This is a genomic window from Pyxidicoccus caerfyrddinensis, from assembly GCF_010894405.1.
GTDB classification, from domain to species: domain Bacteria; phylum Myxococcota; class Myxococcia; order Myxococcales; family Myxococcaceae; genus Myxococcus; species Myxococcus caerfyrddinensis.
On record NZ_JAAIYA010000011.1, the window covers coordinates 342,632 to 432,079 of the forward strand.

Genomic DNA, 89,448 nt, shown 5'->3' on the forward strand with positions numbered 1-89,448 from the left:
GCACCCCTTCCGACAAGGTGCTCGTGGTGGAGGTGGACGAGACGAGCGCGCAGGCCCACGGGCGCTGGCCATGGCCCCGGGACACCGTGGCGCTCGCCGTGGCCCGGCTCCAGGACGCGGGCGCCGCCGCCGTGGGCCTGGACATCATCTTCACCGACGAGGCCCGCGAGGAGGACACCCGCGTCTGGGCGCAGGCCCTGAGCGCCCTCGACCGCACCCTGGCGGAGTCGCCGGAGCTGGCCCCCAAGCTCGAAGGCTACCGGGCCGAGCTGTCCGCCCGGGGCGCGTCGTCCCGCGACGAGTCCCTGGCCGCCGTCCTCGCCGGCTCTCCCGGCGTGGTCCAGGGCGTCATGGTCTACACCGACAAGGAGCGCGAGCAGTTCGCCCCGCGCGAGGCCGAGTGGGCCGCGCTGCTGGAGCCCCACCTCCTGCGCCGCTTCCCAGGGACGGCGCCCGGCGCCTTCTTCGAGGTGGAGGCCGCCAGCGTGCCCGGCTGGCGCAACCGCTCCGCCCAGCTCCCGCTGCCGGAGCTGGCCCGGGCGAGCCGACGGCTCGGACACTTCAGCGCGGCCATGGACCCGGACGGCATCCTCCGCCGGCTGCCCGTGTTCGCGAAGCTGGAGGAGCCCGGTGGCTTCCTGCCGTCCCTCAGCGTGCAGACCGCGGCGGCGGCCTTGAACGCGGAGGTGGAGCCGGTGTTCGACCCGGACTCGGGCCACCTCGCCGGGGCCCGCCTGCGCTCGGCCGGGGGCGTGCAGCGCTTCGTGCCCATCCCCCTGGCGGAGCCCTTCACGCTCATCAACTACCCCGGCCCCGGTATCGCCTTCGACCGGCTGAGCATCGCGGACGTGCTGAAGGAAAAGTTCGATTCCGAGGCCTTGAAGAAGCGGGTGAAGGGCAGGGCGGTGCTGGTGGGCATCACCCTGCTGGGCAACTACGACCAGCGCGTCACGCCCTTCAAGGAGTTCGAGCCCGGCGTCTACGCCCACGCTGCGTTCCTCTCCAACATCCTCTCCGAGGACTACCTCACGCGGCCCGAGGGGCTCATCAGCCTGGAGCTGCTCTTCATGGTGGGCGCCGCGGTGCTGCTGGCCCGGCTGCTGCCGCGCGTGCGCTACACATGGAAGCTGGGCACGGTGGCGCTCTTGGCCGCCGCGTGGCTCACCGTGGACCAGGTCCTCTTCGTCCGGGGCATCCAGGTGGCCACCGTGGTGCCCATGCTGTCGCTCTTCACGTCCTCGTTCGGCGTGCTCTTTCTGGGCTACCGCACCGTGGACCAGGAGAAGTCTCGCCTGCGCCACACCTTCCAGCACTACCTGGACGCCAGCGTGATGGAGCAGGTGCTGGAGCACCCCGAGCGCCTCAAGCTGGGCGGCGAGCGCAAGGAGCTCACCGTCCTCTTCTCCGACATCCGCGGCTTCACCCCGTTGTCCGAGCGCATGTCGCCCGAGGGGCTGGTCACCTTCATCAACCAGTACCTCACGCCGATGACGGGCGTGGTGTTCGCGCACGGGGGCACGCTCGACAAGTACATCGGCGACGCCATCATGTGTTTCTGGGGTGCGCCGGTGGATCAACCGGACCATGCGCTGCGCGCCTGCCGCGCGGCGCTGGGCTTCCTCGACAAGCTCCAGGAACTCAAGGTCCGCTGGCGCGCCGCCGGCCTGCCCGAAGTCGACATCGGCGTGGGCATCAACACCGGCCCGATGAACGTGGGCCACATGGGCACCGAGTCGCGCTTCAACTACACCGTCATGGGCGACGCCGTGAATCTCGCCTCGCGCCTGGAGGGGCTCAACAAGGAGTACGGCACGCGCGTCCTCATCTCCGAGGGCACGTATCTCCAGGTGAAGGAGCACGTCATCGCCCGCCGCCTCGGCGCCGTGCGCGTGAAGGGCAAGCAGGAGCCCGGGGCCCTCTACGAGCTGCGCGCCATGGGCCGCGCCACCGGCACGGACGCGGAGGCCATCCGCCTCTTCGAAGAGGGCGTGGACCGCTTCATCTCCCGCGACTGGGAGACCGCGCAGGTCCTCTTCCGCCGCACGCTCGAGCTCTGGCCGGAAGATGTCCCCTCGCTCCGCTACGCGGAGGCCGCCGCCGCGTTCCGCATGTTGCCCCCGGGACCGGACTGGGACGGCGTCTTCACCGCCACGACCAAATAGGTCGTACGCGCTGTCCCACACGCGGCGCACAGCAAGGATATTTGACCGGGGGGGTGGGGGCTGATTGACTCCTCGCAGGATGGGCGCCGAGGAAACACTCTTTCAACGCTTCGGGAAGGAATTCCCCAAAGGTACCGAGCTCTTCCGTGAGGGAGAGACCGGGAAGGAAATGTACGTCATCCAGGCGGGCAGGGTGTCCATCTCCAAGCGCGTGCGCGACGTGGAGAAGGTTCTCGCGGTGCTCGGCCCCGGCGAGTTCTTCGGGGAGATGGCCATCATCTCCAACAAGCCCCGCAACGCGTCCGCCATGGTCCAGGACGACGCGCGACTGCTGGTCATCGACCCCAAGACGTTCGAGGGGATGATCCGCGGCAACGCTGAAATCGCCGTCCGGATGATCAAGAAGCTGGCCGAGCGCCTCTCCGAGGCCGACGCGCAGATCGAGAACCTGCTCCACCACGACCCCGCCAGCCGCGTGGTGCATCAGATCCTCCAGGCCGCCCTGACGCGCGGCCGCCAGATGGACGAGGGCGTGGAGATCGACTTCATGGTGCGCGAGATGCCCCGCCAGCTCGGCGTGGGTGAGCCCGCGGTGCGGAGCATGCTGGACAAGCTGGAGCGGGCCGGGCTCATCGAGCGCGGCCAAGACAGACTGACCGTGTATGACACGGCCAGACTCCACGACTACCTCCAATACCTGGAGATGAAGTGGAAGTTCGGAGACCTCTAGCGTGAAGCTGCGAGTCCTCGGGTGCCACGGCGGCGAGCTGCCCACGTGCAAGAGCACGTGCTTCCTCGTCGATGACGTGCTCGCGCTCGACGCGGGTGCGCTGACGGGCTCGCTCACGCTCGAGGAGCTGTGCCGCGTGGACCACATCCTCGTGGGCCACAGCCACTTCGACCACGTGAAGGATCTGCCGCTGATGGCGGACCTGGTCATCGGCCGCAGGGACAAGCCGGTCACCATCCACGCCTCGCGCGAGTGCACCAAGGCGCTGCGCGACAACATGTTCAACAACGCGCTGTGGCCGGACTTCACGCGCATCCCCACGCGCGCCAATCCCGTCCTCCAGCTCAAGTCCTTCCGCGCGGGCAGCAGCTTCCAGGTGGGCCCCTACCACGTGCGCAGCGTGCCTGTGAGCCACCCGGTGGAGTCCTGCGGCTTCATCATCTCCAACGGCAAGAGCACCCTCGCCATGAGCGGCGACACCGGGCCCACCGACAAGCTCTGGAAGGCGCTCAACAAGACGGAGAACCTCAAGGCGCTGCTGTTGGAGACGTCCTTCCCCAACAAGCTCCAGTCGCTCGCGGACATCTCCGGCCACCTGACGCCCTACACGCTGGAGCAGGAGCTGAAGAAGTTCCGCCGCAACGGGGCCTCGGTGATGCTCTACCACCTGAAGCCCGCCTTCGTGGCGCAGCTCAAGAAGGAGCTGGCGACGCTGCCGGTGGACGTGCTCGAGCTCGGCGACACCTTCGAGCTGTAGCGGGCCGTCAACGCGTCGCGCCACACGGAACGGTTGACGGCTGGGGGCAGGCGGGATTAACCCCGCCTCGTCATGGCCTGGTTCTCCAAGAAGCCCCGCATCTCCACCCCCTCCGAAGCCGAGCAGCCAACCGAGTCCCGCCCGTCCCGCATGGAAGGGCTGTGGGCGAAGTGCGAGACCTGCGACGAAATCCTCTATCGGCAGGACCTGGAGAAGAACTGGATGGTGTGCCCGCACTGCGAGCACCATCACTACTGGCCGGCCCGCGCCCGCTTGGCCGCGCTCCTGGATCCGGACAGCTTCGAGGAGTTCGACAAGGAGCTGGAGCCGCAGGACCCGCTCGGGTTCAGCGACACGAAGAAGTACAAGGACCGCATCAAGTCCACGCGCAAGAGCCTGGGCGAGCCGGACGCGTTCGTCTCCGGCATGGGCCGCATCGAGGGCCACCAGGTCTCCGTGGGCTGCTTCGTCTTCGAGTTCATGGGCGGCTCCATGGGCTCGGTGGTGGGCGAGAAGGTGGCGCGCGTCTTCGAGCGGGCGCACGAGCTGAAGTGCTCCGCCATCATCTTCTCCGCGTCTGGCGGCGCGCGCATGCAGGAGGGCATCTTCTCCCTCATGCAGATGGCGAAGACGTCCGCGGCCATTGCCCGCTTCCGCACCGGCACGCGGCCGTACGTCTCCGTGCTGCTCAACCCCACCACCGGCGGCGTCGCCGCGTCCTTCTCGTGGCTGGGTGACGTCATGCTCGCCGAGCCCAAGGCCCTCATCGGCTTCGCCGGCCCGCGCGTCATCGAGCAGACCATCCGCCAGAAGCTGCCCGAGGGCTTCCAGCGCTCGGAGTTCCTGCTGGAGCACGGGATGATCGACAGCATCGTCCACCGCAAGGAGCTGCGCACGAAGCTGGGGACGATTCTCGGCCTGCTGGGCTGAGCGCGCCCAAGGGCTTCCACCGCTTCCACCGGCATGAGCGCCCCGCGGACGCCACAGGAGGCGCTGGCCTTCTTCACGAAGCTCAACCCCTCCGGCATCAAGCTGGGGCTGGAGCGCGTGCGCGAGGCGCTGGAGGCGCTGGGCCACCCGGAGCGGCGCTACCCGGCGCTGCACGTGGCGGGCACCAACGGCAAGGGCAGCACCTGCGCCTTCACCGCCGCCGCGCTCCAGGCCGCGGGCCACCACGTGGGCCTCTACACGTCCCCGCACCTGGTGCGCGTCAACGAGCGCATCCGCGTGGACGGCGCGGACATCACCGACGAGGACTTCGGGCGCGCCATCCTCGAGGTGCTGGAGCGCTACCCGTCCGCCGTCACCGACCCGATGACGTACTTCGAGTTCGGCACCGTGGTGGCCCTCTGGCACTTCGCCCGGGTGGGCGTGGACGTGGCCGTGCTGGAGACGGGGCTCGGCGGCCGGCTGGATGCCACCACCGCCGCAAGCCCGGTGGTGACGGCGATTACGCCCGTGTCCTTCGACCACATGGAGTACCTGGGCCACACGCTCGCGGCCATTGCCGGGGAGAAGGCCGGCATCCTCAAGCCCGGCGTGCCCTGCGTCGTGTCCCGGCAGGAACCGGAGGCCCTGGAGGCGATTGTCCGCAAGGCCGGGTCGCTCGGCGTCCCCCTGTGGGTGGAGGGGCGGGACTTCGTGGGCGAGCCGCACCCGGATGGAACCCTGTCCTACCGGGGGCCCTCCTGGTCGCTGGAGGGGCTGGCGGTGTCCCTGCGCGGCCCCCACCAACGGCAGAACGCCGCGGTGGCGCTCGCCTGCCTGGAAGCCCTCCACGCGCACGGCGTGGCCGTTCCCCTGGAGGCCGCGCGGGCGGGGGTGGCCTCGGCGCGCTGGCCGGGGCGCCTGGAGGAGGTGGCCGGGCAGCCTCCCGTCCTGCTCGACGGCGCCCACAACCCGGCGGGGGTGGAGGTGCTGCTCGCCTCGCTGCGCGTGCTGTATCCGGACCGCCGCATCCACCTCGTGTTCGGCGTGGTGGGGGACAAGGACCGTGGCCCGATGATCCGGGCGCTGTTTCCCCGGTGTACTTCGGTTCAGCTCACGCCGCTTGATACACCGCGCTCGCTGGCTCCCGCGGCCTACGTGGACGAGGCCCGCGCGCTCTGCGCGGACGTGGCTGCCTGGTCTGATCTGGACTCGGCGCTCGCCGCCGCGCGACGGAAGGCAGGGCAGGGGGACGTCGTGCTCTGCACAGGCTCACTGTTTTTGGTGGGCATGGTGAAGGCTCGCCTGGTCTGAAACCTTGGCGCGATGCATCAGCGGCCGTAGATTCAAGGCATGCGCCTGCCGGACTGGAGAGCCGCGACCCCAGGGCCGCACTTCCCCACCATCGACGAAGTCGACTTCCGGGCGCTTTACTCGAAGACGAAGTACGTCGTGGAGACGGCGGACGGCTGGTCGCTGGTCATCACCCGCTACCGTCCGGTGAAGCAGCCCTTCCCGCAACCGCTGTTCGGTGAGCCGCTGCTGCTGGTGCACGGCTTCTCGCAGAACCGGCACACGTGGACGAGCGGCCAGTTCGTGAAGAACCTGCTCTTCTTCGGGGTGGACATCCACATCCTGGAGCTGCGCGGCCACGGCAAGAGCTCCATCGCCTTCCAGCGGGAGCGCGCCGAGCGCTTCAAGCGCCCCCTGCCTCCGGACCTGGACTACGGCTGGGACATCGACAGCTACTTCCTCTACGACCTGCCGGCAGCCGTCTCCGGGGTGAAGCGCATCACCCGCCGCGAGCGCATCTTCTACTGCGGCCACTCGATGGGCGGCATGCTGGGCTACGGCTACGCCGGCATCCACAACGACTTCGAAGGGCTGATGACCATCGGCTCTCCGGCGGACCTGGGCCGGGGCTTCATGCTGCTGCGCCTGCTGGCGCACGGCACACCGCTCCTGGGTGGCATGATTGACCTGACGCTCGCCGGGCTGAACGTGAGCGGGAAGGTGGAAGGCGCCGGCCGCAGGCTCCTGGCACGAGGGGTGGGGGCCCTGCACGCGGGGCTGGGCCGCAAGCTGCAGCCGGAGGAGCGGCGGCAGCTGCGCTTCAACGCGATGCCGGTGGACCTCATCCTCAAGTTCGTGGAGCGGCAGCTCGGCAAGGCGGAGGACTCGCCCCTCTACCAGCAGCTGACCACCCGGCTGAACCGGCTCATCAACCCGGAGCGGGTGAGCGCGGATGACATCCGCTGGCTCTTGCGCGAGGGCGGCGAGCGCGAGCCGCGCAAGGTGCTGGAGCAGTTCGCGCGGTGGATTCGCCGCGGCGAAATGGTCTGCTATCGGACGGGCTTCGACTTCAAGCGCGGCTTCGGCCGCATCGAAGTGCCCATGGCCATCATCTTCGGAGACCTGGACCCGCTCGCCTCGCTGGAGTCCACCCGGAGCGTGTACCGCGCGGCGAAGAGCGAGTACCTCCTCTGGCGGCCGGTGAAGGGAAACAGCCACATCGAGCTGACGATGGGCCACGACATCCGGCAGATCTGCTACGACATCAAGAACCTCATCGAGTACGCCCGGACGCATCGCAGCCGCGCGCCCAGCCTCCCGCGCCTGCGGAAGTAGCGGGCTCCGTGGGGCCGACGCACCGCCCGGACGGAAAGTTGGAGGGAAGGGGACGCGTGCTAGCATCCTCGTGCTCTGTCAACGTGAACGGGAGTGGGCGATGAAGGCCTCTGCGGTGTGGCTGCTCGGTGTCGTGCTCGTGCCAGTGATGGCGCTCGCGCAAGCTCCGGCGGCGGACGTGAACACCATCACCGCCGTGCAGGTGAATGGCGGCACCGTGTCCATCTCCGGCACGAAGAAGCCCAACTTCACCACCTTCACCATGACGGACCCGCCGCGGCTCGTCATCGACATCTCCGAGGCCGTCTTCTCCGGCGTCCCGGAGGAGGTCCAGGTGGGCAATGGCACCGTGACGGGCATCCGCACGGCCAGCTACGGCTCGGACGCGTCCGCCATCGCCCGCGTGCTCATCGGCTACGAGCGCGAGGTGGAGACGGACATCCAGGCCAACGGCAACCAGCTCATCGTGAAGGTGGCGGGCGGAGGAGGCCAGGCCGTCGCGCAGGCGCCCGCGGAGACTCCGGACGCCCAGCCGTCCGGCGCCGCCGAGCCCGCCACGAAGCCCGCCGGAGATGGCACCGCCGCCCAGGCCGCCGCCGCAGCGGAGACCGAGCGTCAGGCCCAGGAGAAGGCCACGGCCCAGGCCGCCGCCGCGGCTGCCGCCGACCGCCAGGCGCAGGAGAAGGCCGCCGCCGAGGCCACCGCCCGCGCCCAGGCGGACGCCGACGCGGAGAAGAAGCGTCAGGAAGAGGCCCGCGCCGCGGCCCAGCGCCAGGAAGAGGAGACCCGCGCCTCCGCCCAGGCCGCCGCCGACGAGAAGAAGCGCCAGGAGGAGGCGACCCGCGCCTCCGCCCAGGCCGCCGCCGACGAGAAGAAGCGCCAGGAAGAGGAGGCCCGCGCCTCCGCGAAGACCGCCGAGGAGGAGCGCCGCGCCGCCGCGCAGGCCGCCGCCGACGAGAAGAAGCGCCAGCAGGAGGAGGCCCGGTCCGCCGCGAAGAGCACGGACGAGGAGCGCCGCGCCGCCGCGCAGGCCGCCGCCGACGAGAAGAAGCGTCAGGCACAGGCCGCCGCCGAGGAGCGCCAGGCTGCGGCCCAGGCCGCCGCGGACGAGCGCCGCGCCGAGCAGGAGGCCGCCGCCGAGGAGCGCCGCCAGCGCCAGGAGCAGGCCCGCGCCTCCCGCGAGAGCACCAAGCAGGAGAAGCTCGCCATGGCGGAGCCGCGCGAGCGCACCCGCCGCGAGGTCTCCAGCGGCTCCGACGCCTCGGCGGAGGTGTCCTCGCGCCGCAAGACGATGACGCTGGTCGGCTTCCAGCAGCAGTCCGGCGCGTCCCGCGTGTTCATCCGCACCAATGAGCCGGTGCGCTACACGGCGAGCGAGGATGGCCGCTCGGTGGTGGTGGAGCTGGAGAACACCCGCATCGACCTGAGCAACAACACCCGCCCGCTGGACACGTCCTTCTTCAGCTCCCCCGTCACTCGGGTGGAGGCGGACTCGTCCGGCCGCGCGGTGCGCGTCACCATCAACCTGCGGGAGCAGGTGCCCTTCCAGGCTCGCCAGGAAGGCAATGTCATTTCGTTGGACTTCCAGCGCACGGGGCGCTGAAAAGGGCACGCCGCGCGGCCCGGGCGCGGCATACCCTGCACCCCTGAATGAGCATCCTCGTCCCGCTCGCTGCCGCGCTGCTCGTGTCGTCGGCGCAGATTCCGCTCGCCACGCAGGTGCAGCTGCCCACCGGCGAGACGGTGGAGCTGGCGGCGGACTTCGTCGCCTACGAGGCCGACAAGCAGGTCCTCACCGCGCGCGGCCACTGTGAGCTGCGCACCGGGGACATGCTGCTGCGCGCCGACGAGGTGACGTACGACGAGGCCGGCCAGGTGGCCACCGCCTCCGGCAACGTCATGTTCGTGGGCCCCGGCGGCATGGCCGCGGTGGCGGACTCCGTGCGCGTGGACATCCGCTCCTTCGAGGCCAACCTCCAGGGCGGCCTCTTCATGCAGAAGCGGGGCGTCACCCTGGAGGCCATGCTCTCGGCGAAGACGCCGCAGGAGCTGCGCGCCATGGGGGAGACGCCCGTCATCATCAGCGGCACGCGCATCCGCCGCACCGGGCCCAACTCCTTCGTCGTCGACGACCTGGCCTTCACCCCGTGCGAGTGCGGGCCCGGCGAGCCCAGCTGGCGCGTGGAGGCCAGCGCCGCCAACGTCGTCCTCGGCGAGCGCGCCACGCTGACCTGGCCCGTGGTGTACGTGCGCTCGGTCCCCGTCTTCGCGCTGCCCTGGCTCTACCTGCCGCTGGCGGAGCGGCGCTCGGGCCTGCTCATCCCCAAGCCCAGCTCCTCCAGCCAGAATGGCTTCGCGCTGGAGCAGCCCGTCTTCTTCACCCTGGGCCGCAGCTACGACGTCACCTTCACCCCCGGGTACTTCACCGGCGGCGGGGACGTGGAGCGGGTGGATACACGCGGCAACGAGGACAAGGAGGACGACATCACCTACAAGGAACCGGGCCTCTTCGGCGTCAAGGGGCCCCGCCTCCTCACGGAGTTCCGCTACGTCCCCAGCGAGCGCGCGCGGGGCCGCGTCACCCTGGGGCTGCTCTACGACTCCCGTCCCCGCGTGGACCCCATGACCTATGACTTCTTCCGCTACCCGCCCTCGGCCCCGGTGCCGTTGCTGGTGGTGGATGAAGCGCGCGGCCTGCGCGGAGAGGCGTCCTGGCAACACACGCAGGAGCTGGGCAACAACTGGTTCGACCGGGTGGACGCGTCCATCGTCTCCGACGGCAAGTACACCCGGGACCTCACCGCGGACATCCTCGCGCGCGAGTTCCAGTACCTGCGCAGCACCGCCGCGCTCTACAAACGCGAGGATGACTTCTACGCCGGCATGGACGTGTCGCTGCGTCAGGACATCCGCTGGCCCTATCGCTACTTCCAGGACAACCACGTGCCGGCCGTCCTGGACCCGGCCGAGCCGGACCGGCCCGCGCCCATCAGCTTCCAGCGCCTGCCCGGCATCACCGTGGCCCTGCCCGAGCGCCCGCTGTCGCTCTTGGGGGGCCTCACCGCGGGGCTGAGGGTGGAGTACTCGCGCCTCTCCCCGGTGCTGAACGGGTACGGGGACGAGGGCGTCGACGGCGTCTTCCGCCCGTCCGCCACGTACATCCCCCCGTGGTACTCCCCGGAAGCCGGCACGCTGCCGCTGCCGCAGGACACCTTCCAGTCCAACGGCGTCTACGACTCGGCCGACCGGGAGGCCAGGGACCGCGTGGACTTCTCTCCCCGGCTGTCCACCTCCTTCGGCCTGGGAAACTACGCGCGGGTGACGCCCTCGCTGGGGCTCCGGCAGGACTTCTGGGCCGGGGAGGTCTCCGGACGGACCTTCCAGCGCGGCTACCCCATTGCCGGCCTGCTGGTGGACTCGCAGGTCGCCACCACCTGGTCGGGCCGGGCGGACGCGAAGTACCGGCACGCCATCACCCCCTCGCTGGAGGTGCGCTACGTCCCCGGCGGGTGGGGGCGCGTGCCCACGGTGGGGGGCTCGAAGGACGGCCCGCCTCAGCTCTATGACGAAGTGGACGCTGCGGCCCCCCTGCATCCGGACGGGCGGACGCGCGGCTTCCTGCATGCCGTGCTCGCCGTGGACCAGTCCCTGCGCTTCAAGCGGGGCGCGAACATGCAGGAGCCCGTGCGCCTGCGAATCGGACAGGGGTTCGACCTGACCCGGCAGGGCTCAAACCCCGCCAACCCGGATGAGAAGGGACCCCTGCTGCGGGACACCTTCGCGCGCCTGAGCGCCGGGGCGGGTGTCATCACCGCGGGAGGGCAGATTCGCATGGACCCGAACACGGGCCGCATCACCCAGCTCAGCGCGGACTTCAACATCGACAACGGGAAGGGCGCTGGCCTGTACGCCCGGTTCGACGACTACCTCGCCTCCTCGGGCGCCGCCATTGACGCGGGTGCTGATCCACTCGCCGTCGGGCCGGATGCCGTACGGCGGCGCCTGGACACCCTGGTAGGCAGCGCATCGTTCGAAGCGCCCGGTCTCCCTCCGGCCGAACGGGTTCAGACCCTCATTGCGGGTACGCGTTTGAAGCTCGGATTTGGGCTGGGAGTGCGGTACGAAGCCTACGTGCAGCCGTTGTACGAAGATTCAACCTCAAAAGAGTCAAAACCCCTGTACCAGCAGACTCTCGGCCTCTCGTACGGGCCTGCGTGTGACTGCTGGCGGCTTGAAGGGGTGATGATCCTGCGCCGGGATTCGACGCCGGAATTCGGCGGCATCAATCTCAGCGTCGCAGGGTTCGGGTCCTTCGGTTCCGGCGGCTAGGAATCACCCGCCGTGCGTGGTGGTTCCACCAACCTCGAATCAGCCAGGAGATGTAATTTCGTGTCGGACCTCGGAAAACGAATTGGACAACGCATCCGCGAGCTTCGCACGCAGCGACCGGAGCGGTGGACGCAGGAAGAGCTCGCGGAGCGGGCCCAGATCAGCGTCTCCTTCCTTTCCATGATCGAGCGCGGTGAGCGTGTCCCCCACGTGGAGACGCTGGCCGCCCTGGCCAACGCGTTGGGCGTGAGCCTCGGTGAGCTCTTTACTGGAACGGAACAGACCCTTGCTCAGACGGAGGACCTGCTGCGTCCCCTGTCTGACTTCGCGCGCGCCCGCGGCCTCACGGCCCGGGACGTGGACCGCCTGCTCGGGGTCGCGCGGGTGATGTTCAGCGGTTCCGCCGCCTGACATCCCCCCACTGAGGCCAGGCCCGGCTCACAATGGGACTCCGGTCTTCCTGTCCTGTCCTTGACTGGACGGCAGGTCGCCCGGGAAGATGCAGGGGATTCGCTGTGCGACGCATTCGTACAGCGTGCTTCCTCCATCATCTTCAAGGAGTTTCCGCTGATGCGTCCGGGTCTGGCCCCATGGGTGGCCTTCGCGAGCGTGGTGTTCGTGGCGTGCTCGCCGCCAGCCCCCGCCACACTTGAGTTCGTGGACCAGTCACCGGCGCAGCCGCGACTGGGAGAAATCACCACGCTGCGCTTCCGGGCGGTGGATTCTCGTGGCCAGCCTCAGGCGGGCACGAAGGTCTCCTTCTCGCTGCAGTCAGACGTGCCCGGCGTGGAGCTGTCGCCCGACGAGGGCACCACCAACGCCGGGGACGGTGTCGTCTCCGTGCAGGTGGTGGCCCGGGGCGGCCGCGTGGCCTCCGTCGTCGTGGTGGCCACCGCCACCGGCGGCGAGGAGACGAAAACGGCCGTCAGTCCGGTGGTGAGCTTCGCCGGCGCCAACTCCAGCTCCCGTCAGCTGACCTTCCAGTGCGGCTCGTTCTCCGGTTCCGGCTCCGGCCTGCACCACGCCATTGGCGCGTGGGACGAGACGCGCAACCTCATCGCCGGCGTCAAGGTGCGCTGCATCGCCCACGTGGGCGACCGCAACGGTGACGGCATCACCGGGGCGCAGGTGTCCTTCCTCACGGAGGCGGGCACCATCGGTCCCAGCGCCGTGTCCTCCACGGACGTGGTGGGCAACGCCGAGGCCCTCTACAAGTCCTCGTTCCCCCTGCCGGAGGACGTGGCCCCGGCGACGTTCACCTGGCAGCCGGTGAAGGACGTCACCCACACGGGTGAGTACGTCGCCCCGCTGTGGATGCACCCCTTCCTCTGGGAGGAGAACCCGCTGGCGGCCTTCGGCACGACGCCCCGTCCCTACGAGGATCGCCCCGAGCCGCGCCGCAATGACCCCATCCGGCCGGGCATCGTCAACAACCCGCGCGACAACCTCGTCTCCATCATCGCCATCACGAGCGGTGAGGAGGCGTACGACGACAACAACAACAACGGCCAGTGGGACACGGGCGAAAACTACGATGACCTGACGGAGCCCTTCGTCGACAACAACGACAACGGCACGTGGGACCCGCACGAGCGCTACGTGGACACCAACGGCGACGGGAAGTGGAACGGCAAGAACGGCAAGTTCGACGCCTCCACGCTCATCTGGGTGCAGGAGCGCATCCTCTGGACGGGCTGGCCGCACGCGCTGGACGCGCCGCAGGTCTTCCGGCAGATCCGCCCGCTGCCCGACGTGGTCCCGACGACCTTCATCATCGAGCACTTCGGCTCGCAGGCGGTCCAGTTCCTCGTGTCGGACCCCTGGTACAACCGCATCGCGCAGAACGCGGACGAAGACGGCTGCACCGGCGGCGCGTCCGGCCCCGTGGAGGTGGCGCCCACCATCACCGGCATCGCGCTGACGTACCCCTCCTTCAAGTTCGAGAGCTACTCGGTGGACGACGTCCACGAGCAGCCGCCCGACGGCGCCCCGCCGCCGGAGAGCAACCCGCCCGTGCCCTGGGAGGTGTCGCCGACCTGCTACTACACGGCCGCCCAGCTCGAGGGCCACAAGGTGGGCATCGTCGGTCCCACCGTCAAAGGCGTCGTGAAGTAGCCGAGGGTGCGCAAGCAGGGGCCCGGGGCATGCCGCAACAAGGCATTGACCCCGGGGCCCCTCCCTCCGTAGGGTCGGCCCCCCGGCCGATTGGCGAATCAACACCCCCGGGGGAGGACGTCGTGGGTCAGCAGAGCAAGACGGCGGCGGACAACGGCTCGCGAGAGAGCGAGCGGCGCCGCACCATCCTGCGCGCGGCCATCGACGTGTTCGCCCGCAAGGGCTACCACGGCTGCCGTATCGCGGACGTCGCCAAGGAGGCGGGCGTCGCGTACGGGCTCGTCTACCACTACTTCAAGAACAAGGATGAGCTGCTGGAGACGGTGTTCGACACCGGCTGGAGCGGCTTCGTCACGCGCGTGCGCGCGGTGGTGGAGACGGAAGGCACGCTCGCGGAGAGGGTCCGCGGAATCGTGGACGTGGCCTTCGAGGCCTACCGCGTGGACCCGCGCGCGGTGAAGGTCCTCATCCTGGAGATTGCCCGCAGCCCGGCCGGCTCCCGCATCAACCGGCAGACGGCCTTCGTTGACGCCATCCGGCTGAGCTCGGGGCTGTTCGCCCAGGCGAAGGAGTCCGGGGAGCTGCGCGCGGACATGGACCCGCAGCTGGCCTCGGCGCTCCTCTTCGGCAACATCGAGATGGGGCTCACCGCCTTCGTGGTGGGGCTGACCGACTCGCGCGACGTCGCCGCGCTGGAGCGGGCCAAGGCGCAGATTGCCGACTCCTTCCTCTACGGCGTCCTCACGGGCGCCCATGGCGAAGAGGTGCCCACATGGAAGTCGTCGGAGAAGCCGCCGGAGAAGTCCGCTACGAAGTCCAGGGCGCCCAAGCGCACCTGACCATCGACCGACCGAAGGCCCGCAACGCGCTGTCGCCCGCCGTGGTGCGGGGGCTCATCTCGGGTCTCGAGCGCGCCGACGCCGACGCCGCCGTGCGCGTGGTGGTGCTCACCGGCGCGGGCGAGAAGGTCTTCTGCGCGGGTGGAGACCTGGGGCAGATGGCCGGGGACGAGGGCTTCCTCTCCACGCACGAGGGCCGGCGCTCCTACGGGAAGCTCCTCTCGCGCTTCCAGGAGGCGCGCAAGCCCACGGTGGCGCGCGTCAACGGGCACGCGCTGGCGGGCGGCCTGGGCCTGGTGCTCGCGTGCGACCTGGCCGTCGCGGTGGAGGGCGCCGACTTCGGCACGCCCGAAATCGACGTGGGCCTCTTCCCGATGATGATGATGGCGCTGCTCCAGAGGCACGTGGGCCGCAAGCGCGCGCTGGAGCTGGTGCTCACGGGAGACAGGCTGCCGGCGCGCGACGCGCTGGCGCTGGGGCTGGTCAACCGGGTGGTGCCGGCCGCGGAGCTGGACGCCGCGGTGGGGGCGCTGGCGGGGAAGCTGGCCGGCAAGAGCCAGGCGGTGCTGGCGCTGGGGCGCCGCGCCTTCTTCACCGCCGAGGACCTGCCGCTGCCCTCGGCGCTGGAGTACCTGGCCTCGCAGCTGTCGCTGAACGTGCTCGCGGACGACGCGGGCGAGGGCATCTCCGCGTTCCTGGAGAAGCGCCCGCCGAAGTGGCACGACCGCTGACGCGCGCTACGGCGTGCCGAGCTGGGTGGACCCGGAGGCCATGCCGGGCGTGGCGGGCGGGAAGAAGTCCAGGCGCAGGAGCTGCTCGCCGTCCACCCAGAGGTCATCCACCTTCACGCCCCAGTGGAGGTGCGGTCCGGTGACGCGGCCGGTGCTGCCCACCTGGCCCAGCTTCTGGCCCTGCTTCACGCGGGTGCCGCTCTTCACGCCGATGCGGGACATGTGGAAGTACGACGTGTAGAGGCCCGCGCCGTGGTGGATGATGACCGTCTTCCCGGAGGCGTAGTTGTCGCGGCTCATCACCACGACGCCGTCATTGGCGGCGAGGATGGGCATGCCCGGGTCCCCGTCGATGTCCACGCCGAAGTGCTGGCTGGACAGCTTGCCGTTGAAGGTGCGGCGGTCGCCGAAGGGCGCGGTGATGCGGTCCTGCCGCGGCCAGGCGAAGTTCTGTTCGAAGCTCGGCGCGGCGAAGGGCTGGGAGAAGGCCTGCGCGAAGGCGCGGCGGTCCGCGGCCATGCGGGCCTTCACGCTCGCGGGCGGCTCCACGTACTTGCCGGACACCTTCAGCTCGCGCGCGGGGTAGCCCGGCTCCACCACGTCCAGCGTGCCCGTGAGCTCCAGCGGCGCGGCGCCCGGCGCGGCGGGGCCCAGCACCTTCACGGCCGCCGTGCCCGGGGCCATCTCCACCGGCAGGCCCGTCACCGCCAGGAAGCCCTCACCCCAGGGGAAGAAGCGCAGGGCGCGGCCCGCCAGCGTGCCCGACGGCAGCTCCGCCATGCCCCGCACCATCACCAGCACCGGGTCTCCGGGCTTGGCCGCGCCGGGCAATAGCGACAAGAGGGGGCGGCCCTCGGCGAGCGGCTGCGACTCGGGCACGGGAGCGGCGGCCGAGGGAGCGGACGCCGAGGGAGCGGGCGCCGGAGACGGCGCGGCGGCCCGGGCCTTCGCACCGAGGGCGAGCAGGGCGAGCAGCAGGTAGGGCGAAGCGGAATACTTCCGGCCAGCGGGGAGCGGAGGCATGGGCCGTTCTTACACCACGCGAGCGCGTCCTCTTCCCGCGGTGACGAGAGAAGTCGCCGCACGCCTGCTCCTCTCCCCGGAAGCGCCCGCCGCGCCGCCTGCCGCCACACGCTTCGTTGTCTGCTCGGCGACAGACCGCCATCCGCCAGACATTGTCGGCACTTGGACGAAGGGAGACGCAAGGCGCGCCGCCCGCAGGGTTGGAGGGGGAGCGAGCGGGCGGGGCATGTGCTGTCAAGGCGTACCCTGGGACCAGCGCGCTCCCTAGCTTCTGGACGGACTCGATTCTTGGAGATTCGCGGATGCCCCGTTCCTATAGCTACGACCACTTCCAGGTCCCGAAGACGCTGCCCGCGCAGAAGCGCAGCCTGCGACATGAGGACAAGGCGAGCTTGAAGAAAGCGGGCGCCCATCCAGAGCAGATGGGCAGCCATGAGGGCGTGCACTACGGGAAGGCCCACGCGCAGACGGAGGAGCTCTACCAGGCGCACCAGATGCAGGCGGAGCTGGAGGAGCTGGCCCGCCCCGAGCCCGACGCCAAGTTCTCCCACGGCCCGGAGTTCACCTCGCGCAAGGTGAAGAATCGCGCGGCCTCCCTGCGGGCCCAGACGCCCGTCATCGGGGGCACGGCGCCCATTGGCGCGCTGCCGCCCACGAAGGAGCTGCCTCCGCGCGGGCGGCTGGGGGACCTGATGGACGAGGCGCAGCGCCAGCTGCAGGCCATCCAGGGTGGACTGGGAGACGCGGCCAAGGCGGTGACGCGGCTGGCGTCGCTCCCCCTGGAGGTGGCGAGGCTCGCGGCGCGTCGCTTCCACCTCGTCAACGGGTGAGCCGCGCGCGTGGAGCTGACCCTCGTTTCGTACAACATCCACAGCGGCATCGGGACGGACGGCCGGTTCGACCTGGGCCGCGTGGGCACGGTGCTCCGCGAGGTGGACGCGGACATCATCGCGCTCCAGGAAGTGGGGGACTTCCGCAATGTCACGCCGCGGGAGGACCAGCCCGAGCACCTGGCCGACCTGCTCGGCATGCACATGGCGTTCGGCCCCAACGTGGTGCGCAACGGCCGGCGCTACGGCAACGCGATTCTCTCGCGGCTGCCCATCCTCAAGTCGAAGAACTATGACCTGAGCGTGGGACGCCGCGAGCCGCGCGGGGCGCTGCGGTGCGACCTCGACTTGGGCGACGGCAAGCAGCTCCACGTCTTCAGCCTGCACCTGGGCTTGAGGCTGGGGGAGCGGCGCCGGCAGGAGGCGCTGCTGTTGTCCGCGGACATCCTCCGCGAGGCCGCGCGCAAGGACCCGCTCGTGGTGTGCGGGGACTTCAACTACCTGGGCAACGGGCCGGTGCCGTCGCTGGTGCGCCAGGCCATCCGCGACGTGGCCCTGGAGCTGGGGGCGGCGGCGCGCACGTATCCCACCCGGATGCCCATGTTTCGGTTGGACCGCATCTACGTGGACGCGGGGGTGCGCCCGGTGGACGTCCACCCCCACCGCACCGAGATGAGCCGGGTGGCGTCGGACCACCTGCCGCTGGTGTTCCGCTTCGAGGCGCCCATGGATGTGGAGGCCCCCCTCTCTCCGCCCGTGCAGCTCATCGGCTAGCCTTGCGGGTGCCGGTGGGCGCGTTCAGTGGCCGACGCTTGCGAACGCCGGACAGATCCGCAGTGACGTGGTTGTCGCGCGGAGGTGGGGTGCCTAGGTTGGCCCCCACCCGTGAGGACGTGGGCGCCGGCCGGAGAAGCAAATGCAAGTGGGGAGTGAACAGACCGAGCGCGGAATCTCCGCGCTCGTCGGGCGCATGGCGGACGGCTTCAGCCGCCTGGTGACACAGCACCTGCAACTGGCACGGCTGGAGCTCGCGGAGGATGTGAAGGCCACCGGCCTGGACGTGGCGATGATTGCCGCCTTCGTGCCCTTCATCCTCGTGGGCTATGCCTTCGTGTGCGGGGCGCTCGCGGCGGTGCTGTCGACGTGGCTCGGCTGGGCCGGGGCGCTCGGCGGGGTGGGGCTCATCAACCTCGCGGGTGGCATCGGTGGCGCGCTCTGGGCGGTGAAGCGGCTCCAGACGCGCCGGATGATGGACGACAGCACGAGCGAGCTGTCGCGCAGCATGGCCGCGCTCACCCACTCCGCGCCGGCCGCCTCCGTGAATACGCTCCGGGGCGCCAACAGCGAATTCTTCGAGGAGCCGCAGAATGGCCGCTAGCAATGGACTGCCCAAGTCCGCCAGCCCGCAGAATGCCGCCGCGCTTCGTGCGGAAATCGAGCGCACGCGCGCCGAGCTGGCCACGTCCGTGAGTGCCCTGCGCGAGGAGGTGGCCGTGGCCGCCGACTGGCGTCAGTGGGTGCGCCGTCATCCGCACGCGTGCATCGGCGCGGCCTTTGTCGTGGGCTTCTGGCTGGGCTCGCGCCGGTAGCTCGCGCGACACTTCCCAAGTTTCACCCCCTGAAAGAGGAGATGGCTTCGATGGAGATGAATCCGCAGCAGATGGCCGACAGGGCCCGGCAGCTCCAGGACCGCGTGGTGCCGCAGATCGACGAGGCCCGGCAGAACCTGGTGGACATGAACAACCGGGTCGTCGGCTTCATCCGGGCCAATCCGGGCACGTGCCTGCTGGGCGCGGTGGCCATTGGCTTCCTCGTCGGCCGCATCGCCTCGCGCCGCTAAGCGTTTCCGAAGGACACGAGAGGGCATTCATGACGACCTATCCAGGTGCAACGGGCAACGGCACGCCCCAGGCGCAGAACAACGGCTCCGACGCGGGCTTCGGGCAGCGGGTGGACCAGATTGGCTCGGAGGCGCAGCAGCTCTGGACGGACGCGCGCAGCGCGGTGACCGACCTGGGCCAGACGTTGGACCTGCGCGGCCGCGTGGAGCGCAACCCGTACGGGATGATGGCGGCCGCGATAGGCGTGGGCTACGTGCTGGGCGGTGGCCTCTTCACGCCGCTGACCGCGCGCATCATCCGCCTGGGCGTGCGGCTGGCCGCGCTGCCGCTCGTCAAGGACGAGCTGATGGGCATGGCCGAGCAGGCCTTCAATGGCTACCAGGCGGGCCGTGACATGGCCGGCGGGGGGCGCTCGGAGAGCTCCACCTCGGCGAACGCCACGAACGCTGGCACTCCGCGCCCTCCCAGCTACTAGGCTGGGCGCTTTCCCACTTGCCGTCGCAGTACCCACCCCTGGAGTACAGAATGGTGAACCTCAACACCCTCAAGAAGATGGACAAGGACGACCTGCTGAACCTCATCGGCCTGGAGACCCGCCGCGACACGACGGAAACGCTCCTGCCGGTGCTGGGCGCCTTCGCGGCGGGCATCCTGGTGGGCGCGGGCCTGGGACTGCTGCTGGCGCCGAAGCCGGGCAACCAGCTCCGGGATGATTTGAAGCAGCGGCTGGCGAGCGGCCAGGAGTACCTGAACAACACCGTGGGCCGCGTCAGCGAGACGATTCAGCAGCAGGGTACGCCGTCGCCGACGCGCAACACCTGAGTCCAGGCGAGCAGTCGCCTTTCACGCGAGGGCCTCCATTCGTGCCGATGCCGGCACCGGATGGGGGCCTTCTCGTTGCGGGGCGGCCAGGCAGGGCGCTGGGAGGGCCTTTCTCGTGCCGGAGTCCGCATCGCGTGAGGGCCTTCGCGTCGCGGGGCGGTTAGAGTCGGAAGCGTGAGTGAGAAGATGTCACGGCTGCCCGGGGTGGAGTCCGCGGCCGGCGCGGGCCCTGACGCCGCGCTGGCGCGGCTGCGCGCGCTGGAGACGCTCGAGTCTGGCTACGAGGCCTGGCTGGAGCTGAAGCTGGACCACGCCACCTTCCGCGCGCGCCTGCGCGAGGAGCGCGAGCGGTTGGACCAGCAGGGCTCCTTCCTCCTGGGCGCGGTGCGCGCCGCGGGGCTGGTGCCGCCGTCGACTCCGGACGGGCCGGGCCTGGTGCCGTCCACGCCGTCCGCGGGCGACTTCGTGCGCGACGCCGAGGCGAAGCTGGGGACCGCCCGCGAGGCCCTGTCCCAGCGCGAGGCGGAAGGCGAGGCCCGCTACGGCGCGGCCTTCACGGAGCTGCGCACCACGCTGAAGGACCGCATCCAGCGCCACCTCTCCGCGAGCCGCCCGCGCCTGACGCTGCTGCTGCGCCGCGTGGGGGCGGAGCGCTCCATCCTCCACGTGGAGCGCGTGTCCGGGGACGCGCCGGTGCTGCTGTGTTTCCTCTTCAGCGGGCGGATTCCCTCGCGCCATGGCTTCCTCCTGGACGACTCCACGGAGGACGTGGCGCTGTCGCCCGCGCCCCTCTACCCCGACGAGGGCGTGGCTCCGGCCGAAGTGCGCCCGGACGCGGCGGGGCTGGAGGCGCGGGTGCGCGGGGCAGGGGAGGTGCTGCCGCTGAAGGGCTTCCTGCCCGTGTTCGTCCCGCGCCCCGGTGGAGGCGAGGACTTCTTCCGCCTCCTGCAGCGCGGGGCGGTGCTGGAGGTGGAGGTGGCGGAAGGGGCTGGCTTCCGCAACGTCCTCACCCGCGAGGAGGCGGAGCGCTTCGCGGGGCACCTGCTGCGCCTCAAGCTCGAGGGGCGAATCGACCTGGAGCTCGAGGCGGGCTGAGTCCGGCGCGGGGCCTCAGCGCGTGCGCACCACGCCCACTTCGGCGGTGCCCGCCAGGAGCGCGCTGCCGAGGAACAGGTTGTCGGACTCCGCGCCGCCCAGGCGCACGGCCTGGAAGATGACGAGGTACGTCTGGTTCCGCGCGGGGAACGCGGTGCCCGGAATCGTCACGCGGGCCTCGCGGTACGGGCCGGGCAGGCCCACGAGCTGGAGGAACTGCAGGGGCGTCTTGGGCACGTTGGTGTACGTCGGCTCGCCCTGCGCGCCTTCCGCGCTCAGCGGCACCACCGTGACGAAGCCCAGCGTGCGGTCCTGGCCCTCGGCCACCGCCACGCGGTCGAACGCCAGCGCGGTGTTCGCGTCGGTGCGCAGGAAGCCCTCGGGCGGGTGGAAGGCGGAGATGACCTCCTTCACCGGCGCGTTGTCCACCTGTCCCACGTAGCGCGTGCCGCCCTGCGCGGCGATGAACTGGTACGTCGCGCCGGACTGGTACTGGAAGCCCTCCTCGCCCACGCTGGTGCGGCTGTAGCTGCCCGCGCCGTCCTCCGTCAGCGTCGTGGCCTGCCCGTCCACCGGCAGCACGGTGACGGACGCGCCCGGCACACCCGACGGCTGCGAGTTCTCCCCGGACCGGGTGCCCAGGAACACGGCGGCCGCCGTCTGCGCCGGCAGCGAGATGACGTCACCGCCGTCCGCGCCGAAAGTCCCGGCGTCGTAGCCGGCCAGCGCGGAGGCGGACACGTCCACCTGCGGGGTGGAGAGCAGGGTGCCGACCATGACGTGGTCGGCGGAGAGCTGATTCCCCGTCTTCTCCAGGTCGCAGGCCAGGGGAGCAAGGGAGGAGGCGGCGAGGGCGACGGATAGCAGGAGGCGTTTCATCGGTGGTTTCCAGAAGTACTTCGAGTTGGCCGAGCATAGCAGGCGCGCACGACAGCGCCCGCGCCGGGGCCGGACTCGGGGTATCCTCCGGGCTCCGTGCAAGGTCACCGCGTCCACTCCGCAGGCCGGCGCTTCCTCAAGAGGCTCGGCGTCTCGCTCCTCATGGCCGTCAGCTTCGGCTGCGTGCTGGGCCTGCTCGTCTACCTGCGCGCGCCCGGGCTGGCGGAGCCGAAGGATGAGGCCTCCGGCTGGGCTCCCTCCGCCGTCTTCGACACCGCCCAGGCGTGGCTGGATGGGTGGGAGCGCGCCTCCTACGACTGGCGCGTGCGCGAGCTGGGCGAGCGCTCCGAGCGGCCGGACGAAGCGGTGGTGGTCGCCATCGACGACGAGACGCTCGCCGAGGCCCGCCAGGACGACCGGCCGGGCGTCGCCACGCAGCCGTGGCCGCGCCAGCTGGTGGGCGGCATGGTGCACCGGCTGGTGGAGGAGGGCGCCCTGCTGGTGCTGGTGGACCTGCCCTTCCCGGAGCTGAGCCCCAGCGCCTGCGTGGACCCGAAGCTGTCCCCCCAGGCGCCCTCCGGCGACGACAACGCCTTCCGCGCGCTGTTGGACCGCGAGCCCGGCCGCGCGCTGCTTTCGTTCTCATGGGAGTCCCAGGGCGCCCGCGTGCTGCCGCCCGCGAGCCGCCTGTGGCCGTACCGCGTGAAGCTGGGCACCTACGCCACTCCGGCCGAGGCCCGCACCCGCGCGCAGGCCGTGCTCGCCGTGCAGCGCCCCGCGTTCCTCATCCCCGCCGGCAACCAGGTGGAGGTGTGGGGCGGCGCCACCGACGAGGCGGACGGGCACGGCCTGGGCACGCGGCTGGGCGTGGGCTCCGCCGCGATTGAAGAGCGCCGCGCCGCGGACGACACCTACCGCGTGGGCCCCACGGACCTCTTCGTGTCGCTGGCGGAGGTGCAGGTGGAGGGGCTGGACGCGACGAAGCTGGTGGAGGTGCGCCACCTCCAGCACCCCGTGGCCCCGCTGCTGGGCGGTGGCAGCGGCTACGGCTCCGTCACCCTCCCGGCGGACCCGGACGGGGTGGTGCGCGCCGTGCCGCAGCTGGTGGCCTTCACCGTCCGGGGACAGCGGCACGTGCTGCCCTCGCTGCCGCTGGCCGCGGCCATGCGCCTGGCCAACACGCGCACGCTGCGCTACGCGGACGGCCGGCTGCACGTGGGGGATGCGTACTCGGTGCCCATGGACGCGTCGGGCTTCAGCCTGCTGCGCTGGGACGCGCCCACCGCGGGGCGGGGCTCACGTGGCTCGCTCGCCCGCTCCATCCGCGCGTGGAACGTGCTGCTCAACGTCTTCGACGTGGCGGGCGAGCGCCCCGCGCGCTTCGACAATGATTTGGAGGGCCGCACCGTCGTCCTCACCCGCACGGCGGGGGAGGGTGGCCACCTGCGCTCCACGCCCATTGGCCCGGAGACGCCCGGCGGCGCCATCCTCGGGCAGGCGCTAGCCAACATCCTCCGCTCGGAGGGCATCACCCGCGCGCCCGCGGACCTGGACCTGATGCTCACCGTGGGGCTCGCCTTCTCCGGGGCGTTCCTCGCGCTGTCGCTCAGCTTCCTCTTGCGCTCGGTGCGCGGCGCGGTGCTCTACGTCGGCATGCTCGTCGCGGCCGGCGCGGGCTACGCGGCGGTGTCCTCCTACGTCTTCATCGAGCAGCGGCTGTGGATTGCCATGGCCGGCCCGCTGATGGCCATGGTGGGCGCCTTCGTCGTCACGCTCCTCTACGCCTTCAGCACCGAGCGCGAGGTGCGCGACTTCGTCCACAACGCGCTCGGCCGCTACGTCAGCCCGGACGTGGCGCGGCTGGTGTCGCGTGACTTGAACCTGATGCGCCCCGAGCGCCGCAAGATGTCCGTGTACGTCTGCGACATCGAGGGCTTCACCCGCCTGTCGGAGGGCCTGACTCCCGAGCAGCTCGTGGGCCTCTTCAACGAGTACCTCACGGAGATGGCCGCGGTGGTGCGCTCCACGGCGGGGCAGGTGGACAAGTACATCGGCGACTCCGTCATGGCCTTCTGGGGCGCGCCCGTGCGCACCGACAGGCACGCGCACCTGGCCTGCGAGGCCGCGCTGAAGCTGCGCGCCGTGCTCGCCGAGAAGCAGGACGCCTGGGAGAAGAAGTTCGGCCGCCGCCTCAGCTTCCGCGCCGGCATCGACACCGGCGAGGTGGTGGTGGGCGACATGGGAAGCCAGCTCAAGTCCAACTACACGGTGCTCGGGGATGCGGTGGGGCTCGCCGCGCGGCTGGAGTCCGTCAACAAGGTGTACGGCACCTGGGTGCTGGTGGGGGACGCCGCCGCGCAGCTCGCCAGCGACAGCTACGTCTTCCGCATGGTGGACCACGTGCGCTTCAAGGGCCGCTCACAGCCGGTGCGCGTCCACGAGCTATTGGGGCGCCGCGGCGAAATCACCCCGCGCATGCAGGAGCAGCTGGCCCTCCACGAGCAGGCCCTCACCGCGTACCACCAGCGCCGCTTCGCCGAGGCCCACGCCCTCTTCGAGCGCGCCAGCATGGACTTCCACGACACCGTCGCCGCCGTGTACGTGGGCCGCTGTGGCCGCTACCTCGTCACGCCGCCGCCCGCGGACTGGGACGGCGTGCACGGCCTGGAAGAGTCGGGGCCCACCGCCGCCGCCGCGTGAGTCAGCCGTCGTCGTCGCAGTCGGAGTCCGGCTGGCCGAACAGCTCCTTCACCGGCGCGTCCTTCGCGATGTGCTCCTCCACCACGCGCCCCATCTTCTCCGGCGTCATGTGGGAGTAGTACACCTCGCCCGGCCAGCCCATGAGCTGGTAGTCCTCGGGGGACAGCGGGTCTCTCTTGCGGCCGGTGTCCTCGCGCACGACGACGTTGGGCCCCATGTGGCAGAAGCCGTAGCAGCCGCCGCGGTACAGCTCGCAGCGCGGCACCAGCTTCTGCGCGGACAGCGTGTCCCTCGCCGCGGCGTACACGGCGTCCGCGCCGTTGGCCTTGCAGGTGGAGCCCTTGCACACCGAGAGGCGGTAACGCTTCATGGGTGCGCCCACCCTACGGAGTCCGCGCCGTGTCTGAAAGCAGACGGGCGCGGGCACACGACGGCCGCCTGCACTCCGCACGGGCCAGGAAGACGGCTGTCCTCGTGTGTGGCGCCAGGGCCATTGAAGAGCTTCATCGTCACCACCTGCACCCCGAAAAGGCACCGGCCCGCCTACCGCTGCGAGAGCGGGGGGCGGGCCGGCAGTCACGAAGCCCTACGGGCTCGTGAGGAAGTCGGATCTACTTGAGGAACTTCGTCACCTGGATGGGACCCTGCTGAGTAACGACGGTCTGGCCCCCATGCCCGCCCGCCTGGGCGCCCGGCGTCGCCTTGCCCTGGCCCCCGTGGCCGTGGCCCGCGCCGAGGCTGCCGTGCTGCGGCAGCTTCAGCTCCACCAGGCCCTCGCCGATGCGGGTGTGGGCTTCCTTGTGGGCGTGGTGCGGCTCCTCGGAGCCCTCGCGCTTGTTCCACGGGTCCGACGGGTGGGACACCGCCGGCCCCTTGAGCAGCTTGGGGATGTCGTACACGAAGTTCTGCCGCGTGTACTCCGGAGGGGTGTGCGTGTACGTGTCCATGCGGATGGCGTCCTTGGGGCACGCATCCACGCACAGGCCGCACACGATGCAGCGCAGCTCGTCGATGACGAACTGGGTGGGGAACTTCTCGATGACGCGAGACTCGCCCTCGGCGGACGTCTCCTCGTACTCCCCCGCCTCGATGTAGATGCACTGCGCCGGGCAGATGGTGGCGCACATGTAGCAGGCCACGCAGCGCGGCTTGCCGTCCTCGCGCGGAACCAGCCGGTGCAGCCCGCGGTAGCCCTCGGGGTAGACCTGCTTCTCCTCGGGGTACTGCACCGTCGTCATCAGGCTGGTGCCCTTGCGGTCCACCACCGACACGTTGGTGTCACGCGTCCCGAAGAGGTTGCGGAAGAAGTGCTTCGTCGTGATGGCCAGCCCGCGTAGCAGCTCGGGCACGTACGCCCGCTCGCGGATGTCCGTGCGGGGGTCCTTGCTCACATTGTAGGCCATGATGGTGTTCTCGATTCCCGGTGTGCCTGGAGCGCCGGTGGGAAGCTAGTGCGTGGAGGCCGGGGCCGCGCCGTGGGCCGGAAGGCCGTGGGCCGCGTGCGCGCCGGCGGGCAGTCCGTGCCCGTGGTCGTCATGGCCGTGGGCGCCATGGGCGCCGCCGTGCGCCCCGCCCTCCGCCGGTTCCTTGGTCGTCATCGTCAGCACCATGATGAAGGCAATCTCCAGCATGCCGACGATGGCCAGCGCCCGCAGGGACGGGTCCCACAGCACCAGCGCGCCGCTGACGAACACGTTCACCAGGCCCATGGGCAGGAGGATCTTCCAGCCCAGCGACTGGATCTGGTCATAGCGGAAGCGGGGGAACGTCCAGCGGATGAGCAGCTGCACCCAGATGAGGAAGACGACCTTCAGCCAGAACACCGTGCCGAGGATGGCCCCGTACAGCCAGCCCTGCTCCTGCATCAGCGGCTGGCTCGCCAGCCACTCGCCGCCGAAGGGCAGGTGGTGCCCGCCGAGGAAGAGCGCCGTCGTCACGCCGGCCAGCACCACGACTTCCACGAACTCGGAGATCATGAAGAGGCCGAACTTCATGCCGGAGTACTCGACGAAGTAGCCGATGATTTCGGACTCGCCCTCGGGCAGGTCGAACGGGGCGCGCTTGGTCTCCGCGAAGGACGCGGCGAAGAAGCCGAGGAAGCCCAGCGGCTGGAGGAGGATGCCCCACGCCGGCAGGCCGAGGTCGAAGGCCCCGTCGGTGCGCCACAGGTACTGCGCCTGGCCGGTGCCGCTGGCGACGGCCGAGCCCAGCTCACCGACGATGGTGGGCAGCTGCACGGAGGAGAAGGCGAGGAACAGGCCCACCAGCGACAGGCCCAGCGCCACCTCGTACGAAATCATCTGCGACGTGGCGCGCACGCCGCCCAGCAGCGCGAACTTGTTGTTGGAGGCCCAGCCCGCCAGCGCGGTGCCGTAGACGGCCAGCGAGGCGATGGCGAGCACGTACAGCATGCCGAAGTCCGGCGTGGCCACCACCATGTCCACCTGGTGCCCGAAGACATTCACGGTCGGGCCGGCGGGCACCACGGCGAACAGGGCGAAGACCGGGGCGAAGGCGAGGATGGGGCCCAGGTTGAACAGGAAGCGGTTGGCCGTCCCCGGGATGAGGTCCTCCTTCGTCAGCATCTTGAGGACGTCGGTGAGGATGTGCGGCAGGCCGCCCAGCGCGCGGTTCTTCAGGCCGGGCAGGTTGATGCGCGCGCGGTTGGGGCCGACGCGGTCCTGGATGTAAGCGCTCCACTTGCGCTCCGCCATCGTCAGGAGCGTGGCAATGATCATCACGAAGACGAGGATGAGGAAGAGGATGTTGGTCAGCCGGCTGGCGCCGGCGAACCCGTGCTCCTCCACCAGCCCGCCCACGGCGTACGCCGCCGCCGCCACCCCGAAGATGGTGACGACGATGGTGACGCAGGCGGTGAGGATGGTCAGTACGCGGCTCATGGCTAGATACCCCTCACCCGGGGCGTACCGAACTCACGGTACCCCGGAGGACGCCCGTCGGCGCCCGCAGGCAGCGGATTGATGCCCGGCTTCTCCCGGTCCGGCGGAGAGGCCTTGTCCCAGTTGAACTCGGCGAACGCGGCCACCTTGCCGGCCAGCTCGCGCCACACGTCGCGCGCGGACGCCCAGGCGGCCTCGCCGCCCAGCTCGCGCGTCAGCTCCGCCGCCCAGCGCCAGTGGGGCACCACGTCGCCCTTGGGCGGGTAGGCCTTCCGGAAGCGCTGGATGAGGCCGTCCAGGTTGACGAAGGAGCCCTCGTCCTCCACGTGGACGGAGGCCGGCAGCAGCACCGTGGCCTGCGCCGTGACGGGGGACTCGTTGGTGGACTGCGCCACGAAGACGTCCAGCCGGCCCGCCGCCTGCGCGAAGGCCGCCGCGTCACCCGGCACCTCGGTGCCGATGGCGTACAGCGCCTTCACCTTGCCCGCGCCCACCGCGGTGGACAGCGCGTCGAAGGACTCGAGCTTGAGCCCCAGGCCCTGGGCAATCAGCTCCAGGCCCTTGCGGTTGGGGTTCTTGTCCGCCGTCATCAGGTAGTGGTCCGCGGCGCCCTGCGGACGGCCGCCCACGTACACCGTGGACACGCCCAGCGTGGCCTTGGCGAAGGTGAGGCCCGCCAGCAGGTCCTCGTTGGAGGCCACCGGCGAGGCCAGCACGGCCAGCTGCGCGGTGCCCACCAGCGGCTTGAGCGCCTTGGCCGCGGCCTGCACCGCCTCCTTGCGCGTCACCACCGGCTCGGCCTCGCTGGCGGCGCCGGCGCGGCGGCCCACCTGCGGACGCAGCGCGCGCTCCAGGTTGAGGGACTTGTACGAGAGCCGGCCCTGGTCGCACATCCAGGACTTGTTGACGGCCTCGTTCTCACGCGGGCGGTAGCGGTAGGTGTCCTGCGACATCCAGTCCGCGTAGGTGTTGCAGCCGCGCGAGCAGCCGGTGCACACCGACGGGGTGGCGGACAGGAACCAGGCGCGCGCCTTGAAGCGGAAGTCGCGGCTGAGCAGCGCGCCCACCGGGCACACGTCCACGGTGTTCAGCGAGTAGTTGCTGTCCAGCTCGCTGCCGGGGAACACGTCGATGCGCTCGTGGCTGCCGCGGCCGAACACGCCCAGCTGCGGCTCCTTGGCCACCTCGTTCATCACGCGCACGCAGCGGGTGCACATGATGCAGCGCTCCTGGTCCAGGACCACGCGGGGCCCCAGCACCTTGCGCTTGTTCTTGAGCGTCTTGCCGCCCTCCAGGCGCGAGGGGCGGTAGTCGTACTTCATGTAGTAGTCCTGCAGCTTGCACTCACCGGCCTGGTCGCAGATGGAGCAGTCGACCGGGTGGTTGAGCAGCAGGAACTCCATCACCGAGCGCTGCTGCTCCTTCACCTTGGGCGTCGTGGTCTTGATGACCACGCCCTCGGCGATCGGCGTCTGGCACGCGGGCACCAGCTTGGGCGCGTTGGACGCCTCGATGAGGCAGATGCGGCAGTTGGCGGCGATGGAGAGCCGCGGGTGGTAGCAGTAGTAGGGAATCTCCGAGCCGACCAGCTTGGCCGCCTCGATCATGTTCGTCCCCGGCTTCACCACGACTTCGCGGCCGTCGACGGTGAAGGTGACGAAGCCCGGGTTCTTCGGCGCCGGCTTGGGCGGCGGGCCCGCGGGGGGCGGCGGCTTGGGCGTGCCGGTGGGGCCGCTGGCCGCCGCGGGCGGGTTGTCCAGCTTCGCGCCCGCGGGCGGGTTGGACGGCTCGGGGCCAATCTTCGCCGCGGGGGTGTCGGTGGGCGCGCCCTTGGGAGGCGTCTGCGCGTCACCGGTGGGCTTCTTCGTGTCGTTGTCGCTCACTGCTCGACCTCGCCGCCGATCATGTTGATGGTGTCGAAAGTGGGGATGAGGTCCGCCAGCATCTTGCCTTCGATGATGTGCGGCACCGCGGCCAGCACGGGGAAGCCCGGGGCGCGCACGTGCACCTTGTACGGGCGGCCGCTGCCATCGCTCACGATGTACCAGCCCAGCTCACCGTTGGACGCCTCGGTGGAGTCGTAGACCTCGCCGGCGGGCACCTGGATGCCTTCCATCACCAGCTTGAAGTGCGACATCACGCCCTCGATGGTGCCGTACACCTCCGGCTTGGGCGGCAGGGCGATGCGCCAGTCATCCACGATGATGGGGCCGGCGGGGATGGTGTCCATCGCCTGGCGCAGGATGTGGATGGACTGACGCATCTCCTCGAGGCGGACGAGGTAGCGGTCGTAGTTGTCGCCGTGCTCGCCGACCGGCACCTTGAAGTCGAACCGGTCGTAGACCCAGTACGGCTTCGCCTTGCGGATGTCGTAGTTGACGCCGCAGGCGCGCAGGGCCGGGCCGGTGTAGCCGAAGTCGATGGCGTCCTCGGCGCTGATGACGCCGGTGCCCTTGGTGCGGTCCACGAAGATGCGGTTGCGCGTGAGCAGCCCGTCCATCTCGTCGATGAGCTCCATGCCGCGGTCCAGCGACTTGTGGACCTTTTGAATCCAGCCCTCGGGCAGGTCGCGGTTGATGCCGCCCACGCGGCCGAAGCTGGTGGTCAGCCGGGCGCCGGTCAGCTCGGCGGTGCGGTCATGGAGCAGCTCGCGGAACTCCATGGCGAAGAGGAACGGCGCGAAGCCGCCCAGCTCCAGGCCGGTGGCGCCCACGCACGTCAGGTGGTCCGTCAGCCGGTGGATTTCGGAGCCGATGACGCGGATGTACTGGGCGCGCTCGGGAATCTCCAGGCCGATGAGCTTCTCCACGGCGTTGAGGAACCCGAAGTTGTTCATCATCGCGGACAGGTAGTTGAGCCGGTCCGTGTAGGGCAGGCACTGCGTCCACGTGACGTTCTCGCAGCTCTTCTGGAAGCCGCGGTGGAGGAAGCCGATCTCCGGGTCGATCTTGACGATGGTCTCACCCTCGAGCTCCACCTTCAGGCGCACGGTGCCGTGCGTGGCGGGGTGCGAGGGGCCCATGTTGATGACCATGCGCTTGGTCTGGAGGTGGGCCTCCAGCTCCGACTCGTGGGCGTACGCGTCGGTGTCCGGATTGGGCGTTTCGGGGGCGTGGGGCTTGGCGTGGTCAGCCATGGTGTCCTCAGCAGATCAGGAGAGCCCGCTGGTGCCGGGGCCGCGGAAGATGTCCTTGATGGGGCGCTCGGGAATGAGCGGCTGCCGGTCTCGCAGCGCGTAGTCCTTGCGCAGGGGGTGACCCTGGAACTCCTCGTAGAGGAGGATGCGGCGCAGGTCCGGGTGCCCGTCGAAGCGGATGCCGTAGAAGTCGAACGTCAGGCGCTCCCACCAGTTGGCGCCCCGGAACAGCGGCGTCAGAGAGGGGACCACGGGCTGGCTCTCGCTCACCCGCACCTTGAGGCGCACGTGCTCGTGCCGCTTGAGCGAGTAGAGGAAGTAGACGACCTCGAAGCGCGGGTCGTTCTCCGCCAGGTGCAGGCGGTCCACGGCGTCGATGGAGCCGAAGAGCTTGAACTCCAGCTCCGGGTCGTTCTTCAGGAAGGCGGCGACCTTCGGAAGAGAGTCGGCATGGATCACGGCCCAGGCGCCGCCCGTCCGGTCCACGTAGCGATCCGCCACCGCCTCTGGGAGCTGGGCGGAGACCCTGTCCAACGCGAAAGTGCTCAAGGGGAACCCAATGACTGAAGGGAGAAGAATTCGCGGCGTTATAAGGACCCCCGGAGGGGGGCGTCAACGTAAACCCTCAACCATGTAGGCCACTTAGGAGCCCCAGAAGCCCGTGTTGGGTGAACGGGGACCAGGGGGCCATCCGCACCCCGCGCGAGGGAATGGATCACAGGGGCGCACCCGCCGTGTCGGTCAGCATGGCCGGGACCTGGATGGGGACGAAGGTGGCCACCGGCTGGCTCTTGCCGGGCACCGGGGCCTGGGTGACGGGCTCCCACTGGAAGCCCGTGCCGGCGCGATCCCGGGTGGCCTGGGAGACGAGGACCGGGACGCCGGCCTTCTTGGTCAGCCCCTCGATCCGGCTGGCCAGATTCACCGTGTCGCCGATGGCGGTGTACTCCAGGCGGCGGGTGATGGAGCCGATGTTGCCGAGGACGGCCGGGCCGGTGTGGACGCCCACCCCCATGCGCAGGCCGGGGGCGCCCCGGGCGGCGCGCTCGGTGTTGACGGCCTCCAGCTCGGCCACCATCTCCAGGGCGCACTGGACGGCATTGGCGGCATGGTTCGGGTCGTCCAGCGGTGCGCCGAAGTACACCATCAGCGCGTCCCCGATGAACTTGTCGAGCGTTCCGCCATTGCGGAACACCACCTCCACCATGCGGCCGTAGTACTCGTTGAGGATGTCCACCACCTGCTCGGGGGGCAGGCGCTCGCTCAGGGCCGTGAAGTCGCGGATGTCCGCGAAGAGGACCGTCACCTCGCGCAATTCCGGGGTGAGGGAGGCCTGGTGCTGGAGGTGCTCGGCCACCCAGGGTGAGAAGTAGCGGCCGAGGCGGGCGCGCTTGAGCGTCTCCTCGGAGACGGCGGCGGACAGGGCGCGGATGCGGTTGAGCAGGTGGCGGGCCCCGGCGGTGGCCACTCCCAGCACCACCAGCGCCGCCACCTGGGCGCCCACGCCGATGCCGGCCTCCTGCTGGAGCCGCACCTCGGCGATGGCGGCAATCACCGTCACCACCAGTGTCACCGAGCGGCGCAGGGACAGGGCGGCCAGCACCACGAGCACGGCATAGATGCCCAGCGTGAAGCCCGCCACCCCTCCGGGAGAGGGCGACACGGGGATGGCCAGGTGCTGGAGCCAGTACACCGCCGGCACATCCACGAAGGCCAGCGTCAGGCCCGCCCACCGGGCCACGCGGGGGGTGGCGACCACGGCCACGGCCACCCCCGCGGTGAGCAGCCAGTAGAGGGCGAAGGTCTGGAGGTACACCTCCCAGTCGGCCAGCCCCCGGACGCGCCCCAGGTACGCCGACACGGCGAAGAGGAGGGTGACGGCCACGAAGCGGATGGCCGCCATCTGCCGGGCGTTGCGCAGGCGCTCGGCGTCCAGCGCCCGGCTCACCGAGTCCTGGCCGCCCTCGAGCTGGCGGGCCTGCACGGTCTTCCCCCCCGTGCCCGGCCTCATGGGTAGGTCACTCAAGTCCCCTCATCTTGCTTCGCTCCCCCGGGCCACGCACGTTTCGCGACTCCGGGTACTTCAACCGTAGCGTGGTTGTTGCAATCTGGTCATTGGGTGTAGACGCGGGCCCATGTCCGCCCCCTCCCTGTCCGGCACCCTTCGTCCCCTGCTGTGGCGCCTGCTGTCCGGTGCGGCCCTGGGCCTGGTGCTGTTCGGCGGGGAGTCGTGGCTGCTGCTGAGCTCCGGGCTGGTGGGCGTGGACATCCCGGTGGACGGCCCGTACGCGGCGCTGGCGGCGGCGGTGCGCCCCATATTGCCGGGCCTGCTGCTGCGCGTGGCGGCGGTGTACGCGGTGGCGGGGGCGGTGCTCGCGCTGGCGGCCGCCGTGCTGGCGCGGGCGTGGGGGCCCCGGCGGAGCGTGCCGAGGGAGCTGGCGGAGGGGCTGGTGCTGCTCGGGCTGCTGGCGTGGGGACATGCCATCTCCCGGCCCGCCCTCTTCGACGATTTGCCCGCGGTGCGGCCGCTGCTGGCGTGGCTGGTGGAGCACGGGCAGCCCTGGCATCCGCGCGCGGCGGTGGGTGCGTGGCTCTTGCTGCACGGCGTGCTGTACATGACGCGCTCCGGAGTGCCCCGGCGGACGCTGGCGCTGGGGGCGGCGGTGGCGGGCGTCCTGGTGTTGCTGCCAGGCGCGGTGCGGTGGGGCGGGGCAGGGGAGCGGCACCCGCTGGTGGTGGTCATCGGCATCGACGCGTTCCGCCCGGACCGGCTGAAGTCGCAGGGCGGCACGGGCGAGGTGGCGCCACACATGGAGCGCTTCCTGGAGGACGCGACGCTCTTCACCCGCGCGTACACGTCCGTGGCGCAGACGGAGCCGGCGTGGCGCTCGCTGCTCACCGCGCGGTGGCCGCACACGACGGGCGTGCGCTACGCGCTGACGGCGGACTCGCGGCTGCGCCTGCAGCCCACCGTCCCCCAGTCCTTCGCGCAGGCGGGCTGGCGCACGGTGTTCGCCACGGACTGCTCGCGCTTCCACTTCGAGGGGCCGGCGTCCGGCTTCGCCACCCGCCTGCAGCCGCCGCGCGGCGCGGTGAACTTCCTTCTGGAGAAGCTGCGCTACCGGGCCGTGGGCGTCTTCGCGGACCACGCGCTCGGCGCCGCGTGGGTGCCCGAGTTCATCGACAACCGCGCGCTGGCCGGCATCCATGACCCGATGGGCTACGCGGAGCGGCTGGCCTCCCGGCTGGTGGACGAGTCCCAGCAGGGCCCCACGCTGTTCGCCTTCCACGCCACCGCGGCCCACTTCCCCGGGGACCCGGTGCACCCGTTCTACCGGCGCTTCGTGCCGCCCACGGAGCCGCTGGAGCGGCGGCTGCGCATGCACTTCGCCCCGGTGACGCCGGGCGCGAAGGGCGGCTGGAGCCGCGAGGGCGCGGAGGCGCTCTACGACGAGCTGCTCGCGCAGGCCGACGCGCAGGTGGGCGAGGTGCTGGATGCGCTGAAGCGCACCGGGCGCTACGACGACGCGACCATCGTCCTGCTGTCGGACCACGGCGAGAGCTTCCACGCGGACCGGCCGGACCTGGCGGGTGCCACGCCGGTGCACGGCGCTCGGCTGTCCGACGAGGAGTACCGGGTGCTGCTGGCGGTGAAGCCTCCGAAGGGGCGGGGCAGCGGGCCGGCGGTGGTGGACGCGCTGGTGCGCCTGGTGGACGTGGGCCCCACGCTGTTGGATTTGTCCGGCCTGCCCGCGCTGCTGGAGGTAGACGGCGCCACGCTGGCGCCGCTGCTGCGCGGCGGGACGCGCGAGCCCCTGCCGCTGTACGCGGAGACGGGCTTCACCCACGTGCTGCCGGAAGTCTTCGACGCGGGGCACTGGCCCGGCGCGCCGCGCGCCTTCGACGCGTACCGCATCCGCCCCGACGGCGTGGTGGAGATGGGCGAGGAGGCCCACGCCGCCATCCTCCGCGAGAAGGACACGGCAGCCTTCGACGGGCGGCGCTGGATGAGGGACAGTCCACGCGCGGACGGAAGCGTCCTGCGCACGTGCGAGGGCGACTGTGCAGGCCCGGACGCGTACGCGCTGGAGGCGTGGCTGGACTCCGTGCAGGGCCTTACGCCGGAGGGCGGCTGGCGTAAGGTGGCGGGCCATGTCGACGACAACAGACAGTCCCAGCCTCCAGGAACGCTACGCACCCCACAACAGCTGCTTCGGCTGCGGGCCGGCCAATCCGATGGGCCTGCGAATCCGCAGCCGCGTGGAGGGTGACCTCGTCGTCGCGGACTGGACGCCCCTGGAGCACCACCAGGCGTTCCCCGGCGTCCTCAACGGCGGCATCATCGGCGCGCTGCTGGACTGCCACTGCAACTGGACGGCCGCGTACCACCTGATGAAGAACCAGGGCGCGGAGTCTCCCCCATGCACCGTCACCGCCGACTACAGCATCACCCTCAAGCGCCCCACGCCCATGTCCGGGCCGGTGCACCTGGAGGCGAAGCCGGTGGAGATTCAAGGCGACCGCGCCGTGATTGAAGGCACGCTCACCGCGGGCGGGAAGGTGACGGCCCTCTGCCGCGGCACCTTCGTCGCCGTGAAGCCGGGCCACCCCGCGTACCACCGCTGGTAGCCGCGAAAAAGCCAGGGCCCCGGCGCCTCCGCTCTTTCGAGGGGAGGCCGACGGGGCCCTGTCACTACCGCGCGTGGGGCGCGTGAAGGTTCGCTACTTGCCCATGGACAGCAGCAGGTCGTGCCGCGCGGCCGTGGGGTTCGGCTGCTCGCGGTCCGCGATGCGGTGCACCTGGTTGCCAATCTTGTCCTGGAGCAGCATCAGGCCGTCCAGCACCTGCTCCGGGCGCGGCGGGCAGCCAGGGATGTAGACGTCCACCGGGATGATGCGGTCGATGCCCTGGAGCACCGCGTAGTTGTCGTAGAAGCCGCCCGACGACGCGCACACGCCGAAGGCCACCACCCACTTGGGCTCGGCCATCTGCTCGTAGACGCGCTTGAGGATGGGGGCCTGCTTCAGGTTGATGGTGCCCACCACCATCAGGAGGTCCGCCTGGCGCGGCGAGAAGCGGGGGAACTCGGCGCCGAAGCGCGAGATGTCGTGACGGCTGGCCGCCACGGACATGTACTCCATGCCGCAGCAGGCGGTGGCGTACGGGTAGGTGAACAGCGAGTACTTGCGGGCCCAGCCCAGACCCTTGGAGACCATCCGCTGGAAGAAGCCCATGGCCTCATCGCGGCGGGTGGCCAGAACAGGAGCAATGTCGGTGTCAGCCATGTTGTCTCAGCTCTCCCAGTCCAGGGCGCCCTTCTTCCAGATGTAGATGAGGCCCACCACGAGCGTCACCGCGAAGATGAGCATCTCGAGGTAGCCGAACCACCCGAGCGCCTTGAAGTTGACCGCCCAGGGGTACAGGAACACCGCTTCGACGTCGAACACGATGAACAGCAGGGCCACCACGTAGAACTTCACCGCGAAGCGCTGGCGTGCCGGGCCGGTCGACTCGGAGCCGGCCTCGAAGCTGGTGGACTTGATGGCGCTCGGACGCCGGGGCCCCAGGCGGGTGGTGATCTGGGGAATGAGCATCGCCATGCCACCGGCCAGCAGCAGAACCACTGCCAGCGGCAGGTAGGGCGAGAGTGGAGTGGGAGTCATCGCGCGCGGAACCTAATGACACCGCCCTCGCCATGTCAAAGGGAAAGTCCCCTCGGCCGTCGTTGCAACCCCTTGAGATGACGACGAAAAGCGGAGCTTGTCGGCCCGCTCTCCCAGCCCCCCGTCCCGGCCTGCCGGCGCCCGCCGGCCCGTCCGTGGGGAGGGCGGGGGCGTGTTTGACGCTCCGCGAAGGGACGCCTAGCGTCGCCGGACGTCGGCGTCGGCGTGGATCACCCAACCGGGGAGAAGACAGGCATGTGGGGCCGGCTCAGCTTGCGGATGCAGGTGGCCATCGCGGTGCTGGTGCCCTGCCTGGCGGTGGTCCTCTTCTCGGCGGTGTACTTCCCCGCCCGGCAGCGCGAAGTCAGCCTGGAGCTGCTGGAGAAGCGCGCGCGCGTGGTGGGGCTGCTGATGGCGCAGCACCCGGTGCTGCTCGCGGCGGAGCGCGCTCTGGACAAGGATGCGCTGGCGGCGGTGCTCGGCCGGCTCGAGTCACCCACCTCGCCGGACGGGACCAGCGGCTTCTCGGTGCGCTACCAGGCGCTGCTCCGTCCACTGGATGGCGAGCCGGTGTTCGAGCACGGCAAGCTGCCCCCGGACGTCAGGGCGAAGTACGCCGGTGCGGTCTCCGACGAAGCGTGCATGTCGTTCCGCTCGCTCGCGCGCGGCGAAGTGGTGGTGCGCTGCGCGAGCGGAAACCTCACCTACGCGGCGGTCTTCGGGGTGGAGGCCGCGGTGTTCTCGGTGACGGACATGCACGGGTCCGCGGTGGCGGGGCTCGCTGGCGCGCTGCTCCTGGGCCTGCTGCTGGCGTTCCTCATCAGCCGCAACATCGTCGAGCCCGTGACGCGCGTGACGGAGGTGGTGCGGGACGTGACGCGCGGGGACATGTCGCGCGGGGAGCTGGACGTGCCGGCCACGGGCGAGGTGCGGCTCATGGCGCAGTCCTTCAACCAGATGCTCGGCACGCTGCGGGGCACGGTGATGGAGCTGATGTCCCGGACGGAGCAGCTCTCCGGCGCGTCGCGCGGGCTGCTGGGCGCGTCCGCGGACCAGGAGCACGTCATCAGCCAGCAGGCCGCCTACGCGCAGCAGATTGCCGCGACGTTCGAGGAGCTGAGCCGCACGGCGGAGCAGATCTCCAGCTCCACCGAGGTGGTGGAGTCCGCCGCGCGCCGCACGCATGAAGCGGTGGCCGAGGCCATGGCCGTGGTGGCCCAGGTGGTCGCCGGCATCAACGACATCCGTACCGAGTCCAAGGGCGTGGCGGACGCGATTGTCGGACTGAATCAGGACCTCCAGCAGGTCTCCAAGATTGCCCAGGTCATCAACCAGGTGGCGGAGCGCTCGGACCTGCTCGCGCTGAACGCGGCGCTGGAGGGCACCAAGGCGGGCGAGGTGGGACGCGGCTTCTCACTGGTGGCCGCGGAGATGCGCAAGCTGGCGGAGAACGTGTCGGCTTCCGCGCGTGACATCGCCCGCATCGTCGAGAAGGTGCAGGACTCCGGCGAGGAGGCCGCGTCCAAGGCGCGCGTGGGCATGGCCACCAGCGACCGCGGCGTGGAGGTGGCCGAGCAGGCCTCCTCCGTGTTCCAGCGCATCGTGGAGCTGGCGCGCGGCACCAGCGAGGCGGCGCGGCAGATCACCATCGCCACCCGGCAGCAGCGCCAGTCCAGCGAGCAGGCCGTGCAGGGCGCGCGCAACGTGGCGGAGCTGGTGAAGCAGGGCGTGGATGCCACCGGGCGCACCACCCGCATCGCCCAGGACCTGCAGGCGGTGGCCGAGGGACTCACCGCCGTCACCAGCCGCTTCAAGACGACGCGGAGCTAGCGCTCCCGGCGGAGCTGGAACTCCACCTCGTCCCCATTAAGGTGCGCGGTCCATGAGCGCTCTGGATGTGACTCCCGCGCAGTTTCGTCGTCTCGCCGACCGCATCTCCACGCTGGCGGAGCAGTGGCTCGCGGAGCTGGACTCGCGGCGCATCGCTCCCGCCACCACGGGCACGGCGACGGAGGCGCTGTTCGCGGACGGCCTGCCTGAAGAGGGGATGAAGGACGCGGCGCTGGAGGCGCTGAAGCCTTTGATGGACGGGTCCCGCGCGGGCAACGCGCGCTTCCTGGCGTACGTGTTCGGCTCGGGCGAGCCGGTGGGCGTGCTGGGCGACTACGTGGCCAGCGTCATCAACCAGAACGTCACCGCATGGCGCTCCGCGCCCACGTTGGTGAGTCTGGAGCGCGCGGTGGTGCGGAGCCTCGCGAGCGCGGTGGGCTGCGACGGCTTCACCGGGAGCTTCGCGGGCGGCGGCTCCGCGGCGAACCTCATGGGCCTGGCCATGGCACGCGAGGCCCTGGCCCCCGCCAACGACGAGGGCTCGCCCTCCGGCGTGGTGTACGCCTCTTCGGAGGTCCACATGTCCATCCCCAAGGCGATGGCGCTGCTGGGCCTGGGGCGGAAGAACCTGCGGCTGATTCCCACCGACGCAGGCTGGCGCATGCGCCCCGAGCTGCTCGAGCGCGCCATCGCCGAGGACATCGCGGCCGGGCGGCGTGCGCTGGCGGTGGTGGCCACCGCGGGCACCGTCAACACCGGCGCGGTGGACCCGCTGCCCGATGTGTCCCGCATCGCCCGCGCGCACGGCCTGTGGATGCACGTGGACGGTGCCTACGGAGCGCTCGCCGCCATGGCCCTGCCGGAGCAATTCGAGGGCCTGTCGCTGGCGGACTCGCTGTCCATGGACGCGCACAAGTGGCTCTACCAGCCGGCGGACTGCGGCGTGCTGCTGTTCCGTGACGCGGGCGCCGCGCGCAAGGCCTTCTCCTTCAGCGGCGACTACGTGCGCACCATGACGGCTGACTCGGTGGAGGGCTTCGCCTTCTTCGACGAGTCCATCGAGTTGTCCCGTCGTGCCCGCGCGCTGAAGGTGTGGCTCTCCGTGCGCTACCACGGCCTCGCGGCCTTCCGGGAGGCCATGCGCCGCGACGTGGAGAACGCGCGTCGCATGGAGGCCCTCATCCGCGCCTCGCCCGCGCTGGAGCTGCTCGCCCCCGCGACGCTGAGCGCGGTGTGCTTCCGCTACACGGGCAGTGTCCCCGAGGCGGAGCGCGACGCGTTCAACGCGCGGCTGATGGCCCGCATCAACGCGCGCGGCCGTGCCTACCTCTCCAACGCCACGCTGCACGGGCGCTTCGTGCTGCGTGCGTGCTTCGTCAATCACCGCACCTCGCCCGAGGACGTGGATACGGTGGTGGCGGAGGTGCTCGCCGCCGCCGCGGAGCTGGCCTGAGCCTCTCGGTGAAATTGACCCAGCATGCCGGGTTTCGCTGTCTGTCCCGCCATGCCGCGTAATTCAAATATTCAGATAATTCATGTCTCATCCTCCGCGAGTGGGAGCCATCGCTCCCGTGCTCCATCGGAGGCTTGATTGAAACGACGCATTTCCCTGCGCGCGGGGCTGCTGCCCGTGTGCCTGTTCCTGTTCTCTTCAGCGGGTTGTGAAGCGCCGGCGCCGCGAAGCCCCATCGTGCCCGCCGAGGAGACGCCGGCACCGGACGTCGCCGGGCCCGGCACGGAGCATCCCGCCACGGAGGAGCCCGAGCACCCGAGCCGCCCGCCCGCGACGCTACCGGGAGCCGACTCCGACCCGGGCGCCCTGTTCGCCTTCCCTGGTGAGCGCGGCGCGCTGGAGGAAATCCGCGTCACGATGGACGGGCGCGAGGTGTTCCTCGACGTGGAGCGCATCCAAGGCCACGCGGTGCTGGAGGGCGACATCCTCCTGGCGCTGCCGGAAGCCGGCTCGGCGCGGAAGCCCTCCACGGGCATCGTCGACACCGTCGCGCAGCAGCGCTGGCCGGGCGGCGTGGTGCCCTACCTCATCGACCCGGCGCTGCCCAACCCGCAGCGCGTCTTCGATGCCATCAATCACTGGCAGCAACTCACGGCTCTGCGCTTCGTGCAGCGCACCACGGAGACGCGCTACGTGAGCTTCGTGGACGGGGCAGGGTGCTCCTCCTACGTGGGCATGCAGAACTTCGCGCCGCAGCCCATCACCCTCAACGCCGCGTGCAGCACGGGCTCGGCCATCCACGAGATTGGCCACGCCGCGGGCCTCTGGCACGAGCAGTCCCGCGCCGACCGCGACACCCAGGTGCGCGTCATCTGGGAGAACATCGCGCCGGGCTACGAGGGCAACTTCCGCACGTACGTGGAGAGCGGCCTGCCGGGCCAGGACCTGGGCGGCTACGACATCCGCTCCGTCATGCAGTACGGCTCGTATGCCTTCTCCGACGTGGACGGGAGCGGGCCGAAGCCCACGCTGGTGCGCGCAGTGGACGGCACTCCCTTCACGGTGCAGCGCACCGGGCTGAGCAGCGGGGACATCCTCGCGCTGGATGCGCTGTACCAGGGCGTCGCGCCCTCCACCGGCCGCACCGTCGTCGTGAAGGGCCTGGTGGGCTACTGGTCCGACACCGGCCGCAACGAGCTGCCGCGCGACTTGTCCGCCACCGCCATCAGCGCGCTCGTGCCGGACGGCGCCGGTGGCTATGGCGCCCGCTTCGGCACCTACGCCGGTGACGGCGCGTGGGTGGTCCGCAACATCCCCACGGGCACGTACCTGCTCAAGTTCGGCACGGCCCACTACACCACCACCGAGTCCGTGCTGGACATGGGCTACGCGGACCTGGGGCGCTCGGATACGACGGTGGCGAGCAGCTACTCCTCCCTGCCCGACGGCGGCTACCTGGATTCGACGTACCTGAATCTGCACCTGGACAACCTGGCGCCCTACACGGATGGCGCCATCCTCCAGCTCTTCGCGGCCAACGCGGGGGCGGTGGAGCTGAACCTGGAGCAGCTCATCTGGGAGCCGCCCGTCGTGGGCGCCACGGTGCTCGACTCGGATTTCGAGTACAGCAGCATGGACCTGCACCCGCTCATCGAGGAGTCGCGCGGTGACAGGGCCTGGGTCACCCAGTTCGGTCCGAACAACTCCACGCTGCCGGATGGTGGCGTCGAGAACTTCCAGTCGGCGGTTCGCGCCGCGTACCTGCCGGCCTTCACCGCGGTGGATCGTGGGTACACGGCGGTGTCGGGGACGATGACCGAGCCCACGCAGTCCTTCGCGCGCTTCACCTGGCCGCGCTCCGCCTTCGAGGCGCTGGCCACGCAGGTGGCGCCCGCGGGCATCTACCGCTACACGCAGGCGATGGGCGTCTTCGTCGTCCCGTACAGCGGGGTGGATGGGAATTACGACTACTCGGCCGACCTCGTCGTCTTCAACAACACGGGCACGGCGGGGCCGGACGTCACCCGGACCATTCCCTTCCGCAATCCCTTCCCCCCGGCCTGGCCGGTGCTGGGCATGGTGTCCCATACCTTCACCGTGTCCTACCCGCTGCCCAACAACTCGCGCACCCTCATCAGCGGCACCGTCCGCGTGAGCGACACCTTGAGTGGCTTCACCGCGAAGCCGCTGGCGCCCCGGATTACCCCGGTGCGCACCGTCACCGTGGACTCGACGGCGGCAGGCACGGAGGCCCTCATCGCGGCGCGGCCCACCATTGCCTGGACGGCGCCCGCGGTGGGCACGCCGACCTCGTACCTGGTGCAGGTCTACGACGTGACGGCCGCCGCGAAGAGCGTCGCCACCCTGTCCACGCGTGACACGCAGGTGGTGCTGCCCTCGGGCATGCTCACGTCGGGCCGGCGCTACGCCTTCCGCGTCCGGGCGAACCTGTTCCCCGGCCAGGACATCACGAAGGCACCCAGCCGCTCGTATCTCGCCACTTCGTACGCGGACATGCTCACCGCCGCGAAGACGGTGCGGTAGTCCGCGCCCTGCCGTCGGGATGGAGCCCGCGAGCCAGGACGCTCGCGGGCTCCGGCCCGTGCGCTACGGGCGGGACAGCGTGCGCGCCGTCAGCAGCTGGGAGAGCAATTCCCCCCGCTGACCGTCGGGCACCAGGGTGAGCTTCGCGCCGCTCTCCAGCAGGCGCTGCGTCTCCAGCAGCGAGAAGGTGGCCTCCAGCACCTCGGGGTCCTCGCCAATCTTCTGCAGCGCGGAGCCGACAATCTGGGGCCGCAGCGCGGCGGCGCGGGCGAACTCCACCGCGCTCTGCCGCTCGGCGGTGCTGGTGATGATGCTCACCTGGTTGGCACCGTCCTGGCGGATGGCGCTCGTCACCTGGCGCAGCCGGTTGACGACCTTCTCCTCAATCTGGCGAATCATGTTCGCGTCGCGGAAGTGGACCTTGCGCACGTAGACGCTGCCCAGCTTGTAGCCCCACTCGTGGCTCTGGGGGCTGACCTCGGCGCGCACGGTGCGGCTCATCTCGTGCCGCGTCTCCAGCATGGCGGCCAGCTTCATGTTGGACAGGCAGCGCACGGCCGCGTTGCTCACGTTGGCGGCGAGGCTGCCGCGCGGGTCCGCGTTCTCGAAGAGGAAGCGCTTCGGGTCCGAGACGTACATCTCGTACCAGATGCCGATGCCCATCGGCGCGCCCTCCTCGGAGTTCACCGCCTGGCTGCGCAGGTACTGCTGGTCCAACCGCAAGTCGACCACCTGGCAGCGGCCCACCAGGTTCACGATGAGCGCCTTCCACCCGAGCTTCGGCCAGAGGAAGTGGAAGCCGGGCTCATCCAGCGTGCACACCACCGAGCCGAAGAGCACGTACACCCGGCAGGTGCGCTCCTGGACGATGGCGTAGAAGCCGAGCAGGCGGAGGAAGGCGAAGAAGACGGGGATGCCGATGGCCATGCCGAAGAAGCCGACGATGGCGCCCACGAGCGTGCTAACCATTCTTCACCCCCAGCACCACCGCCTGCGCCTTCTGGTACAGCCCCAGCCGGATGTTTCGCAGGTAGGCCTGGAGTGCGCCCGGGCCGCTGCGCTTGAGCAGCGAGAGCTCGTTGGAGAGGGCGACGAGGGGCTCCACTTCCGCCTGGGCCTTGAGCGTCTCAATCTCCACCGCGCGGCGGCTCTGGACGATTTTCTGGTCCGCGGAGGCCTGCGCGAGGCTGATGTCGCTGGAGACGTGGTTGTGCGCGGTGTTGATGGCGGCCAGCGCGCTCTCCACCTCCTGCGGCGGGTCGATGCCGGTGATGAGCGACGCCTCCAGCACCACGCCGTAGCGCGCCTCGCTGCCTCGGCACTCGTGGTCCATGTGCTCGTTGAGGTCTCGTAGATTCTTCCGCAAGTCGTTGATGGACACGCCCGACACGACGGCGGCCTCCAGGCTGTCCGGCTCGCGCGCGGCGGGAGGGGCCTCGAAGTTGGCGATGCGCTGGCGGAGGATGGAGATGAAGAAGCCCATGACGTGGGCCACCGGGTTCTTCACGCCGAAGAGGAAGGCGTAGAGGTTCTTCTCCGAGACGCGGTAGCGAATCTGTCCGGTGAGGCCGGTGTTGAGCTGGTCCTTCGTGACGGCGTCCACCATGGTGCCGCCCTGGTTGGCTTCCGGCGCCTCCGGGTCGAAGGCCATGTTGAGCGTCTGCGTGGCCACGGAGATTTTACGCACCTGCTCCCAGGGCCACTTGAAGTACGGGCCACCGGAGGAGATGACGCGCAGCTGCGGGTAGACGTAGCGCTCCTCGTCGGTGCGGGCGAGCCCCTCGGAGAGCGGGCCGTCGCGGTTGGTGAGGTTGGCGGAGAGGCGCTCGGCGCGGCCCAGCCGCACCTTCACCGCGCGCACGTTCTGGTCCACGGTGAAGAGGCCGCCTAGCACGTAGCGCACGAAGAGATAGGCGAGCGCGCCCAGGAGCACTCCGTTGAAGAGGTCCTGGACGTACGTCGCCACTTCAGGGTCTATCGGGTCCATGGCCCGTAGCGTATCAGCCCTGGTCCATCAGCCGGTGGAGGCTGAGGTCCAACCGGCTCTGCACCAGGCCCAGGAGGCTCTCCAATTCCTGTCCATTCAGCTTCAGTCGCGAGGCCAGCTCGCGGTGGGTGAGCTTGAGGAGCCGCTCGCGGGCCTGGGCGACGTGGCGCGCGACGCTGGAGCGGGGCTCGCCGTACATCGTCGCGATGCGGTCCATGGTGAGGCCGTGCAGGTGGTGCAGGCGCAGCAGGGCGCGCTCGCGCTCGGTGAGCTCCGCGAGCGCGGCCTGGAGGGACTCGGTGAGCACCTGGCGTGAGTGGGCCTGGAGCAATTCGCGCTCCGGGTCTCCGGCCGACAGCAGGCGCTCCAGCGCGTGGGGCGTGTCGGAGAACAGGTCCTGACGTCCGGCCTGACTGCGCAGCTCACGGGCGATGCGCGAGGCGACGATGCGCACCCAGCCGCCCAGCGCGCCCCGGCCGGAGTACTCGGCAATCTTCGGCGGCGTCCCCGCCACGCCGAGCAGCAGCCGCTGGCGCGCGACCTGGAGCACCTCGTCCAGCGTGACACCGGGCGGCTGGCCCAGGCGCGTGGCCACCTTCGCCAGGACATGACGCTCGAAGTGCCGCAGGGCCTGGGGCTCGCCCGCGGCACAGGCGCAGGCGAGGTACAGGTCGGCGGCGTGCAATGCGCGGAGCGCGTCGTCGGGAGCACCCTCCGGGGAAAGATGCCGCGCTATGTGAGGGAGGAAGTGCTCCGGCGCGAGCGTCACGTCGGGCCAGGCCTCTTTGCCCTTCGCGAGGTGCTCTTCCAGCAGTGCCTCCAGTCCGGGCACGGCGCGCAGCGCGTCCTGACTCTCCGGGGGCACGTGCGCCAGCAGCAGGTCCGTGAGAGTCCCGGGCGTCATCGGGTGGCCTCGCTCACGGAGGGGGGATGTCGGGCCTGCCACGCCACGACCTCGCGCAGGTCCGGGCGGGCGCGAATCCCCAGGGCCTCCAACCAGCTCCGGGCCTCGTGGGCCAGCGTCATCGCGCGCGTCCGCTCCTCGGGCGAGCGCCGCTCCCACAGGGCGCGAGCCAGCAGGAAGGACACCCGCGCCGCGTCCCGCCGGTCCAGCTGCGCCTTCGCGTCGATGCGCCGCGCGCGCTCCAGCAGCGGCACTGCTTCCTCCAGTGCACCCAGGCCCAGCTGTGCCTCACCGAGGCACGAGAGGTCCAGCGCGGTATCCGGGCTCTCCGCACCCTGCGTTCCCTCATCGAGCTTCAGCGAGCGCTGGCAGTGCGCGAGCGCGGCCGTCCAGCCGCCCGTCGTCAGGTCCACCCGGGCCAGGTCTCTCAGCACGCCGGTGGTCACCGCGCTGTCCGGGCCGTTCTCCTTCTCCAGCATCGTCAGCGCGCGAACGAGGCTCTTGCGCGCTTCCTCGGGGCGGCCCGCGCGCAGGTGGATGAGGGCCAGGTTGCGCAGCGGCTGCTCCGCGCGAGGCGTGTCCGGCCCCAGGCCCCGGTGCAGCCGCTCCAGCGCCTGCTGGTTGTAGGTGAGCGCCTCGTCCAACTGCTGCGAGTCATAGGCCACCATCCCCAGCCCCGCGAGCGCGGTGGCGGTGCTGGGGTGGTCCGGGCCCTTGCTGCGCTCGAAGAGGGCGATCGCGCGTTGGTAGGACTGCCGGGCCTCGTCCAGCCGGCCCTCGCGCCGCAGCAGCACGGCGAGGTTGTTGAGCGGCGCGGCGAGGCTCGGGTGGTCCTTCGAGCGCGCCGCCTCCAGCAACGCGAGCGAGCGCTGGAACGTGGCGAGCGCCTCGTCGGTGCGGCCCAGCGCGAGCAGCTCGGTGGCGATGTTGTTGAGATTGACGGCGAGCACCGGGTGCTCGGGGCTCCACTGCCGCTCCTTCAGCGCATGGGCCTGCGCCTGGCGGTACAGGTCCAGCGCCTCCTGCGCGCGGAGCTGACGCGAGCGGACCCGGCCCAGCCCGGAGAGGAAGTACGTGGTGCGCAGCCGCTCCGGGCCCGTGGCCTTGCGCGACAGCTCCAGCCCCTGCGTGTACTCCGCCTCCGCCTCGTCCAGCTTGCCCTGCACCAGCCGCAGCCCGCCCATGCGCAGGTGCAGGTCCATGGCGATGGCGGGGAAGCGCTCGCGGCCCAGCCGCTCCACCGCGGCGCGCGCGTGGTGGACCAGCCGGTTGGCCTCGTCGATTCGCGCCATCTGGTCCCCCACCACCCACAGCAGGAGAATCCAGACGCGGGCCACCGTCTCGTCGTCGCGCCCGGCCTCGGCGGCCCACAGCGCCTTGTAGAGGATGTCCTCCGCCTCCTTCGGCTTGCCGGTGAGGCCTTTCAGGTACCCATGCTGCGCGAGCACCTCGGCCTCCAGCGGGCGGTAGTCGAGCCCCTTCATGTCCTGGAGCAGGGCCGTGGTGACCTCGAGCGCCGAGGTGTGGTTGCCCACCTCCATGCGGGCGCGGACGTCGGCCAGCCGGCGGCGGATGGAGTCCACGCGCGGGCGCAGCGCATCCGTGGGCTGCGGGCGGGTGGCGAGCGCGGGCGCATCCACGCACCCGGAGAGCCCCTCCAGCGAGGACATCAACTGCGGCGCGTTCTGCACCGTCTGCGCGTCGGCCTTCTCCAGTACGTCGGTGATGGCGGCCAGGTGCCACAGCCGCGCGTCCAGGCACGCCGCCGTCTGCCAGGAGACGCTGGCGTCATCGCGCGCGGCGAGACACGCGTCGGTGCGCAGCGCGCGCCACGTGTCCGCCTGCGCATCCATCGAGGTGGCAACGGTCTCCCACGCGGACGCCGCGTAGGGCTTGCCGGTGGCGAGGAAGGCCTCGCGGATGCGCTCGCGGCGCTCGGGGCTCCAGACGGTGGAGAGCTTGTCCGCGTCCTGCGCGCAGCGCGCCTCGTCCCGGTGCGCCACCACGTAGCCCACCGTCAGCCCCAGCAGGCTGGCCGCACCGGCGGAGGCCGCCATCCAGGTGCGGATGCGCAGGGCCCTCGGCGCCAGCTCCGCCAGCAGCGCGTCCATGGAGGGGAAGCGCTCCTCGGGCCGCGCGCGCAGGCCGCGCAGCACCGCGCGCCGCACCCGCGCGGGCACCTTCGACTCGCGCTCCGGCGCGCGCACGCGTCCCTCTCGCGCCGCGCGGGCCAGCTCCTCCAGGCTGTGTCCGTCGAAGGGGCGCACTCCGTGGAGCGCCTCGTAGAGGGCGACGCAGAAGCTGAACTGGTCCGAGCGCGCGTCCACGCCGTGGCCCTGCTGCTGCTCCGGCGCCATGTACGCGGGCGTGCCCACCAGCACGCCCGTGCGGGTGAGTGGCGCCGGGCCGGGCCTGTCCGCGACGCGCGCGGGAGAGGCAGGCGCGCGGAGCCACCGGTTGGAGGGGCGGGCGAGGCCGAAGTCCGTCACGCGCACCCGGCCGTCCTGCCCGACGAGGACGTTGCTCGGCTTGAAGTCGCGGTGCACCAGCCCCGCCGCGTGCGCCGCCGCCAGCCCGCGTCCGGCGTCACGGAAGATGCGCAGCACCTCCTTCAGCGGGCGGGGCTGCTTCAGCCACTCGGAGAGGGTGGTGCCCTCCACCAGCTCCAGCGCGAGGAAGAGGCAGTCCCCGGCCACGCCCACGTCGTGCACGGTGACGACGTGCGGGTGCGCGAGGCGCGCCAGGGCCTGGGCCTCGCGCAGCAGCCGCACGCGCAGCTCCTCCAGGTGGCGGCCCTCCGGACGCAGCAGCTTGAGGGCCACCTGCCGGTCCAGCTCCGGGTCATAGGCCGCATACACCTCGCCCATGGCGCCCCGGCCGATGCGCTCCAGCACCACGTACCGCGCCAGCGTGGAGCCCTGGGCCAGCGCGGGCCGCTCCGCCAGCACCTCCGGCATGGCCACCGTGGAGCTGGCCCCCATCGCCACGTGCTCCTGACAGCCCTCGCAGCCCTCCACGTGCGCCAGCACTCGCGCGCGCTGCTCCTCTGGGAGCAGGCCTTCGAGGAAGTCGCTCAGGGTCGTCTCGCTCGGGCACTCCATGGAGAGGGGAAGCGTACCAAAAAATCCGCGTTCCTCCCTTTTTCCCAGATTTGGGGAATGGGGTGCTGGCCACCCCACCACTCAGGCGGCGGCGCGGGCCCGGAGCTTCGCGAACAGCTCTGGAGGCATGGCGGCGTCGCCCAGCTTGTGGTCGGGGGAGACGGCCTCGCCGTGGAAGTCGCTGCCGGAGGTGGGCACCAGGTCCAGCTCCTTCGCCAGCCCGAGGTACTTCTGCTTCACGCTGGGGTTGTGGTCCGAGTGGAGCACCTCCAGCCCGGCCAGGCCGGCCTTGGCCAGCGCGCGAATCTCCTGCCGCTCCATGCGCGAGGAGCCCGGGTGCGCCAGCGTGGCGGTGCCGCCGGCCTTGCGGATGAGGCGGATGGCCTCCGTGCCGTCCAGCTTGTACCGGTCCACCCAGGCCGCGCCGCGCGTGCCCAGGAAGCGGTCGAACGCCGCCTTCACGTCCACGGCCCAGCCGCGCTCCACCAGCACCCGCGCCAGGTGGGGCCGGCCCAGTTGCGCGTTGCCCGCCACCGCGCGCACGTGCTCCATGTGCACGGGGTAGCCGAGCTGACGCATCCGCTCCAGCATCGCCTCCATGCGCGTGTCGCGCTCGTGGCGCAGCCGCTCGGAGAAGCGGGCGATGTCCTCATCGTCCGGCCGCAGGAAGTGCCCGAGGATGTGCACCTCGCGCCCGAGGATGAAGGCCGACAGCTCGATGCCCGGCACCAGCTCCACGCCGTGCGTGCGCGCGGCCTCCGCCGCCTCCGCCAGCCCCGCCACCGTGTCGTGGTCCGTCACCGCCAGCACCGTCACCCCGGCGGCGGCCGCCCGCGCCAGCAGCTCCGACGGCGGGTACTGGCCGTCGCTGGCGGTGGTGTGCGAGTGCAAATCAATCAAGGCGGGACTCCCGGGCTGGCGGTACACGTCACACCTACGTGAAGCGTGCGCTCTTGCACACCAACTTAAGGCGTGGGGCCTTCCGCCGCAGCACTCCCTCGCCCGGAGTGTCACGCGGCGATGTTCGCTACCGCGCGGCGCGTCGAAGCTGGCCTCCCGGGGGCGGAGGCCAGGGCCTAGAGTGCCCGCCCCATGGGCAAGAAGAACGACACGACCATCGAGAACCGGGTGTACCTCTTCGAGTCACTGGCCAGCAGCTACGTCTCCGCCGCGTCCGAGGAGCTGGGCTCCGATGACGCCACGGTGCGCGAGCGCGCGCGGCGGGCCCTGGCGGAGCTGGCCTACGTCTCCTGCGTGGTGTCCGACACGGCACACCTGTCCGCCGAGCAGGTGAGGGACCGGGTGTTGGGCCTGTCGGAATCGAAAGCCGCGCCGGGCAAGGACACGGCCGCGGAGGCCACCGCCACCGGCACCGGCAAGAAGCGCGGCAAGTAGCAGCGGGGAACACCCGGTGCTCCCCATGGGGGGCGCGGGGTGCTATGTCGCCGCGCCATGGCCAAGACCTCCTCGAACCCGAAGAAGTCCCTTCGCGCCGCGTACTCCGGGGCGCGCAAGGCTGATCCCCGCCCCATCACCGGCAAGGAGAAGCCCGCGGAGCTGCTCGCGCACGCCTTCAGCGCCTACGTGGGCCGCCAGGAGCGCACGGCCTTCGAGCTGATGTCCCAGTCGATGGAGCAGGACGCCTCCATCTTCCTCACGCTCTCCGGCGCGATGACGCCCGCGGGCCTGCACCAGAGCTGCCTGATTCCCCTCATCGAGAAGGGCGTCATCTCCGCGATTACGACGACGGGCGCCAACCTCTACCACGACGCCCACCGCATCATCGGCCACGCCATCCGCGAGGTGAACCCGAACGCGGGCGACCTCCAGTACCGCCTGGCGCGCATCATCCGCATCTACGATCTGGGCTTCTGGGAAGAGGCGCTGCTCGACACGGACCGGCTCTTCTCCGCCATCATCCGCGGCCCCGAGTTCCAGAAGAAGATGACCACGCCCGAGTTCCACTACCTGCTCGGCAAGGCCATCTACCAGATTGAGAAGAAGCTCGGCGTGAAGCAGCCGTCGCTGCTCGCCACGGCCTACAAGCACGCGGTGCCCATCTGGGTGGGCGCGGTGCAGGACGGCTCCATCTTCCTCAACGTCGTGAAGCTCAAGCGACTGCTCGGCGACGCGTTCAAGTTCGAGCTCGACATCAACGACGACGTCTACTCCATGGCGGCCATGCAGCACTTCTGCCGGCACAACGGCAGCAAGCGGCTGGCCATCTGGATTCTGGGCGGCGGCGTGCCGAAGAACTACACGCTGCAGGGCGAGCCGCTGCTGGACCAGATTCTCAACGTCCCCACGACGGGCTTCGACATCGACCTGCAGTTCTGCGTGGACCCGGTGGACAACGGCGCGCTGTCCAGCTGCCCCGCCGGCGAGGGCCACACCTGGGGCAAGGTGTCGGTGGAGGCGGTGGAGACCGGCTCCGTCTACGTGCACACCGACGTGACGGCGGTGTTCCCCTGGCTGACGCACGCGCTGCTCAGTGAGCCGAAGAACAAGCGCAAGCCGATGCGGCTGATGGACCGGATGACGGACGCCGTGAAGTTCCTCGACGCGGACGTGCAGAAGCGCCGCAAGTCGTTGATGAAGACGCTGGACTGGAGCGTCGAGGACGCGGAGCCCTCCACCAAGAAGGACGCGAAGAAGCACGACGCCTTCGTCCGCTGAACCACGGACTCACCCTTCAGGAGCGCCGACATGAGCCAGCCGCAGACTCCCGCCACGGGCGTGGTGATGACCCTGGTCAGCCAGCCCCAGTTCAAGACGCAGCTCACCCACGGCCCGTCCGGCACGGTGGCCGTCACCGAGGCCCCGCGCGACAACGGCGGCACCGGCGGCAGCTTCTCGCCCACGGACATGGTGGGCGCGGCGCTGCTGTCCTGCGCGGTGACGACGATGCACCTGGTCGCCTCGCGCGAGGGCATCTCCCTGGGCGAGGTGCGCGGCCGGGTGGAGAAGCGGATGACCCCGCCGCCGCGCCGCATTGGCGAGCTGGTGCTGGAGCTCCAGATGCCGGCGGGCCTCACCGCCGAGCAGCGCAAGCGCATGGAGGAGACGGCCCACGGCTGCCCCGTGGCCCGCAGCCTCCACCCGGACGTGAAGCTGCCGCTGACGTTCAGCTACCCGGACTGACGCCCGCCTGCCTGCCTGCCCTCCAGGCGAGCCCCCCGGCCGGTGCTGCCGGGGTGCCCGTCCATGGCCACCCTCCCGGGCTGCGGAAGCACGCAACCGGAGGCACGGCATGGACGCGAAGCGGCTGGGCATCTACCTCAATGACCACCTGGCGGGCTCGGTGGGTGGCATCGAGCTGGCCGTCCGCACGGAGACGGAGAACCGCAGCAACCCGGTGGGCCGCTACCTGTCGGCGTTCATTCCCGAGCTGCGGCATGACCAGTCCATCCTCCAGTCCGTCATCCAGACGCTGGAGTTGAAGGAGGACCCGCTCAAGAAGCGCGGGGCGTGGGTCTCCGAGAAGCTCGGCCGCCTCAAGCTCAACGGCTCGTTGCTGCGCTACTCCCCGCTGAGCCGGCTGGTGGAGCTGGAGGGGCTGTGCGTGGCCACGGAAGGGCGCCTGTCCCTGTGGCGCACGCTGGCGCGGCTGTCCGCGAAGGACACTCGCCTGGCCGGCTTCGACTTCGAGGCCCTCATCGCCCGCGGCGAGACGCAGCAGCAGGCGCTCCAGCACCTGCGCGCCCGCGCCGCCGACGTGGCCTTCGCCGACGAGCCCGTGCCCTTCGGCACCAGCGAGCCCGTCATCGCCAACCTCTAGGACGCACGAAGCCCCCTGGCGCGAAGTGGCGCGGCAGGGGGCTTCCTGGGACTGCTTCAGGGGCTCAGGACTTCAGCGCCTTCACGTGCCCGACGGGGGCAGCGTGTTGCGCTGGCCCGGGGTGGTGTTGGGCTGGGGCACCAGGCGGAGCTGGTTGGCGCTGCTGGCGAAGCTCGCGTCCACCTCGCGCTCCAGGTACGTGTAGCCGGACAGGCCGTCCTCGTACATGCGCAGCAGGCTGCGGGACTCGTCCAGGGTGATGCGGCCGTTGCGCAGCGCCAGCTCGGTGAACTTGCGCAGCTTCGCGACGAGGTCGTCCTTGGTGTAGCTGACGTAGTTGAGGACCTCCGTCACCGTGTCGCCCGCCACCACGTTGTCGATGAGGTAGCCGCCGTTGGGCCCCAGCGACACCTGCACGGCGTGCGTGTCGCCGAAGAGGTTGTGCAGGTCGCCCAGAATCTCCTGGTACGCGCCCACCAGGAAGATGCCCAGGTAGTAGTCGTCGTCGTTGAGCGCGTGCAGCTCCAGCGCGTCCTTCACCTCGCGCTTGTCGATGAAGTGCTCAATCTTGCCGTCCGAGTCGCAGGTGATGTCCGCGAGCGTCGCCCGGCGCGTCGGCTTCTCCGCCAGCCGGTGGAGGGGCATCATCGGGAAGAGCTGGTCGATGGCCCACGAGTCCGGCAGCGACTGGAACACGGAGAAGTTGCAGAAGTAGGTGTCGCTGAGCGCCTTCTCCAGCGAGTCCAGCTCCTCGGGAATCTCGCCGTCCTCCTTCGCGATGCGCATGATCTTGTGGCAGATGGCCCAGTAGATGTTCTCGGCCGCCACGCGCTGCTCGAGCGACAGGTGGCCCAGGGAGAAGAGGGTGAGGCTCTCCTCCTTGGCGTCCTGCGCGTCGTGCCACGCCTCGAGGAGGTTCTTGTTGGTGACCTCCTTGAAGGTGGACATGAGGTTGCGGACCACCGACGGGGCCTTCTCGTCCACCTTCTCCGGGACCTGGGCCGCGTCGAACTCGCTGGTGCCCAGCACGTCCACCACCAGCACCGCGTGGTGCGCCACCACCGCGCGGCCCGACTCGGACACGAGGGTGGGGTGCGGCACGCCGGCCCTGTCACACGCCTCCATGACGCCGAACACCACGTCGTTGGCGTACTCCTCCGTGGTGTAGTTCATGGAGGAGGCGAAGTTGGTCTGCGAGCCGTCGTAGTCCACGCCCAGGCCGCCGCCCACGTCCAGGTACTTCAGCGGCGCGCCCTGGCGGGCCACCTCCACGTAGAAGCAGCCCACCTCGCGCAGCGCGTTCTTCACGTTGCGGATGTTGGAAATCTGGCTGCCCAGGTGGAAGTGCAGCAGCTCGAAGGAGGCGAGCATGCCCGTCTCCTTCATGAAGCCGATGCAGCTCATCAGCTCCGAGGAGGACAGGCCGAACTTGGAGCGGTCTCCGCCGCTGGCCTCCCACTTGCCGGCGCCGCGCGTGGACAGCTTCACGCGCATGCCCAGCCGCGGGGCAATGCCCGTGCGGCGGGCGACTTCCGCGATGAGGGGCAGCTCGCTGGGCTTCTCCACCACGAGGATGACGTTGCGGCCCAGGCGCGAGTAGAAGAGCGCCGTCTCGATGTACTCCTCGTCCTTGTAGCCGTTGCAGATGACGAGCGCGTCCTCGTTGTCGAGCAGCGCCATCACCGCGAGCAGCTCCGGCTTGCTACCGGCCTCCAGGCCGTAGTTGTAGCCCTTGCCCGCCTCGATGATGGTCTCCACCACGAAGCGGTGCTGGTTCACCTTGATGGGGTACACGCCCCGGTAGCCGCCCTTGAAGCCCTGGTCACCGATGGCCTTCTTGAAGGCCTCGTTCAGGTGCACCACGCGGTGGCGCAGCACGTCCGTGAAGCGCAGGAGCAGCGGCAGCCCGATGCCCCGGCGGCGGACCTCGTCCACCAGCTCCTTGAGGTCCATGTTGGGCGCCTGCGGCCCGTCCGGGTGGACGCACACGTGGCCCTTTTCGTTGATGCCGAAGTAGGGGTTGCCCCAGTTGCGGATTCCGTAGAGCTCGTGGGCGTCGGCAAGGGTCCAGCGGTGCGGAGGGGCGTTTGCGGGCATCGGCGTCTCGAGGCTCCCTGGGAAAAAAGGGGGTGACTCCCGTGAACAACGGAAGGGCGCGGGAACTATAGGAAAGCCCCACCGTATTCAACAGTCGCCTGCCGGTGGGGCAGGCGGGCGGGCTCCGTCACGTCTCTGCCCCTGTAGTCCCACGGGCCAGCCTTCCTTTCAATTCCTACCCTTTGCCAGGGAGTCCGGGAGGACGCGTGGATAGAAGGGGAGGGTACATGGAGTCGTCCGCACGCAGGGAAGAAGCGGTGCTGACCCCGAGGGAAATCTTCGACAGGCTGGATCACTTCGTCATCGGACAGGAAGCAGCCAAGCGTGCGGTGGCCATCGCCGCCCACAACCACCTCAAGCGCGTGCAGGCGCGGCGGCTGCGCAGGTCGTCGCTCATCAAGAAGTCGAACATCCTGCTGATTGGGCCCACCGGCAGCGGCAAGACGCACATCGCCCGGAACCTGGCCGAGATTCTCCATGTCCCGTTCACCACCGTGGACGCCACCGAGTACACGGAGGCGGGCTACTACGGGAAGGACGTGGAGGTGATGATTTCGGACCTCCTGTTCAAGGCGAACCATTCGGTGGAGGACACCCAGCGGGGCATCATCTTCGTCGACGAGGTGGACAAGATTGCCCGCCGCTCGCAGGGCGCGCGCAACGGCGCGGGCAGCCGCGACATCGGCGGCGAAGGGGTGCAGCAGGCGCTCCTGAAGCTGCTCGAGGGCCGCGAGGTGTACGTGCCCCTCAACGTCACCCAGGCGTGGAACAAGAGCGACTTCGTGCAGGTGGACACGCGCGACATCCTCTTCATCTGCGCGGGCACGTTCTCCGACTTGCATGAATACGGCGACGAGGGCGGACGGGCCCTGGGCTTCGGGGCGGAGGACGCGGCGAAGCGCTCCCAGAAGCGCATCAGCACCAAGCAGCTGGTGGACTTCGGGATGATGGCCGAGTTCCTCGGACGCCTGCCGGTGGTGGTGCAGCTGGAGAAGCTGGGGGAGCCGGAGCTCATCCGCGTGCTCACCGAGCCGCCCGACTCCATCATCCGCGAGTTCCGCGAGCTGCTGGCCATGGACGACATCGAGCTGGACTTCGCCGACGGCGGGCTGCGCGAGGTGGTGCGCTACTCGGTGGACCGGGGCCTGGGCGCGCGCGGGCTGCGCTCCATCCTGGAGTTCGTCATGGCGGACGTCATGTTCGAGGCGCCCGAGCACCGGCGCCGCCGCGTGGAGGTGGACGCGGACTTCGTGCGCCAGCGGCTGGTGGGGTTGGACTCCGCGCAGATTGGCCTGTGAGTCAGTCCCCGCGCTCCGAGGCCCGGACGGCCGCCCGCAGTCGGGCGGCCACGTCCGGGTCCTGGATGAGCTGGAGGACCAGGTCATTGCGCAGCAGCGCGGCGGTGTCGCCCCGGGCGAGCGCCTGCTTCAGCTTGTCGTCCTGGAGCAGGCGCTGGAAGCGCGCGTCCTTGCGCAGCGCCTTGTAGGCCGGGTCCTCCTGGAGGCGGCCCGCCGTCTCCGGGTCCGTGGACGCCTTCGCCACGCGCACCAGGTTGCCCACCTGGGAGAACTGCGTCATCTCGAACAGGTTGAAGCGGCGCGCGGCCTGGAGGGACAGCGACTCCTGCGTGGCGACACCGAAGCGCCGGCCGGCCACCACCACGTGCTGCTCGAAGAAGGTGATGGCGCTGAGCGCCACCCAGGCGATGAGGGCCATCTTCGCGCCGCCGAGGACGAAGCCGAGGACGCGGTCCACGCCGCGCTGCTCGTTGTGCCGGCCGGTGCTGAGGAAGCGCAAGAGCAGCGCGCCCAGCGCGTAGCGCACCGCCAGCCATACGACGATGTAGACGAGCACCGAGCCCAGGATGATGCCGAGGAACAGCGGGCTGCCGAGTGAGGCCGCGAGCTTGGGGCCGACCACGGGGCCCAGGCGGCTGGAGGCGAAGTAGCCCGCCGCCAGGCCCACGAGGTTCGCCACCTGTCGCGAGGCGCCGGTGATGGCGCCGATGGTGGCGAAGAAGAGCACCAGGCCGAGGATGATGAGGTCGATGACCATGGTGCCCTCCGGGGGCCTTCAGCGGATCTTGAACGACGAGTCGCCCTTGCTTTTCGCCTCTTCCTGGAGCTGCTTCTGCACCTCGGCCAGACGCTCCTTGTAGCGGGCGTTGGAGGGCTCGTAGGTGAGGGCCATCTTGAGGTTGCGCTCGGCGGCGGACGGGTTGCCGCCGTCGCTGTCCTTCTGGGCCTGCGCGTAGAACTGGCGCCCCTTGGGGTGGGTGCCGATCTGCTCCTCCTGCTCCTTCTTGACGGCGGCCTTGGTCTCCGCCTCGGAGGCATCGGTGAAGCGAAGCTTCTGGGCGCGCTCGGGGCCCGTCACGTCGGCGAGGTACTTCTTGCGCTTCGTGTCGTCGCGCAGGACGTAGTAGGCCTCGGTGACGCGCTTGTAGAGATCGTGGACGCGCTCCTTCAGCTCCTTCTCCTCGACGTGGAAGAAGCGGTCGGGGTGGTAGGTGCGGCTCTCGCGGTAGAAGGCCTTCTTGATGTCCGCGGGAACGGCGGTCCGCTCGAGGAGGAGCACCTCGAAGTAGTCCATCTGGTCCAGCTTCGCGCAGCGAGCCGCCAGGTCCGCGAGCTGCCGCGCGTCCAGGCCCGACCCCTTCGCGGCGGCGGGAGGAGGAGGCGGCGCCATGGCGGCGGCGGGAGGTGGAGGCGGCCCCCGCTGCGCCATGGCCGGGGCGATGGGCGGCACCACGGGCGCCATCGACGGAATGGCGGGCACGCGCGCGGCCACGCCCACGGGCGGGACGCCGGGGACGGTGGGCGCCACGGAAGGCACGGGAGGAATGGCCACCACGCGCGCGGCGCCGGGGGGCATGGCCGGGGCCACGGGGGGCACCGCGCCGCCCGCGACGGGCGGAGGCCGGGGCGGGGAGCCCGCGGTCGCCAGGGCGGGAAGGGAGACGGTGGGGCGTGCTCCCGGGCGCGGCTGGGGCGGCATGGCCGGGGCCACGGGCGGCGCCACCTGTCCCACGGCGAGCGTGGGCGGGGGACGCGGTGCGCCCGCGGCCACGACGGGCGCGCGCGCGGCGACGCCGGCACCCGAGGCGGGCGGCACGGCGGGGGCCGTGCCCGCGGGCGGACTCGGCGCGGCTGCCGGTGCGACGGAGGGCACGGGGCCGGCTGCCGGAGCGACGGAGGGCACGGGGCCGGCGGGAGCTCGCTGAGCGGCGGCGGGCGGTGCGGCGCTCGTGGGCCCGGCTCCCGCGGTGGGGACGGTGCCAGCCGGAGCGCGCTGCGCGGCGACGGGAGGCACGGCGCCAGCAGGCCCGGCTCCCTGCGCGACAGTGGGAGCGGTGCCGGAAGGAGCGCGCTGCGCGGCGACGGGCGGCACGCCAGGCGCGGAGCCCGCAGCCGGGCGCTGCGCGGCGGTGGCCACCGACGGGGGCGGAGGGGGCTGCATGCCAGCGGCGGCGGGCGGGGCACCCGGAGCCGCCCGAGGCGCCTGCCCCTGAGGGCTGGCTGTCGCGGGGCCCGATGCGCCACCCATGGCGGGAGTAATCGAAGGCAGCGCCGCCGGAGTCCCGCGAGGCGCGGGGCCCGACGCACCACCCATGGCGGGAGTAATCGAAGGCAGCGCCGGAGTCCCACGAGGCGCGGGGCCCGATGCTCCGCCCACTGCGGGCGTGATGGACGGCAGTGCCGCCGGAGTCCCGCGAGGAGCAGGCCCGGTTCCGGGCTGCGCCGTCTGCGAGGGCACGGCCCCCGGATTCGTCACGGCGCGAGCCGCCGGGGTTCCCTGTGCCGGAGCCACGGCGGAAGCCGTGAGACGCGCCGACGGAGGCACGGCGCCCACGGCGGGGATGCCGGGGACGGTGGGGCGCTGCGGAGCCATGGGAGCCGCGCCCGTCGTGGGCGCCCCCACGGCGGGGATGCCGGAGACGGTAGGACGCTGAGGCGCGGCCGGAGCCCCCACAGCGGGGATGCCAGGGACGGTGGGGCGCTGAGGCGCGGCGGGTGCCCCCACGGCGGGGACGCCGGGGACAGTGGGGCGCTGAGGCGCGGCAGGAGCGCCCACGGCGGGGATGCCGGGGACCGTGGGGCGCTGCGAAGCCTGGGGCGCCGTCACGACGGGGCGGGGCGCCGCGGGCGCCGTCGCACCGGGCGGCCTCGGGGGCGGAGTCGGGGCCTGTGCGGCGGGCACCGTGCCCGGGGCCGGCGGTGGACGCGGAGGTGCACCCGCGACGGGCGCGGAAGGAACCGTGGGAACGGTGGCGGTCACCCGGGGTACAGCAGGGCGAGCAGGAGCCGCCGGCGTCCCGGGCGGGGCTCCCGGCGGCTTGCCGGTGCTGGGGTCAGAAGGCTGGGACATCTTCGGCGTCCAGGGGCCCGCTACTGGGCCACGGCGGGCAGGTCGTTGGTGTTGTGTCCCGCCAGCCGCGTGTCACGGTTCGACTGGATGGACTTCTGGATGTCGGCCTCGGTCATGCCGGACGACAAGGTGATGGTCGTCGACGTCTTCTGTCCCGTCTCCGTGTCGCACGCGGACACGTTCACCAGTCCGTCCGTGTTGATCTCGAACGTGACTTCAATCTTCACCTCGCCCCGGTACCCGATGCGGAAGCCGGAGAACTCGAACTCGCCCAGCATCTCGCACTCGTCGGCGCGGTTGGACTCGCCCTGGTACACGCGAATCTTCACCTTCTCCTGGCCGTCGCGGCTGGTGGTGAAGGTCTTCGAGCGGTCGATGGGCACCGGCGTGTTCTTGTCGATGATCTTCTCGGTGTACCCGCCCACCGTGCCGATGCGCAGCGTCAGCGGCGTGACGTCCACCAGGAACGTCTCCGTCTTGCTGTCCAGGAGCGCATGCGACTGGAGCGCCGCGCCCATGGCGACGACCTGGTCCGGGTTGATGCCCTCCAGCGGGTCCTTCTGGAAGTAGTGCTTCACCGAGTTGCGGATGATGGGCAGCCGCGTGGGCCCGCCCACCAGGATGACCGCGTCGATGTCCGCCGCCGTCAGTCGCGCGCTCTGCAAGGCCTCGTCGCAGACCTTGAAGGTGCGCTGCACCAGGTCCATCACCATCCGGTTGAACTGGTCCTGATTGAGCGTGCCGCGCAGGTCCATGATGTTGCCCTGCGCGTCCTGGCAGATGCCCTGGCAGAGGATGTCCGCCGAGCCCGTCTGCCCCACGTCGATCTTCGCCTTCTCCGCGGCCTCCTTCAGCATCTGCAGGCAGTACTTGTTCTGCCGCACGTCCAGCCGCGTCTTCGCCAGGAAGTCGTCCGCCAGCCACGTCATGATGCGGTCGTCGAAGTCGTCGCCGCCCAGGTACGTGTCACCCGCGGTGGCCAGCACCTCGAAGACGTCCTTGCCGATCTCGAGGATGGACACGTCGAACGTGCCGCCGCCGAGGTCGTAGACGACGATGCGCTGGTTGACGTCCCGGCCGAAGCCGTACGCCAGCGCCGCCGCGGTGGGCTCGTTGAGGATGCGCAGCACCTCCAGCCCGGCGATGCGGCCCGCGTCCTTGGTGGCCTGGCGCTGGTTGTCGTTGAAGTACGCCGGCACCGTGACGACGGCCTTCGTCACCTCGCGCCCGAGGTACGTCTCCGCCACCGCCTTCATCTCCTTGAGGACGAGCGCGCTGATCTCCGGCAGCGAGTACGTCCGCGCCCCCACGGCGATGCGCACCGAGTTGTTGTCGCCCTCGACGATGCGGTACGGCATCACCGCCTGCGCCTTCTTCACCTCGTCGGAGAAGTAGTACCGGCCGATGAGCCGCTTGGCGGAATAGACGGTCTGCTCGGGGCTGGTGATGATGTTCTTCTTGGCCGCGTTGCCCACCAGCACCGAGCCGTCCTCGAGGAAGGACACGCAGGAGGCATGCGTCGTCTCTCCCCACTCGTTGGGGATGACCACGGGCTGACCGTCCTGGACCACCGACACGCATGAATACGACGTGCCCAGGTCGATGCCGATTGCGATGTCGTCCGCCATTCCGTCTCCGGTGAAGACCCGCAACCCAAGGTCCGTCGGTGAAGGGCAGGGAGGTTAGGTCTCCAGCCCCGACGTGTCAACGTTTCAGGTTCAGCAAAGTCCAGCTATTTCAAGTACTTAGCGAGGGGGCAAGGGGACGTGCCTGCTGGCTTGAGGGGGGAGACTGGCGTCATTATCTATCCCTGGGAAGGGGGTCTTCATCCATGTCCGTCGTCCTCGCCGCCCTGACGTCCGACCCGAACCTGCTTCGGTGCGAGCTCCACCGGCTGTCCAGCCAGGTGCTCCTCCAGGGGGAGCAGCGTTCCAACGCCGTGGGGGTGGGCGCCTACGCCCAGGACGAGGTGTTGCTGCGGCGCTTCGGCAGTGACGACGAGCTCTCGCTGGACTCGCTCGCCCCTCCGCACGAGTCCGAGGCGCTGCTGTTCCATGGCGGCAGGCTGCCGGTGGGGCTCTCGCTGGAGGACAACACGCAGCCGTTCCGGGCGCGCCGCTGGCTGTTCGCGCACCAGGGCGCCATCAACGGCTTCGCGCAGCTTCGTACGGGGTTGATGGACTCGCTGCCGGACCACCTCCAGCGGCAGGTGCGGGGCGCCACCGACAGCGAGCTGCTCTTCGCGCTGTTCCTGCGGCACCTGCGCGACGTGGGCCGCACGGATGACCCGAGGCTGGAGGCGCCCCTCGCCGCGCGCCTGCTGGCGGACACCGCGCGCGAGGTGGCGAAGGCCGGCGCGGACGCGGGCATCACCCGCACCTCCACGCTCAACCTGGTGGCCACCAACGGCTCTCTCCTGGTGGCGTGCCGCTTCGGCGAGGAGCCGCTCTTCTATACGCGGCTGGAGGGCTCCGCCGAGTGCGAGCCGTGCGGCGTGACGCCCGGCACTCCGGAGACGCAGCCGGCCGTGGGCGCGCACCGGCGCCGCCGCACGGTGGTGGTGGCCAGCCACGTGAAGCGCACCGCGGGCTGGGTGGAGCTGGCCCAGGGCACTACACTGGCGGTGGGTCCGGACCTCCGGCTCGCCCACCTTCCAGGCGTTTGACGGGCGGGAGCGCCTGCTCCCCGCCGCAGCTCCGTAAATCCAGAGCTTCCCGGATGAAGCCGGTGAAGCCGGGTTTTTACGCCCAAAATTTCTGGTTTTAGTCCGAGCCTCCCTGGAATGGAAGCGGGCATCGGTGGGTGCAATGTGCACCACTTTACATACTCGACATATTGGTGCCTAATTTATCGAAATTTTCCGCCAGGAAAGAATTTTTTGCCGGCCTCCCTCCCCCAGTTTTCGGATTTCGAACCACCACTCTCAGTGGAAGTCCAGCTGAAGTCGGACGCGGTGGTGGCGGCGGCGCTGGGGCGGCGCTTCGCGCGGCAGGCGGGGCTGACGGCCCCGGCCAGCGCGGAGGTGGCGGTGGTGGTGAGTGAGCTGGCCACCAACCTGGTGCGTCACGCCGGCGCGGGCGGCACGGTGGAGCTGTGGTGCGAGGGTGGGTGGCTCTTCATCCGCTCGAGAGATCGCGGCCCCGGCATGGCGGACCCCGCGCGGCTCTTCATGGGCCGGGGTGAGGGACGTCCCGGCCCGCTGCCGGGTGAGAGCCTGGGCGAGGGCGGCGCGGCGGTGATGCGACTGACGGACGGTGTCCACGTGTCCAACCGCGAGGGCGGGGGGCTCGAGGTGGTGGCTCGCAAGCGGGTGATTCTGGAGAACAGGAGGCACCGGTGAGCCGGGGCTCGATGTGCACGGAGCTGTTGCGGGTGTTGCAGCAGTTCATGTCCGAGACGGCGGCGCGACTGGTGCTTCGCGGGACGCTGGAGCCGCTGCGGCTGTCGCTGGAGTCGGTAGGCTCGGCGGAGCTGCCGCGTGTCATCGAGGCGCTGGAGCCGGCGACCCGCCACTTCGTGGACCCCGCGCGCCGGCCGCAGCTGGCCGCGCAGCTGCGGACGCTGGCCACGCCCGCCGCCTCCGCGATGTCGGCGCAGTACCCCGCCGCGGCGAAGCCCAGTCCCACCCCTCCGCAGGGCACCCCCGTGGTGGCGCCCGCCGCCTCCGCGGGTCCTGAAGTCCGCGCCACCACCTATCTGGTGCGCACGGAGTCGGACGCCAGCCACGCGCGGCTCGCGGCGCGGATGATGTGCGAGACGCTGGGTGGGCGCGGCTACGAGTGCCAGAAGGTGGCCACGGCGGTGAGTGAGCTGGCGCGCAACCAGATTGCCTATGCCGGCGGAGGCACCATCCAGCTCGCCCCCGAGCAGACGCCGCGGCGCCTGCTCCGCGTGCGCGCGGAGGACCAGGGCCGCGGTATTCCAGACCTGGAGCGCGTGCTGTCCGGCACCTACCGCAGCAAGACGGGCATGGGCCTGGGGCTTTTGGGCGTGAAGCGGCTGGCGGACCGGTTCGACGTGCGCACCGGTCCCTCGGGCACGCAGGTGGACTTCGAGGTGTGGTTGTGAGGTTGGCCGTCTCCCACCACTCGCGCCCCAAGCCGGGTGAGGTGCGGAACGGCGACATGGCGCTGGTGCGCAGCCAGGGTGAGCACACGCTGCTGGCGGTGGTGGACGCGCTGGGGCACGGCCCCGTGGCGGCGGCGGTGGCGGCCGACGCGGCCCGCTGCCTGGAGTCGCAGCCGCTGGACGCCGGCGTGGAGCCGCTGCTGGACGCGGTGCACTCGGCCCTGCGGCACAGCCGGGGCGCGGCCATCATGCTCGGCCTGTTCGACGGCAAGACGATTCACTGCGGCGGCGTGGGCAACGTGGAGCTGCGCACGCGGGGCACCCGGGTGCCCGTGGTCCCCACGCCCGGCATCCTCGGTCAGTCCATCCGCTCGCTGCGCACCGCCTCCGCGGCGCTGTCGCCCGGAGACCGGCTGGTCCTCTTCAGCGACGGCCTGAGCTACCGGCTGGACCTGGAGTACGCGCGGAAGCTTCCCCCCAACGAGGCGTGTTTGCTCCTGATGGAGCGCTACGCCCGACCTTCGGACGATGCCACCGTGATGGTGGTGGACGTGGAGACAGTATGAGCCAGCCCGACTTCCCCGGGGCCTCCCGCCCCGACCGTGAGACTTCCCGCATTCCCATCATCCCCCTGTGGGGCAACCTCATCGTCCCGCTGCAAGGGGACATCACCGACGCGCAGGCCGCGCAGCTGTGCTCGGACGTGCTGCGCGACATCCAGCGCATCGGCGCGCGCGGCATGGTGGTGGACATCTCCGGGCTGTGGCTGGTGGACAGCCACCTGTGCGCGGTGCTCGCGCGGTTGGCCGCCTCGGCGCGGCTGATGGGCACCCGCACCGTGCTGTGCGGCATGGGCGCGGACGTGGCGCTCACCCTGCAGAGCATGGGCATCCAGCTGGAAGGCGTGGAGACGGCGCTGGGCCTGGAGGAAGGGCTGGCGCTGCTCGGCGTGCAGGTGGTGGGCGGACGCAGCACCTCCTCCGAGCGCGAGGCCTCCCTTGCCCTGGCCGACGAGATGCTCGGCCTGTCGCCGTCCCCCCTCCCCAAGCCCACCGCCTGAGGACCCCCACACCCCATGAGCGCCCTCCCCAAGCCGCAGGACCTCCTCTCCATCAACCCCGAGCGCATCGGCCGCATCATTGACGTGCTGTCGATGATTTCCGTGGGTCAGTTCGCCCCGGAGTGGACCACCATCCCCATCAACGAGACGGATGAGCTGGCCGCGCTGGAGGAGACGCTCAACGTCTTCGTGCGCGAGCTGGCCACCACGCGCCGCGAGCACGAAGAGGCCGTGACGCGCCTGGCGACGAGCCACCGGGAGATGGAGGAGAAGCTCGCCACCATCGAACGGCAGCGCGAGGCCATCCGCGACTTGTCCACGCCCATCATCGAGCTGTGGGAGGACATCCTCACGCTGCCCATCGTCGGCGTGGTGGACACGCAGCGCTCGGTGGAGATGACCGAGCGGCTCCTGCACCGCATCGTCCAGGGGAAGGCCCGCTGCGTCATCATCGACATCACCGGCGTGGAGGTGGTGGACACGATGACGGCCAACCACTTCATCAAGATGGTCAACGCCGCGCGGCTCCTGGGCGCGTACTGCGTGGTGACGGGCATCAGCCCGCTCATCGCCCAGACGCTGGTCCAGATTGGCGTGGACCTCAGTGCGGTGAAGACGCTCAGCAGCCTGAAGGAAGGCCTGCGCGAGTGCTTCCTCCACCTGCGCAAGAGCAACAGCGGGACGCCGACGCAGCAGCGCTGAACCACCCCCAGGAATCCGTGACAAGGAGCAGTGCGATGGGAGCAGTCTGGACGTTGGGCCCGCACAAGATGTGGTTCGAGGAGCCGGACACGGTGCGGCTCGTCACCGTCGGCATCTACGACATGAAGCTGCTGGAGGAGTCGAACGCGCTGGTCCGTGAGCTGAAGAAGAACCACCCCACGCTCTATCTCATCTCGGACTCGCGCCAGGGCACCGGCATGTCCGCGGACGTGCGCAAGCTCCTGGGGGAGAACCAGGACCTGATGCCCTACGCGGCCTCGGTGATGTTCGGCAGCAGCTTCGCCATGCGGACCATGGTCAACATGATGATCCGCGCGGGGGAGTTGATGGGGAAGAAGGGGGGCATTCCCTTCGCCATGGTGGGCACCGAGGAAGAGGCGAAGGCCTGGGTCGCCGAGCAGCGCGAGGCCGCGAAGTCGAAGGCGTCCTGAAGCGTCGCCTCTGAAACATCCCCTCGTACCGGCGGGTGATTGCGCCGGACACGGGAGCTGCACCGTGGGTGGGTGGGCGATGGGACCGGGCGGGTTGGCCTATGCTGCCCCGCATGATCATCGCCATCCCCCGTGAAACGGTGCCGGGCGAGAAGCGAATCGCGCTCGTGGCGGAGAGCGTGAAACGCCTCGTCGGCAGGAAGCACGAAGTGGTGATTGAGAGCGGCGCGGGCCAGGGCGCGGAGTGCTCCGACGAGGAGCTGCGCGCCGCCGGTGCCCGCCTCGAGCCCACCGCCGCCGCCGTCTACGCCGCCGCGGACGTGCTGCTCAAGGTCCAGCCTCCAGGGCCGGAGGAGCTGCCGCTCCTGAAGCCCGGCTCGGTGCTGGTGAGCCTGGCGTACCCCATGTCCAACCCCAAGCTGGCGCGCGCCATTGCCGAGCGGCAGGTGACGCTCCTGGCCATGGACATGGTGCCGCGCACCACGCTGGCGCAGATGATGGACGTGCTCAGCTCGCAGGCGACGATTGCCGGCTACCGCGCGGTGCTGCTCGCGGCGGAGGCGATGCCGAAGCTGTTCCCCATGCTGATGACGGCGGCCGGCACCATTCCCCCGGCCAAGGTGCTGGTGCTGGGCGCGGGCGTGGCCGGCCTGCAGGCCATCGCCACGGCGCGCCGCCTGGGCGCGGTGGTGGAGGCGTACGATGTCCGCAAGGTGGTGAAGGAGCAGGTGGAGAGCCTGGGCGCTCGCTTCGTCAACATCGACATCGAGGACGCGGCGGGCTCCGGCGGGTACGCGAAGGAGCTGAGCGAGGAGGCGAAGAAGAAGCAGGCCGAGGCGCTCGCGGTGCACGTGGCGAAGTCCGACGCCGTCATCACCACGGCGCTGGTGCCCGGCCGGCGCGCGCCGGTGCTGCTGCCCGCGGACATGGTGCGGCGCATGAAGAGCGGCTCGGTGGTGGTGGACATCGCGGCGGAGCAGGGCGGCAACTGCGAGCTGACCCGGCCCGGCGAGCGCTACCGCACGGAGAACGGCGTCACCGTCATCGGCGAGAAGAACCTGCCCAGCCAGCTGTCGGTGCACGCCAGCGCCATGTTCTCGCGCAACCTGGAGAAGCTGCTCGCGCACGTCACGGACAAGGACGGCGCGCTGAAGCTGGATGCCTCCGACGAAATCGTGAAGGGGATGCTCATCACCCGCGGCGGGGACATCGTCCATCCCGCCGTGGCGGACGTGGCCATGAAGGAGGTCGCCTGACATGTCACTGACGCTCATCTTCGGCCTGTACGTGTTCTTCCTGGCCGCCTTCACGGGCTACCAGGTCATCTCCAAGGTGCCGCACCTCTTGCACACGCCGCTGATGGCCTTCACCAACGCCATCTCCGGCATCTCCCTGGTGGGCTCGCTGCTGGCGGCGGGCGGGCACTACGGGACGGTGTCCACGGTGCTGGGCGCGGTGGCGGTGCTCGCCGCCACCATCAACGTGGTGGGCGGCTTCCTCATCACCGACCGCATGCTGCGCATGTTCAAGAAGAAGGGAGGCGCGCGATGACGCTCTCGCTGACGGAGACGTTCGTCCAACTGCTGTACCTCGCCGCCTCCATCCTCTTCGTCCTCGGCTTGAAGGATCTGGGCGACGCGCAGACGGCGCGCCGGGGCGTGCTGCTGGCGGAGGTGGGCATGGTGGCCGCCGTCGTCGGCACGCTGCTGTACGGCGTGGCGGTGTCCGGCGTCATCATCCGGTGGGAGTGGATCATCCTCGCCATCGTCGCCGGCTCGGCGGTGGGCACGGGCATGGGCCTGTGGATTCCGATGACGAAGATGCCCGAGCGCATCGCCCTGTCGCACGCCTTCGGCGGCCTCGCGGTGGGTCTCGTCGGCGTCGTCGAGTACCTGGAGCACGGTGGCCCGCATATGACCACGCTCCAGGTGACGGCGACGGGACTGGAGGTGGCGCTCGGCGCGCTCACCTTCACCGGCAGCCTCATGGCCTTCGGCAAGCTGCAGGGCTTCATCACCGGCAGGCCCGTCACCTACCCGGGGCAGAACGCGTCCAACGTGCTGATGATTGCCGGCACGCTGGGGCTGATTGGCCTGCTGGTGTTCATGCCGGAGGCGGCCTGGGCCTTCTACGCCGTGGCGGCGCTGGGTGTGCTGCTGGGCGTGCTGCTGGTGCTGCCCATCGGCGGCGCGGACATGCCGGTGGTCATCTGCCTCCTCAACTCGTACGCGGGCCTCGCGGCGGCGGCCACGGGCTTCGCGCTGGGCAACAACGTCCTCATCATCTGCGGCGCGCTGGACGGCTTCTCCGGCTTCCTGCTGGGCATGATGATGTCCAAGGCGATGAACCGCTCGTTCGCCAACGTGCTGTTCGGCGCGTTCGGCGCGGCGCCGGAGGCGAAGGCGGTGACGGCGGGGGCGACGCCCGCCGGGCCCGCGCCCAACGTGGGCTCGGTGGAGGAGGCGGCCGAGGTGCTCCGCGCGGCGCGCTCCGTCATCGTGGTGCCCGGCTACGGCATGGCCGTGTCCCAGGCGCAGCACGCGGTGCGCGATCTGGCCAACGCGCTCCAGGCCAACGGCTGCGACGTGCGCTACGCCATCCACCCGGTGGCCGGCCGCATGCCCGGGCACATGAACGTGCTGCTCGCCGAGGCGAACGTCCCGTACGACCACCTCTTCGACCTGGACGTCATCAACGACGACTTCTCCGCGACAGACGTGGCGCTGGTGGTGGGGGCGAACGACGTGGTGAATCCCGCCGCGCGCAACAACCAGAGCAGCCCCATCTACGGCATGCCGATTCTCTCCGCGGACATGGCGAAGACGTGCCTCGTGCTGAAGCGCTCGCTCAACGCCGGCTTCGCGGGCATCGAAAACGAGTTGTTCGTCCGCTCGAATACGATGATGGTGCTCGGTGACGCGAAGAAGACGCTCACCCAGTTCACCGCCGCGTTGAAGGAGTAGGCCGGACGATGATTCGCGAAGCGGTTGCGGCGGATGCCCCGTTGCTGGCCCGCCTGCTCCGGGAGGCCTTCGAGGAGTACCGGGGGCGGTTGGACCCGCCCTCCAGCGCGCACGACAAGACGGAAGAGGTCGTGCTGCGCGAGTTGAAGGACGGAGGCGCCCTCATCTCCGAGTCACCCTCGGGCGCGGAGGGCTGCGTCTTCTTCCACGTGAAGCCGGACCATGTGTATCTGGACCGGCTGGCCGTGCTCCCGCCCTACCGGGGCCGGGGCGTGGCCCGCGCGCTGATGGAGGCGGTGGAGTCACGGGCCCGGGCGCTCGGGTCCACCCCCGTGCGGCTCAACGTGCGGCTGGCGCTGAAGGACCACCAGGACTGGTACGCGCGCCAGGGCTACGCGTTCCTCAGCTACGGCACCCACGCGGGCTACTCCGCGCCGACCTTCGTCGTGCTCCAGAAGTCGCTCTGAGGCACCCGGCGCGGGCGTCGTGGCGGGCCCCTCAGCGGTGCCTGCCCGCTCGGTGCCGCTGGAGGCCTGACGCGGCCATTGTGCGCGAGCGCCGCACAGCGGGGTGGATGGGCCGGGCTGGGAACGGACATTTCCGCTGGGTGTCCGATTAGAGTGGGCCTGCCGTTCACCTTCGCGCAGGCGCTCTCCGTTGACGAATCCGCTCGCGGGCATTCCATTGGGGAGGTCAGAGGGTGGCGGAGCGGGTCGTCGATGGGATTCTGGCAAGGAGCGGGTGCATGGTGGGCAATTCAGGGGATGGGAGCGCCAACCTGGACGGCTCCCGGGGTGTGCCCCCGGACGAGCAGGACACCGACACGTCTCCGGTGCTGGACGGCGTGTCCGACGCGGAGCTCGACGCCTTCGTCGGCAAGCTGCGCACGGACAAGAGCCGCACCCTCGCGCCGGCGGCGCAGCCGCGCTCGCGCCAGGAGATGATGGGCGAGCGCCTGCACCGCGGGCGCCAACTGGTGTCCTCCGTTCGCGAGGCGGTGCCGAGTCACGCGTGGTACGTCGCCCTGGGTGGGAAGGCCTCGGGGCCGCACGACGTCGAGGCACTGAAGCCGTTCTGGGAGCGGGGAGAGCTGGGGCCGGACTCGCTGTGCTGGCGTGAGGGCTTCAGCGAGTGGCTGTCCCTGTCGCAGGTGCCGGAGCTGGCCGAGGCGCTCGTCCCGCTGCCGCAGGAGAAGGTGCCCTCGGTGGAGGACATGCCCGCGGCGGCCGGACCCGGGGTTCCCGGCTTCGCGCTGAAGGGCGCGGAGGGGCTGAGGGCGCTCGCCGGGAGCGCGCCGGCGGCGGCTCCCACGCACGAGGCGTCGCCTTCGCTCGCGGCCACCACGGAGCAGGTGGCTGGTGCCGCCATGGTGGGAAGCGGCGCTGTCGGGACGCAGGCCCCGGGAGCCGCGCAGCCACAGCCGGAAGCCCTCGCGGAATCCGCGCGAGCGCAGGCGCCGGCGGGTGGCCTCGACGCGGAGGGCGGCACCTCCGTGGACCCGGTGGGGATGCACGCCGTGCTGGCGGGCGATGCGCGGGCGGGCCAGGAACGGTCGCGGTGGCGTGGCGCCGTGTGGCTCACGGTGATGGGCGGCGTCGTGGGTGGAGTGACAGTCGCCGTGGCCCTGGGGCTGTTGGGGCACGTGGATGGTCGTGCGCTCGCGGCGCGACTGGGCTTCCGCGAGGCCGTGGGCGACTCCGCGACGACTGCCTCGGAGCGCATGACTCCCGCGTCCGCTGTTCCGGGCACGGGCGGTCCTCCCGCCTCCGTCGCGGTGGGCACGGTGGTGGGGCAGGGTTCAGCGACTGGCGCTCCGGACGTTCTCTCCAGCTCCTCCACGGCAATTCCGGGTGTCGGTACTCCACCGGGGAGCGCGGGTGAAGGTGTTGCCGCCGGGAGTCCGCCGGGAGTCTCAGGCGTGAGTGCTGTCTCCGGGGCTCCATCGGGGACCCCGAGCTCGGGTGTTGCCTCGGGCGCGGGCCTCGCGGCGGGTGTCGCGGCGAGCACCTCGAGCTCCAACGCTGTCTCCGATACGGGGGCGGGCTCGTCGTCCGTGTCGCTCGGAGCCGTTGGAATCGACAGGGGTGGAAGCGTGCCCGTGCTGGCGGGCCCACGCCGCGGCTCCACGGGCTCCACCACCAGCGCGCCGGTCTCGCCGCTCGACTCCTCGCTGACCACGGACAGTCTTCCCTCGCCGGAGCAGACCGCACGCCCGGCCGTGCCCAACACGGCGCTCACGAAGCGCGCGGAGACTCCTCCCGTGAACGAGGCCGCGGCGGCCGCGGCCCTGGACGCCAAGGCCGCTCCCGCCGCGAACGCCGCGCCCAAGTCGGACCTGGGCCCGGACGAGGACTTCGAGAAGGAATTGCTGGACCCTCCGGCGGACCCGAATCCCCCCGAGGGGCGCACCGTCTACGTGCCGCCGGACCCGTCGCAGCCGCCCGCGTCGCTCGCCCAGTCCGACATCTTCGCGGTGGTGGCCGCGAACAAGGCGGACATCTCCGCGTGTGGCGCCGAGGAGCAGACTCCGCCTTCGGACTCGGGACGCCGGGTGGTGGTGCGCTGGAGCATCCTCCCGACCGGCAAGGTCGACGAGGTCGTCACCGAGACGCCGTCGCTCAAGGGCACGCCGCTCGCCCGCTGCATCGAGGCCAAGGTCCGCGCGTGGACCTTCCCCAGGCACCAGGAGCCGGGAGGCCCCGTCCGCTTCCCGTTCGTGTTCTAAACCGCCCGCAAGGAGCGTGTATGCCGGCCTACGTGGTGGTGCAGATTGCAGTGCACGATGCGCAGACCTACGAGCGCTACAAGCAGCTCGCCCCGCCGTCGATTGCCCACTACGGCGGGCGCTACCTCGCGCGCGGAGGCGCCACCGAGGTGCTCGAGGGCACGTGGCAGCCGCCGCGCTTCGTCATCCTGGAGTTCCCCAACGTCGAGCGGGCCCGCGCCTGGTGGGCCTCACCCGAGTACGCGCCCGCCAAGGCCCTGCGCCAGTCCAGCGCCCACACGATGATGCTGCTCGCCGAGGGGCTGCCCGCCGACGCCGTCCCCGTCGTACCGCGCTGAAATACGAAGCCCCGACTCCGGAGGCCTTCCTCCAGAGCCGGGGCCATGGAACGCCGGGCGCTAGTTCACGCCGACGGCGGTCCAGCTCTCCTTCACCTTCTGGACCTCCGGCGAGTTGGCGCCGTGCAGGTCGGTCGCCGCCTTGATGCAGGCCTCACGCGCCTGGGCGAAGGTGGTGCTGGGCGTCATGTAGTGGGCGAGGGCGCGGTAGTAGATCTTCAGGCCCTTCTCCATGCCGACGCCGTCCTTCACCTCGGCACCGGAGGTCTTGTTCTTCCCGCCGTTCACCAGCAGGTAGAACGCGTTGTTGGCGATGCCGCTGGAGCCGTGGACCTCCTTCTGCTTCGGGTAGTTCTTGTAGTTGTCGATGGAGTACCCGTCCTTCGTCGGGTCGTTCATGTACCGCAGGCCGTCCTCGTTGCCGTTGCCCGGGGTCCACGCCGTCTCGCCCACCGTCCAGTTGAACTTCACGTCGGGGTTCTTCTGCGAGGCGTACCACTCCACGCCCGCGCCCATGATGTCGCTCATGGCCTCGTTGAGGCCACCGGACTCGCCGCTGTAGATGAGGCCGGCGGTGCGCTCGGTGAGGCCGTGGGCAATCTCGTGCCCGGCGATGTCCAGCGCGGTGAGCGGACCGGCGTCCGTCCCGTTGCCGTCGCCGTAGCTCATCTTCTCGCCGTCCCAGAACGCGTTGACCAGGTTGTTGTCGACATGCACGTACGAGACGAGCTTCTCGCCCGCGCCGTCGAGCGAGTCGCGGCCGAGGACGTTCTTGATCATGTCGTACGTCATCGACGCGCCGTAGTGCGCGTCCACCGCGGCCTTGGCGCGGGGGGCGTCGCCCGTCTCGCCCCAGACGTCGTTGTTGTCCTTGAACTCCACCTGTCCGCTGGCCCGGGCCTTGTTCTGCCCGTCGTAGGTGACGATGCCCTTGCCGCGCGCGGCGTCCTGGAGGCTGAAGGTGCCGTCCGCGTTCTTCTTCGTCCCGAGCTCCACCTTGCCGCTGTAGAGCGAGGTGTCGTCCGCCTTGCCCGTGGGCGTCGGGGTGGGCCCCGGCGTCGGCGCCGGCTTGCCCGTGGCCTTCAGGCCCCAGCTGTTGAGCACGCCGGTGTCGCCGCGCGCCTTGTCGCTCACGGTGAGGGTCCACTCGCCCTGGGCCTTCTCGCCCGCGAAGGCGCTCAGGTCGAACGAGGTCTTCAGGTCATCCGTGCTGCCGCCGGTGCGGTTGTGCACCACCGCGCTCTTGCCGGAGGGGCTGGTCAGCGTGACGGTCAGGTCGCCGCGGTACGTGTGCTTGATGTCCACGTCCAGCTTCAGCTTGTCGACGGTGACGTCCCCGTCCAGCTTCAGCTTCGACGTGACGGTGCCCAGGTCGCCGATGGTGGCCTTGGGGCTGGTGGTGGCGCTCGTCTCGGTGGGCGCGGCGGCGGCGGCCTTCGCACCGGCCTTCGCGCCCTTCGACACGGAGAAGCCGTCAATCTCGTTGAAGCGGTCGAAGATCTTCCCGGTGTTGGCGTCCACCAGGTAGTTCATGCGGCGCGGCTTCTCCTGGCCGGCGATCTGGGACATCTCCACGCGGTACGCCGAGTGGTACTTGCCGGCGTCGTCCTTGTAGATGACCCGCTCCGCGTTGGGCTGCTTGTCCGGCTTCGCGCCGAACTCCTTGCGCGCCACGTCGATGGCCTGCGAGGCCGACAGCTTGGGCTTCTCGCTGCCGAGGCCGGCGGGGATGGTGGACGGCTCGCCGGTGATGCTCGACACCTTCCCGTCCTTGTCGAGGTGGCTGATGATCTGCTCACCGAAGACCTTCACGCCCTCGTGCACGCGGTCCATGCGCACGTGCACCATGCCCAGCTCGTCGCGCTCCACGTTCTTCGGGACGAAGGAGGCGGGCTGCCGGATGAGCGACTCGGACTCCGGCGCGATGTGCGCGAGCGAGGCCTGGATGGCGTTCTGCGCATCCATGCTCTCCAGCGGGAGGCGGCCCTGCCTGAGCGGCGACGTCAGCGTCTGCTCCGCGCGGGCCAGCTCGGTGCGACGCGGGGCCGAGCTGAAGCCGTCCTGGACGACGCGGGGGCTGGGCGTCGCCGCGGGCTTCACCGTGTTCTTGGGCTGGGTCTCGGTGGTGGGGCGGAGGGTGACCGGCTTCGGACCATCAGTTCGACGAACGCTCATGGTGGGGGGCTCCGATGTTGCGGGGGTACGATATTGTCGGTCCAGCGTCGCCAAAGTTGCCGCTGTGCGTTGAATTATTTATCGGTTCCGCATAACTCGGCAAGTCGGGGAATTGCGCAGAGCGTCACGCGGGGAGTCGCCACGCCCGAACCTCCGGCCGGACGCCCAGGCCGGGCGCCGCGCCGACGCAGCCGCATTACCTCGCGCGTAATTGAGACGCCCACCTCAGCCGCGCAGATTGCTCCTGTGAGCGCATGGGCCCCGGCGCGGCAACCCCAGCGCTCCGAAAGGGAGAGCAATCATGGACAGGCGGGACTTCTTGAATTCGGCGGTGGCGGCGGGCGTGGGCATGAGCATGGTGGCCGAGGGCAGCGCCTCGCGGGCCCCGGGGGGCACGCCCTCGGACGCGACGGGGAAGGTCCAGTCGGGCTCCGTCATCCGCACCCGGGACGGCGTGGAGCTGTACTACCGGGACTGGGGCACGGGCAGGCCCATCGTGTTCCTGTCGGGCTGGACGCTCACGTCGGAGATGTGGGCGTATCAGATGCAGCCGCTGTCCGAGCAGGGCCTGCGCTGCATCGCGTACGACAGGCGCGGGCACGGCCGCAGCAGCGACCCGGGCCGGGGCTACGACTTCGACACGCTGGCGGACGACCTCGCCGCGGTGCTCGAGGCGCTGGACCTCCGCGACGTCACGCTGGTGGCCCACTCGCTGGCGAGTGGCGAGCTGACCCGCTTCCTGACGCGCCATGGCGACCGCCGGATTGCGCGGCTCGTCTACCTCGCGCCGGTGACGCCATTCCTCCTGAAGACGCCGGACAACCCGGACGGCATCGACGGGGCGTACTTCGAGCACCTCCGCAACCAGTTCTACCTCCGGGACTTCCCCGGGTGGATTGCGGACAACGCCCGCCCGTTCGTCGTCCCCGAGACGTCGGCGGCGATGGTTGAGTGGATCATGAACCAGATGCGCGGGTGCTCCATGAAGGCCGTCATCGACTGCAACCGTGCGATGACGTCCACGGACTTCCGCCCCGAGCTGGCGCGCATCCGGCTACCCACGCTCGTCATCCACGGCGACAAGGATGCGTCCGCGCCTCTCGAGCTCACCGGGCGCAAGACGGCGCGCCTCATCCCGGGGGCCCGGCTGGAGGTGTACGAAGGCGCGCCGCATGGCCTCTTCGTCACCCACCTGGAGCGGCTGAACGCCGACCTCCTCGCCTTCGCGAAGAGCTGACGGCGCCTACGGACCGCCGAAGAAGGACACTTCCAGCACGCGCACGTAGAGGTTGCAGGCGGCGTGGAAGAGGGACGCGCCCACGACGGTGCCGGTGCGCTCGCGCATCCACCCGAAGAGGAGCGCGGGGAAGAACACCGACAGGCGCCACGCCTGGAAGATGGCCAGGTGCCCCAGCGCGAACAACACCGCCGTCACCCAGAAAGCCTTGCCCAGCCTGCCGCCCAGCACGAGCCGTCCCTCGGGCCAGGCATCCCTCAGCCGCGCCTGGACGTAGCCCCGGTAGAAGAACTCCTCCGGCAGCGCGACGACGAAGAGCTGATCCACCACCCACTCGCCGAAGCGCGGGGGCAGCCGGAAGCGGAAGTGGGCCTCGCCCGCCATGGGCGTGAGGAACCGCGCCAGGGACTGGGGCAGGTGGGGCAGCACCTCCGCGAAGCCGGCGAAGGCGAGGAAGAACAGCGGCCCGACGATGGCGGACAGCACCAGGAACAGCCGCACGTCCTCGCGCCAAGCGCGCAGCGTCAGGCCGTAGTCGCGGTAGTCCTCGTCCCGCCAGCGCATGGGGATGAGCGGCAGGTAGAGGAAGCCCACGGTGGCCACCAGCTTGGGGACGCTGGTGCCGCCGAAGAGGAGGAAGGCGGCGATGATGCCCAGGAAGCCCACCGCCCACAGGCCCAGCACTTCCTGCACCGCATTCGGACGCCAGGGCGTCACCGTCGCCTGACTCATGGCGCGTCCGCCGACGCGAGCTGGACCTTCACCTCGCCCAGCGGCAGCACCCGGCAGCCGCGCCGGGTCCGCTGCACCACCACCGCCACCAGCCGCCCGTCTCCGTCGAACACGGGGCTGCCCGGGGGCAGGGCCAGGGGCACGTCGTAGAAGGGCTCCGGCGCGTTGCCGCTGGCCTGTGCCGCCATGGGCCGCGCGGGCTGTCCCTTCGTCGCGGGGAGCACGCCCACCACCCATTTCCCATCGAGGCTGTCGCCGTCCTTCAGCAGCTTCACCGGCACGGCGGGGTAGGTGCCGTCCGGCGCGGCCACCACCGCCACCTTGAGCGCCGCGTTGGCCAGCACCACCCGCGCGGGCAGCGCCTTGCCGTCGTGCTCCACCGTGGCGGCATTCAGCCCGACGAATGCCTCGCCCACCGGCTCCACCGAGGTGAGCACCTGCCCGGCGGTGCCCACGATGATGCCGGGGCCGCTCTGCTTCGGCCCGCGCACCCGCACCACCGAGCGCGCGTGCAGCTCCATCACCCGCTGCAGGTCCGCGCGCGAGGGACGGCCCTCTCCCGCGAAGGAGGGGAGGGCGACAAGACAGCAGAGGAGGAGCAGCGGCGGAAGGCGGGACATCGGCGCGCGCCGCAGCCTATCACCGGCGGGCGCGCAGCGCGGCGATGAAGCGGTCCGCTGGCAGCGTGTTCAACACATCCGCCTTTCGCGCCCAGCCCCGGCGCGCGGTGGCCACGGCATAGGCCAGGTTGCGCAGGTCCTCCTGCCGGTGCGCATCGCAGCTCACCACCAGTCTCACGCCGAGCTGGACGGCCTGGCGGACGTACTCGGCCTTGATGTCCAGCCGCGCCGGCTTGCCGTTGACCTCCACCGCCACGCCCCGCTCGGCGGCCCGCGCCAGGATGTCGTCCATGCGCAGGGGGTAGGGCTCGCGGTTCTGGATGAGGCGGCCGGTGAGGTGCCCGAGGATGTGCAGGTGCGGGTTGTCCATCGCGGTGAGCAGCCGCCGTGTCATCTGGTCCTCGTCCATGCCGTGCCGCACGTGGACGGAGCCGATGACCAGCTCGAGCTGCTCCAGCACGCTGTCGGGATAGTCGAGCGCGCCGTCCTCCAGGATGTCCACCTCGATGCCCTTGAGCAGGCGCATCCCGGGCACCGCCGCGTTGACGCGGTCGATTTCGTCCCACTGGCGCTTCAAGTCCTCCACCTTCATGCCGCCGGCGTAGATGGCCGCCTGGCTGTGCTCGGTGACGGTGAGGTACTTCAGGCCCAGCGCCTTCGCGGCGAGCGCCATCTCCTCCAGCGAGTTGCGCCCGTCGGACCAGGTGCTGTGCGCGTGCACGGCGCCCTGCACGTCCTCCAGCGTGACCAGGTCCTGCGGCAGCTTCCCCGCGCGCGCGGCCTCCACCTCGCCATTGTCCTCGCGCAGCTCCGGCGGCACGTACTGCATGTCCAGCAGCGCGTAGAGCGCGGCCTCGTCCGAGACGGTCAGCTTCGTCCCGTCCTCGCGGTGCACGCCCCACTCGGAAATCTTGAGGCCCCGCTCATGGCCCAGGTTGCGCAGGCGGATGTGGTGGGCCTTGGAGCCGGTGAAGTGGTGCAGCGCGGTGGCGTAGTCCTCGTCCGGCAGCACGCGCAGGTCCACCTGCAGGTCGCCCGCCGTCATCCGCACGGAGCACTTGCTGCCGCCCTTGCCCAGCACCGTCGCCACGCCCGGGGCGTTGGCCAGCGCGTCCAGCACGGGGCCGGGGTCCGCCGCGGAGGCGATGATGTCCACGTCCGCCACCGTCTCCGCGCGGCGGCGCACGCTGCCGCCCAGGCTGGCGCGCACCACCCCCGGAATCGCCTTCACCTGCTCCAGCAGCGCCTCCGCCACGGGCAGCGCGTCGCCCAGCAACTTGCGCTCGCCGCGAGCGCGCCGGAACACGGCGATGCCTTCGAGAATCTTCGCCTCGCTCTTCTCGCCGAAGCCCTTGAGCTGGCGCACGCGGCCCTCGCGGCAGGCGCGCTCCAGGTCCTCGACGCTGCCCACGTCCAGCTCGCGCCAGAGGACGGCCACCTTCTTGGGGCCGATGTCCGGCAGCTTCAGCATCTCCAGGAGGCCGGGCGGGAACTTCGCCTTGAGCTCCTCGAAGTAGCGCATCCGTCCGGTGGTCACCAGCTCGGTGATCTTCTCGGCGAGCGCGGGGCCGATTCCCGGGAGGCTCTCCAGGCGGCCCTCGGCGACGATGGGTCCCAGCTCCTGCGGCAGCCCGGCGATGCGGTCCGCTCCCATGTCGTACGCACGGACGCGGAAGCCACTCTCGCCCTGGAGCTGGAGCAGGAGGCCGATGTCCCGGAGGACCTGGGCGACTGCCGCCTTGTCGACGGTCTGCGTGATGACGTCTGGAGTCACGGGGGGAAGGTAATGCCCGGGGAACAGGGGTGCAGGCCGCACCGCATTGTGGGAAAACAAACCGCGATGACGAAGATCAAGCTGGGCCCGGCGGACTTCGCCGAGCGGGAAATGCGCGGGTACGAAGTCGGCAAGCGCAACGTGTGTATCGCGAAGATTCATGGCCGCTACAAGGGCCTCGACGACTGGTGCAACCACGCGGGCTGTCTGCTGTCGGGCGGTCGCATCGAAGAAAACCTGGTCGTCTGCCCGTGCCACGAGGTCGGCTTCGACATGGACAGCGGCCGCAACGAGACGTCCCCCGGCGTCTGTGACGACCAGCCGACAGTGCAGGTCGAGGTCCAGGACGGCGAGCTCGTCGTCGAGCTGCCCGACAACACCTGAAGCGCCACGCGCGCACCGGAGCATCCCCCATGGCACACGACGGGCACGATCACGACCATGACCATGACCACGGTCATGGCCACTCCCACTCCCACGGCCACTCCCACGAGCACGGGCATGACCACGAGCACGGGCACGGGCATGAGCACGAGCACGGGCCGGGGCATCCGCACCACGACCACGACCACGAGCACGGTCATGAGCACGGGCACGAGCACCACCACCATCACCCGCACGGCCATGACCACGCGGCGCCGGGCGTGGCGGCGGAGCACAAGGCCCGGGCGCCGGTGCACGTGAGCGCCTTCGTGGTGACGTGCTCGGACAGCCGGGACGCGGCGCGGGACGAGAGCGGGCGCGTGCTGCGCGAGGGGCTGGAGGCGGCGGGGCACCAGGTGGCCGGCGCCGTGGTGGTGAAGGATGACGCGGAGGCCATCCGCGGCGCGTTGGAGCAGGCGCGGGCGGCGGGCGCGCGGGCGGTGCTGTTCAACGGCGGCACGGGCATTGGCCGGCGCGACACCACGGTGGAGACGCTCCGGGCCCTGTTCGAGAAGGAGCTGCCGGGCTTCGGGGAAATCTTCCGGATGCTGTCGTACCGGCAGATTGGCAGCGCGGCGATGATGTCCCGCGCCACCGCGGGCACGTATCAGGGGATGATTCTCTTCGCCCTGCCGGGCTCGCCCCAGGCGGTGCGGCTGGCGCTGGACGCGCTCATCCTCCCCGAGCTGGGCCACGCGGTGCGCGAACTGACGCGTTGACAACGTTCAAATCGCTCCTCCGGGCAGGGTCTCAGACGGCTCGCGGTGGCTCACGGTTGTTTCAAGACCAACGGTGATTCCCAGTTATCGCGGGAAATGACACACTCACCGTGAAGGCCGGGAAAAACACGCCTTCAGGTCTGCAGCAGCCGTCCCCCCCCCGCATCGCAGTGGAGAAGCGTATGAACGTGAAGCGCCTGGCTTCAGTCGTCCTGGTGCTCGGTTGTGTCTCGGCGTTTGCCAAGGCTCCAGAGGCAAGTGCCCCCGTCGCGAAGGCTCCGGATCGCGACGTCTACATCACCATCGGCACGGACGCCCTGGAGCACGTGAACGCGGCGCTCGCGGGCGCGGGCCTCGTGGCGCCGACGTTGGCGGGCCAGAAGGGCGAGGTCACCGCGCTTCGCGTGCGCGAGTCCCAGCTCAACACCATCTCCCGGATGATGCACGAGAAGGCCCACCGCTGTGGCGGCTTCATCGCCCATGAGTCGGAGGAGGCGGCGCTGGCGGCGCTGGGTGGCGGAGATTCGGTGAAGGGCATGACGTCGCTCGCGGTGACGTACACGACGGACAACCCCACCGTGGCCAACGGCCTGGCGAACGCGGTGCAGGAGACCAACATCCGGAGCACCATCACCCAGCTGTCGACGGCCTACGCGACGCGCTACCACACGTCGACGACGGCCGCCACGGCGGCCAACTGGGTGAAGACGCAGTGGCAGACCTACGCGGGCAGCCGCAGCGACGTGACGGTCGCGCTCCAGACCCATACCGGCACGGTGATGCCGTCCGTCGTGATGACGATTACCGGCACCGCGCAGCCGTCGGAAATCGTCGTCCTGGGCGCACACATGGACTCCACCAGCTCCCCGACGAGCAACGCTCCGGGCGCGGATGATGACGCATCCGGCGTCGCCACCCTCACCGAGGTCATCCGCGTGATGATGCTCCAGGGCTACCGCCCGGCGAAGACGGTGAAGTTCATGGCCTACGCCGCCGAGGAAGTGGGCCTGGTGGGCTCCAAGGAAATCGCCAACGCGCACAAGGCCGCCGCCGCCAACGTCATCGGCGTGATGCAGCTGGACATGACGAACTACCAGGGCTCGAGCTGGGACGTGGTCCTGATGACGGACTACACGAACGCCGCGCAGAACACGTTCATCACCGGCCTGATGACGACGTACCTGCCCACGCTCACCAAGACGACGTCCTCGTGCGGCTACGCGTGCTCGGACCACGCCTCGTGGACGAACGCGGGCTACGCGGCCTCGATTCCGTTCGAGGCGCTGATGAGCCAGTACAACCCGTACATCCACACGGTGAACGACACGCTGGCGCGCAGCGCCGGCATGGCGACGCACGCGCTGAAGTTCGCGAAGGTTGCTTCCGTGTACGTGGCCGAGCTGGCCAAGGGCACGCTGACGGTGTCGGACACCACGCCTCCGACGGTGGCCCTCACGGCTCCGACGGCGGGCGCCACGCTGACGGGCACGGCGACGCTGTCGGCGAACGCCTCGGACGCGTCGGGCATCAGCAAGGTGGAGTTCCTGGTGGACGGCGCGGTCGCGGGCACGGCGACGGCGTCGCCGTACAGCTACGCGTGGAACAGCTCCTCCACGGCCAATGGCAGCCACAGCATCGCGGCGAAGGCGTACGACGCGTTCGGCAACACCACGACGAGCTCCGCCGTGACGGTGACGGTGAGCAACACCACGAGCGGCGCGGGCTATGACTCGGCGCTGAAGGCGCCCCGGTGCTTCTCCGTGTCGGCCTCGTGCGACTCCGGCACGCTGCTCAACGGCCGCGGCGGCATGGGGCCCGAGGTCAACATGCCCAACACCATCAACAGCTCGTGCGCGGACGGCCTGTCCGGCTCGTACCACGTGGACGAGTCCAACGACCGCCTCAAGGTGTCCACGCTGGACGGGACGTCGTTCGCCGCGGGCAAGACGGTGAAGATCGACGCGACCGTCTACGTCTACTCCACCACGGCGGACAAGCTGGACCTGTACTACACGGCGAACGCAGCCAGCCCGACGTGGACGTTCATCACGACGATTACGCCTCCGGGCACGGGCATCCGGACGCTGTCGGCGAACTACACGCTGCCCACGGGCACCGTGCAGGCCGTGCGCGCGGTCTTCCGCTACAACGGGAGCGTGGCCTCGTGCGTCTCGGGGTCCTACAACGACCACGACGACCTCATCTTCGCGGTCCAGTAGTCTGTAGCCGGCTCCCCCTTCCTCCCGCCGGGAGGGAGGGGGGCCCGGTATCAGGTGGGAGTGGACGTCGTCGCGAGGGAGGCTTCCCAGCCGTCGTACTCTCCCGCGTGCTCACGCGCGAGCTGTTCCAGTGACATGCGCGCGGCCTCCACCGCTTGTCGCTCTGGCCGGATGAAGTGCGAGGCGAGGACGAGCCAGTGCACGCCGTCCGCTCCGGGTCGACTCTCGACCGTGAAGCCCCGTTCTCGTAGCTGCGCCGCGACCGTGTCTCCGACGTCGCTGGACGTGAAATAGAGATAGTGCTGGAAGCAGTGCGGTGCGTCCGGTGAGGCAGTGGCCCGGAGGACCTCCTGCAATGCGAGCTCCTCTTCCATCATGGCTGCTTCATGCCTCCTGCGCGGGATGCCACTGCGTCGTGAGGCGAAGGACCAGCATCTCGTGGTTCCAGATGGCACCAATGGGCAGCTGTCGTTCGGCGGGGGAGAGCTCGGCCTTGAGGACTTCTTCCTCTCCATTCCACACCATCCAGGCGAGGACTCTTCCGTCCTGGCTTCGTGCCCCTGGACGGCGCAAGGCCGCGGGCAGCTCATGCCCTTGAGGGATGGGACGGTTGCCGACGACCTCCACCAGGCCCTGCCGGAGGGCGGCGCCCACGGGATAGAACGCGAAGTACCCGGCCTGCTCGCGCGGCTCCGTCCATTCGCGGGGGCGTATGGCGTGGAGACCGGGCAGCACCCGAACCGTATCGCCAAAGTCCGGGTGCCTTGCCGTGTATTGCAGATACGCCAGGCCCCGAGGCGTGTTCACCTCGAGGATGTCGCCCGGACGCGCTCGGGAGCGAGAGGTGCTCATGGTCAGCCCCCGTTGTAGCCGATGGACTCGAGGAGCTGCAGGCCCCTGCGAAGCAGGTCCGCGTACTTGGGATTCGAAGGGGCAATGCTGTTGATCTCGTTGAGCAGGGTGCCTCCATTCTTCCGCAGGCCATGGAGTTCGATCAGCGCCTGCTCGACAGCGCGTGCGTCCTCTCTGGAAAGGTTGCCCAGGAGCTTCTCGATCTGGATTCCCTTGCCCCGCAGGTGCTCCGCCGCACGCCGTGCCAGGTCGTTCGTGAGTCCCGCGTACTGGGTCCTGCCGGAGGCATCCACGGAGCGGTACGTCGTGTAGCGCCCCGGTGGGGGGCGTCCTCCTCCGGAGCTCACGCTCATGGCCACCGCGCCCGGTGCCAGGCCGATGACCAGCCCGTTTCCGTTCACGGCGATGCCCCTCACTCCGGACACGGCAGGCAGGACGAGACCCAGGTCCGCTTCCGCGGCCGCGGCCGCCTGCACGAAGCCCGGGAGCCCGGGCCCACGCGCCGCCAATCCCGCCGCCTTGCCGCCCAGCGCGGCCGTCACGAGCATGATGGTGACGCGCGCGCCGTTCCTGCCCACCACCCTCCCGAAGCGCGCACCTGCTTCTTCCAGCGCGGTGAACGTGGTGGCCTGCCGCGTCTCCGCTCTCAGGTTCATGCACGCCCACACCAGGTCCAGGAACGGTCCCGCTCCCAGGTACGCCACCATGTACGCGGTGAGCACCAGCGTCACTCCCTTGGTAATCACGGGCTCGGGCGCGGCCAGCAGCAGCACATAGGCGGCCATGGAGGAAACAATCATGGCTTTGAGCACCCTCGCATCGGCCACCTCCCGCACTGCTTCTGTGATGCCTTCCCACCCCGGCTCCAGCGCGAAGGCAACCGAGATACGCAGCCGATCGAAGTCGTCGAACCCGAGCCCATCCTCGAGCAGGGACAGGCAGTCGCCCCGAGCCTCGTGTTGCTTGCACCAGCGGCCGTAGTCCTTTCGGAGCGAGGACTGGAGTCCTCGGTCGACATGTCCCCACTCCTCGGAGGTAGAGGCCAGCAACAGCCGGCCTGTCTGCGCCGGCCGCACCGATAGCGGCACGTCCAGCACCAGCATTGCGAGGGCCTGGCTCAACGCATCCGCTGTGACTTCCACGGGGGTGGAACGGGAGGGTAGGGGACGGATGATGGGCTCGCCGCCATCAGGATTCAGTCGCACGACGCGCGTCGGCCCGCCGCAACCGATCAGGAGCGAGAACAGCAGCACCCACGTCCAGCGCGCCTTCATGCAAAGACCTCCAGTCCTCGATACTCCATCCTGATTTACTAGAAATAACAGGATAAGTGGATGCGGGGCGCGGGTTCGTGGGGCCGCATTCTCGAGGGTCGCGGCGCGTACCAGCGCATTGCCTCCGCTCCCGTCACCGGCCAGAGTCGGGAAGCCCGGCCCTCCGGCCGCCGTTCCAGTTGCATTTGGGAGTCTCCGACGTGACAGCGCGCGCATCGAAGCGCACGGGCCGTGACAGCGGGCTGAGCGCCCGGGCGGCCGAGCACCTGCGCCCGAGGCTGGAAGCCTTCCTGGCCTCCACGGATGCACGTGCCCGCATCGGCTTCGACCCGGTGGAGTTCCCCCACCGCTACACGGACCCGCGAGACATCGAGGTCAGCGCGCTGCTCGCCGCCGCCCTCGCCTACGGACGCGCGGACCTGTTCCGCCCCAAGGTGGACGCGCTCCTGAATCGCATGGGGCCTTCTCCCGCCTCCTTCGTCCGCGCGCTCGACGTGCCCGGCGCCGCCGCGCTGCTCTCCGGCTTCGTCTACCGCTTCAACGTGGGCACCGACGTCGCCGTGCTGCTGCTCGGCATGGGCCGCGTGCTGCGCGCGCACGGCAGCCTCGAGGCCCTCTTCGTCCAGGGGCTCGAAGCGCGCGGCACGCTGCACGGCGCGCTCGATGCCTTCACCACCGGCCTGCGCCAGGTCCCCATGGAGGAGCTGCGCGCCGCCCTGGGCCCGGAGCGTGGCCTGCACCACCTGCTGCCCTCGCCCCTGGGCGCGGGGGCCGCCAAGCGCCTCAACCTCTTCCTCCGGTGGATGGTGCGCGGCCCGGACGCGGTGGACTTCGGCATCTGGAAGCGCGTGCCTCCCGCCACGCTCCTCATCCCGCTGGACACCCACATCGGCCGCATCTCCCAGCACCTGGGCCTCACCCGGCGCAAGGACCTCACGTGGCGCACCGCGGAGGAAGTCACCGCGTCCCTGCGCGCCCTCGATGCCGCGGACCCCGTCCGCTACGACTTCGCCCTGTGCCACTACGGCATGAGCGGTGCGTGTCCCGCCCAGCCGGTGCCGGAGAACTGCGCCCGCTGCCCCCTCCTGTCCGCCTGCGGCGTAGGCCCCCGTGTGGTGGCAACGGCGACCCGGCGGGTCCCTGGGGCCACCCGGCCACGAGTCAACGGCGTGTCGGTGTCCCAGCGACGTTGACCGTTTTGCCCCGGAGCGCTGCAATCACTCCGTGGCCCCGGATCTTGCATACCGGACACAGGCCCTGTTCGGGGCCGGGGAGCGACAGGATTGCACGCGACGCTGGTAGCGGTGCCTTTCGCGGTGGCGGAAGAAATCGAGCAGGGGCTGCGCGCGTCCGACGCGGGCCGCACCTGTCATGTGCTGCGCGTGTCCGACGCCCTGGCTCCCGGCTCAGTGACGGAGGGGTTGCTCGTGGCCTGGGACGACGGCGGCCCGCTGGAAGAGGTCGCCGCCTGGTGCCGGCGGCTGGATGAGTCCCGCGAGCCCTCGCGCACGCAGTTCGTGGTGCTGACGCCGCGGCCTCCCGCGCAGGCCGAGGCGCTGGCCCTGGCCGGCGCCGACGAGTGCGTGGCCCCGCCGGGCTCGTCCTGGGGCGCGCGGCTGGTGGCCTTGCAGCGACGGCTCCAGGTGGAGCGCGCCGCGGTGGATGCCCAGGCGATGCGCCGCACCGCGGACTTCCTACGCAGCGCGCTGGACGCGGTGCCAGACCCCATCCTCATCAAGGACCGGCAGCACCGCTTCGTCGCCGTCAACAGCGCCTTCTGCGAGTTCATGGGCTCCACCCCTGGCGAGCTGCTGGGCCGCTCGGACTATGACTTCGTCCCCTCCCAGGAGGCGGACGTCTTCTGGCGCAAGGACGAGCAGGTCTTCCGCTCCGGGCACGCCGACGAGAACGAGGAGACGCACACCAACCGCGCGGGCCAGACGCGCATCATCAGGACGAAGAAGGGGACCTTCACCGGCGCGGACGGCGAGGGCTTCCTCGTCGGCGTCATCCGCGACGTCACGGACCGCAAGCGGCTGGAGTCCCAGCTCATGGTGGCCGAGCGCATGGCGTCCGTGGGCACGCTGGCCGCCGGCGTCGCGCACGAAATCAACAACCCGCTGGCCTACGTCTGCTCCAATCTCTCCTTCCTGAAGGATCGCCTGTCCCAGGCCGCGCTGTCCCCGGACACGCTCCCGGAGCTGCGCGAGGTGGTGGCCGAGGCGGAGGAGGGCGCCGGGAGGGTGGTCTCCATCGTCCGTGACCTGCGCACCTTCGCCCGCGCGGACGAGGACCGGCTCGCACCGGTGGACGTGTCGCGCGTGGTGGACAGCGCGCTCCGGCTGGTGCGCAACGAGCTGTCGCACCGCGCCCGGCTGGTGTGCACGCTGCATCCCGTGCCGCGCGTCCATGGCAACGACGTGCGGCTGAGCCAGGTCGTCGTCAACCTGCTGGTGAATGCGCTGCAGGCGTTGCCGGAGCGGCCCGCGGAAGAGAACGAGGTGCGCGTGTCCCTGCGCCCCGGCCGCCCCGGCCAGGTGGAGCTGGAGGTGGCGGACAACGGGCACGGCATTTCGCCCGAGGTGCAGCGCCGCATCTTCGACCCCTTCTTCACCACCAAGCCCGTGGGCGAGGGCACCGGGCTGGGGCTGTCCATCTGCCTCACCCTCGTGCAGGCCATGGGCGGGCGCATCGACGTCTCCAGCACGCCGGGCCGGGGCAGCTCGTTCCGCGTGGTGCTGCCCGCCTCCGTCGCGGACGTGGCGGCCCCGGGTGCGAGCACGGGCGCGACCCCGGTCATGAGCACCGTCACGAACACCGTCACGGGCGCGAGGCAGCGAGCACCGCGCCCGGTGATGCCCCGCCGGCGGCTGCTGCTCATCGACGACGAGCCCTCCGTGGGCAGCTCGGTGAGCCGGCTGGTGCGCGACGTGTACGAGGTCCGCGCCGTGCAGGGCGCGCGCGAGGCGCTCCAGTTGCTCTCGGACGGCGAGCGGTTCGACGCCATCCTCTGTGACTTGATGATGCCGGGCATGAGCGGAATGGACTTCGTGGTGGAGCTGGAGCGGATGGCGCCGGACCTGGTGCTGCGCACCGGGCTGATGACGGGCGGCGCCTTCACGCCGCAGGCGCGCGAGTTCGTGGGCCGCCACTCCCGCGGGCTGCTGGAGAAGCCCTTCGAGCGCGAGGGCCTGTGCACGTTCGTCGAGCACCTGCTCCAGTGAGTCGCCCCGGCCGCAGGGCGCTGGCCGCGTCGCTGGCGGCGCTGCTGGCCCTGGCGCTGTGGGCGGGGCCGGACCGGCTGCGCGGCCTGTCCTTCGTGCTGCGCGCCGCGGGGATGCAGGGCGACATGGCCGAGGCGCTCGCGCGCTGGCGCACGGTGCCCTTCGACGTGAGCGACTTGCGCGTGCCCACGCGCCACGGCCCGGTGCGCGCCCGGCTGTACCGTCCCCTGGAGGGGCGGGTGGAGCGCACGGTGGTGCTCACCTCGGGCGTGCACGCGGACGGCATCGACGAGCCGCGCCTGGTGAAGCTGGCCGAAGACCTGGCCATGGGCGGGCAGGCGGTGCTCACCCCCGAGCCCCCGGACCTGCTGCGCTACGAAATCACCCCGCGCCTGGCGGACATCATCGAGGACGCCGCCGCGTGGGCCGCGTCCCAGAAGGACCTGGCGCCCGACGGGAAGGTGGACCTGTTCGGCATCAGCTTCTCCGGCGGGCTGTCCGTGGTGGCCTCGGGGCGGCCGGCGCTGAAGGGGAAGGTGGCGGCGACGCTGTCGTTCGGCGGGCACGGGGACCTTCCGCGCGTGCTGGCCTTCCTGTGCACCGGCGTGCTCCCGGACGGCAGCCGGATGGCGCCGCACGACTACGGGGTGGTGGTCATCCTGCTCAACGTGGCGGACCGGCTGGTGCCGCCCGAGCAGGTGGAGCCGCTGCGCGCGGGCATCCGCACCTTCCTGCGCGCCTCGCACCTGACGCTCACCGACAAGGCCCTGGCGGAGCAGACCTTCGCCCGGGCGCGGACGCTCCAGGCGGAGATGCCCGAGCCGGCCGCCACGCTGATGAAGCACGTCAACACGCGCAACGTGGCGGCGCTGGGGCCGCTGCTGCTGCCGTTCGTGAAGACCTTCGCCGCGGACCCGGCGCTGTCACCCGAGCGCTCGCCGCCGCCGTCCACGCCCGTCTTCCTGCTGCACGGGGAGGGGGACACGGTGATTCCCGCCATGGAGGCCGCGCTGCTCGCGAAGGCGCTGCGGCCCCATACGGAGGTGCATGCCCTGGCCACGCCGCTCATCTCCCACGCGGAGGTCGACGGGCAGGCAGGGGTGGGAGATGCCTGGCGTCTGGTGGGCTTCTGGTCCGAGCTGCTCGACGAGTAGCGCGGGCGCTTGGGACAGCAACGAACCTGTTCCACGAATACGGAGCGGCCCGGCGGGCGTCACGAAGACGACAACGCCACGCGTGCGTGGCTTCCCGATTGGCTCGGCGGATACATTGTCCCGCGCCATGAGCGTGAGCCTTCGCGACGTCCTCACCGGCGAGGACGTCTTCGGCTACATCCACCGGGTTCTGGGTTCCTTCGATTCGCGCCTCTACCAGCAGCTGCTTGGCGCGGCCAACGCGTTCAAGGAGGGCGACGCGGCCATCGGCATCGCCGCCGCGGACGAGACGTCCCGCGCGAATGCCCGCGCGCTGCTGGCTCGCACGAAGCTGGGCGCCATCCACTCGCATCCTCCCTTCGAGGACCGGCTGCATGCCTTCATGCTCGAAGGGCTGGACGGGGAGCTGCTGCCCCACCTCTCCGAGTGGACGCTGGGGCAGCTGAAGCACTTCCTGCTCACCGCGCCCGAGGCGCAGGTGCACGACATCCTCGGCGGGCTGGGCAGTGACGTCATCGCCTGTGTCGTGAAGCTGATGAGCGACGCGGAGCTGACGGCGGTGGGGGCGCGCATCTACCACCCGCTGCCCGGCAGCAAGCTGGGCGCGAAGGGCTACCTGGGGGCTCGCCTCCAGCCCAACTCGCCCACGGACCACCCGGACGACATCCGCTGGCAGGTCTTCAACGGCTGGTCCTTCGCGGTGGGGGACGTGGTGCTGGGCACCAACCCGGTGTCCTCGGTGCCCGCGTCCGTGGCGGCGGTGGAGTCGGCGCTGCACGACATCCTCGTCACCTTCGGGCTGGCGGAGGTGATGCCCCACTGCGTGCTCTCGCACATCGACGTGCAGGCGCAGGTGGAGGCGCGGCAGCCGGGCACCACCGGCATCTGGTTCCAGAGCCTCGCGGGCAACGAGGCCTCCAACCGCACCTTCGACGTGACGATTGAGAAGATGCTGGCGCACGCGGCGAGCCGCACCGGGAAGTTCGGCCTGTACTTCGAGACGGGGCAGGGCGCGGACGCGACGAACGGACACCACCACGGCTGCGACATGCTCATCCACGAGTCGCGCAAGTACGGCTTCGCGCGGGCGCTGAAGGCGCGCGTGGCGACGGCGCAGCTCGGGGCGGGGCGGACGCAGGAGCCGTGGGTGCACGTGAATGACGTGGCGGGCTTCATCGGGCCGGAGGTGTTCCGCACGCGCGAGCAGCTCGTGCGCTGCTGCCTGGAAGACATCGTCATGGGCAAGCTGCACGGGCTGATGATTGGCCTGGACGTGTGCTCGACGCTGCACATGGACGTGACGCTGGATGATTTGGGCTGGTGCCTGGAGCAGGTGGCCCCGGCGGGCCCGGGCTACCTCATGGCGCTGCCCACGCGGAACGACCCGATGCTCAGCTACCTGACGACGGCGTTCCAGGACCACGTCCGGCTGCGGGAGAAGTTCGGCCTCAAGGTGGATGACCGGATGTGGGCCTTCTTCCAGGAGCTGGGCGTCATCGACGTGCAGGGCCGGCCCACGGAGCACTTCGGCGACCCGGCGTGGGTGTACCTCCAGTACCGGCGGCGCAAGGGGGACACGCGCACTGACGCGGAGGTGCTCGCGGAGGCGAAGCGGGAGATGGCGGCGGTGCGTGAGCGCAGCGTGCCGCTGGCGGTGGGGCACGGGGCGCGGACGTACGAGCTGGAGCCGTCGCTGGAGCGGGAGCTGCGCGCGTTGTACGAGGACGCGAAGGCGGGCATCTGGTCGGAGCTGTCCGAGGTGACGGTGGCGCAGCTTGCCGACGCGGTGGCCCTGCGGACGTGCTCGGAGGACCGGCGCGACTACATCCTGCATCCGCCGTCGGGCGAGCGGCTGGACTCGGCGTCCGAGCTGGCGGTGCGGATGCTGCGGCTGCGGCATGCAGGGCAGTGGGACGCGCAGATTGTCATCTCGGATGGACTGGATGCGCGCTCGCTGATGGACGAGGGACACCTGAAGCCGTTCCTGGCCGAGCTGCGGCGCGAGCTGGTGGCGGCGGGCTGGCACGTGGCGCCCGAGCACCTGGTGGTGAAGTACGGCCGCGTGCGCGCGGGCTATCAGGTGGGGGAGCTGCTGTTCGGGGACTCGGAGAAGTCAGCGCCGCGAGCGTTGGTGCACGTCATCGGCGAGCGGCCGGGCTCCGGGCACCATGCCTTCTCCGCGTACCTGAGCGCGCCGTCCGCGCGGGCCTGGGGCCGGCAGGGCAGGGTGGACCACGACATCACGCGGCTGATTGCCGGCATCTCCGACACGAGCGTGCGGCCCGAGTCGGCGGCGCGCGAGGCGGTGCGCATCCTCGCGGAGCTCGCGTCCTCGGCGCGCAATGAGCCGCCCACGTTGGATGGTTCAGTCGAGGCGCGAGGGGCCTGATTCAGGACGCGCCGCTCTCCCCGGGCGGGCGCCCGTCCCGCGGAAGGAACGTTGGCTCTGTCTCGACCCCACCAGAGAGAAGGGAGTAGCAGGCGGGCTGGCGTGGGTTATGCGGGTATGGCTACTGCAACCCTCAGTCACTCGCCTGTGCGAGTCGCGCGGGTGGCGCTGGCTGCTG

At 70.5% G+C, this 89,448-nt stretch carries 79 protein-coding genes (1 of these 79 running past the window's edge); 52 read left to right on the forward strand and 27 right to left on the reverse strand.

Annotation, left to right across the window (positions count from 1 at the left end; all coding sequences use genetic code 11):
• From G4D86_RS27295 to G4D86_RS27350, 12 genes are all read left to right on the forward strand, one after another.
• Positions 1 to 2,162, forward strand: partial view of a CHASE2 domain-containing protein gene (locus tag G4D86_RS27295; RefSeq protein WP_163996966.1) — the 3' portion only. Its footprint begins 205 nt before the window's first position; the window shows 2,162 of its 2,367 coding nt (coding positions 206-2,367); its start codon lies beyond the left edge, outside the window; it ends in the stop codon at positions 2,160 to 2,162.
• Positions 2,163 to 2,241: 79 nt separating this feature from the next.
• The gene (locus G4D86_RS27300; protein WP_163997050.1) at positions 2,242 to 2,892 is read left to right on the forward strand and encodes a Crp/Fnr family transcriptional regulator; all 651 of its coding nucleotides are present in this window, start codon (positions 2,242 to 2,244) and stop codon (positions 2,890 to 2,892) included.
• 1 nt (position 2,893) lies between these two features.
• Positions 2,894 to 3,649: an MBL fold metallo-hydrolase gene (locus G4D86_RS27305; RefSeq protein WP_163996967.1), complete on the forward strand. Its 756-nt coding sequence runs from the start codon at positions 2,894 to 2,896 to the stop codon at positions 3,647 to 3,649.
• Between the two features lie 72 nt (positions 3,650 to 3,721).
• Entirely contained in the window at positions 3,722 to 4,579 is an 858-nt protein-coding gene (accD, locus tag G4D86_RS27310) for an acetyl-CoA carboxylase, carboxyltransferase subunit beta (RefSeq protein ID WP_163996968.1), read from the forward strand.
• A 33-nt stretch (positions 4,580 to 4,612) separates the two neighbouring features.
• Positions 4,613 to 5,890, forward strand: a complete 1,278-nt coding sequence (locus tag G4D86_RS27315; RefSeq protein WP_205519756.1) for a bifunctional folylpolyglutamate synthase/dihydrofolate synthase — start codon at positions 4,613 to 4,615, stop codon at positions 5,888 to 5,890.
• A gap of 39 nt (positions 5,891 to 5,929) precedes the next feature.
• The gene (locus G4D86_RS27320; protein WP_163996969.1) at positions 5,930 to 7,204 is read left to right on the forward strand and encodes an alpha/beta hydrolase; all 1,275 of its coding nucleotides are present in this window, start codon (positions 5,930 to 5,932) and stop codon (positions 7,202 to 7,204) included.
• 100 nt (positions 7,205 to 7,304) lie between these two features.
• Complete coding sequence (locus G4D86_RS27325) at positions 7,305 to 8,807, forward strand: AMIN domain-containing protein (protein ID WP_163996970.1); 1,503 nt, start codon at positions 7,305 to 7,307, stop codon at positions 8,805 to 8,807.
• Between the two features lie 47 nt (positions 8,808 to 8,854).
• On the forward strand, positions 8,855 to 11,533 hold the full coding sequence (locus tag G4D86_RS27330; RefSeq protein ID WP_163996971.1) for an LPS-assembly protein LptD: 2,679 nt from the start codon (positions 8,855 to 8,857) through the stop codon (positions 11,531 to 11,533).
• A 12-nt stretch (positions 11,534 to 11,545) separates the two neighbouring features.
• A complete protein-coding gene (locus tag G4D86_RS27335; RefSeq protein WP_240360495.1) occupies positions 11,546 to 11,944 on the forward strand; it encodes a helix-turn-helix domain-containing protein in 399 nt (132 codons plus the stop codon).
• Positions 11,945 to 12,103: 159 nt separating this feature from the next.
• Positions 12,104 to 13,648 carry an Ig-like domain-containing protein gene (locus tag G4D86_RS27340; protein WP_163996973.1) on the forward strand — a complete coding sequence of 515 codons (1,545 nt, stop codon included), beginning with the start codon at positions 12,104 to 12,106 and terminating at the stop codon, positions 13,646 to 13,648.
• Between the two features lie 122 nt (positions 13,649 to 13,770).
• Positions 13,771 to 14,487 carry a TetR/AcrR family transcriptional regulator gene (locus tag G4D86_RS27345; protein WP_163996974.1) on the forward strand — a complete coding sequence of 239 codons (717 nt, stop codon included), beginning with the start codon at positions 13,771 to 13,773 and terminating at the stop codon, positions 14,485 to 14,487.
• Positions 14,421 to 15,218, forward strand: a complete 798-nt coding sequence (locus G4D86_RS27350) for an enoyl-CoA hydratase/isomerase family protein (RefSeq protein WP_163996975.1) — start codon at positions 14,421 to 14,423, stop codon at positions 15,216 to 15,218. Before G4D86_RS27345 ends, G4D86_RS27350 begins: the two co-directional genes overlap by 67 nt.
• Positions 15,219 to 15,224: 6 nt before the next feature.
• Here G4D86_RS27350 and G4D86_RS27355 read toward each other — a convergent pair whose 3' ends face one another.
• A complete protein-coding gene (locus G4D86_RS27355) occupies positions 15,225 to 16,241 on the reverse strand; it encodes a M23 family metallopeptidase (RefSeq protein WP_163996976.1) in 1,017 nt (338 codons plus the stop codon).
• A 302-nt stretch (positions 16,242 to 16,543) separates the two neighbouring features.
• Between G4D86_RS27355 and G4D86_RS27360 the strand changes: the two genes are divergently transcribed.
• From G4D86_RS27360 to G4D86_RS27395, 8 genes are all read left to right on the forward strand, one after another.
• The gene (locus G4D86_RS27360) at positions 16,544 to 17,071 is read left to right on the forward strand and encodes a hypothetical protein (RefSeq protein WP_163996977.1); all 528 of its coding nucleotides are present in this window, start codon (positions 16,544 to 16,546) and stop codon (positions 17,069 to 17,071) included.
• Positions 17,072 to 17,080: 9 nt separating this feature from the next.
• Complete coding sequence (locus tag G4D86_RS27365) at positions 17,081 to 17,845, forward strand: endonuclease/exonuclease/phosphatase family protein (protein ID WP_163996978.1); 765 nt, start codon at positions 17,081 to 17,083, stop codon at positions 17,843 to 17,845.
• A 142-nt stretch (positions 17,846 to 17,987) separates the two neighbouring features.
• On the forward strand, positions 17,988 to 18,449 hold the full coding sequence (locus tag G4D86_RS27370) for a phage holin family protein (RefSeq protein ID WP_163996979.1): 462 nt from the start codon (positions 17,988 to 17,990) through the stop codon (positions 18,447 to 18,449).
• Positions 18,439 to 18,660, forward strand: a complete 222-nt coding sequence (locus G4D86_RS27375; RefSeq protein ID WP_163996980.1) for a DUF3618 domain-containing protein — start codon at positions 18,439 to 18,441, stop codon at positions 18,658 to 18,660. Before G4D86_RS27370 ends, G4D86_RS27375 begins: the two co-directional genes overlap by 11 nt.
• 50 nt (positions 18,661 to 18,710) lie before the next feature.
• Positions 18,711 to 18,911 carry a hypothetical protein gene (locus G4D86_RS27380; protein WP_163996981.1) on the forward strand — a complete coding sequence of 67 codons (201 nt, stop codon included), beginning with the start codon at positions 18,711 to 18,713 and terminating at the stop codon, positions 18,909 to 18,911.
• Between the two features lie 29 nt (positions 18,912 to 18,940).
• Positions 18,941 to 19,387 (forward strand): hypothetical protein, encoded by a 447-nt coding sequence (locus G4D86_RS27385; RefSeq protein ID WP_163996982.1) that lies wholly within the window; start codon positions 18,941 to 18,943, stop codon positions 19,385 to 19,387.
• Between the two features lie 50 nt (positions 19,388 to 19,437).
• Positions 19,438 to 19,734 carry a YtxH domain-containing protein gene (locus tag G4D86_RS27390; RefSeq protein ID WP_163996983.1) on the forward strand — a complete coding sequence of 99 codons (297 nt, stop codon included), beginning with the start codon at positions 19,438 to 19,440 and terminating at the stop codon, positions 19,732 to 19,734.
• Positions 19,735 to 19,920: 186 nt separating this feature from the next.
• Positions 19,921 to 20,829: a hypothetical protein gene (locus tag G4D86_RS27395; RefSeq protein WP_163997052.1), complete on the forward strand. Its 909-nt coding sequence runs from the start codon at positions 19,921 to 19,923 to the stop codon at positions 20,827 to 20,829.
• A gap of 15 nt (positions 20,830 to 20,844) precedes the next feature.
• On the opposite strand, the gene G4D86_RS27400 is transcribed toward G4D86_RS27395, so the two are convergent.
• Positions 20,845 to 21,708 (reverse strand): hypothetical protein, encoded by an 864-nt coding sequence (locus tag G4D86_RS27400; RefSeq protein ID WP_205519757.1) that lies wholly within the window; start codon positions 21,706 to 21,708, stop codon positions 20,845 to 20,847.
• A 162-nt stretch (positions 21,709 to 21,870) separates the two neighbouring features.
• Between G4D86_RS27400 and G4D86_RS27405 the strand changes: the two genes are divergently transcribed.
• Positions 21,871 to 24,408: an adenylate/guanylate cyclase domain-containing protein gene (locus G4D86_RS27405; protein WP_163996984.1), complete on the forward strand. Its 2,538-nt coding sequence runs from the start codon at positions 21,871 to 21,873 to the stop codon at positions 24,406 to 24,408.
• A 1-nt stretch (position 24,409) separates the two neighbouring features.
• On the opposite strand, the gene G4D86_RS27410 is transcribed toward G4D86_RS27405, so the two are convergent.
• From G4D86_RS27410 to G4D86_RS27440, 7 genes are all read right to left on the reverse strand, one after another.
• On the reverse strand, positions 24,410 to 24,778 hold the full coding sequence (locus G4D86_RS27410) for a (2Fe-2S) ferredoxin domain-containing protein (protein WP_163996985.1): 369 nt from the start codon (positions 24,776 to 24,778) through the stop codon (positions 24,410 to 24,412).
• A gap of 241 nt (positions 24,779 to 25,019) precedes the next feature.
• A complete protein-coding gene (locus tag G4D86_RS27415; protein ID WP_163996986.1) occupies positions 25,020 to 25,811 on the reverse strand; it encodes a NuoI/complex I 23 kDa subunit family protein in 792 nt (263 codons plus the stop codon).
• 45 nt (positions 25,812 to 25,856) lie between these two features.
• A complete protein-coding gene (locus G4D86_RS27420) occupies positions 25,857 to 27,308 on the reverse strand; it encodes a complex I subunit 1/NuoH family protein (protein WP_163996987.1) in 1,452 nt (483 codons plus the stop codon).
• Positions 27,309 to 27,310: 2 nt separating this feature from the next.
• Positions 27,311 to 29,191, reverse strand: a complete 1,881-nt coding sequence (locus tag G4D86_RS27425; RefSeq protein WP_163996988.1) for an NADH-quinone oxidoreductase subunit G — start codon at positions 29,189 to 29,191, stop codon at positions 27,311 to 27,313.
• Positions 29,188 to 30,444: an NADH dehydrogenase (quinone) subunit D gene (nuoD, locus tag G4D86_RS27430; protein WP_163996989.1), complete on the reverse strand. Its 1,257-nt coding sequence runs from the start codon at positions 30,442 to 30,444 to the stop codon at positions 29,188 to 29,190. Before nuoD ends, G4D86_RS27425 begins: the two co-directional genes overlap by 4 nt.
• A gap of 15 nt (positions 30,445 to 30,459) precedes the next feature.
• Positions 30,460 to 30,978 carry an NADH-quinone oxidoreductase subunit C gene (locus tag G4D86_RS27435; RefSeq protein WP_163997054.1) on the reverse strand — a complete coding sequence of 173 codons (519 nt, stop codon included), beginning with the start codon at positions 30,976 to 30,978 and terminating at the stop codon, positions 30,460 to 30,462.
• 181 nt (positions 30,979 to 31,159) lie between these two features.
• On the reverse strand, positions 31,160 to 32,455 hold the full coding sequence (locus G4D86_RS27440) for an adenylate/guanylate cyclase domain-containing protein (protein ID WP_163996990.1): 1,296 nt from the start codon (positions 32,453 to 32,455) through the stop codon (positions 31,160 to 31,162).
• A gap of 124 nt (positions 32,456 to 32,579) precedes the next feature.
• On the opposite strand from G4D86_RS27440, the gene G4D86_RS27445 reads away from it, so the two are divergent.
• Positions 32,580 to 34,715 carry a sulfatase-like hydrolase/transferase gene (locus G4D86_RS27445; protein WP_163996991.1) on the forward strand — a complete coding sequence of 712 codons (2,136 nt, stop codon included), beginning with the start codon at positions 32,580 to 32,582 and terminating at the stop codon, positions 34,713 to 34,715.
• Complete coding sequence (locus G4D86_RS27450; protein ID WP_275899149.1) at positions 34,681 to 35,073, forward strand: PaaI family thioesterase; 393 nt, start codon at positions 34,681 to 34,683, stop codon at positions 35,071 to 35,073. Before G4D86_RS27445 ends, G4D86_RS27450 begins: the two co-directional genes overlap by 35 nt.
• A 93-nt stretch (positions 35,074 to 35,166) precedes the next feature.
• Here G4D86_RS27450 and G4D86_RS27455 read toward each other — a convergent pair whose 3' ends face one another.
• A complete protein-coding gene (locus tag G4D86_RS27455) occupies positions 35,167 to 35,730 on the reverse strand; it encodes an NADH-quinone oxidoreductase subunit B (protein ID WP_163996993.1) in 564 nt (187 codons plus the stop codon).
• Between the two features lie 6 nt (positions 35,731 to 35,736).
• The gene (locus tag G4D86_RS27460) at positions 35,737 to 36,108 is read right to left on the reverse strand and encodes an NADH-quinone oxidoreductase subunit A (protein ID WP_163996994.1); all 372 of its coding nucleotides are present in this window, start codon (positions 36,106 to 36,108) and stop codon (positions 35,737 to 35,739) included.
• A 255-nt stretch (positions 36,109 to 36,363) separates the two neighbouring features.
• Here G4D86_RS27460 and G4D86_RS27465 point away from each other — a divergent pair, with 255 nt between their 5' ends.
• From G4D86_RS27465 to G4D86_RS27475, 3 genes are all read left to right on the forward strand, one after another.
• A complete protein-coding gene (locus tag G4D86_RS27465; protein ID WP_163996995.1) occupies positions 36,364 to 37,938 on the forward strand; it encodes a methyl-accepting chemotaxis protein in 1,575 nt (524 codons plus the stop codon).
• Between the two features lie 52 nt (positions 37,939 to 37,990).
• A complete protein-coding gene (locus G4D86_RS27470) occupies positions 37,991 to 39,391 on the forward strand; it encodes a pyridoxal phosphate-dependent decarboxylase family protein (protein ID WP_163996996.1) in 1,401 nt (466 codons plus the stop codon).
• A 138-nt stretch (positions 39,392 to 39,529) separates the two neighbouring features.
• Positions 39,530 to 41,935, forward strand: coding sequence for a M12 family metallopeptidase (locus tag G4D86_RS27475; RefSeq protein ID WP_163996997.1), 2,406 nt, complete (start codon positions 39,530 to 39,532; stop codon positions 41,933 to 41,935).
• A gap of 63 nt (positions 41,936 to 41,998) precedes the next feature.
• Here G4D86_RS27475 and G4D86_RS27480 read toward each other — a convergent pair whose 3' ends face one another.
• The 5 genes from G4D86_RS27480 to G4D86_RS27500 form a co-directional block, all read right to left on the reverse strand.
• Positions 41,999 to 42,904, reverse strand: a complete 906-nt coding sequence (locus tag G4D86_RS27480; protein WP_163996998.1) for an SPFH domain-containing protein — start codon at positions 42,902 to 42,904, stop codon at positions 41,999 to 42,001.
• Positions 42,897 to 43,922, reverse strand: a complete 1,026-nt coding sequence (locus G4D86_RS27485) for an SPFH domain-containing protein (RefSeq protein WP_163996999.1) — start codon at positions 43,920 to 43,922, stop codon at positions 42,897 to 42,899. The genes G4D86_RS27480 and G4D86_RS27485 overlap by 8 nt, the downstream gene beginning before the upstream one ends.
• Positions 43,923 to 43,935: 13 nt before the next feature.
• Positions 43,936 to 44,826 carry a sigma-70 family RNA polymerase sigma factor gene (locus tag G4D86_RS27490; RefSeq protein WP_163997000.1) on the reverse strand — a complete coding sequence of 297 codons (891 nt, stop codon included), beginning with the start codon at positions 44,824 to 44,826 and terminating at the stop codon, positions 43,936 to 43,938.
• The gene (locus tag G4D86_RS27495) at positions 44,823 to 47,927 is read right to left on the reverse strand and encodes a tetratricopeptide repeat protein (protein WP_163997001.1); all 3,105 of its coding nucleotides are present in this window, start codon (positions 47,925 to 47,927) and stop codon (positions 44,823 to 44,825) included. Before G4D86_RS27495 ends, G4D86_RS27490 begins: the two co-directional genes overlap by 4 nt.
• An 81-nt stretch (positions 47,928 to 48,008) precedes the next feature.
• Complete coding sequence (locus tag G4D86_RS27500; RefSeq protein ID WP_163997002.1) at positions 48,009 to 48,827, reverse strand: PHP domain-containing protein; 819 nt, start codon at positions 48,825 to 48,827, stop codon at positions 48,009 to 48,011.
• A 192-nt stretch (positions 48,828 to 49,019) separates the two neighbouring features.
• On the opposite strand from G4D86_RS27500, the gene G4D86_RS27505 reads away from it, so the two are divergent.
• The 4 genes from G4D86_RS27505 (at position 49,020) to G4D86_RS27520 (ending at position 51,705) form a co-directional block, all read left to right on the forward strand.
• Positions 49,020 to 49,322: a hypothetical protein gene (locus G4D86_RS27505; RefSeq protein ID WP_163997003.1), complete on the forward strand. Its 303-nt coding sequence runs from the start codon at positions 49,020 to 49,022 to the stop codon at positions 49,320 to 49,322.
• Between the two features lie 57 nt (positions 49,323 to 49,379).
• On the forward strand, positions 49,380 to 50,603 hold the full coding sequence (locus G4D86_RS27510) for a deoxyhypusine synthase family protein (RefSeq protein WP_163997004.1): 1,224 nt from the start codon (positions 49,380 to 49,382) through the stop codon (positions 50,601 to 50,603).
• 30 nt (positions 50,604 to 50,633) lie between these two features.
• Positions 50,634 to 51,068, forward strand: coding sequence for an OsmC family protein (locus tag G4D86_RS27515; RefSeq protein ID WP_163997005.1), 435 nt, complete (start codon positions 50,634 to 50,636; stop codon positions 51,066 to 51,068).
• A gap of 109 nt (positions 51,069 to 51,177) precedes the next feature.
• Positions 51,178 to 51,705 carry a hypothetical protein gene (locus tag G4D86_RS27520; protein WP_205519758.1) on the forward strand — a complete coding sequence of 176 codons (528 nt, stop codon included), beginning with the start codon at positions 51,178 to 51,180 and terminating at the stop codon, positions 51,703 to 51,705.
• Between the two features lie 81 nt (positions 51,706 to 51,786).
• Here the strand turns inward: G4D86_RS27520 and speA are convergent, their stop codons facing one another.
• On the reverse strand, positions 51,787 to 53,802 hold the full coding sequence (speA, locus tag G4D86_RS27525; protein WP_163997006.1) for a biosynthetic arginine decarboxylase: 2,016 nt from the start codon (positions 53,800 to 53,802) through the stop codon (positions 51,787 to 51,789).
• Between the two features lie 227 nt (positions 53,803 to 54,029).
• Between speA and clpX the strand changes: the two genes are divergently transcribed.
• Positions 54,030 to 55,100: an ATP-dependent Clp protease ATP-binding subunit ClpX gene (gene clpX / locus G4D86_RS27530; RefSeq protein ID WP_163997007.1), complete on the forward strand. Its 1,071-nt coding sequence runs from the start codon at positions 54,030 to 54,032 to the stop codon at positions 55,098 to 55,100.
• A gap of 1 nt (position 55,101) precedes the next feature.
• Here clpX and G4D86_RS27535 read toward each other — a convergent pair whose 3' ends face one another.
• From G4D86_RS27535 to dnaK, 3 genes are all read right to left on the reverse strand, one after another.
• Entirely contained in the window at positions 55,102 to 55,857 is a 756-nt protein-coding gene (locus G4D86_RS27535; RefSeq protein WP_163997008.1) for a CvpA family protein, read from the reverse strand.
• Between the two features lie 18 nt (positions 55,858 to 55,875).
• Positions 55,876 to 57,693, reverse strand: a complete 1,818-nt coding sequence (locus G4D86_RS53890; protein ID WP_275899150.1) for a DnaJ domain-containing protein — start codon at positions 57,691 to 57,693, stop codon at positions 55,876 to 55,878.
• 497 nt (positions 57,694 to 58,190) lie between these two features.
• Entirely contained in the window at positions 58,191 to 59,798 is a 1,608-nt protein-coding gene (gene dnaK / locus G4D86_RS27545; RefSeq protein ID WP_163997009.1) for a molecular chaperone DnaK, read from the reverse strand.
• A gap of 203 nt (positions 59,799 to 60,001) precedes the next feature.
• On the opposite strand from dnaK, the gene G4D86_RS27550 reads away from it, so the two are divergent.
• The 13 genes from G4D86_RS27550 (at position 60,002) to G4D86_RS27610 (ending at position 70,478) form a co-directional block, all read left to right on the forward strand.
• The gene (locus G4D86_RS27550) at positions 60,002 to 60,835 is read left to right on the forward strand and encodes a class II glutamine amidotransferase (RefSeq protein WP_205519759.1); all 834 of its coding nucleotides are present in this window, start codon (positions 60,002 to 60,004) and stop codon (positions 60,833 to 60,835) included.
• Positions 60,836 to 61,096: 261 nt separating this feature from the next.
• Positions 61,097 to 61,510 carry an ATP-binding protein gene (locus tag G4D86_RS27555; protein ID WP_240360496.1) on the forward strand — a complete coding sequence of 138 codons (414 nt, stop codon included), beginning with the start codon at positions 61,097 to 61,099 and terminating at the stop codon, positions 61,508 to 61,510.
• A complete protein-coding gene (locus G4D86_RS27560) occupies positions 61,507 to 62,238 on the forward strand; it encodes an ATP-binding protein (protein ID WP_163997011.1) in 732 nt (243 codons plus the stop codon). The genes G4D86_RS27555 and G4D86_RS27560 overlap by 4 nt, the downstream gene beginning before the upstream one ends.
• Positions 62,235 to 62,804 (forward strand): SpoIIE family protein phosphatase, encoded by a 570-nt coding sequence (locus tag G4D86_RS27565; protein ID WP_163997057.1) that lies wholly within the window; start codon positions 62,235 to 62,237, stop codon positions 62,802 to 62,804. Before G4D86_RS27560 ends, G4D86_RS27565 begins: the two co-directional genes overlap by 4 nt.
• Positions 62,801 to 63,298 (forward strand): STAS domain-containing protein, encoded by a 498-nt coding sequence (locus G4D86_RS27570; protein WP_163997012.1) that lies wholly within the window; start codon positions 62,801 to 62,803, stop codon positions 63,296 to 63,298. Before G4D86_RS27565 ends, G4D86_RS27570 begins: the two co-directional genes overlap by 4 nt.
• 15 nt (positions 63,299 to 63,313) lie before the next feature.
• Positions 63,314 to 64,000 carry an STAS domain-containing protein gene (locus G4D86_RS27575; RefSeq protein ID WP_163997013.1) on the forward strand — a complete coding sequence of 229 codons (687 nt, stop codon included), beginning with the start codon at positions 63,314 to 63,316 and terminating at the stop codon, positions 63,998 to 64,000.
• 35 nt (positions 64,001 to 64,035) lie between these two features.
• Complete coding sequence (locus G4D86_RS27580; RefSeq protein ID WP_240360497.1) at positions 64,036 to 64,452, forward strand: STAS/SEC14 domain-containing protein; 417 nt, start codon at positions 64,036 to 64,038, stop codon at positions 64,450 to 64,452.
• 101 nt (positions 64,453 to 64,553) lie between these two features.
• The gene (locus G4D86_RS27585; protein ID WP_240360498.1) at positions 64,554 to 65,708 is read left to right on the forward strand and encodes a Re/Si-specific NAD(P)(+) transhydrogenase subunit alpha; all 1,155 of its coding nucleotides are present in this window, start codon (positions 64,554 to 64,556) and stop codon (positions 65,706 to 65,708) included.
• A gap of 1 nt (position 65,709) precedes the next feature.
• Complete coding sequence (locus G4D86_RS27590) at positions 65,710 to 66,003, forward strand: NAD(P) transhydrogenase subunit alpha part 2 (RefSeq protein ID WP_046713014.1); 294 nt, start codon at positions 65,710 to 65,712, stop codon at positions 66,001 to 66,003.
• Entirely contained in the window at positions 66,000 to 67,415 is a 1,416-nt protein-coding gene (locus G4D86_RS27595; RefSeq protein ID WP_163997014.1) for an NAD(P)(+) transhydrogenase (Re/Si-specific) subunit beta, read from the forward strand. The genes G4D86_RS27590 and G4D86_RS27595 overlap by 4 nt, the downstream gene beginning before the upstream one ends.
• Positions 67,416 to 67,423: 8 nt before the next feature.
• The gene (locus G4D86_RS27600; protein ID WP_163997015.1) at positions 67,424 to 67,882 is read left to right on the forward strand and encodes a GNAT family N-acetyltransferase; all 459 of its coding nucleotides are present in this window, start codon (positions 67,424 to 67,426) and stop codon (positions 67,880 to 67,882) included.
• A gap of 278 nt (positions 67,883 to 68,160) precedes the next feature.
• Positions 68,161 to 70,140, forward strand: coding sequence for a GYF domain-containing protein (locus G4D86_RS27605; protein WP_163997016.1), 1,980 nt, complete (start codon positions 68,161 to 68,163; stop codon positions 70,138 to 70,140).
• Positions 70,141 to 70,160: 20 nt separating this feature from the next.
• Positions 70,161 to 70,478, forward strand: coding sequence for a DUF1330 domain-containing protein (locus G4D86_RS27610; protein ID WP_163997017.1), 318 nt, complete (start codon positions 70,161 to 70,163; stop codon positions 70,476 to 70,478).
• Between the two features lie 60 nt (positions 70,479 to 70,538).
• Here the strand turns inward: G4D86_RS27610 and G4D86_RS27615 are convergent, their stop codons facing one another.
• Complete coding sequence (locus G4D86_RS27615; RefSeq protein ID WP_163997018.1) at positions 70,539 to 72,653, reverse strand: M4 family metallopeptidase; 2,115 nt, start codon at positions 72,651 to 72,653, stop codon at positions 70,539 to 70,541.
• A 301-nt stretch (positions 72,654 to 72,954) separates the two neighbouring features.
• On the opposite strand from G4D86_RS27615, the gene G4D86_RS27620 reads away from it, so the two are divergent.
• On the forward strand, positions 72,955 to 73,890 hold the full coding sequence (locus G4D86_RS27620; protein WP_163997019.1) for an alpha/beta fold hydrolase: 936 nt from the start codon (positions 72,955 to 72,957) through the stop codon (positions 73,888 to 73,890).
• Positions 73,891 to 73,896: 6 nt separating this feature from the next.
• Here the strand turns inward: G4D86_RS27620 and mrtX are convergent, their stop codons facing one another.
• The 3 genes from mrtX to polX are packed head-to-tail and all read right to left on the reverse strand — an operon-like array spanning position 73,897 to position 77,016.
• Entirely contained in the window at positions 73,897 to 74,622 is a 726-nt protein-coding gene (gene mrtX, locus G4D86_RS27625) for a myxosortase MrtX (RefSeq protein ID WP_163997020.1), read from the reverse strand.
• Positions 74,619 to 75,242, reverse strand: a complete 624-nt coding sequence (locus tag G4D86_RS27630; RefSeq protein ID WP_163997021.1) for an MXAN_2756 family trypsin-like serine endoprotease — start codon at positions 75,240 to 75,242, stop codon at positions 74,619 to 74,621. The genes mrtX and G4D86_RS27630 overlap by 4 nt, the downstream gene beginning before the upstream one ends.
• Positions 75,243 to 75,261: 19 nt before the next feature.
• Positions 75,262 to 77,016 carry a DNA polymerase/3'-5' exonuclease PolX gene (gene polX / locus G4D86_RS27635; RefSeq protein WP_240360499.1) on the reverse strand — a complete coding sequence of 585 codons (1,755 nt, stop codon included), beginning with the start codon at positions 77,014 to 77,016 and terminating at the stop codon, positions 75,262 to 75,264.
• Positions 77,017 to 77,082: 66 nt separating this feature from the next.
• Between polX and G4D86_RS27640 the strand changes: the two genes are divergently transcribed.
• From G4D86_RS27640 to G4D86_RS27650, 3 genes are all read left to right on the forward strand, one after another.
• Positions 77,083 to 77,400: a Rieske (2Fe-2S) protein gene (locus tag G4D86_RS27640; protein WP_163997022.1), complete on the forward strand. Its 318-nt coding sequence runs from the start codon at positions 77,083 to 77,085 to the stop codon at positions 77,398 to 77,400.
• 290 nt (positions 77,401 to 77,690) lie between these two features.
• Positions 77,691 to 78,158 (forward strand): MogA/MoaB family molybdenum cofactor biosynthesis protein, encoded by a 468-nt coding sequence (locus G4D86_RS27645; RefSeq protein WP_163997061.1) that lies wholly within the window; start codon positions 77,691 to 77,693, stop codon positions 78,156 to 78,158.
• Between the two features lie 182 nt (positions 78,159 to 78,340).
• Complete coding sequence (locus G4D86_RS27650) at positions 78,341 to 80,377, forward strand: M20/M25/M40 family metallo-hydrolase (RefSeq protein WP_163997023.1); 2,037 nt, start codon at positions 78,341 to 78,343, stop codon at positions 80,375 to 80,377.
• A 50-nt stretch (positions 80,378 to 80,427) separates the two neighbouring features.
• Here G4D86_RS27650 and G4D86_RS27655 read toward each other — a convergent pair whose 3' ends face one another.
• Genes G4D86_RS27655 through sitA5 form a run of 3 tightly spaced genes read right to left on the reverse strand, consistent with a single transcriptional unit; the run spans position 80,428 to position 82,503 of the window.
• Positions 80,428 to 80,754 (reverse strand): ribonuclease E inhibitor RraB, encoded by a 327-nt coding sequence (locus G4D86_RS27655; RefSeq protein ID WP_163997024.1) that lies wholly within the window; start codon positions 80,752 to 80,754, stop codon positions 80,428 to 80,430.
• 7 nt (positions 80,755 to 80,761) lie between these two features.
• Positions 80,762 to 81,229: a hypothetical protein gene (locus tag G4D86_RS27660; RefSeq protein ID WP_163997025.1), complete on the reverse strand. Its 468-nt coding sequence runs from the start codon at positions 81,227 to 81,229 to the stop codon at positions 80,762 to 80,764.
• A gap of 2 nt (positions 81,230 to 81,231) precedes the next feature.
• Positions 81,232 to 82,503, reverse strand: a complete 1,272-nt coding sequence (gene sitA5 / locus G4D86_RS27665) for a SitA5 family polymorphic toxin (protein WP_163997026.1) — start codon at positions 82,501 to 82,503, stop codon at positions 81,232 to 81,234.
• A gap of 266 nt (positions 82,504 to 82,769) precedes the next feature.
• Here sitA5 and G4D86_RS27670 point away from each other — a divergent pair, with 266 nt between their 5' ends.
• From G4D86_RS27670 to eutB, 4 genes are all read left to right on the forward strand, one after another.
• Positions 82,770 to 83,696: a TIGR02757 family protein gene (locus G4D86_RS27670; protein WP_420821866.1), complete on the forward strand. Its 927-nt coding sequence runs from the start codon at positions 82,770 to 82,772 to the stop codon at positions 83,694 to 83,696.
• A 90-nt stretch (positions 83,697 to 83,786) separates the two neighbouring features.
• On the forward strand, positions 83,787 to 85,727 hold the full coding sequence (locus tag G4D86_RS27675; protein ID WP_205519761.1) for a hybrid sensor histidine kinase/response regulator: 1,941 nt from the start codon (positions 83,787 to 83,789) through the stop codon (positions 85,725 to 85,727).
• On the forward strand, positions 85,724 to 86,881 hold the full coding sequence (locus G4D86_RS27680) for a dienelactone hydrolase family protein (protein WP_163997027.1): 1,158 nt from the start codon (positions 85,724 to 85,726) through the stop codon (positions 86,879 to 86,881). Before G4D86_RS27675 ends, G4D86_RS27680 begins: the two co-directional genes overlap by 4 nt.
• Before the next feature lie 127 nt (positions 86,882 to 87,008).
• Positions 87,009 to 89,270 carry an ethanolamine ammonia-lyase subunit EutB gene (gene eutB, locus G4D86_RS27685; RefSeq protein WP_163997028.1) on the forward strand — a complete coding sequence of 754 codons (2,262 nt, stop codon included), beginning with the start codon at positions 87,009 to 87,011 and terminating at the stop codon, positions 89,268 to 89,270.
• Positions 89,271 to 89,448: the final 178 nt, after the last annotated feature.

Bases quoted from the DNA above. Each gene is read 5' to 3' on its own strand.
- G4D86_RS27570 (WP_163997012.1), top strand. From the start codon at position 62,801: ATGAGCCAGCCCGACTTCCCCGGGGCCTCCCGCCCCGACCGTGAGACT.
- G4D86_RS27380 (WP_163996981.1), top strand. From the start codon at position 18,711: ATGGAGATGAATCCGCAGCAGATGGCCGACAGGGCCCGGCAGCTCCAG.
- G4D86_RS27455 (WP_163996993.1), bottom strand. From the start codon at position 35,730: ATGGCTGACACCGACATTGCTCCTGTTCTGGCCACCCGCCGCGATGAG.
- G4D86_RS27490 (WP_163997000.1), bottom strand. From the start codon at position 44,826: ATGACGCCCGGGACTCTCACGGACCTGCTGCTGGCGCACGTGCCCCCG.
- G4D86_RS27495 (WP_163997001.1), bottom strand. From the start codon at position 47,927: ATGGAGTGCCCGAGCGAGACGACCCTGAGCGACTTCCTCGAAGGCCTG.
- G4D86_RS27615 (WP_163997018.1), bottom strand. From the start codon at position 72,653: ATGAGCGTTCGTCGAACTGATGGTCCGAAGCCGGTCACCCTCCGCCCC.
- eutB (WP_163997028.1), top strand. From the start codon at position 87,009: ATGAGCGTGAGCCTTCGCGACGTCCTCACCGGCGAGGACGTCTTCGGC.
- speA (WP_163997006.1), bottom strand. From the start codon at position 53,802: ATGCCCGCAAACGCCCCTCCGCACCGCTGGACCCTTGCCGACGCCCAC.
- G4D86_RS27650 (WP_163997023.1), top strand. From the start codon at position 78,341: ATGAACGTGAAGCGCCTGGCTTCAGTCGTCCTGGTGCTCGGTTGTGTC.
- G4D86_RS27515 (WP_163997005.1), top strand. From the start codon at position 50,634: ATGAGCCAGCCGCAGACTCCCGCCACGGGCGTGGTGATGACCCTGGTC.
- G4D86_RS27355 (WP_163996976.1), bottom strand. From the start codon at position 16,241: ATGCCTCCGCTCCCCGCTGGCCGGAAGTATTCCGCTTCGCCCTACCTG.
- G4D86_RS27410 (WP_163996985.1), bottom strand. From the start codon at position 24,778: ATGAAGCGTTACCGCCTCTCGGTGTGCAAGGGCTCCACCTGCAAGGCC.
- G4D86_RS27370 (WP_163996979.1), top strand. From the start codon at position 17,988: ATGCAAGTGGGGAGTGAACAGACCGAGCGCGGAATCTCCGCGCTCGTC.
- G4D86_RS27595 (WP_163997014.1), top strand. From the start codon at position 66,000: ATGACGCTCTCGCTGACGGAGACGTTCGTCCAACTGCTGTACCTCGCC.
- G4D86_RS27590 (WP_046713014.1), top strand. From the start codon at position 65,710: ATGTCACTGACGCTCATCTTCGGCCTGTACGTGTTCTTCCTGGCCGCC.
- G4D86_RS27420 (WP_163996987.1), bottom strand. From the start codon at position 27,308: ATGAGCCGCGTACTGACCATCCTCACCGCCTGCGTCACCATCGTCGTC.
- G4D86_RS27575 (WP_163997013.1), top strand. From the start codon at position 63,314: ATGAGCGCCCTCCCCAAGCCGCAGGACCTCCTCTCCATCAACCCCGAG.
- mrtX (WP_163997020.1), bottom strand. From the start codon at position 74,622: ATGAGTCAGGCGACGGTGACGCCCTGGCGTCCGAATGCGGTGCAGGAA.
- G4D86_RS27585 (WP_240360498.1), top strand. From the start codon at position 64,554: ATGCTGCCCCGCATGATCATCGCCATCCCCCGTGAAACGGTGCCGGGC.
- G4D86_RS27610 (WP_163997017.1), top strand. From the start codon at position 70,161: ATGCCGGCCTACGTGGTGGTGCAGATTGCAGTGCACGATGCGCAGACC.
- G4D86_RS27300 (WP_163997050.1), top strand. From the start codon at position 2,242: ATGGGCGCCGAGGAAACACTCTTTCAACGCTTCGGGAAGGAATTCCCC.
- G4D86_RS27360 (WP_163996977.1), top strand. From the start codon at position 16,544: ATGCCCCGTTCCTATAGCTACGACCACTTCCAGGTCCCGAAGACGCTG.
- G4D86_RS27440 (WP_163996990.1), bottom strand. From the start codon at position 32,455: ATGAGGCCGGGCACGGGGGGGAAGACCGTGCAGGCCCGCCAGCTCGAG.
- G4D86_RS53890 (WP_275899150.1), bottom strand. From the start codon at position 57,693: ATGGCTCCGCAGCGCCCCACCGTCCCCGGCATCCCCGCCGTGGGCGCC.
- G4D86_RS27605 (WP_163997016.1), top strand. From the start codon at position 68,161: ATGGTGGGCAATTCAGGGGATGGGAGCGCCAACCTGGACGGCTCCCGG.
- G4D86_RS27480 (WP_163996998.1), bottom strand. From the start codon at position 42,904: ATGGTTAGCACGCTCGTGGGCGCCATCGTCGGCTTCTTCGGCATGGCC.
- G4D86_RS27385 (WP_163996982.1), top strand. From the start codon at position 18,941: ATGACGACCTATCCAGGTGCAACGGGCAACGGCACGCCCCAGGCGCAG.
- G4D86_RS27390 (WP_163996983.1), top strand. From the start codon at position 19,438: ATGGTGAACCTCAACACCCTCAAGAAGATGGACAAGGACGACCTGCTG.
- G4D86_RS27340 (WP_163996973.1), top strand. From the start codon at position 12,104: ATGCGTCCGGGTCTGGCCCCATGGGTGGCCTTCGCGAGCGTGGTGTTC.
- G4D86_RS27535 (WP_163997008.1), bottom strand. From the start codon at position 55,857: ATGGTCATCGACCTCATCATCCTCGGCCTGGTGCTCTTCTTCGCCACC.
- G4D86_RS27445 (WP_163996991.1), top strand. From the start codon at position 32,580: ATGTCCGCCCCCTCCCTGTCCGGCACCCTTCGTCCCCTGCTGTGGCGC.
- G4D86_RS27550 (WP_205519759.1), top strand. From the start codon at position 60,002: ATGTCCGTCGTCCTCGCCGCCCTGACGTCCGACCCGAACCTGCTTCGG.
- G4D86_RS27520 (WP_205519758.1), top strand. From the start codon at position 51,178: ATGGACGCGAAGCGGCTGGGCATCTACCTCAATGACCACCTGGCGGGC.
- G4D86_RS27400 (WP_205519757.1), bottom strand. From the start codon at position 21,708: ATGAAACGCCTCCTGCTATCCGTCGCCCTCGCCGCCTCCTCCCTTGCT.
- G4D86_RS27315 (WP_205519756.1), top strand. From the start codon at position 4,613: ATGAGCGCCCCGCGGACGCCACAGGAGGCGCTGGCCTTCTTCACGAAG.
- G4D86_RS27350 (WP_163996975.1), top strand. From the start codon at position 14,421: ATGGAAGTCGTCGGAGAAGCCGCCGGAGAAGTCCGCTACGAAGTCCAG.
- G4D86_RS27510 (WP_163997004.1), top strand. From the start codon at position 49,380: ATGGCCAAGACCTCCTCGAACCCGAAGAAGTCCCTTCGCGCCGCGTAC.
- G4D86_RS27320 (WP_163996969.1), top strand. From the start codon at position 5,930: ATGCGCCTGCCGGACTGGAGAGCCGCGACCCCAGGGCCGCACTTCCCC.
- sitA5 (WP_163997026.1), bottom strand. From the start codon at position 82,503: ATGAAGGCGCGCTGGACGTGGGTGCTGCTGTTCTCGCTCCTGATCGGT.
- accD (WP_163996968.1), top strand. From the start codon at position 3,722: ATGGCCTGGTTCTCCAAGAAGCCCCGCATCTCCACCCCCTCCGAAGCC.
- G4D86_RS27640 (WP_163997022.1), top strand. From the start codon at position 77,083: ATGACGAAGATCAAGCTGGGCCCGGCGGACTTCGCCGAGCGGGAAATG.
- G4D86_RS27630 (WP_163997021.1), bottom strand. From the start codon at position 75,242: ATGTCCCGCCTTCCGCCGCTGCTCCTCCTCTGCTGTCTTGTCGCCCTC.
- G4D86_RS27330 (WP_163996971.1), top strand. From the start codon at position 8,855: ATGAGCATCCTCGTCCCGCTCGCTGCCGCGCTGCTCGTGTCGTCGGCG.
- G4D86_RS27325 (WP_163996970.1), top strand. From the start codon at position 7,305: ATGAAGGCCTCTGCGGTGTGGCTGCTCGGTGTCGTGCTCGTGCCAGTG.
- G4D86_RS27660 (WP_163997025.1), bottom strand. From the start codon at position 81,229: ATGAGCACCTCTCGCTCCCGAGCGCGTCCGGGCGACATCCTCGAGGTG.
- G4D86_RS27405 (WP_163996984.1), top strand. From the start codon at position 21,871: ATGGCCGTCAGCTTCGGCTGCGTGCTGGGCCTGCTCGTCTACCTGCGC.
- G4D86_RS27470 (WP_163996996.1), top strand. From the start codon at position 37,991: ATGAGCGCTCTGGATGTGACTCCCGCGCAGTTTCGTCGTCTCGCCGAC.
- clpX (WP_163997007.1), top strand. From the start codon at position 54,030: ATGGAGTCGTCCGCACGCAGGGAAGAAGCGGTGCTGACCCCGAGGGAA.
- G4D86_RS27485 (WP_163996999.1), bottom strand. From the start codon at position 43,922: ATGGACCCGATAGACCCTGAAGTGGCGACGTACGTCCAGGACCTCTTC.
- G4D86_RS27450 (WP_275899149.1), top strand. From the start codon at position 34,681: ATGGGCCTGCGAATCCGCAGCCGCGTGGAGGGTGACCTCGTCGTCGCG.
- G4D86_RS27415 (WP_163996986.1), bottom strand. From the start codon at position 25,811: ATGGCCTACAATGTGAGCAAGGACCCCCGCACGGACATCCGCGAGCGG.
- G4D86_RS27655 (WP_163997024.1), bottom strand. From the start codon at position 80,754: ATGATGGAAGAGGAGCTCGCATTGCAGGAGGTCCTCCGGGCCACTGCC.
- G4D86_RS27395 (WP_163997052.1), top strand. From the start codon at position 19,921: ATGTCACGGCTGCCCGGGGTGGAGTCCGCGGCCGGCGCGGGCCCTGAC.
- nuoD (WP_163996989.1), bottom strand. From the start codon at position 30,444: ATGGCTGACCACGCCAAGCCCCACGCCCCCGAAACGCCCAATCCGGAC.
- G4D86_RS27600 (WP_163997015.1), top strand. From the start codon at position 67,424: ATGATTCGCGAAGCGGTTGCGGCGGATGCCCCGTTGCTGGCCCGCCTG.
- G4D86_RS27460 (WP_163996994.1), bottom strand. From the start codon at position 36,108: ATGACTCCCACTCCACTCTCGCCCTACCTGCCGCTGGCAGTGGTTCTG.
- G4D86_RS27505 (WP_163997003.1), top strand. From the start codon at position 49,020: ATGGGCAAGAAGAACGACACGACCATCGAGAACCGGGTGTACCTCTTC.
- G4D86_RS27375 (WP_163996980.1), top strand. From the start codon at position 18,439: ATGGCCGCTAGCAATGGACTGCCCAAGTCCGCCAGCCCGCAGAATGCC.
- G4D86_RS27580 (WP_240360497.1), top strand. From the start codon at position 64,036: ATGGGAGCAGTCTGGACGTTGGGCCCGCACAAGATGTGGTTCGAGGAG.
- G4D86_RS27620 (WP_163997019.1), top strand. From the start codon at position 72,955: ATGGACAGGCGGGACTTCTTGAATTCGGCGGTGGCGGCGGGCGTGGGC.
- G4D86_RS27465 (WP_163996995.1), top strand. From the start codon at position 36,364: ATGTGGGGCCGGCTCAGCTTGCGGATGCAGGTGGCCATCGCGGTGCTG.
- dnaK (WP_163997009.1), bottom strand. From the start codon at position 59,798: ATGGCGGACGACATCGCAATCGGCATCGACCTGGGCACGTCGTATTCA.